The sequence below is a fragment of the Microbacterium cucumeris genome (assembly GCF_058349845.2).
On sequence record NZ_JBYRIZ020000004.1, the window covers coordinates 191335 to 304407 of the forward strand.

The window sequence follows — 113073 nt, forward strand, 5'->3', positions numbered from 1 at the left end:
TCAACCCTGCCCCGTCACGCATCAACGCTCCTTCGTCGCATTGATCCGTGACGCGGCAGCCTTCATCGCCTTCTTGTGCTCGCGCACCTTGGTGAGCGACTCCGGAGAGACGATGTCGGCGACGCTGCGGAACGAGCCCTCCTCGCCATAGGGAGCGGATGCCTCGCGCCAGCCTTCGCCGGTGAAGCTGTACTGCTTGCCCAGCAGCGCCAGGAAGATCTTCGCCTTCTGCTCGCCGAAGCCCGGCAGCGCCTTCAGACGCTTGAGCACCTCGGCTCCCGTGGGCTCCCCCTCGGTCCAGAGCGCAGCGGCGTCCCCGCCCCAGTCGTTCACCAATGTCTCGCACAGCGTCTGCACCCGCGCGGCCATCGATCCGGGGAACCGGTGCACGGACGGCGTCTGCTTGAACGCCTCGAGGAAGGCATCCGGATCCATGTGCGCGATGGTCGCGGCATCCGCGGCTCCCGTGCGCTGCTGGATCTTGAGCGGACCGGCGAACGCGGTCTCCATCGGGACCTGCTGGTCCAGCAGCATCCCGACGAGAAGAGCGAGCGGGTTCTCGGTCAGCAGGGTGTCGGCGGCGGTGTCTCCGGTGATGTGAAGGGCCATGGTTCCATGGTGACATGCCTTGAACGAACGGCTGAGCCCTCGCAGCACCGCGCATCGGCGAGTCAGGCGGTCGCCGACTCCTCGGATGCCGGGGCGGCGGGGGCGATCCCGTAGAGCGTCTCCAACGCGGCCGCGAACTCGTCGGCACGGCCGTCGGCGGCGAACTCGTGCGCGCGCACGGTCGGGGTGTGCAGCAGCACGCCGGCGAGGTGCCGCAGCGACTGCTCGACGCGGCCGTCCTCGTCTCCGCGCGCCCTGGCGCGGTCGATCTCGGCTTCGAGCAGGGAGAAGATGTGCGAGCGCATGGCGACCACTGCCGGCGTCGCGCTCTGCTGGCGGCCGACGACATGGAACGTGTCCGCCGCTTCGCGCACGACGCTGCGTGCGGCATCCGTGGCCTGCAGCTCCTCGAGCGGTGCGTGCAGACGGATCGTCTCCAGATCCAGCAGCGCGACGCCCTCGAGCTCCGCGACGGCGGGGTCCACGTTGCGCGGCATCCCGAGGTCGATGACGAGCTGGGAGTGCGGACCGACCGGGCATCCGACGGCCACCGGGCCGGTCGGCGCCTGCAGCTGCGCCGGTCCGAGCACGGGCTCCGTGGCGGTCGTGCAGGTGATGAGCAGCGTCGACCGCGACGCGACGCGGGCGTAATCGGCGTCGGAGACCGCGGCGATGTCGTGCTTCTTCGCGAACAGCTCGGCGCGGCCCGACGGCGAGTGCACCGAGATGTTCGTCGCGCCGCGCTCGCGCAGGGTCGCGAGGGTCACGGCGGCATACGCGCCCGTGCCGACCAGCAGCACGCGCTCGGCCGACCAGTCGGCGATGCGGCTGTCCGCCAGTTCGAGCGCCAGGCGCACGAGCGAGCGGCCGGCGCGGCCCAGGGCGGTGACGTTCTTGACCTTGCGCTGCGCCTGGCTCGCGCGCTGGAACAGGCGCTCGAGCTCGGGCGAGGTCGTGCCCTCCTTGCGCGCGGACGTCAGCGCGCGGCGCACCTGACCGGCGATCTCGCCCTCTCCGGGGACGACGGACTCGAGCCCCGAGGCCACCGCGAACAGGTGCTCGGCGACGCGGCGCCCGGAGTGCACGGCGTACGAGCCCTCCAGGTCGGATGCCGGGATGCCGGCGGACTGCTCGATCGCCTCGAGCACCGCCTCGACGCCGACGGCTCCCGCTGCGGTCACCGGCTCGTCGATCTCGACGTACGCCTCGAATCGATTGCACGTGGACAGCACCACGGCCCCCTGCACGCACGGCGCGATGCGCAGAAGGTTCGGCGCGACGTCGTCAGGGGTGCGGCTCAGTCTTTCGAGCATGTCGAAGGAGGCGGTCTTGTGACTCGCCGTTACGCACAGCAGCACAGAGAGATTCTACGCCGTGTCGAAAGGAAGGGTTCCCAGGCGGACGCATAGGCCGTGGATGCGAGGATGGAGGCATGCCTGCACCCACCGCCTCGCTGCTGCGCGCTCTCGCCGGAGACCGCCCCGAGACCACCCCTGTCTGGTTCATGCGTCAGGCGGGGCGCTCCCTGCCCGAGTACCGCGAGCTGCGCGTCGGCACCCGGATGCTGGACGCGTGCCTCACCCCCGACCTGGCGGCGGAGATCACCCTTCAGCCCGTGCGGCGCCACGGCGTGGACGCCGCGGTGTTCTTCAGCGACATCGTCATCCCGCTGCGGCTCGCGGGCGTCGACGTCGTGATCGAGTCCGGCCGGGGCCCGGTGTTCGCGGAACCGGTGCGCACGGCCGCCGACGTCGAGCGCATCACGGCCATCGATCCGCAGGACCTCGACACGACCGCGATCGCCGAGGCCGTCCGCATCACCACCGCCGAGCTCGGCGAGACCCCCCTCATCGGGTTCGCCGGGGCCCCGTTCACGCTCGCCGCGTACCTGGTCGAGGGCGGCCCGTCCAAGGAGCATCTGCGCGCCAGGGCCATGATGCACACCGACCCGGACGCCTGGAACCGCCTGGCGGGCTGGCTGTCCCGCATCTCCCGCCGTTTCCTCGAGGCGCAGCGCGATGCGGGGGCCGCGACGGTGCAGCTGTTCGACTCGTGGGCCGGCTCGCTCAGCCCCGCCGACTACCGGACCTTCGTCGCGCCGCACTCGCGGGCGGCGGTCGAGGGCATCGGCATCCCCGTCATCCACTTCGGAGTCGGCACCGGACCGTTCCTGGCCGACATGCGCCTGGGCGGCGTCGCGGACGCCGTCGGCGTCGACTGGCGTCAGACGCTCGACGAGGCCGCCGGCATCCTCGGGCCCGACGTCACCGTGCAGGGCAACATCGACCCGGCGCTGCTGTCGGCGCCGTGGCCGGTTCTCGAGGCACACGTGCACGACGTCCTCGAGCGCGGCCGTGCGGCGCGCGCGCACATCCTCAACCTGGGTCACGGCGTGCCCCCCGAGACGGACCCGGATCAGCTGACGCGCATCGTCGAGCTGGTGCACGGCTCATGAGCGAGCATCCCGAACCGGAGCTCGCGGAGCGGGCGGCCGAACGGCACGTCGTGGTCGTCGGGGGCGGTGTCGCGGGCCTCGTCGCCGCTCGCGAGTGCGCGAAGGTCGGGATGCGAGTGACGCTGCTGGAGGCGTCCGACGCTCTCGGCGGTGCCGTGCGGCGTGCCGAGCTCGACGGCGTCGTCCTGGATGCCGGGGCGGAGAGCTACGCGACGCGGGGCGGGCACGTCCGAAAGCTCGTGGCCGAACTCGGTCTCACGGAACGTGTGCAGTCGCCCGCGACCGGAGGGGCGTGGCTGGCGGGAGTTCCCGGCCAGGAGCCCGCCCCGTTGCCGATCGGCGGGATCCTGGGGATCCCGGCCAACCCGTTCGCCGACGATGTGCGCCGCGTCATCGGCTGGCGCGGGGCGTGGCGGGCGTACGTGGATCGCCTGCGACCGCCGCTGACGATCGGCCATCAGCGCAGCCTCGGTCGTCTCGTCGCCTCGCGCATGGGTGCGCGCGTGCTCGAGCGCCTCGTCGCGCCGGTGGTGTCCGGTGTCTATTCCGCGCATCCGGATGATGTCGACGTCGACGTCGCAGCTCCGGGACTCAACGCCGCGCTCACCAGGGTCGGCTCGCTCAGCGGTGCCGTGGACGCGCTGCGCGGTCAGCAGCAGTCGGCGCGCAAGGACAAGGCGCCGGGGTCGGCGGTGGAGGGACTCATCGGCGGTATGGGCACGCTCGTCGACGCCCTGCGCGCGGATCTGGAGAAGCTCGGCGGCGTCGTGCGGACGGGATCGCCTGTCGAGGCGCTTGAGAGCGCGGGCGCCGGGTGGACGGTCGTCGTGCGCCCGGTCGAAGGCGACGAGGATCCGGATGCCGCTGATCCCGGGACTCTCTCCGCGGACTCGGCGGAGCGGCTCGACGCGGATGCCGTGATCGTCGCGACCACCGAGGACGCGGCTCGCGATCTGCTCGCCGGTCATGTCTCCGATCTCGGCGACCGGCAGGCGGCTCCTCAGATCGAGATCGTGTCGCTCCTGCTCGACGCGCCGGAGCTGGATGAAGCTCCGCGCGGAACCGGGGTCCTGACGGTCCCGGGCAGCCACGTCGCCAAAGCGCTCACGCATGCGACCGCGAAATGGGCGTGGCTGCGCGAGGCGGCCGGCGCGCGGCACGTCGTGCGGGTGTCGTTCGGCTCTCAGGGCGAGTCGGCGGCGACCGCCTCCCTGGACGACGAGGCCGCGGCGTCGCTGGCGCTGACGGAGGCGTCGGCCCTGCTCGGTGTCGATCTGTCTCGCGATCAGCTGGTCGGCGCCCACCGTGCGCGTTTCACCCAGTCGCAGCCGGCGTCGCTCCTCGGGGCGGCCGAGCGGCGGGCGGCGTCGCGTGCCGCTGTCGAGGCGGTTCCGGGGCTGGCCGCGGTCGGCGCGTGGCTGTCCGGCACGGGTCTCGCCCAGGTCGTCCCGGATGCCGCGGCCGAGGCCGACCGCATCCGCCGACATCTGCTCTGGGACTGAGGCTAGGCAGGATCCGAAGCCGATCGAAGGGCATCTGTCAACCCCTCGAGCCAGTAGATGCCGAAATCGGCATATGGGGTTACGCTGGTACTCCTGGCCCGCGGTTCGAACGCGTGCGGCCCGACCGGAACAACGTGAGGAGACCCCATGAAGGGGAAGATCGGACTCGTCGTCGGACTCGGCGTGGGTTACGTCCTCGGCACACGTGCCGGACGCGAACGCTACGAGCAGATCAAGACGCAGTGGCTCAAGGTCTGGAACCTCGATCCCGTGCAGGAGCAGGTGACGAAGGTCAAGGCCTTCGTCGGCGAGAAGGCCGCCGCTGTTCCCGGCGCCGTCTGGACCGGTGTCGTGAAGGTCGCCAAGTCCGCGACGGGCCCCGGAACGCCGGGGGAGAAGCTCGACGCCACGATCGCGGCCGGCAAGGACGCGGTCGAGGAGGTCTCGGATGTCGCCGAAGACGTGGTGGAGGCCGCCAAGAAGAAGGCGGAGGCCGCGACGTCCAAGACGTCGGCCTCGTCAGCCTCGAAGCCCGCAGCCAAGAAGTCCTCGCAGAACGGGAAGTGACATGGTCCGCGGATACCGTGACCGCGCGGACGACAGTCTTCTGACCCTGCTCGGGGACCTGCCCGAACTGGTCAGCAATCTCGTCAAAGCCGAGATCGACGCGGCCAAGGTCTGGATCTCGCGCACCGCGAAGGATGCCGGGATCGGCAGCGTCTGGTTCCTCGTCGCGCTCTTCTTCCTGTTCTGGCTGGTGCCGATGATCCTCGTGTTCGCGGTCGCCGGGCTCTCGTCGTGGTGGCCGGTGTGGCTGTCCGCGCTGGCCGTCATCGGCATCCTGATCCTCGCCGTGCTGGTGTTCGCCCTGCTCGGCATCCTGAAGTTCCGCAAGGTCATGTCCCGCGAGAATCCGGGGCAGGCCGTGGCGAAGGACATCCGAATCGTGAAGGACGCCGGCGATGACGAACTCTGAGCAGCAGCTTCCCCGAACCGTCGTGCCCGGCGGGATCGTCGACCCGGTGCAGTCCGCGCGCGCCGAGCTCAAGGCCGCCCTGGCCGCGATCGAGGTCAAGGGCAACGTGCCGCGCCGTCTCGAGAAGGCGTCGCAGCGGGCCGCCGTGAAGGCTCGAGCCTTCGCCGATCGCAACCCCGTCGGAGCGATCGCCGCCGCCGTCGGCCTCGCCGCGGTCGCGGGTTCGCTCGTCTGGGCCATCGCGCGCGCCCTGTCCCGCTGATCCGGGCGGGCCTTCGGCCCTCGCCCCTGTCGCGCATTAGCGATGCCCGGGGGAAAGGGGCAGACTGGAATCATGTCCGATGCGCTCGAAGAATCCCCGTCCGGCTTCACCCTCTGGGCGGTGTGGCGCCGCAACCCGGACGCCCCGGTCCTCGAGAGCGACGCCACGGAGCTCGAGACGATCGCCGAGCACATCGAGGATTCCGGCGTCACGATCCGGGGCTTCTACGACGTCTCCGGGCTCAAGGCCGACGCCGACCTCATGGTCTGGCTGCACGGCGACACTGCCGAAGAACTGCAGAGGGCGCTGCGTCGCCTCCGCCGCACCGAGCTGCTGCGCTCGCTGCTGCCGGTGTGGAACGTCATGGGCGTTCACCGCGACGCCGAGTTCAACCGCCGGCACGTCCCCGGGTTCCTCCGCGGCGTCGAGCCGAAGGACTGGCTGTGCCTGTATCCGTTCGTGCGCACGCCGGAGTGGTATCTCGCGCCCGAGGAGGAGCGGCGGGCGATGCTCGCCGACCACGGCCGCAAGGGCGCCGCGTTCACCGGTGTGATCGCCAACACCGTCGCCGCGTTCGCGCTCGGCGACTACGAGTGGCTGCTCCCCCTGGAGGCCGACGACGTCACCGAGCTCGTCGACCTCATGCGCGATCTGCGCTACACCGACGCCCGTCGCTACGTGAAGGAGGAGGTCCCCTTCTACACGGGACGGCGCCTCCGGTACGACGAGATCGCGGACGTGCTGCAGTAGGCCGGCCATGAGGACTCCGATCCGCCTCGGCACCCGTCGAAGCGCCCTCGCCCGGGCGCAGTCCGGGCACGTCGCCGCCGCCCTCGAGCAGGTCTCCGGACGCCCGGTCGAGCTGGTCCCCATCGTCTCGGAGGGCGACACGAATCGCGCCTCGCTGTCGGAGATCGGCGGGATGGGCATCTTCGCCACGCGCCTGCGCGAGGCTCTGCTGGCCGGCGAGTGCGACTTCCTCGTGCACTCGCTGAAGGACCTGCCGACCGCGATCCCCGACGGCCTCGTGATCGCAGCGACGCCGCCGCGCGAGGATGCGCGCGATGTGGCGATCACCCGCGGCGGGACGCCGTTGAACGAGCTCCGTCCGGGCTCCTCGGTCGGCACGGGCTCTCCGCGCCGCATCGCCCAGGTCCGTCGCCGCGCTCCGGGAGCCGAGGTCGTGGACATCCGCGGCAACGTCGACTCCCGCCTCGCACGCGTGGAATCCGGCGAACTGGACGCCGTGATCCTCGCCGCCGCCGGGCTCTCCCGCCTCGGCAGCGAGACGCAGCTGCGTCGTGAGGAACTCGGCCTCGCCGAGTGGCCCACCGCCCCCGGTCAGGGGGCGCTGGCCGTCGAGACCCGCGTCGACGCGCCGGCCGAGCTGCGAGAGGCCCTCGCGCGGCTGGACGACCGGGACACCCGGATCGCCGTCACGGTCGAGCGCGGCATCCTGGAGGGTCTGGATGCCGGATGCCAGGCGCCGATGGCCGCGCACGCCGTGGCGGCCGGAGATTCCGTGCGCGTGCGCACGGTCGTCTACGCGCCGGACGGCGGACGCCGGATCGGCCTCGACGTCACGGAAGACCTGAACGGGGGGTATATTCATCTGAACGGCAGTGGCAACGGTGCGGATGCTGCCGATGGTGCGGACCCGATGCACACAGCACGTGAGATCGGGCTGTCTGTCGCCCGTCGGCTGCTCGAACAAGGGGCGGCCGACCTCGTCTCCCGAGAGCATTCCTGATGACCGAACCCGAATCGAAGCATGACAAGCCGCTGGCCGGCTGGCGCGTCCTCGTCCCGCGAGGAGGCCCGTGGGGCGACGGCGTCGCCGCCAGCCTCCGCGCTCAGGGCGCCGTTCCCGTCGTCGCTCCCCTGATCAACTTCGGACCGACCAACGACCAGGAGGCCCTCGACCGGGCGCTCGAGCAGCTCGCGGCCGGAGAGTTCGACTGGCTGACCATCACGAGCGCCACGACCGTGGACGTGCTGTTCGCGCACCGCGCCGTCGTCCCGAAGAAGACCCGGATCGCGGCCGTCGGCGAGACCACCGCCGCTGCTCTCCAGGCCGTCGGTTACGAGGTCGCCCTCGTGCCGGAGAAGGACAACTCCGCCGAGGGGATGGCCGCTCAGCTCATCGCTCTGGAGCCCGAGCCCCGCCGCATCCTCACCCTGCGCAGCGAGATCGCCAAGCCCGTGCTGACCAAGTCGCTCATCAAGGCGGGGCACGACGTCGACAGCGTGGTGGCGTATCGCACGGTCGGCGTCCCGGTCACCGACCGCATCCGCCGTGACGTCGACAGCGGCCGCATCAACGCCATCCTCATCACGAGCGGCTCGGTCGCTCAGCAGGTGCGCGAGCAGTTCCCCGAGATCCCCGATGAGACGCTCATCGCGGCGATCGGTCCCCGCACCGCGAAGGACGCCCGCAAGGCCGGCCTGCCGATCCAGGTCGTCGCGGACAAGCAGACGGTGGACGCGCTCATCGAGGCCGTATCCCACTTCACCCTCCCGCACGCGGCGGACGAGTTCGCACCGTGAGCTTCCCCGACATCCGTCCGCGCCGGCTGCGTCAGTCGGCCGCCGTCCGATCCGTCGTCCGCGAGACCGACGTGCTGCCGCGCCAGCTGGTGCTGCCCATGTTCGTCCGCGAGGGGATCTCGGAGGCCGTTCCGATCCTGTCCATGCCGGGCGTCGTGCAGCATTCGCTGGACTCGTTGCGCCGCGCGGCGGTGGATGCCGCGGAAGCGGGGGTCGGCGGTGTCATGCTGTTCGGTGTCCCGGCCGTGCGCGACGCGATCGGATCGGGAGCGGACGATCCGGACGGCATCCTGAACGTGGCGACCGCGGCGCTGGCAGCCGAGGTCGGGGACGCGCTCGTCGTGCAGACCGACCTGTGCCTGGACGAGTTCACCGACCACGGGCACTGCGGCGTGCTGGCGGAGGACGGATCCGTCGACAACGACGCGACGCTCGACCGCTACACGGCGATGGCGCTCGCCCAGGCCAGGGCCGGTTCGCAGCTGCTCGGGCTGAGCGGCATGATGGACGGTCAGGTCACGGCCATCCGCCGCGCGCTGGACGCCGAGGGCCACACCGACACCCTACTGCTCGGCTACGCCGCCAAGTACGCCAGCGCCTTCTACGGTCCGTTCCGGGAGGCCGTCGACTCGCAGCTGACCGGCGATCGCCGCACCTACCAGCTCGATCCGGGCAACCGGCGCGAGGGGCTGCGTGAAGCGCTCATCGACGAGGCCGAGGGCGCGGACATCGTGATGGTGAAGCCCGCGATGTCGTTCCTGGACGTGCTCCGCGAGGTGCGCGATGCCGTTCATATTCCGGTGTGGGCATATCAGATCTCGGGTGAGTACGCGATGATCGAGGCGGCGGCCGCGAACGGCTGGATCGACCGTCGTGCCGCCGTTCTCGAATCCCTCCTGTCGATCCGCCGTGCCGGTGCGGATGCCGTCCTCACCTATTGGGCGACCGAGGCGGCGCGCTGGCTGTCGCGCTGAGCGCCGTGCGCATCGCGGATTCGACCCCGCATTCCGGACAGAGGAGAAGGACCGCTCATGACCGACCGCAATGACGACCTGTTCGACGCCGCACGCGCGGTGACGCCGGGCGGCGTGAACTCCCCGGTGCGGGCGTACGGCTCGGTGGGTGGCACTCCGCGCTTCCTCGCCTCCGCGGCGGGCGCGACGGTGACGGATGCCGCGGGCGACACGTACGTCGACCTCGTCGCGTCGTGGGGACCGGCGCTGCTCGGTCACGCGCATCCGGAGGTCGTGCAGGCGGTCCAGGACGCCGCGGGGCGCGGCCTGTCGTTCGGGGCGCCGACCGAGGGGGAGGTCGAGCTCGCCGAGCTCATCGTCGACCGCGTGCGCGTCGGCGAGCATGCCCCCGTCGAGCGCGTGCGGCTGGTCTCCACCGGCACGGAGGCGACCATGACCGCCATCCGGCTGGCGCGCGGCGCCACGGGACGCGACCTCCTGGTGAAGTTCGCGGGGCACTACCACGGCCACTCCGACGGACTCCTCGCGGCTGCGGGGTCGGGGGTCGCCACGCTCGCGCTTCCGGGATCCGCGGGGGTGCCGGCGGCGATCGCCGCCCAGACGCTCGTCGTGCCCTACAACGACCGCGCGGCGATCGAGGAGGTGTTCGCCGAGCACAGTGATCGCATCGCCGCGATCATCGTCGAGGCGGCCGCGGCGAACATGGGCGTCGTCGCTCCGGAGCCCGGCTTCAACGCCTTCCTCGCCGACACCGCCCACGCGCACGGCGCCCTGCTGATCCTCGACGAGGTGCTCACCGGCTTCCGCGTGCACCCGGCCGGGTTCTGGGGACTGCAGGCGTCGACCGGTGAGGCGTATCTGCCCGACATCATCACGTTCGGCAAGGTGGTCGGCGGGGGCATGCCGCTGGCGGCGCTGGGCGGCCGCGCGGAGATCATGGATCTGCTCGCCCCCGTGGGGCCGGTCTACCAGGCAGGGACCCTGTCGGGCAATCCGCTGTCGGTGGCCGCCGGCATCCGGACCCTGCAGCTCGCGACGCCCGAGGTCTACGCGCAGGTGGATGCCGCGTCCTCCCGCCTTGCCGAGGCACTCGATGCGGCGCTCGCTTCGGCGGGTGTCGAGCACGCCGTGCCGCGCGCCGGGAACCTCTTCGGGCTCGTCTTCGCCGCACACCCTCCGCGCGACTACGCGGAGGCGCAGGCGCAGCAGGTCTTCCGCTTCGCGCCGTTCTTCCACAGCATGCGGGAGCAGGGCGTCGCGCTGCCGCCCAGCGTGTTCGAGGCGTGGTTCCTCACCGCCGCGCACGACGACGCGGCGCTCGCACGCATCGAACACGCGCTCCCGGCCGCCGCGCGAGCCGCGGCCGCCGCGACCGCGGCGTCCTGACCTGGGCCGTCCCCGGAGGCCTCACCAGGATCGTTGTCGTCCTGTGAGCAAGTCGCAGACATCTCGCAGGAGGACGCTGGCAGACTGTGAAGCATGGTGACGTTGCTGCTGGATCAGACGCAGCTCGAAGTCGTGCTCTCACCCGTCGAGCGCGCCGCGACCTTCCACCGTGAGAACATCCGGGTGGCGCGCGACACCATCACGAAGGTCCAGCTGACCGACGACGCCTGGACCTGGCTGCGCGGCGTGCCCGGCCCGGGAACCCACATCCCCGGCATCCTCGCCGCGGGCACCTGGAAGGGCGCCGGCACCACGGACTTCGTTCTGATCCGCCGACGCCGTCCGAGTGTCGTCATCGACCTCGAGGGCGACGAGCAGTACCAGCGGCTCATCTTCACGACGCGGCACGGGCTCGCGCTCACGCAGGCGCTCCGCCTGGACGTGACGGAGGAGCTCGCCGACGTCACCGACATCGTCGCGACCGCACCCACTCCGGTCGTGAAGGGCAAGAGCCGGCCGGTGATCCGACCTCGACCGGTCTGACCGTCAGTGCTGAGGACGCTCCTCGTGGGCGTCCTCAGAGTCCGCGTCCATCACGTCGCGGAAGAACTCCTCTGCCGCGTCGGTCTCGCCGCCGGGCACGGAGGTGATGACATCGGATGCCGTGCCCTCCGTGTCCCCGCCATGACCGTCCTCGGGACCGTCGACGCTCTCCGCGGGCTCGTCGGTGAGGACATCGTACGAGGTCTGCTCGGTGCGCTCCGCCTCGCTCGTCTCGCCGGCCTCGACTGGCCCCTCGGCGTCGTGCTCGCTCCGCGCCTCCTTCGAGTGCTCGTCGGATGCTGCGGGGTCACCGTGGTCGGTGCCGGCGTCCGACGTCGCAGAATCGGGATCCGTCGTCGCGTCGTGGTCCTCGTCGGCGGCCTCGGCGTCGTCGTGCCCGTCGAGGTGCTCGCTGTCGGCGCCTTCGCGTCCTTCGTCGGGCTCGCTCTCGGTGCGAGCGTCCTCGGAGTGGTCGATGTCGGTGTCGTGCGCGGGCACGGGATGCTCGGACGATCCGTGCGCCTCGGCATCCTGCGCGGCCTCGGGCCGCGCGTCGTCGGGCGCGGCCTGCTCGGACTCGGCCACGTGCTGCTCGTGCGCGGACTCGGTGTACTCGGGCTCGGCGGCGTCGAACTCGTCCGGGCGGCCGATCGCACCGTCGACGGACTCCGACGGCGAGGGAAGTGCGTCGTTCGGGGCGGCCTCTTCGGGGGCCGCGTGCTCGGGCTGCGCTTCGGCATCGCCGTCCGCCGGCTCCTCGGAACCGTCGACGGGGCGACCGGAGATCAGGGCCGCCCAGGCGTCGGAGACCACCGGGACGGGAGCGGTGTCATCGGGGGCCGCCAGTCCGGCCGCGGCAACGGCGAGCCCCGCGGCTCCGGGCAGCGGGCGGTCATCCGCCGCCGACACCGGCGCGAACGCGTCGAGTGGAGCGGACTCATCCGCTGCGACCTCGTCCTCGTCGCCGTCGGCGGTCGCCGCGGGGGGCTCCGCTGCGACCGCCTCGTCGACCTCGGCGGTCTCATCAGCCGCCTCAGCGACGGCGGCGGTCTCGTTCGCCGCGTCGGGCTCGTCCGGAGCGCTCTGTGCGGAGAGATCCTCGACCGTGGCAGGAGTCTCGGTGGCGCCGGCGAGGGGGAGGGCCGTCGTGACGTCGGCGGGCTCGGGCTTGCGCAGCTGCACCGGCCGGTCGTTGACGAGGTCGAGGAAGACGTCCTCGAGCGTCGGGCCGCGCTGCTGCAGGGTGGTCAGCGCGACACCGGCGCGCGCGGCGACGGCGCCGATGGTCTTCGCGTCGCTGCCGCGCACCGTCAGGCCGGAACGGAGGACCTCGAAATCGAAGCCGGCCGAGGTCAGGGCGCCTGTCAGGCTGCCGCGGTCCACGGCATCCACGACGACCGGGCCCGCGGACGGGTCGGCAAGGGACGCGAGCGACCCGGCGAACTTGCGCTGTCCGCGCGAGATGACGAGGATCTCGTCCGCGACCTGCTCGACCTCGCTCAACACGTGGGACGAGACCAGAACGGTGCGCCCCTCGTCGGCGAGACCGCGGATGAGCATGCGCATCCAGCGGATCCCCTCGGGATCGAGGCCGTTGGCCGGCTCGTCGAGCACGAGGGCGCCGGGGTCGCCGAGCAGCGCGGTCGCCGCGCTCAGGCGCTGGCGCATGCCGAGAGAGAGGGTGCCGATGCGGGAATCGGCCTCTCCGTCCAGTCCCACGAAGGAGACGACCTCCGCGACCCGCGACAGCGAGACGCCGTTCGCCTTCGCGGCGAGGACGAGGTGACGCTCGACGGTGCGACGCGGGCGGAAACCGGGGTCCTCGTGCATGGCGCCGATGACGCGGGCGGGATGCTTCAGCTCGGCGAACTGCGCTCCGCCGATGGTCGCGGTCCCCGAGGCCGGACGGATCTGTCCCAGCAGCATGCGCAGCGTGGTCGTCTTGCCCGCGCCGTTGGGTCCGAGGAATCCCGTCACGACACCCGGCTCGACCCGTCCGGAGAAGTCGGAAACGGCGGTCACGTCGCCGAAGCGCTTCGTCACGCGGTCGAACTCGAGCACCTGTCCGTCGGGCATCGGGACCTCTCTTTGTTGGGCAGTCCTCTCTATCTTGTCGGAAATCGCGGAAAATCGTGCATTATCTGGGCCGAAGGCGTCAGCGGGTAACGTGGCCTGCGTGACCGATCAGCCCGCAGCATCCCGAGTCCTCGTCCGCACCGAGGGGGCGCTCGGGCGGATCACCCTGAATCGTCCGGAGGCGATCAACGCCCTCGATCTCGGCATGATCCGTGACATCACACGGGCGCTCGAAGCCTGGAAGACGGACACCGACGTGCAGATCGTCCTGCTGGACGGCGAGGGCCGCGGACTCTGCGCCGGCGGGGACGTGCGTGCCCTGTACGACCAGATCCGCGCGGGTCGTCCCGAGGAGACGGCGGAGTTCTTCCGCGCCGAGTACGCGATGAACGCGCTGATCGCCGAGTACCCGAAACCGCTGGTGGCCTTCGCCGACGGCATCACGATGGGCGGCGGGATCGGTCTCGCCGGACACGCGGCGATCCGCATCGTCACGGAGCGGTCCCGGCTGGCGATGCCCGAGACCCGGATCGGCTTCACGCCCGACGTCGGCGGCACCTACCTGCTGGGGCGCGCACCGGGCAGGCTGGGCGAGTACCTCGCGCTCACTGGGCGCACCCTCGACGGGGCGGATGCCGTGTACGCCGGCCTCGCGGATCACTACGTGCCCTCCGAGAACCTCGATGCGCTGCGCGAGGCGCTGGCGTACCGGGCGGATCCGACCGGTCCCGCCGAGCTCGTCCTGCTTTTCGACGAGACCCCCGAGCCGTCCGCGCTCCGCGAGGAGCGCGCGTGGATCGACGAGGTGTTCTCCGCCGACTCGGTCGGCGAGATCCTGCGCCGGCTCGCCGAGCGGTCCGAGCCCGCGGCATCCGAGACCGCCGACCTGCTCGCCGAGCTCGCGCCCACCGGGCTCGCCGTGACGCTCGAGGCCGTGCGCGAGGCGCGCGAGGGCGACCTGCGCGCCGCGCTGACCGGGGAATACCGCCGCGTGCTGTGGTTCGTGCACCACCATCCCGATCTCGTCGAGGGCATCCGCGCGCAGCTGGTCGACAAGGACCGCAGCCCTCGCTGGCAGCCGGCGACGATCGCGGAGCTGGCTCCGGATGCCGCGGCCGGCGCGCGCTCGTTCGTCCCGCCGCGGGCCCTCTTCGACTGAGGCCGCCCTTATCTGCATCCGGTGCAGATATCGCCCCCGATCAGCCGATCGTTCGCCCTGAGCGGATATTCGGGATCGGGCATAGGCAATGTCCGCGGGGCGTGGCACTCTATCTGATGGCCGAATCCGGCCGTTGCTCAGAAGGAATCCTCCATGCTCGGAAAACTCCTGTTCCGCTATCTCTCGAAATACTGGCCGCTGCTGGTCGGCGTCCTCGTCTTCCAGTTCGTCAGCGCGCTCGCCACGCTGTATCTCCCGCGCCTGAACGCGGACATCATCGACAAGGGTGTCGCGCAGGCCGACACCGGTTACATCTGGAGCACCGGGGCGTTCATGCTCGCGGTGTCGCTGGGCCAGATCCTGGCCTCCATCATCGCGACGTTCTTCGCGGCGCGCGCGGCCATGAGCCTCGGCCGCGACATCCGTGCGGACGTCTTCTCCCGGGTGAGCAGCTTCTCCGAGCGCGAGGTCTCGCAGTTCGGTGCCGGCTCCCTCATCACCCGCAACACGAACGACGTGCAGCAGGTGCAGATGCTGGCGATGATGGGGGCGACGATGTTCGTCACGGCGCCCCTGCTCGCGATCGGCGGCATCATCATGGCCGTGCAGCAGGACGTCGGGCTGAGCTGGCTGATCGCCGTCTCGGTTCCGGTGCTGCTGATCCTGGCCGCACTGATCATCGGCCGCATGGTCCCGCTGTTCCGGCGCAACCAGGCCAAGCTCGACAACGTCAACCGCATCATGCGCGAGCAGCTCACCGGCGTCCGCGTCGTGCGCGCGTTCGTCCGCGAGGGCATCGAGGAGGAGCGGTTCCGCGAGGCCAACACGGACATCATGATCCTCGGTCGCAAGATCGGATCGCTCTTCGTGCTGCTGTTCCCGCTGTTCATGCTGATCCTCAACGTCACGGTCGTCGCCGTGATCTGGTTCGGCGGCATCGAGATCAACAACGGAACCGTCGAGGTCGGCACGCTGTTCGCCTTCATGCAGTACATCGGTCAGATCATGGGCGGTGTCATCATGGCCAGCTTCATGGCGATCATGATCCCGCGCGCCGCCGTCTCGGCCGAGCGCGTCGGAGAGGTGCTGGACGTCGAGTCCACCATGGTGCGTCCCGAGAACGGCGTGACCGAGTTCCCGACCCCGGGCACGGTGTCCTTCCACGACGTCGAGTTCACCTACCCCGGCGCCGAAGCGCCAGTGCTCACCGGCATCGACTTCCGCGCCGAGCCGGGCGAGACCGTCGCGATCGTCGGGTCGACCGGATCGGGCAAGACCACGCTGGTGTCGCTCATCCCGCGACTCTTCGACGTCACGGGAGGCGTCGTCCGCGTGGGCGGGACCGACGTGCGCGACGCGGACGTCGAGAAGCTCTGGGACAGCATCGGGCTCGTCCCGCAGCGTCCGTTCCTGTTCACGGGAACCGTGGCCTCCAACCTGCGCTACGGCCGCGAGGAGGCCACCGACGAGGAGCTCTGGAAGGCTCTCGAGATCGCTCAGGGACGCGACTTCGTCGAGGAGATGCCCGACGGGCTGAACTCGCGCATCGCGCAGGGCGGCACCAACGTGTCCGGCGGACAGCGCCAGCGTCTCGCGATCGCGCGGGCCATCGTGCACCAGCCCAAGGTCCTGGTGTTCGACGACTCGTTCTCGGCGCTGGACCTGACGACGGATGCACGACTCAGACAAGCACTGTGGAGAGAACTGCCGGAGGTGACCAAGATCGTCGTCGCACAGCGCGTGTCCACGATCACGGACGCGGATCGCATCGTCGTCCTCGACGGCGGCACCATGGTCGGCGTCGGAACGCACGAGGAGCTCCTCGCGTCGAACGACACCTACCGCGAGATCGTCGAGTCGCAGCTGGGGGTGGACGCATGAGCACGCCCGAACAGCTGACCGCCGACGAGCAGTACGAGGCCGAGCTCGCCGAACAGGCGCGCCAGAACTCCGGCGACTGGGACGCCGTCGCACCCGGGAAGGCCGACAACTTCGGCAAGAGCTTCGGCCGCATGATCGGCCTGCTCAAGCCGTCCGCCCTGTGGTTCGTCTTCGTGTCGATCCTCGGCGCGATCGGCGTCGTCCTCACCGTCGCGGCCCCGAAGGTGCTCGGCGAGGCGACCAACATCATCTACGAGGGCTTCATCTCGAAGACCCTCGGCGATGCGGGCGTCCCGGCCGGCACGTCGCAGGAGCAGATCGTCGAGATGCTCCGCGCGCAGGGTCAGGACGACTTCGCCAACATGGTGGCCGCGTTCAGCGACTTCGAGGTCGGTGCGGGCATCGACTTCGAGCGCCTGCGCTGGATCATCATCGCGGTGCTGGCGATCTACGTCGGCGCGGCGCTGCTGACCTGGATCCAGGGCTACGTCATCAACGTCATCATGGTGCGCACGATGTGGCGCCTGCGAGAGGACGTCGAGGCGAAGATCAACCGCCTGCCGCTGTCGTACTTCGACAAGGTGCAGCGCGGTGAGCTGATCTCGCGGGTCACGAACGACATCGACAACATCACGCAGACGATGCAGCAGTCGCTCTCGGGCGCGCTGACGTCGATCCTCACGGTCATCGGCGTGCTGTGGATGATGTTCTCGATCTCGTGGCAGCTCGCGCTGGTGGCGCTGGTCGCCCTGCCGCTCATGGGTGTCATCTTCGGCGTCATCGGTCCGCACTCGCAGCGGGCGTTCGGGACGCAGTGGCGCAAGGTCGGCCGACTCAACGCCCGCGTCGAGGAGGCCTTCTCGGGTCACGCCCTGGTCAAGGTCTTCGGCCGTGAGCAGGATGCGCTGGACAAGTTCCAGGTCGAGAACGAGGAGCTCTACCGGGCGGCGTTCAAGGCACAGTTCCTGTCGGGCATCATCATGCCGGCCATGACCTTCGTCGGAAGCCTCACCTACGTCGGCATCGCGGTGCTCGGCGGGCTCATGGTGGCCAGCGGACAGCTGCGGCTCGGCGACGTGCAGGCGTTCATCCAGTACTCGCAGCAGTTCACGCAGCCGCTGAGCGAGCTGGGCGGCATGGCGGCGGTCGTGCAGTCCGGCACGGCGTCGGCGGAGCGGGTGTTCGACTTCCTGGACGCCGACGAGCAGGACCCGGACGGCGACGACGCGGCGAAGATCGCGGACGGCAAGGGCGTCATCGAGTTCGAGAACGTCTCGTTCTCGTACACGCCGGAGCGACCGCTGATCACCGACCTGTCCTTCCGGGTGGAGCCGGGGCAGACCGTCGCGATCGTCGGACCGACCGGTGCGGGAAAGACGACCCTCGTCAACCTCATCATGCGCTTCTACGAGCTGAACTCGGGACGCATCCTGCTGGACGGACAGGACATCGCGCACCTCACCCGTTCCGATCTGCGTTCGCGCACCGGCATGGTGCTGCAGGATCCGTGGCTGTTCGCCGGGTCGATCCTGGAGAACATCCGGTACGGCCGGGCGACGGCGACGGACGAGGAAGTGCTGGCGGCGGCGAAGGCCACCTACGTGGACCGCTTCGTGCACGCGCTGCCGGACGGTTACGAGACGGTCCTCGACGAGGACGCCTCGAACGTGTCGGCCGGTGAGCGCCAGCTGATCACCATCGCCAGGGCGTTCGTGTCGCAGCCGTCGATCCTCATCCTGGACGAGGCGACGAGCGCGGTCGACACCCGTACCGAGCTGCTGCTGCAGCACGCGATGGCGGCCCTCCGCCAGGGCCGGACCTCGTTCGTGATCGCGCACCGCCTGTCGACGATCCGCGATGCCGACCTCATCCTCGTGATGGAGCACGGCGACATCGTCGAGAAGGGCACGCACGACGAGCTCATCGCGGCGCAGGGCGCGTACTGGCGGCTGTACCAGTCGCAGTTCGAGCAGGCCGCGACCGACATCGACGCCGAGGAGGCGATGACCGCGTCCACTCCCGTGGTCGTCACCGGCGAGGCGGAGGATGCCGCGGAGGGCGAGCCCGTCGAATCCGAGTCCGAACAGGCCTGACCGCAGTCCGAAGAGGCCGCCACCCGGAGGGGTGGCGGCCTCTTCGCGTAAGGCGATCAGTCGGTGATGCCGAACAGCTCGAACGGGTGCGTGAGCCGCCACCACGCGCTCGGCGGCTCGATCTCCTCGGCGAGGACGACCGGCACCTCGACCGAGTCCAGCGGTCCCGTGACCGTCAGGGTGCCGACTGCGTCATCCGCCTCGGTGGCATCGCCGAGGTCGAACACGACCTCGGCGGTCGGCGCGGCCGAGTTCCACAGCACGACGGCCGCGTCGGCATCCGTCACGACGTCCGCACTCGCTCCCCACGGGGTGCTCACCTCGCCGACGACGGTCTCGGCGGCGACAGCGGGGCCCTGCGCCTGCAGCGCCGCCTCCACCTGCGCGTACAGCGCCCGGCTCGCCTCCAGACGCTCGTCGTCGCCGTCCTGACCGAGCACCGAGGCGTACAGGCGCACCGTGGTGTCGCCGACTGTGACGTCCTTGCCGCTGAGCAGGTTGTAGTCCCCGTCCAGCGATCCGGTCTTCACGCCGACGAATCCCGGCTCTCCGAGAAGCCCGTTCGAGTTCGTCACGAGACCCGCGCCGGGGAGCTCCACCGAGGCCGTTCCGACGATCTCCGCGAACACCGGATTCGCCATGGCGATCGACGCGAGCTTCGTCAGTGATGCGGGGGAGGCGACGTTCCCCTCGTTGCGGCCGGACGGCGTCACGATCGTGATGTCGCTGAGCCCCCGCGCGGCGAGCCACTGCTCGGCGGCGTCGGCGAAGGCGCTGTCCGATCCCCAGATCTCGTCCGAGAGCCGGTCGATGTAGTTGTTCGCCGACCCGAGCAGAACGCCCTGCAGCATCTGGTACTCCGTGAGCGTCCCGTCGACCGGAACGTCCAGCGCGGACTGGTCGTCGCGGCGGTACGACCAGTAGTCGAGCGTGTCTCCGTAGTCGAACGCGTACTCCGGCCCCTGCTCGCCCGGCTTCAGCGGTCGCTCCTCCAGCACCAGCATGACCGAGACGACCTTCGTCACGCTCGCGATCGGTGCCCGATCTCCGGTGGACGACGCCGTCCCGATGCCGTCCACGCTGATCGCGGCACTGCCGTCGGCGGGCCAGGTCACCGCGGCGGCCTCGGCCGCGACCGGTTCCACCGCGACGGCCTCGACCGTCGGCGGGAGCTCATGAAGCGGCCACAGCAGCGCCGTGGCGGAATAGGCGACGGCGAGCGCGACCAGGGTCCCCAGCGGAACCAGAATGCCCGGGCGCAGGATGCCGCGCCGCGGGGCGCCCACCAGGAGGTCGGGCCCGTCGTCGCGGTCGGTCGACGTGTCGATCGCAGCGGCCCCGCTCGCCGCGGCCACCGCGAGCGGATCGACCCAGAGCAGCGCGGTCGCGGGAGAGTTCTCGTCCGCCCAGGCGGCGGGACGCTCCATCGCGGTGTCCGCGGCCAGGAGAGCGGCGACCTCCGCGGTGTCGTCGTCGCGGGCGTCCGCGTCGGTCTCGGCCGCGCCGCCTGCTTCCGCGTCGGAGACGATCACGGTCGCGGGTGTCTCGCCGGTCTCGGGATCGGACACGATGGCGGTCGCGGGTGCCTCGCTGGTCGCGGCGTCGGAATCCTGCGTCACGTCGATCGGAACCTCGATGCCGGTGCCGGGCCCTGCATCCGACGCGATCGCGGTCTCCGCATCCGTCGTGACGTCACTGCCGGCCTCGGACAGGACCCGGACATCGCCAGCCGGCGCCGCGACGGTCGCGGCATCCGCCGTCGAATCGGTCGCGGCGTCGTCATCGGTCAGGACCGCGGTCTCGGGATCCGGAACAGCGTCGGACCCGACGTCCGCGGCATCGCCCGCAGCCTGCTCGGACGCGGCCTCGGGTTCCGCGGATGCGCCGCTCGAACCGGTCGCCGCCCCGTCCACGATCATGCGCCGACGACGCTCCCGGCGCGTCAGGGCGCCGCCGCCGTCGGTCTGCTCGTCGAGGGTCACCCGCATACGCTACCGAATCCGCATGTGACTCCCCCGTATTGGCATCGGAGTAAGATCGTGCTCACAACCCACGGGAGTCCGGCGAGCCGGGCTGAGAGGAAGCGATCCGCGCTTCGACCGTCGAACCTGATCCGGATCATGCCGGCGCAGGGAGGAGAACAGATGAGTACGTCCACGCCCGCACCCGCTTCGAACGAAGCATCCGTCGCAGCATCCGCCGGTGCGCATCCCTGGCGCTGGCGCGTCGTCGACATCGTCGTCGCCGCCGTCCTGGGGGTCGCGCTCGGCCTGGTGTTCTGGGGCTGGAACACGATCGGCTACGCCTGGTTCGGCGCCGCCGACGCGCTCACCCCCGGTCTCGGCGGGATCGCCGTGGGCATCTGGCTGCTCGGCGGCGTCGTCGGCGGGCTCGTCATCCGCAAGCCCGGAGCGGCCCTCGTCGTCGAGCTCGTCGCGGCCATCGTCTCGATGATGATCGGCAACGTGTGGGGCGTCTCGACCGTGCTCTCCGGCCTGGTGCAGGGCCTGGGTGCCGAGCTCGTCTTCGCGCTGTTCCTCTACCGTCGCTTCGGCATCGTCGTCGCCATGCTCGCCGGGGCGGGCGCGGGGGCCGCGGCCTGGATCTTCGAGCTCTTCTACGGCAGCTCGCCGAACATCCTGAAGTCGCTCGAGTTCAACACCATCTACCTCACCACCGTCGTGATCTCGGGCGCGATCCTGGCCGGCATCGTCGGTTGGCTGCTCGTGCGCGCTCTGGCCGTGACCGGTGCACTGAACCGCTTCGCGGCCGGGCGAGAGCTCGTCCGCGAAGTCTGAGGGCGGGATGAGTGCCGCCCGGCCGGCTCGGGTGCAGGCCACGGGCTGGGGATGGCGATACGCCGGCCGCAGGCTTCCGGCCGTGAGCGACGTCTCCTTCACGATCGAGCCGGGGGAGCGCGTGCTGCTGCTCGGCGCGTCCGGGGCGGGCAAGTCGACGCTGCTGGCCGGGATCGCCGGCGTCCTCGGCGACGCGGATGAGGGTGTGCGCACCGGGACCCTGCTGATCGACGGCGCCGCGCCGGAGTCCTCGCGCGGTCGAACCGGTCTGGTCCTGCAGGATCCGGATGCCGGGATCGTGCTGTCCACCGTGGCCGACGACGTCGCCTTCGGCTGCGAGAACCTCGGCGTTCCGGCATCCGAGATCCCCGGGCGCGTGTCGGAGGCGCTCGCCGCCGCCGGTCTCGATGTGCCGCTCGGCCGTCCGACCAAGGCGCTCTCGGGCGGACAGAAGCAGCGCCTGGTCCTCGCCGGTGCTCTCGCCATGCGCCCCGGCCTCCTGCTGCTGGACGAGCCGACCGCCAATCTGGACCCCGTCGGCGTGCAGGAGGTGCGAGCGAGCGTCGAGCGGGCCGTGGACGAGACCGGCGCCACCCTCGTCGTCGTCGAGCATCGCACGCCGGTCTGGGTCGACCTCATGACACGCGTGATCGTCCTCGCCGCCGACGGCGGGCTGCTGGCCGACGGCGCCCCCGCCCGCGTCTTCGCCGAGCACGGCCCGGCGCTCGCCGACGCGGGCGTGTGGGTGCCGGATGCCGGGATCGAGCTGCCCGCCCTGCCGGACGCCACCGGCGACGCCGTGCTGTCGGCGTCCGAGCTCACGATCGCGCGGGACGCGCGCAGCCCCGTCCAGAGCGGGCTGGACGTGCGCGTTCCTCGGGGAGCCGCGACCGTCGTCACGGGGGCGAACGGTGCGGGCAAGTCCACTCTCGCCCTCACCCTCGCCGGACTCATCCCCGAGCGGGACGGCGAAGTGCTCGCCGCGGAGGATCTGGCAGGACGTCGCGGGCGGCGACCCTTCCGGTGGTCCTCCCGCGAGCTCCTCACCCGCATCGGCACCGTCTTCCAGGAGCCTGAGCATCAGTTCCTCACGCAGACCCTGCGGGACGAGCTGGCGGTGGGCCCGAAGGCGCTGGGCTGGGATCGCGCGCGGACGGACGCCGTCGTCGACGCACTGCTCGAACGACTGGACCTCGCGCCCCTCGCCCTGGCGAACCCGTTCACGCTGTCCGGCGGCCAGAAGCGCCGGCTGTCCGTCGCGACGGTGCTCGCGGCATCCCCGGCGGTCATCGTCCTGGATGAGCCGACCTTCGGGCAGGACCGGAAGGGATGGATATCCCTCGTGTCCCTGCTGCAGGAGGAGATCGCCCGCGGGCGCTCGATCATCGCCGTCACGCACGACGAGGGTGTGACACAGCATCTCGGCGGGCACCGCATCGAGCTGGAGAGGCGGGTGGCCGCATGACCGGCACACTGCACGCGCTCCGCGCAGAGACCCGGGAGTCCCTCTGGCTGGACGGAGTGAACCCGGTGACGAAGCTCCTCCTCGCCCTCGTGCTGTCGGTGCCGCTGTTCGCCTCGATCGACGTGACCAGCGCGCTCGTGGCGATCGCCCTGCAGCTGCTGTGCCTGCCGCTGACCGGTCTGAGCCTCGGCACCGTCCTCCGGCGCCTGCTGCCCATCGCGATCTTCGCTCCGATCGCCGGGGTCAGTATGCTGCTGTACGCCGAACCCGCAGGCCGCGTCTACTGGACCTTCGGATTCGCGACCATCAGCGACGACTCGATCGCGCTGGCGGTCGCCGTGAGCCTGCGCGTGCTGGCGCTCGGCCTTCCGACCATCCTGCTCTTCGGTCGCACGGACCCGACCGAGCTCGCCGACGCGCTCTCGCAGGTCGCCCGGCTGCCCAGCCGGTTCGTGCTCGGCATCCTGGCGGGGACCCGCATGCTGGGACTGTTCCTCGACGACTGGCGCACGATGGCACTCGCCCGGAGGGCGCGCGGCGTCGGCGACGCCGGGGCCCTGCGGCGGTTCTTCTCGATGGCGTTCGTGCTGCTCGTGTTCGCGGTGCGCCGCGGGACCAAGCTCGCCATGGCGATGGAGGCGCGCGGCTTCGGCTCCGGCATCCCGCGCACGTGGGCGCGCCCCTCGCGCCTGCACGGTCGGGATGCCGTGGCGCTCGTGGGTGGGCTGGCGATCATGGCACTGGCGATCGCCGCCGCGATCGCCGTCGGCAGCTTCCGCTTCGTGTGGAGCTGACTCAGCTCGCGTTCCACAGGTCGCGGTAGTAGGCGAGCCGTTCGCGGTCCGGCTCGACGCCGTAGGCGGCGATGAGGGCGTCCTCCCACCCGGGACCCACGTTCCATTCGGTGCTCATCGAGGCGACGGCGATGTCCGCCCACCGGTCACCGACACCGAGCGCGGCGAGGTCGACGTGCGCGAGCGGTCGCCCGTCGTCACCGACCAGCGTGTTCGGCATGCACGCGTCACCGTGACAGACGACGAGCCGGTCGATCTCCGGTGCGTCGTGCAGCGCTTCGGGGATGCGGATGCCGCGGCGAGCGGCGTTCTCGAATCGGCTCTCGACGCTCCACTCCCATGGGCACTCGGCGACGGGCAGGGCGTCGTGCAGCCGCCGCAGCCCGAGGCCGACGGCGCGCACCGCGGCTTCCGGTTCGGCGATCCAGCGCGGGTCCACGGCGCTGCGGCCGGATATCGCGGCTGTGACGAGCCATTCGTGCTCGGCATCCTGGTCCTGCTCCAGCACTTCGGGAACCAGGATCCAGCGCCGCGTCCACCGCATCCGCTCGGCCTCGTCGCGCATGTTCGCCTCAGCGTCCCGAGGACCCCACTTGATGTAGCGGTCGTCGTCCGTGCGGAAGGTGAGCCCGCCGATCCCGTTCTCCCACACGGGCGTCAGCGCGGCGCCGCGCGCGAGCGCGCGCACGCGGCCGGGGACGGCGATGGAGGCGGCGGGGATCGTCACAGCAGCTCGCGCAGCGCCTCATCGAGCACGACGGCGTGATTGTGCTCGGTGTCGTGCGCGGCGTAGACGAGAGTCACGACCGGATGCCGCTTCACGACGTCCGCGAGCTCGCGCAGCGCCGGCGCGCTCTCGTCGGCGAGCTGGGCGCGGTAGCGGTCCGCGTACTCGGCCCACTCGGCATCCGGTGCGGCGTGCCACGCCTTGCGCAACTCCGGGCTCGGGGCGGTGTCCTTGTCCCACAGATCGATCGCGGCGCGCTCCTTCGAGACGCCGCGCGGCCAGAGCCGATCGACGAGCACGCGGAACCCGTCGGAGGGTTCGGCGGTGTCGTAGGCTCGCTTGCGACGCAGTTCCATGACTCCAGCCAACACCGCCGCGTTCGCCGGCGCCAGCCTGGAACTCGGAACCGCGTAAGCTGGAACTGAGTTGCACGATCGTTCGAAGGAGAACAGCATGCAGATCCAGGGATCGGGTGCCCTCGTCACCGGAGGCGCCTCCGGTCTGGGCCTGGCCACCGCCCGCGCTCTCGCGGCATCGGGGGCGCACGTCACCCTGCTGGACCTCCCCGGCTCGGCCGGCGCCGCCCTGGCTGCGGAACTGGGGGGCGCCTTCGCGCCGGGGGACGTCACGAGCCCCGAGGATGCTGCGGCCGCCGTCGCGCTGGCGGACACCGAGGCCCCGCTGCGCATCCTCGTCAACTGCGCCGGCATCGCTCCGCCGGCCAAGGTGCTGGATCGCGACGGCGAACCGAACGCGCTGGCGGACTTCGAGCGGATCATCCGCATCAACCTCGTCGGCACGTACAACGTGCTCTCGCAGGCGTCGGCGGTGATGGCGAGGCAGGAGCCGACGGCGTCCGGCGACCGCGGCGTCATCGTGAACACGGCGAGCGTGGCGGCCTTCGACGGCCAGATCGGCCAGCCCGCCTACGCCGCCTCCAAGGGCGGTGTGCACGCCATGACACTGCCGGTCGCCCGCGAGCTCGCCCGTCACGGCATCCGGGTGTGCACGATCGCCCCCGGGATCATGGAGACGCCGATGGTGGCGGGGCTGCCCGAAGCGGCCCAGGCGTCGCTCGGCGAGCAGGTGCCCTACCCCGCTCGCCTGGGCCGGCCGGACGAGTACGCCGGCCTCGTGACGCACATCGTCGAGAACGGGTACCTGAACGGCGAGACCATCCGCCTGGACGGCGCCATCCGCATGGCCCCGAAGTGAACGCGAGGAGAGACATGACTCTGGCAGGAAAGACCATCCTGATGTCGGGCGGCAGCCGCGGCATCGGCCTCGCGATCGCGCTGCGCGCTGCGGCGGACGGGGCGAACATCGCGATGCTCGCGAAGACCGACACCCCGCATCCGAAGCTCGAGGGCACGATCCACACCGCCGCCGAGCAGATCCGCGCGGCGGGAGGTCAGGCCCTGCCGATCGTCGGCGACGTGCGGGAGGACGACGACATCACCGAGGCCGTGCTCAAGACCGTCGGAGAGTTCGGCGGCGTCGACATCGTCATCAACAACGCCAGCGTGATCGACCTGTCCCGTTCGCTCGATCTCTCCGCGAAGAAGTACGACCTCATGCAGGACGTCAACGTCCGCGGCACGTTCATGCTGTCGCGCGCCGCGATCCCGCAGCTGCGGGAGGCCGAGAACCCCCACATCCTGTCGCTGTCGCCACCCCTGAACCCGACCCCGAAGTGGCTCGGCGCGCACGCCGGTTACTCGCTCGCGAAGTTCGGCATGACCATGGTGACGCTCGGGCTCGCGGCGGAGTTCGCCGGGGACGGCATCGCCGCGAACACCCTCTGGCCGCGCACGACCATCGCGACCGCGGCCGTGCAGAACCTGCTGGGCGGCGACAAGGTCATGGCTGCGAGCCGTACCGCCGACATCTATGCGGATGCCGCGTACTCCGTGCTGACGACGCCCGCGCGCGAGCGCACCGGTCAGAGCCTCATCGTCGAGGACGTGCTGGAAGCCGACGGGGTGACGGACTTCTCCCGCTACGCGGCGGTGCCCGGCACTCCCGACAGCGCGCTCTTCCCCGACATCTTCCTCGACTGAGCGGGTCACCCTCGCCGGCGCCCTCCCCCTCGGGTTCTGCTACACCTTTCGACTATTGCGCCTGTTGTTTCCTGTCGCAGACGCGGAAAGGTGTAGCAGAACCGGGGGTGGCGGTGGCGGCGGTGGTGGTGGTCGGGTCAGAACAGCAGGTAGACGGCGCCGACGATCGTCAGGACGATCACGAGGCGATCGAACAGCTGCTGCGGCATCCGCTTGGCGAGCCGGAGGCCCACCAGCGCGCCGACGACGACCAGGGGTGCGAGCAGCAGATCCATCACGAGCACCTCGGGTGTGAAGAGTCCGATTCCGGCGAGGAACGGCACCTTCACCAGGTTCACGATCGCGAAGAACCACGCCGAGGTGCCCAGGAACACCTGCACCGTCGTGCGGGTCGCCAGGAAGTACATGGACATCACCGGTCCGCCCGCGTTCGCGACCATCGTGGTGAAGCCGGCCAGCGTCCCGTACGACGCGCCGACCAGCATCCCACCGGCGGGCCGGGAATCCCGATGGCGGCGCCAGAGCGTGACCGCGATCATGAGCAGCAGGATGATGCCGATCGCCCGTCGCACGATGGCGTCGTCCGCGTAGGCGAGGAACAGGAAACCGACCACGAGGCCGGCCACCACCGCCGGCGCGAGCCGCAGCAGGGTCGGCCAGTGCGCGTGCCTGCGGTACGCGATCAGGGCGAACACATCGCCGACGATGAACAGCAGCAGCATCGCGGCGGTCGAGGTGCGCGCCGGGAGGACGGCGGCGAACAGCACGACCGACACCGTGGCGCTGCCGGGGATCGCCGTCTTCCCCAGTCCCGCGATCAGCGCCGCGAGCGCAAGCAGAGCCCAGGCCAGCGGAGCGAGATCGATCATCGGGCGCGGTCGATCTCGGCGACGATCGCCTCGAATCCGCGCTCGGCGGCGAGGGCGCGCGGCGAGACGCCGTGCCCGTCGGGGATCGCCGTGTCCGCCCCGGCCGCGAGCAGCGTGCGGACGACCTCGACGTAGGTGGCGGACCCGTCGCCGAGGACGATCGCCTCGTGCAGGGCGGTCCAGCCCAGATCGTTGACGTGGTCCACGTCGATGCCTGCCGCCAGCAGGATGCGGATCGTCGACAGCAGGCCGCGTTCGCACGCCGGGATCAGGGCCGTGCCGCCGAAGCGGTTGGTGCTGGAGAGGTCGGCGCCGTTGGCGAGCGTCAGGGCGAGGATCTCGTCGTGGCCGCGGGCCCCGGCGTACAGATACGCGGAATCCTGGATGTCGTCCTTCGCGTTGACGTCTGCGCCGGCGTCGATGAGCGCGCGCGCCGCCTCGACATGGTTCCGCTTGGTCGCCAGCACGAGCGCCGTCATGCCGCCTTCACCGCGCGCCTCGACGGCTGCGCCGGCTTCGAGCGCGGCGCGCACGGCGGGGGCGTCGCCGCGCGCCGCAGCGACCAGCAGGGCCGTGTCCTCGGTCCGTGTCATAGCCGGCGCTCAGGCGCGGACGGCCGCGAGGGCCGCGGTGAAGCGCTCGGCGCGCTCGGTGATGTCGGCCCAGTCCGAGCTCTTGATCGACGAGGCGTTCGCCAGGTCCCCGCCGGCGCCGACCGCGACCGCTCCCGCCGCGAACCAGTCCGACAGGTTGTCCGGGTTCACGCCGCCTGTGGGCATGAGCGGGGCGTCCGGGAACGGGCCGCGCAGTGCGCCGAGGTACGACGGGCCGCCGAGGGAGGCGGGGAAGACCTTCACCACGTCGACGCCCAGGGCGAGTGCACCCATGACCTCGGTGGGGGTCATGGCGCCGGTCATGACGACGCGGCCGGTGTCGAGCATGGCACGAGTGAGGTCCGGCAGGGTGCCGGGGCTCACGAGGAACTCGGCGCCCGCGTCCGCGGCCGCCGCAGCCTGATCGATCGTCGTGACCGTCCCGGCGCCGATGTACGCGGCGTCGCCGTGCCGCGCGATGAGCTCACGGATCACGGCCGGCGCGTCCGGCGTGGAGTACGTGACCTCGATCCCCGTGACGCCGCCGCGGATGATCGCCTCGGACGCCTCGAGGGCGAGCTCCGGCGAGGGGGCGCGGAGCACGGCGAGGACGCCGGTGGCGCGGGCGCGGGCGAGGCGGTCGGTCATGGTTCTCCTTCATCGGGGGGATGTGGATCCATTGTCTCACCCGGAAGGCCTGTCATTACAGGTCAGCCTTGGCCGGGCGTCCAGGAGTCGACGCGGTCCTTGGACTCCTTCAGCCCCCACCCGGTGCGTTCGCGTAGCAGCTTGATCGCCTCGATCGTGCGACCGGCGGCGAGGAGAGCGTCGACCTCCGAGACGACGTCCGCCGGCAGGTCGGAACCCGCGGACGTCGCGATCGGGATGGCTGTCGTGGCGGGTGCGGTCCAGCGCTCGACGCGATCCTTGGCCTCCTGCAGGCTCATCCCCGGGGTAGCGTCGCGCAGCACCTTGATGGCGCGGATGGTCTGCCCCTCGGCGATCAGGCGATCGATCTCGGCGGTCGTCGCGGCATCCGGGCCGGTCGAAGGGCCGCTCGGAGGAGCCGCCGTCGTCGGCGGGGTCGGGACCTTCGGGCGCATCGACTTCCCGAGAACGGCGAAGAGCACGATCACGACGACGACGCCGAGGAGAATCCAGATCCATTCCACGCCGTCAGTCTACGGAGGCTCGACCCGCGGTCTCCCAGGCGTCACGCCGTACCCTGGATGACATGACCGACATCTCCCGTGCCCCGCGCCGCCCCGGCGCCCCGCGTCCGACGGCTGCGGCATCCGGCACGCCGCAGGTGCGGCCCGCGACCGAGGGGTGGACGCAGAAGAAGGATGCCGAGGGACGACCGCTCCTGCAGTTCGCGAGCCCCAAGCGCGGCAAGCCTCCCGTGCACCTCGCCGACCTCACGCCGGCCGAGCGCGTCGAGAAGGTCACCGAACTCGGCCTCCCCGGCTTCCGCGCCAAGCAGCTGGCCATGCACTACTTCCGCCACTACACCTCCGACCCGGCCGAGATGACCGATCTCCCCGCCGGCATCCGCGACGAGCTGGTCGGAGGGCTCCTGCCTCCGCTCATGACCGAGGTCCGTCGTCTCGAGACCGATCGTGGGGACACCATCAAGTTCCTGTGGCGCCTGCACGACGGCGCTCTGGTCGAGTCGGTGCTCATGCGCTATCCGGGCCGGATCACGCTGTGCGTGTCGAGCCAGGCCGGATGCGGCATGAACTGCCCGTTCTGCGCGACCGGGCAGGCAGGGCTCACCCGCAACATGTCGGCGGCCGAGATCATCGAGCAGGTCGTGCGCGCGAACCGCGCCATCGCGAACGGCGAGCTGGGCGGCAAGAAGCGCGACGACCACTCCCTCGAGCGCGTGAGCAACATCGTCTTCATGGGCATGGGCGAGCCGATGGCCAACTACAACCGGGTCATGCACGCCGTGCGCACCATGGTCGCGCCGCAGCCCGAAGGACTCGGCATGAGCGCCCGCGGGATCACCGTCTCGACGGTCGGGCTCGTGCCCGCGATCCGCAAGCTCGCCGCGGAGGACATCCCGGTGACCTTCGCGCTGTCGCTGCACGCTCCGGACGACGAGCTGCGCGACGAGCTCATCCCGGTGAACTCGCGCTGGAAGGTCGACGAGGCCCTGGATGCCGCGCGCGAGTACTTCGACAAGACAGGACGCCGCGTGTCGATCGAGTACGCGCTCATCAAGGACATGAACGACCATGCGTGGCGCGCCGACCTGCTCGCGGACAAGCTCAACGCCCGCGGACGCGGGTGGGTGCACGTCAATCCCATCCCGCTGAACCCGACGCCGGGATCCATCTGGACCTCGTCCGAGCCCGACGTGCAGAACGAGTTCGTGCGCCGGCTCAACGACGCGGGCATCCCGACGACCCTCCGCGACACCCGTGGCAAGGAGATCGACGGCGCCTGCGGGCAGCTCGTCGCCACGACCGAGGATGTTGCCGCGGCCGAGGTCAATGCGGCGCAGCCGCGTTGAGGTCGGCCGGGGCAAGGTTGAGCGAGCGCAGCGAGTCGAAACCCGAAGTTCTCGAGGTCAATGCGGCGCAGCCGCGTTGAGGTCGGCCGGGGCAAGGTTGAGCGAGCGCAGCGAGTCGAAACCCCAAGTTCCCGAGGTCGATGCGGCGCCCCCGTACGTCACCCGACCCCGTGGGGGCTCAGGCCGCAGAATCCGTCGCTCCGCGGTCCTGTCTCATCGTTCAGGTCGCGGAATCTGCCGCTGAACCCGCGCTGGACCGACAGTTTTCGCGACCGGAAGGCGGGTGTCCACGACCGGAACGACGGTTTCCGCGACCGGAACGCGCCCGTCCAGGATCTCGCCGACCGTGTGCGCGCGCAGCGCGGGATGCCGCGACACCTGCACGGCGATCGACCGCACCAGGCTGACGATCGCGGGTTCGCGCGTCATCCGCGATCCCTCCAGTGTGGCGTCGAGTTCGATCGTCCAGCGACTGCCGGTGAGGGCCTCCTCGATGGCGCGCAGAGCCGGCCGCACGGTCGGGTCGCTCAGGCGGGCATCGTCGGCGCCGAACCAATCCAATAGTCCTTCGATGGTCCAATCTTGGGAAATCGGCCCAGCAATTGGCGAATTAGCGACGATCGGGAGACTCATTGGACCAGAATCCATGGATATGAGCATCGGGAACAGTGCCAATCAGCGGCTGGTGGATCATCGGACGGCCACGGTCGATTCCGCAGCGCTCGCCGCGCGCCTGGGGCGGTGGTCGCAGGGCGACGGCACGCTGTCCGCACGGCTGGCGCACGGCATCCGCGCCCTCGTCGACACCGGCGAACTGCGACCGGGGGACCGGCTGCCGGCCGAGCGCACGCTCGCTGCCGTGATCTCTGTGTCGCGCGGCACGGTCGTCGCCGCCTACGCCGAGCTCGCGGAGCGCGGCGCCGTGGAGAGGAGGCAGGGCAGCGGGACGCGCATCTCGGGGTCACCCGTCTCCCGACCGGGGCGAGCGGGGCGGGGCGAGGCGCTGTTCTCGTCGCTGCCGAATGCGATCGACCTGCTGCGCACGGTGCCGCAGATCCCCGAGACCGGAGTCGAGATCATCCGGACCCACCGGCCGCGCCTCGAGTTCGCACTGCTGCCGGAGACGGATCCGGCGGGCCTGGCGATGCTGCGCGAGCAGATCGCGGACATGTTCACCGTCGAGGGGACGCCGACCTCACCGGAGCAGATCCTCGTGACGCACGGCGCCCAGCAGGCGATCAGCCTGGTGGTCAACGCGCTCGTGGGTCCGGGTGACGTGGTCCTCGCCGAGGAGGTCACCTGGCCCGGAGTGACCGACTCGGTGGCCCTGCGCGGCGGCGTCGTGCAGGGCATCCCGATGGGCGACGACGGTCTGGACGTCGAGGCCCTCGAAGTGGCGATCGCCCGGCTGAGACCCGCTCTGGTCGCGCTGAATCCACACCACCACAACCCGACCGGAACGCGGATGCCGCCCGCCGAACGCCGGCGCGTCGCCGACCTCGCCGCCCGGTACGGCGTGCCGGTCGTCGAGGACCGGGTGGTCGCCGGCATCTCGTTCGACGGCGTCGTGCCGCCCTCGCTCGCGGCGGAACGACCGGATGCCCCGGTGATCGTCGTCGAGTCGGTGTCGAAGTGGGCATGGGCGGGGCTGCGCGTGGGATGGCTTCGTGCGGATCCGGTGCTGGTCCGCCGACTGCGCGGCGCCCGTCAGCTCGCAGACCAGTCAACGAGCGTGCCGGCGCAGCTGCTGGCCGGCGATCTCCTCGCGCACGCCTCGGACCTGAAGCGCGAGGTGTCCCGCGCGCACCAGGAGCGTCTGCGCCTACTGCTGAGACTGATGGCCGAGCATCTGCCCGAGTGGACGTTCCGGGCTCCGCGCGGCGGCCTGTCGCTGTGGGCCGCCATCCCGTCCGGATCGGCCGACGCGTTCGCCCGCGTCGCCGCCATGCACGGCGTCTCGGTCGCGGGGAGCGCCGAGTTCGCGGCGTCAACGTCTCCTGACGATCACATCCGGATCCCGTTCACCGCGCCGGACGAGGTCCTCTCCGAGGGGATCCGCCGCCTCGGAGACGCGTGGCGGGACTACCGGGAGACTCTGTGAGCGGGCACGGCCCCGGCCACGGCGCGGAGCGCCGCGACCGGGGACCCCTCACTCCTTGACCGCGCCCGCCGTGAGCCCCTGCACGATCCAGCGGCTCGCGAGGGCGAACATCACCATGGTGGGCAGGATCGTCACGACGGCGGCCGCCGACAGCGATCCCCAGTCGACATTGAACGTCGAGATGAACCCGTTGAGGGTCGCGGGGATCGTGCGGTTCTCGGTCGAGTGGATGAGCACGACCGACAGGAACAGCTCGTTCCAGCAGTTCACGAAGTTGAAGATGAACGCGGCGATGATGCCCGGTGTCAGCACCGGGACGAGCACCCGGAACAGCGCGCCGAGCCGCGAGCATCCGTCGATCATGGCCGCTTCCTCGAGCGCGACCGGGACGTTCTCGAAGAAGCCCCGGAGCATGACCGTGGAGAACGGGATGCAGATGGCGATGTACACGAGGATCAGGCCGAACCTGGTGTCCACGAGCCCGAGGTTCGACATCATCGAGTACAGCGGGCCGAGGGCGATGAACGCCGGGATCATCTGCGTCAGCAGGAACGCGACGAGCACGGCGCCCTTGCTGCGGAACTCGAACCGGGAGAGCACGAACGCGCTGAGCAGCGCGATCAGGGTCGCGACGAGACCCGCGCTGAGCGAGACGACGGCCGAGTTCATCAGGAACACGCCGAAGTCGTTGAACTCGAACAGGTTGAGGTAGTTCTGCACCGACGGGTCGCTCGGCCAGTATTCGATCGGGAACACGTTGACGGTCTGGGGCGACTTGAACGACGTCAGCGCGATCCAGTACAGCGGGAACAGCGTGATGACCAGCCAGAGTCCGAGTCCGACGAAGCGGAGCGCACCCCCGACGGTGGGGCGCCGGCGGGGCTGGCGGATCTTGGTGCGACCCGTGACGACGGCGGCCGTGGCTTCCGGAGCGACGATGGTGGTCATCTCTTCACCTTCCGCATGGCCAGGAGGTAGAACGCGCAGAAGACCAGCAGGAACGCGACCACGATCAGTCCGATCGCGCTGGCGAGCCCGTAGTTGCCCTTCTGGGTGTAGTTGATCATCCAGGTCGTGATGATGTGCGTCTGGTTCGCGGGTCCGCCCTGGGTCATCGCCCAGATGATGTCGGGGAAGTTGAAGATCCAGATGATCCGCAGCAGCACGGTCAGCAGCAGCGTCATCGAGATGTACGGGACGATGATCGAGAACAGCTGACGCAGCTTGCCGGCGCCGTCGAGGCTCGCCGCCTCCAGCATCTCGTCGGGGACCGACTGGAGCGCGGCGAGGATCATGATGGCGAAGAAGGTCACGCCGTACCAGACGTTCGCGATGATGACGGCGGTCATGGCGAGTTTCGGGTCGGCGAGCCACGGCAGCGGCGCGTCGATGAGACCGACCTTCATCAGCAGGTCGTTGATGACCCCGAACTCGGCGTTGAACATCCAGCGGAACAGCAGCCCGATGAGGAAGCCGGACACAGCCCAGGGGAAGAACACCAGCGCCTGGTACAGCCCGCGGAAGCGGAACCGCTTGCGGAGGGCGAGCGCGATGAGGAAGCCGATGACGAACTGCGGCACGAGCGAGCACACCACCCAGAGGACCGAGTTCCAGGCGATCTGAGGGAACACCGGATCGCTGAGGATCGTCACGAAGTTGTCGAACCCGACGAACGGCGTCGACGTGAGGTCCCAGAGGTTCCAGTCGTGGAACGCCATACCGGCGCCCTGAAGCATCGGGTAGTAGGTGAACCAGCAGACGAACAGGATGGCCGGGGAGAGGAATGCGAGGATCGTCCAGGCCTGACGGCGCCCGAAGGTGCGTCGGCCGGGCCGGGCCGGGGGAGCCCCGCCGGCGGAGCCGGCGGAGCGTCCCGTGCGGGTGAGCTGCGTCATGCGATCAGTCCTCGGTGGCGTACTTGTCGACCCAGTAGGCATCCCAGGACTCGAGCAGCTCCGACGTGCTCATGTTGCCGAGCAGCACGTTCTGCACATCCTGATCCGACTTCTGGATCCACTCCGTCCACCAGCTGACGCCGCGCGGCTGCTGCACGTTGATGTACGTCTCGGGATCCTCGGTCATCGTGACGTAGCTCGTCCACGGGCCGGAGGCGTAGAACTCGTCGTCGGATGCTGCGGCGATGATCGGCACCAGGCTGTTCGCCTGGGCGAACTCGGTGGCCGGCTCCGCCGACGACAGGAACTCGACGAGCTTCACCGCGGCATCCTTGTGCTCGCTCGCCTCGGCGACGCCCCATCCCGCCACCGCGAGCGGTTGGGCGGCTTTGCCGGACGGCCCGACGAGCAGCGGCGCGGTGTCCCACTGATCCTCGGTCAGATTCGACGCCTGGACCGTCGCGATGACCTCCGGGTCCTGCAGCAGGAACGCCGTCGACCCGTTCGTGAAGCCGGCGACCATCTCGGGATAGCCCCACGAGACCGCCGACGGCGGCGAGGCCTGCTCGAACAGTGCGAAGTAGTCGTCGACCGCCTCCTGCGCCTCCGGGGCGGAGAAGATCGTCGAGCCGTCCTCGAGGAGGAACGCGTTCGACGTGTCCAGGTCGTCGATGACGTAGGCCTCGATCGCGGCGACGACGTTCGTGTTGCCGTTCTGCCCGCCGCGGAACGCGTACCCGTACACGTTGTTTGCGGGGTCCTGGATGGCGGACGCCTGCTCCAGGAGGTCCTTCCAGCTGTGCGGAGGTCCGTCGAACCCGGCCTCCTCGACCAGGTCGGTGCGATAGAACAGCGACAGGCCGTAGAACCCGTACGGGATGAACAGGCTCTCGCCGTCCCCCTCGGCGACCGTCCGCGCGTTCTCGGTGAGTGCGTCCCAGCCTTCCCAGTCGGCGAGGTCGTCCGTCATGTCGTAGAGCCAGCCGTTGTTCGAGAAGGGGCCGACCGTGATGTCGCGGACCTCGAGGACGTCCACGCCCTTGCCGGACTGGAGCATCTGCTGGATCGTCTGGTCGGCCTGCTCGGTCGGAGGGGAGACGAGCTCGACGGTGATGTCCGGGTTGGCCGCCTCGAAGTCGTCGAGCAGACCGCGGATGACCTCGGTGCGGGCCGGGTTGGTCAGGCTCTCCACCATCTGGAGCGTGACGGTGCCGTCGGCGCTCTCTGAGCCGCCGCCGGCGGAGCAGGCGGTGAGCCCCAGCAGGGCGACGGTGCCCATGCCGACGGCTGTCGTCAGTCGGGTGCGCTTCATGACATACCTCTTTCTCGTGTGTTTCGGGGATTCAGGAAGCCGCGGCGGTGATGCCGGCGCGGCGCAGGATCTCAGGGACGCAGCGTTCGACGAAGGCGTCGAAATCGCTCGTCTCGGTGTAGAGGTGCACGGAGAGGCGGAAGTAGCCGCGTCCCTCGAAGCTCGTGAAGGCCGTCTCGACTCCCGCGGCATCGAACAGCGTCATGCGCAGGGCGTCCGCCTCCTCGCGGGTGCTCCCCAGCCCGTCCGGAAGCCGGATGAGCCGCATCGAGTCGACCGGCATCGGCAGGTGCACCCTGGCGTCCTCCGCGACATAGGGCTGGAGGGCCGCTGCGATCCGATCGGCGCCCTCGTCCGCCAGGGCGGACATGGTGCGCCGTGTCTGCGCCCAGCCGTGCTCGCGCTCGATGAAGTCGATGGCCGCCGAGGTGCTGAGGTACGTCGTCGCGTCGATGGTCCCCTGCGTGTCGAAGCGGTCGGGATAGGCCTCGCCCCCGCCCCACGAATCGATCAGGGGCCACAGGTCCTGCCGATCGTCGGCGCGGGTGACGAGGAGGGCGGAGCCGCGCGGTGCGCACGGCCACTTGTGCATGTTGCCGAACCACCAGTCGCCTCCGCCCGCCTTCGCGGCGTCGGCGACGAGTCCGGGCGCGTGCGCCCCGTCGACGAGCACACGCGCTCCGCGCTCGTGCGCGAGCTCGGCGATGCGCCGGGTCGGCAGGAGCCGGGCCGTGGGCGAGGTGATCTGGTCCACCACGATCAGGCGCGTGCGGACGCCCAGGGCGGCGCGGAACAGCTCCAGGATCTCCTCCTCCTCGGCGAGGAGGGGGATGCGCACCGTGCGCACGCGGGCACCGAACCGGCGCGCGAGTCGCGCGGCGCCCATCGTGATCGCGCCGTAGCCGTGGTCGGTCACGAGGATCTCGTCGTCGGCGTCGAGGGTCAGGCTGTTGAACACCACCGTCGCCGCGGCGGAGGCGTTCGGGACGAAGACGGCGTCCTCGGCTTCGGCCCCCACGAACGGCGCGACGGCCGACCGGGCCTGGGCCACGCGTTCCGCGATGCGCGGGAACCAGCCCACCGGGCTGCGATCCGCCTGGGCGCGCAGTTCGTCCTGGTGCCGCACGACCTCGGTCGGCACGGCGCCGAAGGAGCCGTGATTGAGGTGGACGATGTCGGGGTCCAGCGGCCAGGCGTCGCGAGCGCGCGCCCCGGAGGCGAGCTGCACCGGAGCAGCGGAAGACGTCATCTCGAGCATGCGGCCTCGTTCAGATCGGGGAACTTGTTGCACAACTGTGCCAGAGATCGCAAAAATTGGCACGTCTTGGGGGTAGATTTGACAAAGTCGTAATACAACTTGGTGAGATCGTCCGCCGGGCGGCAGACTCGGCTCACCATTGCGCGACAAGGAGACCGCACCCATGGGGGCACTGGACACGGCGTTGCACGGCTTGCGTGCACTCATCGCGGACGGCGAGCTCCGGCCCGGTGATCGGCTGCCCAGCGAGGGGGAGCTCTGCGAGCAGCTCGGCGTCTCCCGCGGTTCGCTCCGCGAGGCGATCCGCATGCTCGCCGCGCTGGGGGTGCTCGACACCCGGCACGGTTCGGGCAGCTACGTGAGCGATCTGCACGCCGCCGACCTCATCAAGGGACTGGGACTCACGGTGGGGCTGCTCCCGCTCGACTCCATCATCGAGCTCTACGAGATGCGGCGGGCCCTCGAGGCGCACGCCGCCAGCCTCGCGGCCGCGCGCATCGACGATGCGACCCTCGACCGCCTCGACGCCCTGCTCGCCGACCTCGAGGGCGTGACGGACGACGAGCAACTGTCCGAGCTCGACAACCAGTTCCACTCCGCCATCACGGCCGTCGCGGGCAACGACGCGCTCGCCAGCCTCGCCGACGTCCTGCGCGCGCGATCGCGTGCGTACCGGATCTTCGAGACGGAGGACGCCGCGCAGATCAAGATCCTCTCGGATACCGGGCACCGGGCGATCCTCAACGCTCTGGTCGCGCGCGATCCCGTCGCGGCGTCGGCGGCCGCGGCGGGGCACGTCGCGCAGACCGAGTTCTGGCTGCGCAAGCACCAGCGCCCCGCATCCGAAACACTGTGACCTCCGCCTCGGCATCCTGACCCCGGCAGGGTCGAGAGGCCCTAGCGTGGAGTCATGGTCAACTATCGTTATCTCGGCAACAGCGGTCTCAAGGTCTCGGAGATCACCTACGGCAACTGGGTCACGCACGCCTCGCAGGTCGGTGACGACGCGGCCGTGAAGACGGTCCACGCGGCACTGGATGCCGGCATCACCACGTTCGACACGGCGGACACGTACGCCAACACCGCCGCCGAGGTCGTGCTCGGCAAGGCCCTCGCCGGTCAGCGCCGCGAGGGGCTGGAGATCTTCACGAAGGTCTACTTCCCGACCGGTCCCAAGGGCCCCAACGACACCGGGCTCAGCCGCAAGCACATCCTCGAGTCGATCAACGGCTCCCTGAAGCGCCTCGGAACCGACTACGTCGACCTCTACCAGGCGCACCGGTTCGACTACGAGACGCCGCTGGAGGAGACGTTCCAGGCGTTCGCGGACATCGTCCGTCAGGGCAAGGCGCTGTACATCGGCGTCTCGGAGTGGACGGCGGAGCAGCTGCGCGACGGGCACGCGCTCGCCAAGCAGCTGGGCATCCAGCTCATCTCGAACCAGCCGCAGTACTCCATGCTGTGGCGCGTCATCGAGGGCAAGGTCGTCCCGGCATCCGAAGAGCTGGGGATCTCGCAGATCGTCTGGTCCCCGATGGCGCAGGGCGTGCTCAGCGGCAAGTACCTTCCCGGCCAGCCCGTGCCCGAGGGGTCGCGCGCCACGGACGAGAAGAGCGGCGCCGGGTTCATCCAGCGGTTCATGAACGACGAGACCCTCACAGCTGTGCAGCGGCTCAAGCCGATCGCGGAGGAGGCGGGACTCACGATGCCGCAGCTCGCGATCGCGTGGGTGCTGCAGAACCCCAACATCGCGGCGGCTCTCGTCGGCGCATCGCGTCCGGAGCAGCTCGCGGACACCGTAAAGGCGTCGGGAGTTACGCTCGATGCCGACACGCTCGCCGCGATCGACACGGCTCTCGGAGACGCCGTCTACGCCGACCCCGAGGACACCTACGGCGTCTCGCCGAAGTCGCGCCTGGTCTGAGGCGTCCGCCCGGCTCGCCCGCCGGCAGACCTCTCCTTCCCGACGAGACCCCGCCGTGTTCACGCGAATCCGGCGGGGTCTCGTCAATGCCGAGAGGTCTCAGCCGTCGCCGCGAGGGATCGGGCGCCGGCGCGACGGATCAGGCAAGGGTGATGTCGACCTGCAGCTCGGTCGTCAGGCGTTCGAGGTCCGCGCGCAGGGCCTCCAGATCGGCAGATGCCGGGACCTCCGCGACGACGCTCGCCTCGAACAGGCGGCCGCCGGCCATCGCGGCATCCCGCGTCTCGGTCGTCATCGTCTCGATGCTCAGCTCGTGCGCGCGCAGAACCGCGGAGACCTCCCGGACGATACCCGGCCGGTCGTTGCCGAGGATCTGCAACGCGACCGGACGAGCCGTTGCCTCGGGCTCGGCATCCGAGCCCGCGTGCACCGTGACGGTCAGCAGTCCGTCGAGCGCCTGGAGGGCCGACGTCAACTGCGCGCGACGGTCGTCCGGGACAGAGACCTGCACGACGCCCGCGAAGGCGCCGGCGAGCTCCGCCAGCTGACTGTTCTCCCAGTTGCCGCCGTGCGCATCGACGACATCGGCGACAGCGGCGACGAGTCCTGGCCGATCCGTGCCGACGACGGTGAGGATGAGCGTGGTCATGCCTGAAGCGTAGCCCTCACTCGCCCCAGATGCCCGTCTCGAGGAACCGATCCATGCGCGCGCGGTGCGGTGCGAGGTCCCAGCCCTGCGCCGCGACCCAGTCGTCGTCGTAGTAGGTCCCGGCGTAGCGCGCGCCGCCGTCGCAGATCAGTGTGACCACGCTTCCTGTCTCGCCGGCCGCGCGCATGCGCGCGATCAGCTGGAACGCGCCGACCAGGTTCGTACCGGTCGAGCCGCCGGCCCAGTGCATGGTCCGCTCCTGCAGCAGCCGGATCGCGGCGACGGAGGCGGCATCGGGGATCTGCAGCATCTCGTCGATCACGCCGGCGACGAAGGACGGCTCGACACGTGGCCGGCCGATCCCCTCGATGCGGCTCGGGCGGCCGGTCTTGTAGTCGGAGGCGCCGGTGCTCCAGCCGCCGTAGAACGCCGACCCCTCGGGATCCACCACGGCGACCCGGGTCTCGTGCCGGCGGTACCGCACGTAGCGTCCGAACGTCGCGCTCGTTCCGCCCGTACCGGCGCCGACGACGATCCACGACGGGATCGGATGCCGCTCCCGCTCCATCTGGCTGAACACGCTCTCGGCGATGTTGTTGTTGCCGCGCCAGTCCGTGGCTCGTTCGGCATACGTGAACTGGTCGAGGTAGTGGCCCCCGCACTCCGCGGCGAGGCGCTCGGCCTCGGGGTACATGTCGGGGGCGCGGTCGACGTAGTGGCAGCGTCCGCCGTAGAACTCGATCAGTTCGATCTTCTCCGGGCTCGTCGACCGGGGGACGACGGTGACGAAGTCGAGCCCGAGCATCCGTGCGAAATAGGCCTCCGACACGGCGGTCGAGCCGCTGGAGGCCTCGACGAGGGTCGTCCCCTCGTGGATGCGGCCGCCGACGAGTCCGTACAGGATGAGGGACCGGGCGAGCCGGTGCTTGAGCGACCCGGTCGGGTGCACCGATTCGTCCTTCAGGTACAGGTCGATGCCCCACTCGGCCGGGAGCGGGAAGACGTGCAGGTGCGTGTCGGCGCTGCGGTTCGCGTCGGCGTCCAGCAGAGCGATGGCGGTGCTGGTCCAGGTGGTCATGGGTTCGAGCGTAGCCGGGTCAGATCGCGACCGTTCCCGCGCGGGACGCCCCGCCCGCGCCGTCGATGTGCAGCAGCGACGCCTCGGACTGCTCCTGGCGCAGCTGGAACTCGAACCTCGATCGGTCGCCGCGGTGATGCGCGATGAAGTACTCGATCGGCCGGTCGTCGGCATCCCTGCTGATGCTGCGGAGCCGCAGCAGGGCGGACCCGGCGCTCACGCCGAGATGCAGGGCCTGCTCGTGGGTCGCGACGGTCGCCTCGGCCGAGCGCACGCCGTGGGTGGCGTGGATGCCGTGCTCGTCGAGCAGCCGGTACAGCGAGGCCTCGCTGAGATCAACGCCGAGGGTCACGGCGCCGACGGCTTCCGGCATCCAGGTCGTCGACAGCGACCAGGGCTCGCCGTCCACGTGGCGCAGTCGCTCGAGGACCACGACGGGCGACCCCGCCGGCACGTCGAGGGCCGCAGCGACCTCGTCATCGGCCTCCTCGCGCTCGTGGCGGAGGACGTCGCTGTGCACGTGACCGCCGCGTCGGGCGACGTCGTCGAACAGCCCGACCAGGGTGTGCACGAGGCTTTCGCTAGTCCGGGGGCGGGACACGAACGTGCCCTTGCCCTTGACGCGCTCGACCAGGCCCTCGTGCTCGAGCTGCGCGAGCGCCTGGCGCACCACCGTGCGCGAGATGCCGTAGCGCTCGCACAGCCGGTGCTCTCCGGGAAGGGGATCGCCGGGCTGGAGTCCGTCACGGGCGATCCCGTCGATGATCAGCTGACGCAGCTGGTCGTACATCGGGGCGGCGGAGTGCCGGTCGATCTCATCTGCGACGGGCATGTCAGTACGCCACCCCCGCCTGCAGGATCACGTTGGCGTACGGGGTGAACTCACCCGAGCGGACGAAGGCCCGTGCGTCGTGGGTGCGCTTCTTGAACTCGACGTGCGGAACGAGCTCGATCTCGATGCCGGGCAACCGCTCGCGCAGCGCCGCCAGCACCTGTGGGCTGACCTCCGCGACCTCGGCGGAGACCGTCGCGCCCTCGACGACCATCTCCGCCAGCACCGTGTCCAGCACGTCGAGGAAGGCGGGTGCGCCCGGACGGTAGGCGAGATCGATCCGCTCCGAGCCGGGCGGGATCGGCAGACCGGCGTCGGTGACGACGAGCAGATCGGTGTGCCCGGTCTCGCTGATGACCCTCGACAGCGCGGGATTGATGGTGGTGGCGGTCTTGCGCATCGGTGATCCGTTCAGCTGCGGGACGCGAGGAGCGCGTCCACGTCCGTGCGGCGGGGGAGACTGGGCGAGGCGCCCTGCTTGGTGACGGTGAGGGCGCCTGCCGCCGTGGCCAGGCGCACGGCCTCGGTGAGGGGCGCTCCGTTCGCGAGCGCGGCACCCAGGTAGCCCGCGTAGGCGTCGCCGGCCGCGGTGGTGTCGACCGCGTCGACGGGCAGCGGCGGGACGACGAATGTCCCCTCCGCCGTGATGACGCAGGAGCCCTGCGCCGCGAGCGTGATGACGGCGGCGCCGACTCCCCGCTCGAGGAACCAGCGTCCGGCCCTCTCGGCGGACGCGGCATCCGTGACCTCGATGCCGCTGATCAGCGACGCCTCGGTCTCGTTCGGGGTGACGATGTCGATGTCGGCCCAGACCTCGGCGGGCAGATCGGCGGCGGGCGCCGGATCGAGGATCACGGTGAACCCGAGCTCCCGGCCGCGCGCGGCGATGTGCGCGGTCAGCGCGGACGGCGTCTCGAGCTGGGTGAGCAGGACGGAGGTCGTGGGAGCGAGCGCCTCCAGTGCGGCGTCGATCTGCTCGGCGCTGAGATGCGCGTTCGCGAGCGGGACCATGACGATGTCGTTCTGGGCGGAGGCGTCCACGCGGATGTGCGCGATTCCGGTGGGGCCGGGAACCGTGCGCAGATGCGTCAGGTCGACGCCGGCGTCGGCGAGGCTGTCGACGACCAGGTCGTGGAACAGGTCGTCGCCGACGCAGCCGACGAAGCTCGTCCTGGCCCCGGCCAGGCCGGCCGCGACGGCCTGGTTCGCACCCTTGCCCCCGAGGAAGAGCGTGAACTCGTCGCCCAGGATCGTCTCGCCGCGGGCGGGGAGCCGCTCGGAGAAAGTGGTCACGTCGGCGGTCACGCTGCCGACGATGACGACGCCGCTTCTCTCATCGCGGGATGCGGGGGTCATTGCGCTCCTGATCGTGTTTGACTTCGCCGTCTGCTGTCATAACATTAGCCGAGATCCAACCTGTAACGACAGGTTCTGCGTCCCAGGAGATCCGATGATTCCTTCCGCCCCGGCCGCCCCGCGTCTGTACGTCGACAGCGCCGACGTCGAGCGCGTCTCGCGGCTGCTCGCCGCCGGTGTCGTGCATGGGGTGACGACGAATCCGACGATCCTCGAACGCGGAGGTCGCCGGGCGGCTGAGATCCCCGAACTGTACGCGCGCTGGGTCGAGGAGGGCGCCCGCGAGATCTTCTTCCAGACCTGGGGCGGCGATGCCGCGTCGTTCCTGCGCAATGCCGAGGGCATCCGCGCGCTGGGGGACCGGGTCGCCGTCAAGGTTCCGGCCACGGCCGACGGATTCGCCGCGGCATCCGCGCTCGTGCGCGACGGTGCGACGGTGCTCGTCACGGCCGTGTACTCGGTGGCGCAGGCGCTCGCGTGCGCGAGCATCGGTGCGCGGTACATCGCGCCCTATCTGGGACGGCTGAGGGATGCCGGGGTGGACGGCGATGCGCTCATCCCCGAGATGCAGGCGGTGTGCGCGGGGAGCGGGACGGATGTCCTCGCCGCCAGTCTCCGCTCGGCATCGGACATCGTGTCGCTGCGGCTGGCCGGGGTCCCGTACTTCACCGCCGCACCGGATGTCATCGACGAGATGCTCTTCCACGAGACGAGCGACGCCTCGGCGGCGGAGTTCGGCGCCGCGATGGGGCGCCTGGGGGCGTAAGCCGCCAGAAGGCGCGGACACCCCGACCCGCGTCCCGTTCCGTGCGGCTCAGGCGGTCGCCGCCTGGCGCAGCCACCGCTCGACGCCAGCGATGTGCGCCGTGGCGAGCGATGTCGCGAGATTCGGATCGTGCTGGGCGACGGCATCCGCGATCGCCCGGTGCTCCGCGAGGGTGCGCTCGACGGCCCCCTGCTCGGTGAGCCCCCGCCACACGCGGGCACGGACCGTCTGGCTGCTGAGGCTCTCGATGAGGCTCGCGAGGTAGGCGTTGCCCGCCATCCGGACGATGTCGCGATGGAAGCGGATGTCGTGGGCGACGAGGTCGTCGATCGACACGTCGGTGCCGACGCCGTCGAGCTCGTCGCGCAAGGCCTGCACCTGCTCGTCGCTGCCGAGCGTCGCGGCGAGCCCGGTCGCCTGCGACTCCAGCATCCGGCGCACGGCGAAGATCTCCAGCATCGAGTCGTCGTCGTGCATGTCCACGACGAACGAGATGGCCTCGAGCAGCAGATGCGGTTCCAGGCTCGTGACGTACGTGCCGTCCCCGCGGCGCACATCGAGCACCCGGATGACCTCGAGCGCCTTGACGGCCTCGCGCATCGAATTGCGCGACAGGCCGAGTCGTTCGGCGAGCTCCTTCTCCGGCGGAAGGCGGTCGCCGGGGGCGAGTTCGCCGGACACGATCATCGCCTTGATCTTCTCGATCGCCTCGTCAGTGACTGCCATGTCGTCATCGTAGCCAATGATCCGATGTCTGCGGCAGGATGGATCCATGCGCATCCTCGACTCCCATCTGCACCTGTGGGATCCGTCCCGACTCGAATACTCCTGGCTGGAGGGTCCGCTGCGCACGCGCTTCGCCGTGGACGAGATCCTCGCCGCACGGGGCGGGGATGCCGCGGAGCACGCCGCCGTCTTCGTGCAGGCCGACTGCGCCGAGGAGCAGTACCTCGACGAGGTCGCCTGGGTGGGCTCCATCGCGGAGCGGGTCGGAGTGCGCGGCATCGTCGCGGGTGCCCGGCTGGACCGCGGGGAGGAGACGCGGCGCTATCTCGACGTGCTGGCGACGCGCCCCCTCGTCGTCGGCGTTCGGCACCTGCTTCAGGGGGCGCCGGTGGGCTTCGCGGGGACCGAGGCGTTCCGTGCGGGTGCCGCCGAGCTCGTCCGGCACGGGCTCACGTTCGACGCGTGCGTTCGCGGTGCGGCTCAGCTGCGCGACGTCATCGGGCTGGCCGCGGCAGAGCCGGGCCTGCGGATCGTGCTGGACCATCTCGGCAAGCCTGAGGTGGGGACGGCAACCGCTCCGCTGGCGCCGAGCGCGGAGTGGGCCGATGCGATCACGGAGCTGGCTGCGCACCCGCAGGTGTCGTGCAAGCTGTCCGGGCTCCCGGCAGAAGCCGGCGGGTCATGGAGCGCGGTGCAGGTCGAACCGTTCCTGGACGTCGTGGCCTCGGCATTCGGCGGCGAGCGGATCATGATCGGCAGCGACTGGCCGGTGTCGGCCGTGACGGCAGCCGGTTGGTCGGGTGGGGACGCTCCGGCGCTGGATGCCGCCGCCATCCCCGCCTGGACCGACACCGTCGCACGCTGGGCGACGGCTCGCGATCTCGACGCCGACGCGATCCTGTGGCGCAACGCCGCGCGATTCTACGGTCTGGGCTGACCCGAGCGGCGACGCCGTACCGCGGTCACTCGACCCGCAGGCGCAGCTGCGCCATGCCCCCGTCGACCTCGATGCAGGTGCCGGTGGTGGATCCCGCATCCGGGCCGACCAGATAGGCTACCGCGGCCGCGACCTCCTCGGGGGAGACGAGCCGCCCGTGCGGCTGACGGGCCTCCAGGGCGGCGCGCTCCGCCGCCGGGTCGTCGGCCTGATCGAGCAGGCGCCCGACCCAGGGGGTGTCGGCGGTGCCGGGGTTGACTGCGTTGACGCGGATGCCCTCGCGCAGGTGGTCCGCCGCCATCGCGCGGGTCAGTGCGGACACGGCACCCTTGGACGCCGTGTACAGAGCGCGCTGCGGTAGTCCGGTCGTCGAGGCGATGGATGCCGTGTTGCACACGGCCGCCGACGGCGACCGGCGCAGCCATGGCAGGGCGGCCGCGGTCACGCGCGCGATGCCGGTGACGTTGATCGACAGCACGCGCGCCCATTCGGCATCGTCGTTCGCCGCGATGTCCCCGACGGCCCCGATGCCGGCGTTGTTGACGACGATGTCGATGCGTCCGAAGCGCTCGGCGACGGCCGCGACCGCGGCGTCGACGGACGCGCGGTCCGACACGTCGGCCGTGAAGGCGGAATGCGGGGTGCCCGTGGTGTTCAGATCCAGCACGGCCACCTGAGCGCCGCCGGCCTGCAGTCGGTCGGCGATCGCGGCGCCGATGCCGGAGGCGCCGCCGGTGACGATCGCGACGAGACCGTCCAGCCGGCTCATGCGCTCGCCTCCCACGCGACGAACTCCTGGCGCTGCCGCCCGAGGCCGTCGATCTCGATCTCGACCACGTCACCGGCCTTCAGGTAGGGGAACTTCCCGCCGAAGGCCACGCCCTGCGGGGTGCCGGTGAGGATGAGGTCGCCCGGCTCCAGCGTGACGTACTGCGACAGGTGGTGCACGATGGTGCGCACGTCGAAGATCATGTCGTCCGTGTTCGAGTCCTGGCGCGCCTCGCCGTTCACCCAGCTGCGCAGTCGAAGATCGTCGACGTCGACCTCGTCCGGTGTCACGAGCCAGGGCCCGGTCGGGTTGAAACCGAACGCGATCTTGCCCTTCGACCACTGCCCGCCCGACACCTCCATCTGGAAGGCGCGCTCGGACACGTCGTTCGCGACGACGTACCCGGCGATGTGCGCCTCGGCCTCGTCGGGGGAGTCCAGGTACGCCGCGCGCTCGCCGATCACGATGCCGAGCTCGACCTCCCAGTCGGTCTTCTCACTTCCGCGCGGGATCGTCACGGCGTCGTTCGGACCGACCACGGTGTTAGGCGTCTTCAGGAACATGATCGGCACCGTCGGCGGCTCGGCGCCGGACTCGCGCGCGTGCGCCGCGTAGTTCTGCCCGATGCAGATGACCGCGCTCGGGCGGGCGATCGGAGCGCCGATGCGCATGTCGGCGGTGCCCGAGAGTTCCGTCAGCTCACCGGCATCCCGCGCCGAGGTGACCCGCGCGCGAACGTCGCTGGAGAGGAATTCGCCGTTCACATCGGATGTCACGGGACGGAGGTCGAGGTAACGGTCGCCCTCCACGAGGACGGGGATTTCGGATCCTGGGGCGCCGAGCCGCGCGAACTTCATGATTCTCCTGCTTCGTCGGGGAGCCGCCGTCGAGCGGCGGGTGTCGTTGACAGTATAGACATCGGATGTTTACACTCCAAGTGATCCGCGCAGATCGATCCGCTGCGCGAGGAGAGGAACCCGTGAGCCGCATCGTCGCCCTCGAGACCGCCGACGTCCGTTTCCCGACGTCGCTGAGCCTGGACGGCTCGGACGCCATGAACCCCGACCCGGACTACTCCGCGGCGTACGTCATCGTGCGGACGGATGCCGGGGACGCCGGACATGCGTTCGTGTTCACGATCGGCCGGGGCAACGATGTGCAGGTCGCCGCGATCGAGGCACTCTCCGGACACCTGGTCGGCCGGGAGATCGAGCCGCTGCTGGCGGACATGGGGAGCACGTTCCGCGAGATCATCGGCGATTCGCAGCTGCGCTGGCTCGGGCCCGAGAAGGGCGTCATGCACATGGCGATCGGCGCGGTCGTCAACGCGCTGTGGGACATCAAGGCCAAGCGCGCAGGCCTGCCGCTGTGGCAGCTGCTGGCGCGCATGACGCCCGAGGAGATCGTCGACCTCGTCGACTTCCGGTACCTGACCAACGCGCTCACGCGCGAGGACGCCCTCGCCATCCTGCGGGCGGCCGAACCCGGTCGGGCCGAGCGCGAGCAGGAGCTCCTCGCCACCGGCTACCCCGGATACACCACGAGCCCCGGCTGGCTGGGGTACTCGGACGAGAAGCTCGAGCGGCTCGCGCGGGAGGCGCTCGCCGACGGCTTCACGCAGATCAAGCTCAAGGTCGGCGCCGACCTGGACGACGACATCCGCCGCTTCCGCAAGGCCCGTGAGGTCGTCGGAGAGGACTTCCCCATCGCGATCGATGCGAACCAGCGCTGGGAGGTGTCGGAGGCGATCGCCTGGGTGAACGCGCTCGCCGAGTTCCGGCCCGCGTGGATCGAGGAGCCCACGAGCCCCGACGACATCCTCGGCCACGCCGAGATCGCGCGGGGAGTCGCCCCGATCCGGGTCGCGACCGGCGAGCACGCGCAGAACCGGATGATCTTCAAGCAGCTGCTGCAGGCCGAGGCGATCAGCGTCATGCAGATCGACGCCGTGCGCGTCGCCGGCGTCAACGAGAACATCGCGAATCTCCTGCTCGCCGCGAAGTTCGGCGTTCCGGTCTGTCCTCATGCCGGTGGTGTCGGCCTGTGCGAGGCCGTGCAGCACCTGTCGATGTTCGACTTCGTCGCCGTCAGCGGCACCCGCGAGGGACGCATGATCGAGTTCGTGGACCACCTGCACGAGCACTTCGTCATCCCGACCGACATCCGCGGCGGCTCCTACATGGCGCCCACGGCGCCGGGCACCGGAATGGAGATGAAGGCCGAGAGCATCGCCGCCTACACGTGGACGGGTGCGCATGTCGGTGCGTGAGCTTCCGGTGCTCGGCTACGGCGCTGCGAACGTCGGCAACCTGTTCCGTGCGCTCACCGACGACGAGGCCCGGGCCGTGCTGGAGGCGGCGTGGGACGCCGGCATCCGGTACTACGACACGGCGCCGCACTACGGGCTGGGGCTGTCCGAGCGCCGGCTCGGTGCGTTCCTGCAGACCAAGCCGAGGGACGAGTTCGTGCTGTCGACGAAGGTCGGCCGGCTGCTGCGCCCCAATCCCGAGCACGTCGGCGGGCTGGACACGGCGCACGACTTCCACGTCCGCGACGATCTGCGGCGGGTGTGGGACTTCTCGGATGCCGGGATCCGCGCGAGTCTCGACGAATCCCGCGAGCGGCTGGGGATCGACCGGATCGACATCGTCTTCCTGCACGACCCGGAACGGCATGACCTCGACCTGGCGATCGACAGCGCCTTCCCGGCGCTCGAACGATTGCGAGCCGCCCACGAGATCGGCGAGATCGGCATCGGGTCGATGGTCGCCGACGCCTTGACGCGCGCCGTCCGTGAGGCGGACCTCGACACGATCATGGTGGCGGGGCGCTACACGCTGCTCGAGCAGCCCGCGGCGAAGGACGTGCTGCCGGCCTGCGACGAGACGGGGACCGGAGTGGTCGCGGCATCCGTGTTCAACTCCGGCCTGCTCGCGCAGAGCGAGCCGCGTCGCGACGGGCGCTACGAGTACGGCGCGCTGCCCGACGAGCTGTGGGAGCGTCTGGTGCGGATCGCCGACATCTGCCGGGCGCACGACGTGCCGCTGCCCGCCGCGGCCGTCCAGTTCCCGCTGCGCGCGCCCGCCGTGCGCAGCGTCGTCGTCGGAGGCAGCCGCCCCGCGCAGCTGCGGCAGAACGCCGAGTACGCGGCCCTGCCGATCCCCGCGGAACTCTGGGCGGAACTCGCGGACGAGGGACTCATCCCAGGAGGTGCGGATGCTTGAAGGAATCCACCCGTTGCTCACCGGTGAAATGCTGCTGCACCTCGACCGGATGGGGCACTCCGATTCGGTGGTCGTCGCGGACGCGCACTTCCCGGCATGGGCGTTGGGCGAGCGGGTCGTCGACCTTCCGGGGACGACGACACCCGAGGTCGTCGCGGCGATCCGCACGGTGCTGCCGCTGGACGACGCGCCGGGCCTGGACCTCATGGAATCGGCGGATGCCGAGGTGCTCGACGTCCAGCGGGAGCTGATGGCGTCCGCGGGGACGACCCGGGAGACCACCCGCTTCGTCGAGCGCTTCGCCTACTACGACATCGCGAAGGGCGCGTATCTCCTGGTCCGCACCGGCGAGACGCGCAAATACGGCAACGCGCTGCTGCGCAAGGGCGTCGTCGGGCACGTCTCGGCCTGACGACCGCCATCGCGCGACGATGATCTGATCGGCGCCTCTTCGGCGGACTCGGCGGTTTGCTTAATCGATACTTGTCAGTCGATTATCGATTACTATAAGGTGGGCCGCATCCACCTGCCGCGCACTGTTGGGCGGCGCCCCCGAGTCTGGAGACCGCGATGAAGCGAGCTGCGACGACATTGATCCTGACGGCCCTGGTGGCGACGGCGCTGCCGGCGCTCCACCCCGATCCGGCAACGGCCGTCGACGAGCCACCGGGAGACGTGATCTACGTCGCCACGGACGGCGACGACGCGGCGGCCGGCTCCATCGATGCGCCGCTCGCTACGCTGGAAGCCGCGCGCGACCTCATCCGCGAGCGCAAAGCGGCCGGCACGCTGTCTGCGGACGGGGCGACCGTCTACCTGCGCGAAGGAAGCTACCAGCGCTCCGCATCCTTCGCACTCGGTGCCGAGGACTCCGGAACAGCGGATGCCCCCATCGTCTACCGCTCGTACCCCGGAGAGGTGGCGACCCTGACGGGCGGACAGACGCTCTCTTACGAGGACTTCCGCCTGACGGAGGACCAGTCGGTCCTGGATCGCGTGATCGAGGAGTCCGCCAGGGACGACATCCGCGAGATCGACCTGGCGGCGCTCGGCATCGAGGACTACGGCCAGCTGAGCCGCCACGGCTATTGGAAGGCCAATGACGTCAGCAGCACCCCGCCCATGGAGCTCTACATCGACGGGCAGGGCATGACGCTCGCCCGCTGGCCCAACGCCGGTGCCGCCAAGGACACCGTTCAGATGGGCGAGATCATCGACCCGGGGCCCACGCGTGCCGATGCCGATCTTCAGGAGCGCGGTGGCACGTTCACCTACACGTACGATCGTCCGCAGCACTGGACCCAGGCCGAGGACGTCTGGCTCGACGGCATCTTCGGCTACAGCTGGGAGTGGTCGTACAACAAGATCGAGGCGATCGACACCGACGCCAAGACCATCACCCTGCGCTACGGGGAGATGTCCGGGATCATGAAGAGCTGGTTCCCGGACTTCCACTTCGCTCAGAACCTCCTCGAAGAGCTCGACGCCCCGGGGGAGTACTACATCGACAGGGCCGCGGGCAAGCTGTACCTCGTGCCGAACGCCGCGTTCCTGGCCGGACGAGGCGCACCGGTGGTGACCACACTCGACGAGCCGATGATCCGCACAGACGGTGCCTCGCACATCACCTTCGACGATCTCGTGCTCGAGTACGGGCGCGCCACGGCAGCGGTCATCCTCGGCGGCTCGAACGTGACGATCCAGCACAGCGACATCCGCAACTTCACCGACGGCGGCGTGCTCATCAACTCACCCGGCCGGTACACCTACGACGGCATCCCTGTGAACCGCGGCGGCACGGACCATGCCGTGATCGCGAGCGAGCTCAGCCACATCGGCGGGGTCGGCGTCGTGCTGCAGGGCGGGGACAAGACGACGCTGACGCCGGGGAACAACAGCGTGCAGAACTCGGAGATCCATGACTTCGCGTACTACCACAAGGCCTACAACCCCGGCGTGATGTTCGACGGGGTCGGCAACGTGGCGCGTGGCAACGAGATCCACGACGCCCCGCACCCCGGGATCATCGTGCACGGCAACGATCACCTGTTCGAGCAGAACGAGGTCTACGACGTCTGCAAGACGTTCCACGATCTCGGTGCGATCTACATGAACTCCGGGATGACGCCGCAGCAACGGGGGCATGTCTTCCGGCAGAACTACTTCCATGACATCGGTGCAGGCATGGCCGGTGTCGAGGGGATCTACGCCGACAACTTCACGTGGGATCTCACGATCGAGAAGAACATCTTCGTGAACATGGGCAACAGCGCCATCAAGAGCGGGTCAGCCGATTACATCGAGGCCACGAACAACATCTTCGTCGACGCGAACGTGCCGTACGACAACTACGAACTGTGGATGGGCGACCACGAGGGCAACGTCGTCGATCGCTCGTACATGCCGGAATGGGAGAAGGTGTTCGCCGAGAACGACGACTTCGTCGGCACGCCGTATCTCGAGAAGTATCCCGAGCTCGCTCACTTCTTCGAGGACAACCACTACTTCCCCGACCACAGCACGTTCGCGAAGAACGTCGTGTGGAACCCCACGGTTCCCCGCCAGTCGCAGGTCAACGCGCAGGGCGCACGGGATGTCAAGGAGCTGCTGAACTACGACAGCAACTGGGTGAGCGAGGGCGACCCCGGGTTCGTCGACGCGGCGAACGGCGACTATCGCCTGACCGCAGACGCCGCGGTGTTCGCTCAGATCCCCGGATTCGAGGACATCGGCTTCGATGAGATCGGCACGAAGGGGCACATCGGCCAGACGCAGTCGCCCGAGTCCGTGCCGCTCGAGGCTGTCGCGTTCGACGCGGATGCCGTCGCGCTCGATGTCGGCAAGGAAGTACTCGTGCGCGCGACGCCTCTGCCGTGGAACGCGGATGATGCCCGTCTCGTGTACTCGTCCGCTGATGAGTCCATCGCGACGGTCGACAACGGGAAGCTGACCGGCATGGCGCCCGGTTCGACGACCGTGACGGTCACCGCAGCATCCGATGCCGGGATCTCCGACACGATCGAGGTGGTCGTCGGTGAAGGCGACGGCGTGCTGCACTTCACCGACTTCGAAGACGGCTCGAACGGCTGGCCGACGGATCCGAATCGCAGCATCGTCGCCGCCGAGGGCGGCGACCACGTGTACCGGATCGTGAATGGCGCGAACTCGCAGCTGCCCCGCGACTTCACGAGTTTCGTGCTGGACTTCGACGTCACGACGCCGACGAGCGTTCCCGCGAACGCGGTCATGATCGTCTACAACCGCAACAGCGCAGGGGGCGGCTACATCCGCTATCGCAATGCGGCGGCGGGACCGACCTGGACGATCTTCGACAACGCGTGGCAGACCGTCGGCGAGGTCGTCCTCGATCCGACGAAGGCGCTGCCCGCGGCGGCGACCAGTCATGTCCGCATCGCCGTGCAGGACGGCGTGATCCGCATCGTGGTGAACGGCGAGGTCGTGCTCGAGGGCACTGATCCCGCGCCGGGCGCCGCCGGCAAGGTCGGGTTCTACACCGAGGGCTTTTCGCACCTGGACTTCGATGACGTCGGCTTCTCGATATCGGCGGTTCCGGTGGACGGCATCTCCCTCGATGCCGGCGAACTCGCCCTGCAGACCGGTGAACGTCGGCCGGTGATCGCAACGGTGTCGCCGCAGGACGCCAGCGACGTGCGCGTCACCTGGTCCAGCAGCGATCCGGCCGTGGCTTCGGTCACCGATGGCATCGTCGCCGCCATTGCGGCCGGTGAGGCGACGATCACGGCGACGTCGGTCGCCGACCCGTCGATCTCGGCGACCGCGGTGGTGACGGTCGCGGATGCCGAGCATCCCACGATCGCGCTCGGTGACCAGCTCTCCGATGCCGCGAACTGGACGCAGTCGGACAAGCTCGACTTCGATCAGGGGACGATCCGAGTCAACGCCGAGGGCGTGCACGGCTATGAGACCGAGCGCTTCGGAGACGGCCTGCTGGAGTTCGATGCGACCTTCGGCGCATTCGACGGCGGCTGGTACGGCTTCCAGGTCCGGTCCGATCAGACCGGCGTCCCGGCGTGGCAGAACTCCAACACCGGCTACCTGGTGGTCATCAAGGAGGACACGATGGAGTTCCAGAGCTGGAGCCCGGGGCAGACGATGCTCGACGTCATCCCGAACACCACGATCGAGCCGGGGAGCACGCATCGCATCGCGTTCGGCGCCATCGCCGAGGACGCCGGCACCCGCATCGTCCTCCAGGTGGACGGGAAGACGGTGTGGAATCGACTGGATGCGAGAGAGAACCTGCGCATCGGTGCCGACGGCTTCTTCAACGTCTACCACTACGCCAAGCAGAACAGCATCACGTTGACGAGGGTCGCGCCGCCGGCGACCGTGGAATCGGTGGCCTGGGCCGCGGACGCGGCGCCAAAGACGAAGTACCTCATCGGGGAGGAGCTCGACGTGACCGGGATGATCCTGGACGTCACCTGGAGCGATGGCTCGACGACCCGGATGGACGTGACTGCGGAGATGGTGACCGGCTTCGACAGCAGCAGGGTGCGTCCGCACCAGAAGCTGACCGTGGCATACGGGGACAGCACCGTGGAGTTGACGGTGTCCATCAAGAAGAAGCGCAAGTGAACCCATGGCCAAGGCCCACGGTCTCTGTCGAGGCCGTGGGCCTTGGTCATTAGCGATAGTCGATAATGGCCGTAGAATGGGACCATGGCTGACGCATTGGCTCCCCAGGGACTGCAGCGAGGGCTGCTGTCCGACCAGATCTATCTGATGATCAAGGCGATGATCAAGGATTCGACGCTGGAGCCCGGCGAGCAATTGGTGGAGTCGCAGCTGGCGCGTCAGCTCGAGGTCAGCCAGGCGCCGGTGCGCGATGCCCTGAAGCGCCTCGCGCACGAGGGACTGGTGTCGCATGTGCGTCACCAGGGGAACTTCGTCGCGACCTACACCGACGCCGAGGCGGCCCAGGCGAAGATCGCGCGCGTCGAACTCGAGGGCCTGGCGGGGCGACTGGCCAGCGGCAACCTGGACCCCGGTCGCCGCACGGAGCTCATCGACGTCATCGAGCAGATGCACGAGGCCGCTGACCGCTCCGACCTGCCGGCGTTCCGCGAACTCGACTTCGTCTTCCACCGCGCCGTGATCGAAGCCAGCGGCAACGTGTACCTGCCCAAGATGTGGGATCTGCTCGAACCGAGCCTGAGGGTCATGCATGTGCTGGGAGACCCGACCTTCACCGGGGACTGGCACGAGGTCGCGGACTGGCACCGCGGCCTTCTGGACGTCCTGGAGGCCGGCGATCCCGACGCCGCGGCGGAGCTGTTCCGACGCCATGCGGCGGGAACGCTGCTGGAGGATCAGGACGCGACGGACGCGTAGACGCGGTCGGCGGTGCCGTGCCAGACCGCCGCGGCCTCGCGGCGGGTGAGGCCGTCCAGCATGCGCGCGGTCGACTCGACGACGGCGTGGTGAGGCAGCCGGCGGGCGGACATCGGCCAGTCGCTGCCGAACATCAGCCGCTCGGGGCCGAACGCCGCGAGGGCGACGTCGGCGATCTCCCGGAGCTCGGTGTCCGTCCGGGACCCGACCACCCCCGACAGCTTCGCATGCACACGGGGGCGGGATGCCGTCTGCGCCAGAGCGGCTCGCCACTCTCCGGTCGCCTCCGCGGCACCGAGGCCGAGGTGGCACAGCACGATGGGAAGGTCCGGATGCCGATCGGCGAACGCGGCGACGCCGGGCAGTTGCGCGGGCCGGATGAGGAACTCGAGCACCCGCCCGGTTCGGCGAAGTCCCTCGCCCAGCGCGTCGAGTCCTGTGACATCCGAAAGATCCGGCGCGTACTGCGGGATCGCGGCGCGGATGCCCGCGACCGCGGGACCCAGTGCCGGAGCCGCGACGCCCGCCCAGCTCCCGGCGGACGGGGAATGCTGGAGCACGACCCGCGACACCGTGCGGCTCCCTGCGGCCTCGGCGACGAGCCACACCGCTTCCGTCAGCGTGTCGGCCGCCTGGACGGCGATCGCCGACTCGACCTCCGCCGCAGCCTCCAGGTCGGCGGCCAGGACCCGGGGCGAGAGACCCATGTCGTCGCGGAACCAGGAGAGCGGATGCCGCGTGCGATCCCACAGGTGCACGTGGGCGTCGACGACGCGCACGTCAGCCCGCGGCGATGCGGTCGAGGCGATCCCAGAGCGACTCCGGGATCGCGCTCGTCGCGGCCGCGGCGAACGCAGCGACCTCGTCGGGCGTCCGAGCGCCGACGACGACGCCCTCGACGTCGTGGCGGAACGCGAACTGCACGGCCGCATCCGTCAGGCTGACGCCGGCCGCTCGGCAGGCGTCCTCGAGACGCAGGGCTGTCGCGACCATCTCCGAAGGAGCGGGGTGATAGTCGAAGTACGGCGCGCCGCGCGGATCGGCGAGCACGCCCGAGTTGTAGACGCCGGCCGCGAGGATCCCGACCCCGTGCGCCGCGGCGGTCGGGAGCAGGTCGTCGAGTGCGGTCCGGTCGAGCAGCGTCAGTCGGCCGGCCTCCATGATCACGTCGACCGGCGCCTCGGCGGCGAACCGGGTCAGCGGTGCGGTGCGCACCATCCCGACGCCCAGCGCGCGGACGACCCCCTGCTCGCGCAGTTCGACCATCGCACGCACGGCACCGGAGAGCGCGGCATCCACGTCCTCCGGATCGTGCAGGTGCAGCAGGTCGATCCGGTCGGTGCGCAGCCGTCTCAGACTCCCCTCGACGCTGCGCCAGACGGCGTCGTAGCCGACGTCGCTGATCAGGCCGGCGCCGCTCGCACCGGCGGGCACCTCGGCTCCCTCGTCGTCGACGATCATGCGGCCGACCTTGGTCGCGATCGTCACGGTGTCGCGGTCCACGTCCGCAAGCGCGACGCCCAGCCGGCGCTCGCTCTCGCCGGCTCCGTAGTTGGGCGCGGTGTCGAAGAACCGGATGCCATGGGCGAGCGCGGCCGCCACGGTGGCGACGGCGTCCTCATCGGCGACGGGACTGTAGAGGTTCCCGATCGGGGCGCAGCCGAGGCCGAGATCGTCGCGGAATCCCGCCGCGGGGGTCAGCGGACGGAGCTCTGCGCGGAACGCCATGCCTCGTACTCCTCACGGCTGTCCGGGGTCAGCGGGTAATAGTCGCTCAGGCGGGCGCCCTCGTCGAGGCGCTGACGGCTGAAGCCCTCCCATTCTTCATGGTCGCGTGCCGAGTCGACGACGCTGGACGCCATCGCCTGCGGCACGATGACGGGGCCGTCGTCGTCGGCGACGACGAGGTCGCCGGGCATGCACAGCGAGCCGCCCACGGCGACCGGGACGTCGTAGCCCCACGGGGTCAGCTCGGACTGCGACGCGTAGTGGGGTGTCGTCCCGGTGGACCACACCGGGATGCCGAGCTCGCGGATCTTGCCCGAATCGCGGATGCGTCCGTCCACCACGATGCCCGCTCCGCCCTTGCGGGCGAAGTAGCGCGCGAGGATGTCTCCGATGCAGCCCGAGAACCGGCTCCCGTAGGCCTGGATGACGAGCACGTCGCCCGGCTGGACCGCTTCGAGGACGTGCCACAGGGCCGTGTGGCGTTCGGCGTACTCCTGACCGTGTCCGGAGGCCAGGTCCTCCCGCTGCGGCATGAACTGCAGCGTGAGCGCCGAGCCCACCACCCGCTGGCCGGGGGAGAGCGGAACCGGTCCGTCGACATAGCTGCGACGGATGCCGAGACCGTGCAGCTTCGCACATGCCGTGGCCGAGGACACCTGGTCGAAGGAGGACATCAGCTCGGCGGACGGCCGCTCGTACGCCGGTCCCCGGACGGGAAGCGCGAAGTCGGGCCGGATCAGAGGGGTGTCGCTCATGGTGTTCCTTCGTCGGTGCGATGGTGCGGTGCGGAGTGCGTCCGCGTGAGGGTGAGTGTCAGTTCGGCGGCGTGCGCGGGCGCGAGGTCGACCGTCAGCGTGCCGTCCGGGCAGTCGACGACGATCGAGGTCGAATCGGTGCGGGTGCCGGCGTATGCGCCGCTGGATCCCGGGTAGCCGTCGTCGCCCTCGCCCGTCATGACGGCGGACGTGATGCTCTCTCGCGAGAACCGGCCGGGCAGGATGCGAACGCGCCGAGCCCGTGTCGTGGACGTGTTGACGAGGCGGATGCCGAGGAGGCCGGGTTCCCGCCGGTCCACGAGGGCCGCGACATCGGGCGGGAGTCCTGGGCGATCGCGGTCCGCATCGGCGTAGTCGACGGCGGAGAACGGCAGGCCGCCGTTGTAGAGCACCTGCGGGGTCCCCGTGATCAACTGCGAGAGCACCTCGGTGACCACCGGGTTCACCCGCTGCCAGAAGTGCAGGTGGGCGCCGTCCGGGTCGTCGCCGTCCGCGCGCATGAGCGCCGCGCGCCGGGCGACCTGACCGAGCGCCATCGCGAGCGCCCGCTCGGGGTAGTCCGGAAGATCCCCGCTGAGGAAGCGGACCCAGCCGGCCTCGTGACCGGCCTCCTCCTTGTCGCGGAACGCCGGCACCGGATCAGCGGTCTCCGGAAGCGCGGCGATCGCGCGATCCAGGCGCGCCCGGTCGGCATCCGACCCGGTCCACCACCACAGCCAGGTCGGCAGATCCAGCTGGAGAGGACCGTGGTCGAACCAGCCGTGGATGCCGTACCGGTACGGCACGAGCAGTGCCTCGTCCGAGGCGGCCTCGCCCAGGCGGAACATCCACTCGCCGCGCAGGCTGTACTCCGAGTCGGCCACGCTGCCTCGGATGCCGCGGTCGAGCACGGTGTCGAGCATCGTGCGCACCAGGTCGAGCGGAGCGTCGTCTCCGCTGACCAGGGCGGCGTTCAACGCGCCGATCATCGCGCCCATCGCGACGGAATGGAGCCCGTGCGGCCAGGCCCAGCCGTAGTGGCCGCCCCACCAGCGACCGTCCTGCAGGCCGCCGACCGTGCCGTCCGGGGCGACGTTGTCCGGCAGCAGACCGCCGTTCGCCCTCGCTCGCTCGACCCACCCCTCGACATAACGGATCACCCAGGCGGCGGCCTCGGCATCCTGGTCGTACAGCCACGCGTTGACGACCAGCGAGGTGGAGGCGAGGTTCACCGCGACGTCGCCGGCCGCCCGCCGCTGCATCTCCTCGGCCATGCGGCGTGCGTTCTGGGGATCCGCGAGATCCTCCCATTCCGCGATCCCGTCGACGCCGTGCACGGGCAGCCCGTAGGGGCGCATCTCGGCCAGGGCCGCCGAGTACGGACGCGGCCCTCCGTCCTCGAGGCCCGGGCGGGCACCGAGTGCGCCGTTGTGGGGTGCGCGGATGATGTTGTGCTCGGGGTCGTAGTTGCCGTGCTGCGGGTCGAGGTACAGCCGGGCGAATCTGCGCGCGCGTTCGGCGAAGCGCTCGTCGCCGGGATCGGCAGCGCAGATGCCGAGGAACAGCAGCGCCGATTCGCCCTGGTGGAACCAGTCGTAGCCGTTCTCGTACTCGTCCGTGAGCATGCCGGCCGCGGTGAGCTGCGAGGTGACGCCCTCCCAGTGCCGCTTGGCATCCGCCAGCACGGCATCGGGCCCGCCCAGCAGATAGAACGCCGGCCAGTTGAAGAACGGCTCGTACAGGTCGTCGACGCCGTCGCGGTCGTCGAACGCCGCGATGCCCCGCAGGCTCCCGTCCGGGTTCGTGTAGCGCTCGACGAACAGTTGCCTGGCGTCCTCGATCTCGTCGAACAGGCGTCGCTGCAGCACGGCCCACGCCGGGATCGCGCGCAACGGCGTCGTGTGCGAGGTGGTCGTCATCCTCAGCCCTTCGTCGCACCGGTGACGAGGCCGCCGATGATGTGGCGCTGCATGACGACGAAGAAGATCATCGCCGGCAGAACGGCGAGCAGCAGCGTCGGGAACACCACGGTGTAGTCGGTGGCGAACTGCCCGACCGCGGCGTAGACGCCGGTGGTCACGGTGTAGATCCCCGAACTGGGTCCGAGGATGATCTGCGGGCTCACGAAGTCGTTCCACACGCCGATCGAGTTCAGCACCACGACCGTGGCGACGATCGGCCGCATGACGGGGAAGATGCACGACCAGAAGGCCCGGATGCGTCCGGCGCCGTCGAGGGCCGCGGCCTCGTCGATGTCGCGCGGGACCGTGCGCAGATAGGCCGCGAACAGGAAGATCGTGACCGGCAGCGTCGCCGCCGTCTCGAACAGGATGAATCCGGGGATGGTGTTGATGAGTCCGAGCAGACGCAGCACGAAGACGACGGGGATCAGCGTGACCTGGCCGGGGATGAACAGCCCGGACACGAACAGGAGCAGCAGCCCCATGTGCCACTTAGACCGGCCCCGCGCGATGACGTACGCGACGGGAGCCGCCAGCGCGATGCAGCAGACGTTGACGAGCGCGACGAAGAACAGCGTCACGCCGTACGCCGCGATGACGTTGAACTTCGAGCTGGTGATCGCGGCCCAGAGGTAGTCGAACGTGAACGTGGCCGGGTCGAGGCCGAGCGGGTTCGCGATGATCTCGGCCTGCGGCTTGAAGGCGTTGATGACCATCGTGTACAGCGGGACGAGCATGAGCAGCGCGACGGCGCCGAGGATGATCCAGCGGACGACCCGGGCGGAGACGGGAGCGGAGGTGCGGGCGCTCATCAGTCGGTGACCTTTCGCTCGGCGCGGCGGCGGATGAGGGTGACGCTCAGTCCCAGCACGGCGGTGACGATGAGCAGGATGACGGACTGCGCGGCGCCGAAGCCGAGGTTCGAGTTGGCGAACGAGTCCTTGAGGATCTGGTAGACGATGGTCTGCGTCGAGCCCGCAGGTCCGCCGTCGGTCAGCGACAGCACGATGTCGTACACCTTGAGCAGTCCGACCAGGGTGAGGACGATGTTGACTGTGAAGACCGGGGCGATGAGCGGGAGCGTGATGTTGCGGAACTGCTGCCAGCGGGTCGCTCCGTCGACGGTGGCCGCCTCGTAGTACTCCACCGGCACCGACTTGATGCCGGCGAGGAAGAGGATCATGTTGAACCCGAAGTGCGACCAGACGATCGTGAAGATGACGCATGCCCGGGCGAAGTCCGGCTCGACGAGGAACGGCATCGCGGGAAGACCCAGCGTGGTCAGCATCCCGTTCACGGCGCCCTCGGGCGCCAGCATCGCCGACCACAGGAAGCCGATGATCAGCGCGCTGATGACGTAGGGGTAGAAGAAGATCGTGCGCAGCAGGGTGTTGGAGCGGCCGGGGCCGGAGATCAAGGCGGCGATCGCGAGGCCGACCGCGTTGCAGAGTACGGTGCCGATCACGGCGATGATCGCGGTGAAGATCGCCGCGTCCACCGAGCGCGGGTTGCGGAACGCCTTCAGATAGTTGTCCCACTCGACGAACGTGAAGTTCAGGCTGTAGCCGTTCCAGTTCGTGAAGCTGAGCACGAACGCCAGGATCATGGGGATCACGAACATCAGCAGGAACACGATGACCGCCGGTGCGGCCATGAGGAAGCCGGGGAAGGCGTGGCGTGCGCGGGCCGCTGCGGACTTCGCGCGCCGCGGCGGCGGAGGAGGCGCAGCCGCCGGGGCGACGGTGTCCGGTGGGGCGATCATGGTCTGGCTCATCTTCGAGATCCTCTGTCCTGCGGGCCCCGGGTGCGGCGTGCGCCGCACCCGGGCTCCGTCCTCAGTTCGCGTTCGCGAGGAACCACGCGTCCATGGCGTCCAGCACGTCCTGCGGCGGGGTGCCGCCGATCAGCGCCTGCGTCTGCGTGTTGAGCTCGTTGGAGTACTCCGACGGCACGGTGCGCTCGCCGTATCCGTTGCCGGTCGGCGTGTACGCGTCGGCGGGAGTGTCGGCGACGATCGCGAGCAGCTCCTCGCCCAGCGGGGTCATCTCGTACTCGTACCCGTCGCGGAAGTTGCCGTCGACGGCGAGCTGGCTGCTGACGGCGTCCTGGTCGGTGACGAGGAACTCGATGAGCTGGGCCGCAGCGTCCTGGTGCTCGCTCGACTTCATGATCGAGTAGGGGCTCGCGATGTTCGCCCCCATCGACGGCTGGGTGCCGTCGTCGAACGCCGGGGCGCGGAAGACGCCGATGTCGGCGGACTCGGCGGCGCCGGCCTGCGTCCCGGCGAACCAGCTGCCCATCGAGTACACCGCGGTCTCGCCGGACAGGAACGCCTGCTCGGCATCCGGGTACTTGATGCCCAGGGCGTCCTTGGGGATGTAGCCCTCGGCCACCCAGTCGGCGTACGTGTCGACGGCATCCGCATAGGTCTCGCTGAAGGTCAGCTCTCCCGAGCTCATCTCCTGGAACCAGTCCGGGTACTCGGGGATGATCGACGGCAGGCCGATGGCCTGCAGCGTGTGGCTGGTCATCCAGTCCCCGCCGGTCTGCACCGGGGTCCATCCGGCGTCCTGCAGCTTGCCGAGCGCCTCGGTGAGCTCGTCGACGGTCTTCGGGAGCTCGGTGATGCCCGCCTCGGCGAAGGCGGTCTTGTTGTAGAAGAACAGGCTCTGCAGCTGCACGCCGATCCCGGCCATGTAGTACTTGCCGTCGATCGAATACTGATCGGCGAGCGGCGCGGACGTCGCCCAGTCGTACTCTGACAGGTCGACCAGCTCAGCTGCCAGCTCGGTGGTCGGGGCCATGGACTGGACGATGTCCGGCGCGTCGCCGGCCGCCAGCAGACGCGGCACTGCGGCGTGCACGCCTTCGGCTCCGGGGTTCTGGATGACGACGTCGATGTTCTCGTGCGCCTCTTCGAACGGCGCGACGAGCTCGTTCCAGTACTCCTCGGTGAGGTTCGGCGTGACGTTGACGAGCATGCTCAGCTCGATCTTCTCGTCGCCGTCGCCGGACGGGGTGGACGTGGCGCAGCCGGCCAGGCTGAGCGCGGCGACCGAGGCCAGGCTCAGCGCCGTGAGGTGACGGCCCTTGATCATCGTTGATCCTTTCGTGGTGCACGGGAGGGGGGATACCGGGAACATTACACTAATCGATAATCGTTTGTGAAGTGTTCGCCGGCAGCCCGTCCCACCGCCCACGGCGGGATCGGCTCAGTGCATCGCGATGGTCCGGACGGCGTGCAGTCCGTCCCGGATGAAGCGGTTGGCGTGCGCGGCCAGATCGTCCGAATCCTGCCAGAGGTTCCGCCAGATGCCGAGCGTGTTGCTCAGCTCGGCGCTCACGACTGCGGATGAGAACGATTCGAACACCACGGGACCGTCATAGTCGATCCGCTCCAGCGCACGGAAGAAGCTCGCGAAGTCCACGCTTCCGGTGCCGAGGTAGCCGCGGTGGCTCTCGCCGATGTGCACGTAGCCCAGGCGCCGGTCGGCATCGAGCACCGGCTGGAACAGGTCCGACTCCTCGATGTTCATGTGATACGTGTCCAGATGCAGGGAGACGTCGTCAGAGCCGATGCCGTCCAGGAAGCGAAGTCCGCCGCGTGAGGTGTTGAAGACATTGGACTCGTAGCGGTTGACGACCTCCAGGGAGAGCCGGATGCCGCGATCGGCGGCCCTGGTCGCGAGACGTCCGATCGCCTCCTGGCTGTGCGCGATCCCGCGCTCGCTCGCGGGCTCGCCGTACTTCCGCATGGCGGAGTAGATCACGCCGCACAGCACCTCGCCGCCCATCGCCGCGACGTGGTCGAGGCAGCGCTCGAGCAGCTCTTCACCGGCGCGGACGACGCCGGTGTCCTCGCTGGACAGGTCGGTGGCGGCCGTGAGTCCGAGGGATGCCGTGACGGCCAGCCCGTTGTCGTCCAGCATCCGACGCGCGAGAGCGGAGTCGAAGCCGTCGACATCCATCAGGGGGATCTCGATGAGGTCGAATCCGGCTGTCCTGACCCCCTCGATCGAACGTCGCAGCCCCGCCTCGTCGAAGGTGCCGGTGAACACCAGTGCATGCGCGCCGATGAGCATGATCCCTCTTCTCCGCGCACGTCCCTCGTGCGCCTCGTGATGAAGATGTTATTACAGGTCTTCCCTCACGGACGATCGTTAGATACATTTAGGTACAACTTGCGGTGAAATCGATCGCAAGAGAGAATTGATCGGATGTTTCGACCCGAAGAAACATCGCTACGAAACCTCCAAGGGAGCAGGTGACAGCATGAGCGATCCCATCCTCAGGGTGGAAGGCATCAGCAAGGGGTTCCCCGGCGTGCAGGCGCTCAAGGACGTGCACCTCGAAGTGCGCAGCGGCGAGGTCCTGGTCCTCGTCGGCGAGAACGGCGCGGGCAAGTCAACGCTCATGAAGATCCTCTCGGGCATCTACACGCGCGACGAGGGGACGATCACGTTCGAGGGCCGCGAGGTCGAGCTGACCAGTCCCCTGCAGGCGCAGCAGCTCGGCATCACGATCATCCATCAGGAGATGAACCTCATGCCCGACCTCACGGTCGCGCAGAACATCTACATCGGCAGGGAGCCGGTGTCCGGCGGGTTCCTGTCCGAGCGCAAGCTCAACCGGCAGACCGCCGAGCTGCTCGAGCGCCTCGAGATCGATCTGGATCCGCGTCAGCAGGTGGGCGAGCTCACCGTGGCCAAGCAGCAGATGGTCGAGATCGCCAAGGCGCTGTCGTTCAACGCCAAGGTGCTCATCATGGATGAGCCGACCTCCGCGCTGACAGACAGCGAGGTCGAGACGCTGTTCGCCTTGATCGAGCAGCTCCGGGCGCGCGGCACGGGCATCGTCTACATCTCGCATCGCATGGACGAGCTCAAGCGCCTCGCCGACCGCGTGACCGTGCTCCGCGACGGCACATACATCGGATCACTGGAGAAGTCCGAGATCAGCATCCCGACGATCATCGAGATGATGGTGGGGCGGGCGATCGATGAGGGCACGCGTCCGACGGCCCGCGAGCACCAGAACGATCCCGTCGTGCTGGACGTGCAGAACCTGTCGACGAAGTCGCTGCTCAAGGACGTGAGCTTCCAGCTTCACAGGGGCGAGATCCTCGGCTTCGCCGGACTCATGGGGGCCGGGCGCACCGAGACCGCCCGAGCCGTGATCGGCGCCGACCACCGCGACGGCGGGACCATCGCGATCGGCGGCAGGCAGGTGCGCATCCGCCATCCCGAGGATGCCGTGAAGCACGGCGTCGGCTACCTCTCCGAGGACCGCAAGCTCCTTGGGCTCATGCTCGAGCAGGACGTGACCTTCAACACCGTGCTCGCGTCCCTCAGCACCTACGCCGGCGCCATCGGCTGGATGCGCGACGGCAAGGCGAAGAACCAGACCAAGCAGTACGTCCAGCAGCTGCGCGTGAAGACGCCGTCGGTGAACCAGATCGTCAAGCTGCTGTCCGGCGGGAATCAGCAGAAGGTCGTGATCGCCCGCTGGCTGATGCGCGACTGCGACGTCCTCATCTTCGACGAGCCGACCCGAGGCATCGACGTCGGCGCGAAAGAGGAGATCTACCGCCTGATGCAGCAGCTCGCGGCATCCGGCAAGTCCATCATCGTCATCTCATCGGAGCTCCCGGAGATCCTCCGCGTCGCGAACCGCATCGCCGTGTTCGCGAACGGCAGGATCACCGGAACGCTGCGCAATGAGGAAGCCACTCAGGAGAAGATCATGCACCTCGCAGCCCACGGGGAGGAAGAGTGATGAGCACGCCAGAACAGTCCGGGTCGACGACGACCGTCATCCAGCAGGCCGTGAACGAGAACACCGACAAGCGCGACGTCTCGGGGTTCCTCAAGCGCCAGCTCCAGCAGTCGCTGGCGTTCGGCACGCTCGTCGTGCTGGTGATCTTCTTCGCCATCGCGAGCCCGAACTTCTTCACGTTCAGCAACATCGCCACCGTGCTGCTGTCGACCGCCGTCATCGGGATCCTCGCGCTCGGGACGACCTTCGTCATCATCACCGGCGGCATCGACCTGTCGATCGGGACCGGCATGGCGCTGTGCGCCGTGATGACGGGCGTCTTCATCACGAACTGGGGGCTGCCGGTCTGGGTCGGCGTGCTCGGCGGCATCGCCACCGGCGTGCTGATGGGGTTGATCAACGGCGTGAACGTGACCTTCCTGCATCTGCCGCCGTTCATCGCGACCCTGGCGATGATGATGATCGCCGGCGGACTCGCCCTGGTGATCTCGGGCGTCGCGCCCATCTACTTCTCGACCTCGGCCCCGGACTTCAAGCGCATCGCGCTGGGGACGATCATCCCCGGCATCCCGAACGCGGTGCTCATCACGGCCGTCCTCGCGATCATCGCCGGTCTCGTGCTGTCCAAGACCCTGCTCGGCCGCTACACGTTCGCGATCGGCTCGAACGAGGAGGCCACCCGGCTGTCGGGCGTCAACACGCGTCGCTGGACGATCCTCGTCTACATGTTCGCCGGGGCGTTCACCGGCGTCGCCGGCATCGTCATCGCCTCGCGCCTCGATTCCGCACAGCCGCAGATCGGCACGGGGTACGAGCTGCAGGCGATCGCGGCCGTCATCATCGGCGGCACCTCGCTGCTGGGCGGTCGCGGATCCATCATCGGCACCGTGATCGGCGCGCTCATCATGAGCGTGCTCGTCAACGGCCTGCGCATCCTGTCGATCCAGACGGAATGGCAGAACGTGGTGGTCGGCGTCGTCGTCCTGCTGGCGGTGTTCTTCGACTCGCTCCGCAACCGGCAGCGCACCTGAGTCCCTCACCCACAACAAACAAAGGAGTTTCCATGCGATTCGGTAAGAAGACCGCGTTCGCGGCGCTCGTCGCCGCCTCCGCCCTCGTCGTCGCGGGCTGCGCCGGTGGCGGCGACGTCATCGAGGAGGGCGGCGGGGCCGACACCGGCAGCGGTGACGGCGAACTGTACGTCGCGCTCGTCTCGAAGGGCTTCCAGCACCAGTTCTGGCAGGCCGTCAAGAAGGGCGCGGAGGAGAAGGCCGAGGAGCTCGGCGTCGAGGTGACGTTCGAGGGGCCCGCGGCCGAGACCGAGATCGCCCAGCAGCTCGAGATGCTGACGGCCGCGATCGACAAGAACCCGGATGCCATCGGCTACGCCGCGCTCGACCCCGAGGCGTGCATCGCGCCGCTGGATCAGGCGGCGGCCAAGGAGATCCCGGTCGTGTACTTCGACGCCCCGTGCGACAGCGAGGTGGGCCTGAGCCTGGCCGCGACCGACAGCAAGGTCGCGGGCGCTCTGGCGGCCGAGCACATGGCCGAGCTCATCGGCGGCGAGGGAGAGGTCGCGATCGTCGGCCACTCCCAGATCAACTCCACGGGTGTGGAGCGCCGCGACGGGTTCGTGGAGAAGATCGAGGCGGATTACCCCGACATCGAGATCGTCGACATCCAGTACGGTGACGGCGACCACCTGAAGTCGGCCGACATCGCGAAGGCCATGATCGCCGCTCACCCGGACCTCAAGGGCATCTACGGCACCAACGAGGGATCCGCGATCGGCGTCGTCAACGCCGTGAACGAGCTGAACCTCGAAAAGGGCAAGCTCACGATCATCGGATTCGACTCCGGCGCCGCCCAGATCCAGGCGATCAAGGACGGCACGATGGCGGGCGCCATCACCCAGGACCCGATCGGCATCGGGGCGCGCACGGTCGAGTCGGCGGTCGCCGCGGCCAAGGGCGAGGAGATCGACGAGTTCTACGACACCGGCTCGTACTGGTACGACGCCGAGAACATCGACGACCCGGAGATCGCCGCAGTCCTCTACGAGTGATCCGAGCCGGAAGGGGCCTCGCACTGCGCGGGGCCCCTTCCGCATGCCCGGGGCGGCGAACGGGACGGCTCAGGCGAGATCGAGCAGCCGTGCCGGGTTCGTCACGAGCATCCGGTCCACGGCCTCGTCGCCGACGACGACCCGCAGACGCGGCAGGTAGCGCTCGCCGAGATAGGCGAGCCCCGGCATCCCGCCGTAGGCGATGTAGCGCGTGCGACGGGCGACGTCTCCCCCGAGCAGGATCCGCTCCCCTCCGCCGGCATCGACGACGGCAGCGGTCAGCGACAGCAGCTCGGCATCCGAGCGCGTGCGGGGGCGCGCGAAGCCGTCGTAGCCCAGGTAGGCGCCGCGCTCTGCGAGCGAGGCGTGCAGCCCGGCATCCGGGTCGCGATCGGCATGCGCGAGCACGATCCGATCCGCCGACACCCCCTGCGAGCCCAGCACGTCGAGCACCTCGTGCGCTGCGGTGCAGAACTCCAGATGCACCATGATCGCCGCGCCGGTCGTCGCATGCGCGGCAGCCAGGGCGTCCAGGGTGATCCGCTCGAAGGGGCTGATCCGCCAGTAGTCGATCCCGCCCTTGAGGATCCCGGCGCGCACGGGCTCGCCGTCCGGGCCGAGAGCGCGCGGGCCGGTCGGCTCGGCGTCCGAATGCGGCTGGCCGTCGACGATCTCGGCGGTGAACGAGGTCGCCAGCTCCGACACCGTCGCATCGCGCGTCGGATGCCCCGCCGCATAGTGCGCCTCGCGGTGGCGCCCCGCCGTCGCGACGATGCCGAGCCCGGTCGCCGAGCTGATCCGCGCCAGCGCGGACGGATCGCGACCGAGACCGAACGGCGTGGCGTCGATCATCGTGCGGAAGCCGCTGCGCCGCAGCATCCGCGCCTCCGCGCCTGAGGCCGACTCGTCGTCGAGCTCGTCCCCGGGAAGCAGCGGCGAGACCTGGAACAGGTGCTCGTGATAGTCCACCGTCCCCAGGACGGCCGGATCGACGTCGCCGAGGACGGTGCGGATCATCGTCGTGCGACCTCCGCGGCCCCCGCGAGACGCTCGACGATCTCGGGCGTCAGCGTGAGCTCGAACACGTCGGCCACGACCTGCGACCAGCCGTGGATGAAGTAGCGCCAGCCGTCCACGACGTGCAGGCCGCGCTCCTCGGCGATCGCCTGCGCCTGGTGCAGGAACTCCAGCGAGCCGCGGTAGTTGAACTCCCAGACGTACGCGCCCTCGGGGAACACGACATCGTCCGGCAGGGGAGATCCCGGGCGGTCCTTGCCCAGTCCCGTCGCGTTCACGATCAGGGATCCGGGTGCGGCGGCGGCGACGAGTGCCGCCGCATCCTGCGGGGTGTCGGTGCGCACGGTGCGGATGAGCTCCTCGGGCGTGCCGTGCTGGCGGTGCACCTCGCGCAGATGCTCGAGCTTGTCGTCGTCGCGGGCGGTGACGGTGACCTGCGAGGGGGCGTCCGCCCGCTCGGCCAGCGCCCAGCTCAGCGCCGTGCCCGAGCCGCCGGCGCCCAGGATGACGACCTCGGCGCCGGTGCGGGTGAAGTGGTCGGCGGGAAGGAAGTCGTTCAGGGCGAGGTCGACCGTGATCGGGTCCTTGGCGCGGCCGGACAGTCGTGTCCCGCGCTTGGCGATGCTCGAGATCTCCGAGCACGAGACGGCGAACGGGTCGAGCTCGTCGAAGAGATCGGATGCCGCGGCGTACACGTTCATCTTGTGGGTGGTCACGAGCGCTCCGCGGTGATGGGGGTCGTCGCGGATCTGCTCCACGAGGGCGCGGTACTGCGCCGGGCTCGCGTCGAGCGGCAGGTCGTGTCCGACGAGCGTGCGCGTGGGCAGCCCCAGGATGTCGGCCCACAGCGGGAACACCGTCATGATCGAGGAGGATGCGGTGCTCACCCCGACGAAGCCCATGTGGTCGGAGTCGGTCATGGCGTCCCCTTTCGGACGAGGAAGCGCGGGGTCTCGCCGCGCAGCGCGGCCAGGACGTCGTCGAGGGACATCGATCCCATGTTGTCGACGGCCTGCGTGGTCTGGGCGCCCAGGTGCGGCGTGATGGTCACGACCGGCGCCAGGTCCGCGGCCAGCAGCGGGCTCGAGGAGGCGGCGGTGTCTCCGGCGAGCGTGTCGGCGGCGTAGCCCGACAGGCGACCGTCGCGCAGGGCCGCGGCCACGGCGCCCTCGTCGACGAGTTCGGGACGTGCGGTGTTCACCAGCACGGAACCGTGCCGCATTCCCGCCAGGCGGGCGGCGTCGACCAGTTGCTGTCCCCCGGGCGCGTGCAGCGTCACGACGTCGGCCGTCGTGAACAGGTCGTCGAGCGGCATGGGCTCGGCCCCGGCGTCAGCGATGACCTCGGAGGGCAGGAAGGGGTCTGCGGCGAGGATGCGGCAGCCGAAGCCGCCGAGCCGGCGTGCGACGCCCTGACCGATTCGCCCGAACCCCACGATGCCGGCGACGGCGGCTCCGAGCTCGCGGCCGCGGCGCACGGCCCAGTCGCCGCCGCGCACCCGGCGATCGCCGTCGGCGACGAAGCGGAGTGCGCTGAGCATCAGGCCTACGGCGTGGTCGGCCACGGCATCCGCGTTCGCTCCCGGGGTGTTCGTGACGATCACGCCGGCCTCGGCGGCGGCGTCCAGGTCGACCGCCTCGGTGCCGACGCCGTAGCGGGCGACGATCCTCAGCTTCGGGGCGGCGGCGAGATGAGCGGCCGTGACCGGTCCCGTTCCGGCGATCCACGCGTCCGCGCCGTGCAGCAGAGCCCGGAGCTCGTCGAGGTCATGGTGCGCCGGGCCGCGCATGACGCGGTGCCCGGCGGTGTGCGCCCGGCGCTCGAGGTCGAGGTCGCCGTCGGAGAACGAGCGGCTGGTGACGAGGATGGTGCCCATCATCGGCCTCCGCCGGGTGCCGCGGCGAACCAGCCCGCGAGCGCCGTGTAGGCGTCGGCGAACCGCGAGTGCCGCTGGAGGTAGGCGGTGTGCCGGTCGGTGTGCGGAACGAACTCGGCCGTGACCTCGCTGAGGGCCCGTGCCGCCGAGAAGTCGGCGAGGCCGAGTCCCACGGCTCCCGTGACGGCGGCGCCGAGGCTGTTCGCCTCCTCGACGATCGTGCGACGCCGGACGGGCACGCCCCAGACGTCGGCGAGGATCTGCAGCCAGGCGTCGCTCTGCGCCCCGCCACCCACGGCGTCGATGCGGTCGATGGCGGCGCCGGCCTGCCGGAACGCCTGGATGCCGGTGAGGAGGTTGAACGCCACGCCCTCGAGGACGGCCCGCACCAGATGCGCCCTGGTGTGGTGCCTGCCGATGCCGACGAAGGCGCCACGGGCGGCGGGATCCCAGTGCGGCGTGCGCTCGCCGAGCAGGTACGGCAGGAAGTAGAGGTCCTCGGTGTCGAGGTCGCCTCCGGCGTCGACGGCGAGCCGTGCCGTGTCGGGGTGCGCGGGATCGGGGGAGAGGGCCTCGGCGATCCACTGCAGAGACGCGCCGCCGGCCTGCATCGTCGCGGTCGGCACGAACCCGCCGGGGACGACGTTGTCGAAGGTGAAGGTGCGAAGGCCCGGATCGTGCAGGGGCTCCGCACTCGCGAACGAGATCCACGACGACGTGCCCAGGCACACGTAGGCGCCGTCCTCCGGGGCGACGATGCCCGACCCGACGGCCGCCATGGGCCCGTCGCCGCCGCCCATCACCACGCGCACCGCGGCGGGAAGGCCCAGGGCGGATGCCGCGGCATCCGTCAGCGTGCCGGCGATCGCCGTGGAGTCGAGGATCTCGGGGAACAGGTCGCGGTCGAGGCGAGCCGCCCGCAGCACCTCGTCGGACCAGTCTGCGGCGGCCTGGTCGTAGGCGTTCGTGCCGCTCGCGTCGGAGCGGTCCGTGGCCAGCCGTCCGGTCAGACGCAACACGACGTAGTCCTTCGCGACGCAGAAGCGGCGCACCCGCGCCCAGACGTCGGGTTCCTCGTCGCGCACCCACATGACCTTCTCGACCGAGTAGGTGGGATTGAGTCGGTGGCCGAGCACCCGGTAGGCGTGTTCGGCGCCCAGCGCCCGCTCGAGCTCGCGCTGCTGCGCTCCGGAGCGGGTGTCCGCCCAGATGATGGCCGGGCGTACGGGCTCGCCTTGGGCATCGAGGAGGACGGCGCCCATCATCTGGCCGCTCACGACGAGACCGGTCACGTCGAGGGGGCGCGTTCCGGTGCGCTCGATCAGCTCCCGTGTGGCGGTCACCACGGCATCCCACCAGTCCTGCGGGTCCTGCTCCGCGACCCCGCCCGCGGCGAACCGCGCGGGGTAGCCGACCGTCACCGACGAGACGAGACGTCCGTCGTCGTGGTGCAGCGAGGCCTTGTTCCCGGTCGTGCCGAGATCGTGCGCGATGATCACGGGGCGAGCCTAGGCCGAATACGGGCGGAGTTCGGCGCCGTTCTCGGAGCGGTAGGCGCGGGCGCCCATGCCGTGCTCGAGGACCCAGCCGTAGTCGTGCCCGGCGCCGCCGGGATACACGGCGAGGAACGCGTAGGGCTGGTCTCCCGTGTTCACCGAGCGGTGCGCCCATCCGGGCGGGATGTAGCCGATCGTCCCGGGGAGCATGTCGAGCCATTCGGTGCGCTCGCCGTCGAACATGAGGAGGCCCCCCGTCCCGGTCAGCGCGAGGTAGATCTCGCCCTGGTGGTTCGGATGCTGGTGCCCCTTGGTCATCCACAGCTCACCGGAGGTGTCTCCCGGCATGATCGTCGTGATCGACTGCGGCAGCTCCCGGTCGACCTCGGGCACGGGGGAACTGGTCACGGTGTAGACGACCGGGTTCTCGCCGGCGGATGCCGCGGCCCACGCGTCGCGATCGCGGAACAGCCCTTCGAGGTCGGACATGCGCCGAGTGAGGGTCGGCCCCTCGGGCGAGAGCGTGAGGTTCTCGGCGTCGAAGGCGATCGCCAGCGGCGAGATCGGCGGGGTGTGGAACTGGGGCATCGGTGCTCCTCGGGCGATCCGGAGGCTCGTCGTGAACGAGGACAAGCCTGTAATGACAAGCAGTGTACCTGTTATTACAGGTTCGGACAACACATCCCCTTGTCCGCGAGGAGCCGGGAGAGGAGACTGGCCGCGCCGGGGAGGACGTGCGCAGAGACGAACAGAGAGAAGGTGGGCGATGGCACACGGAGACATCACTCATATCGACATCCCGGTGAGCGACGTGGCGCGCGCCACCGAGTTCTACTCCGAGCTGTTCGGCTGGAGTCTGGCGGAGATGCCCGGCTTCGAGGGGTACCCCATGTGGCGGGCGCCGAACGGCATCTCGGGAGGCGGGCTGGCCCAGCGGGAGGACGGCTTCACACAGCCGCGCTCGTACGTCGAGGTCGACTCGATCGACGACGTGATCGCGGCGGCTGTGAAGGCCGGCGGATCGGTCGAGATCGCGAAGCAGCCGATCACCGAGACGAGCGCGGTCGCGGTCATCGTCGATCCGGACGGCAATCGCATCGGGCTGTTCGAAGGAGTCGTCAGCGGCTGATTCTGTATACGTTGCCACGGATTGAATGGCGCGATTGACGCCATGGCGCCATTCTGTGTATACAGTAGAGGCATGCGGGCGAGCGAACGCGCCTATGCGGCGCTTCTGGAGGACATCCAGTCCGGTGCGCTCGCTCCCGGGGCGGTGCTCGCCGAGGTGGAGCAGTCCGAGCGTCTGGGGGTGAGCCGGACTCCCCTGCGCGAGGCGCTGCAGCTGCTGGCCGCCGACGGGCTCGTCGTCCAGCAGTCTCCGCGCGTGACGGTCGTGTCGGACCTGGATGCCGACGACATCCGCTCCCTGTTCGAGATCCGGCGCGCGCTCGAGGAGGCCGCCGCCCGGCTCGCGGCCCACCGCGGCGAGGTCGAGGTGTTCGCCGCACTGGCGGCCGAGTTCGCCACGATCGATCTCGCGGCGGCCCGCGGGACGGACGACTACTACGCCCTGATCTCCCGCCTGGACGGCGCGATCGATCGGGCCGTCGCCAACGACTACATGTCCTCCGCGCTGCGGACCGTGCGCACGCATCTCGGGCGCGTGCGCCGCATGGCGCGCGACAAGCCCGAGCGCCTGGCCGCGTCCGTCGCCGAGCATCGCCTGATCGCCGAGGCGCTGGCCGACCGCGACGGTGAGCTGGCTGCGCACGCGACGCATGTGCATCTGCGCAACGCCCTCTCCAGCATCCTCGATTCCCTCTCGACCCACAGCGAAGGACAGCCATGACCGTCACCCACCACGTCCGCGTCTACCGCTCCGAGGAGGAGCTCCCGCGCGAGCAGCAGCTCGCCTGGCGGATCGCCGAGGTCGCCGCCGACCCCGTCGACGTCGAGCCCGAGGTCGTCGACATGATCATCAACCGCATCATCGACAACGCGGCGGTCGCTGCGGCATCCCTCACCCGTGCACCGATCGTCGCCGCGCGCGATCAGGCGTTCAGCCACCCTGTCTCCACGGGCGGCGAGGGAGCGACCGTGTTCGGAGCCGCGCTCGAGCGGCGCACCAGCCCGGAATGGGCGGCCTGGGCGAACGGCGTCGCCGTGCGCGAGCTCGACTATCACGACACGTTCCTGGCCGCCGAGTACTCCCACCCCGGAGACAACATCCCGCCGATCCTCGCCGTCGCCCAGCACGCGGGCTGCGACGGACAGGCGCTCGTGCGGGGAATCGCCACGGGCTACGAGATCCAGGTCGACCTGGTCCGCGCGATCTCGTTGCACAAGCACAAGATCGACCACGTCGCGCACCTCGGACCCTCGGCCGCGGCCGGGATCGGCACGCTGCTGGGCCTCGACGTCGAGACCATCCATCAGGCGGTCGGCCAGGCGCTGCACACCACCACCGCCACGCGGCAGAGCCGCAAGGGCGAGATCTCCACGTGGAAGGCGCACGCCCCCGCCTTCGCCGGGAAGATGGCGGTCGAGGCCGTGGACCGCGCGATGCGCGGCCAGACCTCGCCCGCGCCGATCTACGAGGGCGAGGACGGCGTCATCGCCTGGATGCTGGACGGCAAGGACGCGTCCTACGAGGTGCCGCTCCCGGCGACCGGCGAGGCCAAGCGCGCCATCCTCGACACGTACACGAAGGAGCACTCCGCCGAGTATCAGGCGCAGGCGTGGATCGACCTGGCCCGCAAGCTCCACCGCGAGCACCCCGAGCTCATCGATCCGGCGAACGTGGCGAGCATCGTGCTGCACACGAGCCACCACACGCATCACGTGATCGGCTCGGGGGCGAACGACCCGCAGAAGTACGACCCGCAGGCCTCGCGCGAGACGCTGGACCACTCGATCCCGTACATCTTCGCGGTCGCGCTGCAGGACGGCACGTGGCACCACGTCGACTCCTACCTGCCCGAGCGCGCCGCGCGGGCGGACACGGTCGCGCTCTGGCACCGGATCACCACCGCCGAGGACGCCGAGTGGACGCGTCGCTACCACTCGATCGACCCCGCCGAGAAGGCGTTCGGCGGGCGGGTCGAGATCACGCTGACGGACGGGACCACGCTGGTCGACGAGATCGCGGTGGCCGACGCCCATCCGCTCGGTGCTCGGCCGTTCGCGCGCGAGCACTACATCGCCAAGTTCCGGCTGCTCGCCGAGCCCGTGCTCGATGAGGCCGAGATCGAGCGCTTCCTCGCGCTCGTGCAGCGCCTGCCCGAGCTGACGGCGGCCGAGGTCGGCGAGCTGTCGATCATCGCGCGCCCCGGCATCCTGTCCGCCGAGCCGACCACGCGGGGTCTGTTCTGATGCTGTACTCCACCACCACCCCGGCCGAGAAGCGGCGACTGCTCCGCGAGCGCCTCGCGAGCGGTGAGCTGCTGCGCTTCCCCGGCGCGTTCAACCCGCTCAGCGCCCGGCTCATCGAGCGGAAGGGCTTCGACGGCGTTTACATCTCGGGCGCCGTCCTGTCGGCGGACCTCGGGCTGCCCGACATCGGACTGACCACGCTCACGGAGGTCGCCTCGCGCGCGCAGCAGATCGCGCGCATGACCGACCTTCCCGCGATCGTGGACGCCGACACCGGCTTCGGCGAGCCGATGAACGTGGCGCGCACGATCCAGACGCTCGAGGATGCCGGACTCGCCGGCACGCACATCGAGGACCAGGTGAACCCGAAGCGCTGCGGGCACCTCGACGGCAAGAGCGTCGTCGACGAGAGCACGGCGATCAAGCGCATCCGGGCGGCGGCAGACGCACGCCGCGACGAGAACTTCCTCATCATGGCGCGCACCGACATCCGCGCCGTGGAGGGTCTGGATGCCGCGATCGACCGCGCCAAGGCGCTGGTGGACGCCGGCGCCGACGCGGTGTTCCCCGAGGCGATGCGCGACCTCGGCGAGTTCGAGGCGATGGCGAAGGCCCTGGGCGTGCCGATCCTCGCCAACATGACCGAGTTCGGCAAGTCCGAGCTGTTCTCGACCGATCAGCTCCGGGACGCCGGAGTGAACATCGTCATCTGGCCGGTCTCGCTGCTGCGCATCGCGATGGGCGCCGCGGACCGCGCACTCGATACGCTGAACGAGGAAGGGCATCTCACCTCGAAGCTGGGGGAGATGCAGCACCGCGCAGATCTCTACGATCTGATCGACTACGAGTCGTACAACCACTTCGACTCCGGCGTCTTCAACTTCACCATCGCTCCGCCCGCTCGGTGAGCGAGCGGAGCGAGTCGAAACACAATTTCCGCGCAAAGGAGCAGGACATGGCAGACACCGAGATCCGCAAGGGCCTGGCCGGAGTGGTCGTCGACACGACGGCGATCAGCAAGGTCAACCCCGAGACGAACAGTCTGCTGTACCGCGGATACCCGGTTCAGGAGCTCGCCGCGACCCAGCCCTTCGAGGCGGTCGCCTACCTGCTCTGGCACGGCGAGCTTCCGGATGCCGGTCAGCTGGCGGCCTTCCGCTCCGCGGAGCGGAAGCACCGCGCGCTGGAGGACAACGTCAGGGCCGCGATCGATCTGATCCCGCTCGAGGCGCATCCCATGGACGAGGTCCGCACGGCGGTGAGCGTGATCGGGGCCTCGGACCCGGACGCGGGCGGGTCGGTGCTGAACGCGGGCGGGAGCCCGGAGCAGAACCTCGAGCGCAGCATCCGCCTCTTCGCCGCGCTCCCCGCGATCGTGGCCTACGGCCAGCGCCGCCGACGCGGACAGGACATCGTCGCGCCGCGCGACGACCTCGACTACTCGGCGAACTTCCTCTGGATGACCTTCGGCGAGGTGCCGGATCCTGTGGTGGTCGACGCGTTCAACCGCTCGATGATCCTGTACGCGGAGCACTCCTTCAACGCGTCCACGTTCACCGCCCGGGTCATCACGTCGACGCTGAGCGACCTGTACTCGGCCGTCGTCGGCGCGATCGGCGCTCTCAAGGGCCCGCTGCACGGCGGAGCCAACGAAGCGGTGCTGCACATCTTCGACGAGATCGGCGATGCCTCCAACGTCGCGTCCTGGCTGGATCGCGCGCTCGCGGAGAAGCGCAAGATCATGGGGTTCGGCCACCGGGTCTACAAGAGCGGCGACTCGCGGGTGCCGACCATGAAGACGGCCCTCGACACGCTCGTCGAGCACTACGGCCGCGCGGATGTCGCGGAGCTGTACGAGACGCTCGAACAGGAGTTCGTGTCCCGCAAGGGGATCTATCCCAACCTGGACTACCCCTCGGGGCCGGCCTACAACCTCATCGGCTTCGACACTCTGACGTTCACGCCGCTGTTCGTCGCGGCTCGCGTCACGGGATGGACCGCGCACGTGATCGAGCAGGCGAGCGCCAACGCGCTCATCCGTCCGCTGTCGGCCTACGACGGCGTGGACGAGAGGCACATCCAGATCTGAACACCGCATGAGACAGGGGATGCGGCCGATCCGGCCGCATCCCCTGTCCGCGTCAGCTCGTCGTCGGCGGCGCCATCACGCCCCGTCTGCGACCGTGAAGGCGAACGTCCCGGTCTTCGAGACGTTGCCTGAACGATCGTGCGCGTTGTACTTCACCAGGTACTCGCCCGAAGGGAGTTCCACGGTCGCCGTGTGCGATCCGCTCTCGGCACCGTTCATCGCCGACTGCGTGCTCTCGACGAGCTTGCCGTCCTGGTAGACGTTCGCGACGATGCGCTCGAGTCCACCGATGTCGGATGCGTCGACCTGAATGCTCACCGCGTCGAACGGGCCCGCCGTCGACGGCGACACCAGTGCCGCCTCTGGGCGAAGGTCGTCAGCGGGAAGACTCTGGAACAGACGCGGTGCGAAGTCGATCAGGTTCTTCTGCCAGACGTCCCATCCGTGCGGTCCCACCGTCACGCCGTCGAACTCGTACTCGATGCCGAGCTCGTCCAGCACCGGGAGCGAGTTCATCACGGACCCGTATGTGAAGTCGGTGATGTCTCCCGTGTAGAGCCGGAACAGTTCGGTGCCCGCGTTGATGGCGTCAGCATCCACGCCCGCCGCGCCGCCGAAGCCGGCGGCGAACGTGCCGATCCAGGCGAACTCGCCCGGATGCGCCTTCAGCACCGAGACCGTGCGCGCTCCTCCGGCCGACAGGCCGGCCAGTGCGCGCTTGGCAGGGTTGACGCTGATGTTGTAGTGGTTCTCCGCGGTCGGTACGACGTTGTCGAGCAGCTCGGTCGGGTAGTCGTTGACGTTGCCGTTGGGCATCACCACGACCATCGGTTGGATCGATCCGTCGCGCGAGAGGTTGTCGAGGATCTGGCGTGCTCGGCCGACCTCCACCCAGTCCGTCCAGCTCTGGCCTCCACCGTGGTTGAGCACGAACAGCGGGTAGGGTTCAGCGCGTTCGGGGTCGTAGCCCGGCGGAGTCCAGACATAGGCGCTGCGCTCCTGACCGGCCACACTGCTCTGGTACGTCATGACCTCCAGATCGCCGCCTTCGCCTTCTGGCACGTCGGTGAGCAGACGTGAAGCCTCCCCTTCGACGAGGAAGGTGCTCCACGCGGGTTCGGACGTGACGGAGGCCGGGTTGGAGGTGTCCTTGACCGCCTGACGATCGACGATGAGCCGGTAGTGGTAGAACCACGGGTCCAGCGGACCGATCGTCGTCTGCCAGCGGTCGCCCACCTTGCTCATCTCCGTGCGCAGCCAACTGCCCCCGGGCGCGATGTTCGCCCACACCGAGACGTATTCGGCCTCCGCGAACTCCGTCGTCGTCTCGAAGGTGACGAAGCCGTCCTCGCTGATCCATGGTGTCGGCGTTGTGCCGGATGCCGGCTTCTCGAAGCGCTCGGTGAGCGCGGTGTGTCCCTCACTCATCGCGGGGTCGGAAGCCTCACCGGTGAACAACCGCGGGGCGAAGTCGATGAGGTTCTCCTGCCAGGCGTTCCAGTTGTGCCCGGCATCCGGGTTCACGCCGTCGAACTGGTAGTGCAGACCGAGCTCGTCGAACTTCTGGAAGGAATCGTAGACGTCATTGTGCGCGATGTCCGTCGGATTGCCGACGTAGACGCGGAAGAGGTCCGTCCTGTTGTTCATCTTCGACACCGGGATGCTCGCCAGATCGTCGAATCGACCGGCGCCGAACGTGCCGATCTGGGCGAACTCGCCGGGGTGCTCGCTGAAGACCTCGAACGTCTGGCCGCCGCCCATCGACAGGCCGGCGAGTGCCCGCTTCTTCTTCGAGGGCGAGGCGTTGTAGTTGTCCTCGACGGCGGGGACGATGTTCTCCAGAAGCTCGGCGGAGAAGTCGGAGACGTTCCCGTTGCCCATCACCACGATCATGTCCTCGAGCTGACCCGACAACCACAGGTTGTCGAGGATCTGCTCGGCACGACCGACCTCCACCCAGTCGCGGTAGCTCTGGCCACCGCCATGCTGCAGGTAGAAGACCGGGAACTTCTTGCCCTTGGGCTTGTATGTCGGTGGAAGCCAGACGAGCGCCTCACGCTCCTCGCCGGCGACCGCGCTGTCGTAGGTCATCGTCTCGATGGTGCCTGCCTCCTCCGGCGCGTCGGCGAGCAGGGCCGCCGATTCACCTGGAATGAAGAACGTGCTCCATTCCGGCTCGGACGCGACTCTCGTGGGGTTGCTCGCGTCCTTGAGCACTTTGCTGTCGTCTCCCGTCACCTGGTAGTAGTACAGGCCAGGCTCGAACGGGCCGTAGGTCGCGGTCCAGTTGGCGCCACTGCGCTGCAGGCCGATCTGCGCCCAGTTGTGCGAGGGGCCGAAGTTGCCCTCGACGACCACCTGCGATACCGGCCCGACGGCCTCCTCGACGGCGGCGTTCGGCACGCTGATGCGCAGATAGCCGTCGGCCTGCACGCCGACCCACGGCTCCGCGGCGGCCGCAGGAGCCGTCGCCGTCAACCCGGCGAAGGCGACGAGTGCAGCCGTGAGCAACCCGATCGCGCGCCGTCCTCTCCAGGACCGACCCGAAGGCCGGTGCTTTGACATGTTCTCCATCGATTCCTCATCTCGTGTGATTCGGCCGACTCGGAGAGACGCTCGTTCATGCAGCGACGCCGGAGCCGGATGGCGAGCACGAACTCTACGCGATCTTGATTTACAACGTCGTAAAGTGCGCGCGGGGCCACTATCCCAGAGCTTCCATTGGGACGTCAAGAAGAATTTATAACGTTGTAGGTGCCGAAGGAGTTCGACCTGTCGAGTTGCGGCGGCCGATCGGAGGCGGAGTGCTCAGGCGTTCGGCGTTGCTTCCGCGGCGCGCCCGGGGAACCCGGTCGACTCGCGGCGGACGATGCGGAAGCCCGGCTTGACCGTTCGCGGCGGACGGCGATCGCCCTTCTCCTCGATGCGTTCGATGAGGAGATCGACTGCGGTGAGTGCGATCTGGGCGCTGCCCGCGTCCACGCTCGACATCGACGGCATGGCGAATCGGGCCTCGTCGATGTTGTCGAATCCGATGACCGCCACATCCTCCGGGACCCGGAGGCCTGCCTCACCGAGTGCACGAAGGGCGCCAAGCCCCAGGGCGTCGTTGAGGGCGAAGACCGCATCGAAGGCGATCCCTTCGCCGACCAGCTCGCGGACCGCCAAGGCGCCGGCGGTGCGGTTCCAGTGCTCCGTCGTGCGGATCAGTCGCGGATCGACCTCGATGCCCGCGCCCTCGAAGGCCTGTCGATAGCCCGCCAGGCGCAATGTCGCGGAACTCGTTCCCGCCAGGGGAGCCGCCTCGGCACCGACGATGGCGACCCGACGCCGGCCGATGTCGAGCAGATGCTCTACCGCGGCTCTCGCCGAGGAGACGTTGTGCATCGTCACGTGGTCGGTCGGACCGTCGAAGATGCGCTCGCCGAGCAGGACGAGCGGGAAGCCGGTGTTCAAGGAATCGGCGTCGGACTGCCCGAGCGCGAAGGGGCTGAACAGGAGTCCGTCGGTCAGACGCAGCCGTCCACCCGTGATGACCTGCAGCTCGCGCTCGCGATTGCCGCTGGTCTGCTCGACGACGACGCCGAGTCCGCGTGCGTCGGCGGCGCGGATGACGGCGTCTGCCAGCTTGGCGAAGTAGTTCTCGCTGATCGCAGGGACGGCGAGTCCGATGACACCGGTGCGCCCGGAGCGGAGCCCGCGCGCCGACAGATTCGGCCGATAGCCCAGCTCCGTGATCGCCGCCTGGACGCGCTCACGAGTGGACGTGCGCACGTGCGGATAGTCATTGATGACGTTGGAGACCGTCTTGATGGAGACGCCGGCGACCCTGGCGACGTCGTGCATCGTCGGATCCATCGTTCCACCAATCGCTGTGTCACGGCTCAGCCGCGTTGTCTTCACTCTAGCCGCGCCGTCCCGGTCGTCAGCGATCATGTGTGTCGGCCGCGCGTCCGCTGCTTCCGCCCGGTCGGGCGCCACGCGGTTGGGGCGGATGAACCTCCGCCCCAACCGCATGCGCGGGACTACTGGCCCAGTTCGTTCTGCACGGTTTCCTGTGCCTGATCGAGGGCTTCCTCCGCAGGCGTGCCGTTCTCGTAGATCTCGTTGAGAGTGACCGTCCGGAACTGGTTGTCCACAGTCGGCAGGTTCTCGTTGGAGAACGACTCGAAGTGGCCGATGCCGTCCTTCACCGAGTTCAGCACGTCGAAGAGGTTCGTCTGGAAGTACTGGTTGAACTTGTTGTCCGGGTTGTGCGTGACCGCCTCGTCCTCCCAGACCGACATGTTGACCGGATCGAAGCCGAGGACCTCCCACACCGCCACGTTGGCTTCGAGGGACAACTTCGTGTAGGCGAGGAAATCGCTGGCGAGTTCCTTGTTCTCGCTGGCAGCCATCACGGCGGTGCCGGTGCCGCCGCCGCCGATCGTGAGGACCTCGGAGCCCTCGATCTGCGGAGCCGGAGCGATGGCGATCTTGCCTGCCAGGTCAGGCATGTAGTCGACGTAGCGCGACGTGTACCACGCCGGATAGACGATGGCGGCGTAGTCACCGCTGTTGATGGCGCCGAAGGCCTCCTCGCTGTCCGGGCTGCCGCCGGGAATCGTCGAGAGCGCACCCGATTCCTTCATGTCCTGGAACATCTGCATCGTCTCGACGACCTCGGGGCTGTTCACCGCGGGCGCGCCGAGCCCATCGTCCTCGAAGAGCTGTCCGCCGTTCTGGGCGATCGCCAGAGGCTCGGTGAAGAAGACGCCCGTGCTTGCGACGCTGAAGGCCTTGTCCGTCGCCTGGTTGTACGCGGTTCCGGCCGCAGCGAAGTCATCCCAGGTCTTGATCGTCGTGTAGTCGACACCGGCGGCCTCGAGCAATTCGGTGTTGTAGAACGCGACGAAGGCGCCGACGTGCGTCGGGTAGCCGTAGATCTTGCCGTCTCGGCTGTAAAGGTCGAGCCGGGCCTGCACGATGTCGTCGGCGTAGGGAGCGGCGGCCTCGGTCAGGTCGGCGAGCGGCGGGTTGCTGCCCTTGACGAAGTTCGCGAACTTGCCGACCTCGATGTCCGCGAGGTCGGGCAGTCCCTGGCCCGAGTTTACGGCGAGCAGAAGCTTGTCGTGCATGTCCTGGTAGGGGTAGACGGTGATGTTGAGGTCGACGGCCTTGTCGGGATTCTCCTCATTCCACTTCTCGGCCATCTCTTCGTAGACCTGGCCGTGGAGTTCGGCGAACACCCACATGTCCAGTGCGGTCGCGCCGTCGGCGCCTTCGCCGCCGCCGTCCGGCTGGCCGCCGCTCGTGCAGCCGGCCAGAGCTCCGACTGCCAGCCCTGCCGCGATCGTTGCGGTCAGCATCCTTCGGATTCGCATGATGTTGCTCCTGACTGTGTGTTGGGTACTGCGGTTGGGGATTGGAGGAACGCGTGAGATCAGCCCTTCACCGCGCCGGCGGTCATGCCGGCCACGAAGAATCGCTGGAACGCGAGGAAGAGGATCAGGATCGGGATCAGGGAGAAGAACGAGCCGATGATCAGCAGCTCGTAGTTGTTGCCGTGAGGAGTCAGCAGGGTGTTGAGGCCGATCGGAAGCAGGAACTTCTCGGGCGAGCGCAGCACCAGAAGCGGCCAGAGGAAGTTGTTCCAGATGGTCATGCCGTTCAGGATCGCCATGGCGGCGAAGGCGGGTTTGGCGATGGGGACCACGAGGCGGAAGAAGATGCCGAACTCCGAGACGCCGTCCACACGGCCGGCTTCGAGGATCTCGCGGGGTACGCCCAGGAAGTACTGGCGGAAGAAGAAGATCGTCACGGCCTGCGCCAGGAAGGGCAGGACGACGATCCAGTACTGGTCTGCGGCGCCGAGGTCGTTGACCTGCACGTAGAGCGGCAGCATGAGCATCTCGAACGGGATGGTCATCAGGATGATCACGAGGATGAAGCCCAGGCTCTTGCCGCGGAATTCGTACATCGCGAATCCGTAGGCGACGAACGAGCTCACCAGCAGCGTGCCGGCCACCTGGACGGCGGTCAGCAGCAGGCTGTTCCAGAACCACTGGAAGTACATGCCGGAATCCGTGAAGAGCATCGCGTAGTTGTCGAAGCTCAGCTCCGAGAGGTCGATCGAGAACGAGATGCCGTTGCGGATGACGTCGTTGCCGTCCTGGAAGGTCCCGACGAAGATCGCGATCACGGGCACGAGCGAGATCAGTGCGATCACGATGAGGAAGGCGCTCTGGATGAGCGTGGCCGTCCTGCGGCTCATGCGCGGCCTCGATGCGCCTGCACTCGAGGTGCGGTCGGATGTCATCGCTGTGTCCTGGCTCATCGCACCGACTCCTTCTTGAACGTTCCCGTGGCCGTGAGCTGGGTGAGGTTGATCGCGAGAACCAGCACCAGGAGCACGACGCCGACGGCGGAGGCGAAGCCGAGGTCGTTCTCCTGAATGCCCTTCCGGTAGAGGTAGCCGACGATCGTGAGCCCCTGATTGTTCGGCGAGTTGTTGCCGGCGTAGAGCATGAAGCTCTCCAGGAACATCGCCAGCCCCCCGTACACGCTGATGGTCGTGACGTACACGATCGTGGGCTTGAGACCGGGAAGCGTCACGTTGAAGAACTGCTGCAGCTTGTTCGCGCCGTCGATGGATGCCGCTTCGTAGTACTCGCTCGGAATCGCCTGCATTCCGGCGAGGAAGTACATCGTGTTGACGCCGGCCCAACGCCACAGCGCGAGAAGCAGGAGCGCCGCCAGTCCGGTGAGGTCTTCACGGAGCCAGCGCACCGGGCCGAACCCGAAGAACTCGACGATCTGGTTCATCAGCCCCGAGTCGGTCTCGGAGAACATCAGCCGGAACACGATGCCCGCGACCACCACGGAGGTCAGAGCGGGCACGAACAGCGACGACTTGAAGAAGTTCTTGATCCGGCTGCTTCCCAGCCTGGAGTTGATGATGGCCGCGAGCGCCATCGGGATCGGGACGAGGATCACGAGCGTCAGCACCATGTAGCGGACGCTGTTGAACATGGCCTTCCAGAACACCTGATCGTTCCAGAGTCGTTCGTAGTTCGCTGTGCCGATGAACGTCGCCTGGCCGTACAGCACCTCCTGGAAGCTCATGATCACGGAACGTCCGACCGGGACGAGCCAGAAGACGAGCAGCGTCACCAGGAACGGCAGGATGAACAGGTACGGTGCGAGCCGCTGGTTGTAGAGCAGCTTCTTCAAGCGGTGTGTCTTCGTCATGCCAGTTTCTTCCTCGAACTGAGTGCCTCTCGGGCCGGACCTCTCCGTCTCGGTTGAGAAGGCTATACTCCGGAGAAGAAATTTACAACGTTGTATCTTCGCGGTCGACCAGCGAGTCTGGAGCAGGCGTTCGCGCGGGGATGCGAACGGTGAGATCCAGTGACGGAAGGCGCACCCATGACGGGCGAGATCTGGCGCGACCCTCGGGTCGGCGTCGAGGCGAGAGTGGATGCGCTCGTCGCGGAACTGACTCGAGAGGAGAAGGTCGCTCAACTCGGCGGGTACTGGGCGGACCAGCGCACCGGCGGCGAGATCATCGCGCCGATGCAGGACGTGTTCTCGGAGGGGAGGGCGCCGTTCGAGCGAGTCGTCCGCCACGGGATCGGTCAGCTCACTCGCGTCTTCGGGACCGCGCCGGTCTCCGCGCGTGACGGAATGACGCGCATTCGGGACGCTCAGCAGCACCTGCTCGATGCCATGCGTGTCGCCATCCCGGCCATCGTCCACGAGGAATGCCTCACCGGTTTCACCACCCTCGGCGCAACGGTCTACCCGACCGCGCTCGCATGGGGTGCGACATTCGACCCGGAACTGGTGGGCGAGATGGCGCGGGCGATCGGCCGCGACATGTCGGCGGTCGGTGTGCACCAGGGCCTGTCCCCGGTGCTGGACGTGGTGACGGATTACCGCTGGGGCCGAGTGGAGGAGACGATGGGCGAAGATCCGTACGTGGTCGCCACGCTGGCATCCGCCTATGTCGAGGGGCTGCAGAACTCCGGCGTGATCGCGACGCTCAAGCACTTCGCCGGGCACGCGTCCTCTCGCGGCGGCCGCAATCACGCGCCGGTCGCCATGGGAGAGCGGGAACTGCGCGATCTCGTGCTCCCTCCCTTCGAGATGGCGGTTCGCCTGGCGGGTGCGCGCAGCGTGATGAACTCCTACACCGAGACTGATCGAGTTCCCGCTGCGGCGGATCGGTGGCTGCTGACCGATCTGCTCCGCGGAGAGTGGGGATTCGATGGCACTGTCGTCTCCGACTACTGGGCTGTCGCCTTCCTGAAGTCCAAGCACGGCTTGGCGGGGACGATGCCCGAGGCCGGACGTCTGGCTCTGCACGCCGGCCTGGACGTCGAACTCCCTGACATCTCGGCATTCCTCGTCCTCGATGACGAAGACCCCGATCCCGAGCGCACCGCCGCCGACATCGACACGGCGTTGCGGCGGGTCCTCAGGCAGAAGATCCAGCTCGGGTTGCTCGACCAGGACTGGAAACCGGCTGAACCCGTCGAACACGACCTGGACAGCCCGGCCAACCGGGACATAGCACGGCGCATGGCGGAGAAGTCCATCGTCCTGCTCGACAATCCCGCGGCCCTGCTTCCCCTCGCGCCGGCAACGTCCCGCATCGCGGTGATCGGGCCCTGCGCCGCCGATCCGAGCGCGCTGATGGGCGCCTACTCGTTCCCCGTGCACGTGCTGCCTCGGCACCCGGGACTCGGGCCGGGGGTGCCGGCGATGTCGCTCCCGGATGCCCTGCGCGCGTCCTTTCCCGGAGCGGGCGTCGCCGTGCAGAGCGGTTGTCCGCTGCAGGATCCCGGCACGGCGGAGGACCTGGCACGCGCCGTCGATGCGGCGACGCACGCCGACGTCGCGATCGTCGTCGTCGGCGATCATGCCGGCATGTTCGGCAAGGGCACGTCCGGCGAGGGCTCGGACGCGGCGTCGCTCGATCTTCCGGGAGATCAGGGAGATCTGGTCGACGCGATTCTCGCGACGGGAACGCCCGTCGTCCTCGTCGTCCTCTCCGGCCGCCCCTACGCGCTCGGACGTTTCGTCGGGCGCGGGGCGGCGGTGCTGCAGGCGTTCATGCCGGGTGTCGAGGGCGCCGGAGCCCTTGCCCGGATCCTGGCTGGGGAAGTCAATCCGAGCGGACATCTGCCGGTGCAGGTGCCGCGCAGTTCCGCGGCTCTTCCGCACACGTACCTCGCGCCTCCGCTCGGGCAGGACGGCGATCGGATCAGCAACCTGTCGATCGCTCCGGCCTTCCCCTTCGGCCACGGCCTGTCGTACACGACCTTCGAGATCGTCGAGCTCGCCGTCGACCACGCCGAGATCGCCACGGACGGCACGGTCACGGCGACGGTGACGATCGCGAACACGGGCGAGCGCGAGGGCGAGACCGTCGTGCAGCTCTATTCGGCCGATCCGGTCGCCCAGGTCACTCGGCCCGTGCAGCAGCTCGTCGGTTATGCGCGTATCGCGATCGAAGCCGGTCAGTGCACGCAGGTGGCGTTCACCCTGCACGCGGATCGCTTCTCGTTCACCGGGCTGTCGCGTCGGCGGATCGTCGAAGCGGGGGAGGTCGTCTTGTCCGCCGGGTTCTCCGTCGGGGACCTCGCGCGATCGAGGACCGTGATGATGACGGGCGAGACGCGCGAGGTCGTCGATCCCGTCCTGCGCACCGAAGCGCATGAGACACGCAGCGCCCGCACGATCTCCGCACAGAATGAGGAATAGAGAATGACCACCGCACGTCTGACCATCGATCCGCATTTCGTCACCGGGCGCATCCAGCGCAGGCTGTTCGGCGGTTTCGTCGAGCACCTCGGCCGTCACATCTACGATGGCGTCTACGAGCCCGGCCATCCGACGGCGGATGCCGAAGGATTCCGCCAGGACGTCATCGATCTCGTCCGCGAGCTGGGAGTGTCGACGATCCGTTACCCCGGCGGCAACTTCGTCTCCGGATTCCGCTGGGAGGACTCGGTCGGTCCGCGCGAGCAGCGCCCGCACCGACTGGACCTCGCCTGGCACTCCACCGAGACCAACGAGGTCGGTCTTCACGAGTTCGCATCCTGGCTGGAGAAGGTCGGAAGCGACCTGATGATGGCTGTCAACCTCGGTACCCGTGGCACCCTTGAGGCGCTCGATCTGCTGGAGTACTCCAACATCCGTGGGGGCACAGCGCTGAGCGAGCTCCGCCGCAGGAACGGGCGCGATGAGCCGTTCGGCGTCGAGATGTGGTGTCTCGGCAATGAGATGGACGGACCATGGCAGCTCGGGCACCGCTCCGCCGACGACTACGGCAAGATCGCGTCGCAGACGGCCAAGGGCATGCGGCAGATCGACCCCGGGGTCAAGCTCGTCGTGTGCGGCTCGTCGAGCGCCCACATGCCGACGTTCGGCGAATGGGAGCGCGTCGTGCTCAGCCACACGTACGACGACGTCGACTACATCTCCTGCCACGCGTACTACGAGGAGAAGGATGGGGACATCGACTCGTTCCTGGCATCCGCTGTCGACATGGACCACTTCATCGAAACGGTGATCGCCACCGCCGACCACGTCGGCGCCGTGCGCGGCAGCACCAAGAAGATCGACATCTCGTTCGACGAGTGGAACGTCTGGTACATCGATCGCTACCACGGAGTGGACAAGATCGAGGGGATCGACAACTGGCCCGTCGCGCCCCGCCTGCTCGAAGACGTGTACTCGGTCGTGGACGCGGTCGTGTTCGGAAGCCTCATGATCTCGCTGCTCAAGCACGCGGACAGGGTCACGAGCGCATCGCTGGCGCAGCTGGTCAACGTGATCGCGCCCATCATGACCGAACCCGGCGGACCCGCCTGGCGTCAGACGACCTTCTACCCGTTCTCGATCACCTCCCGTCTCGCGCAGGGCGAGGCGCTGGAGCTCAAGCTCGATGCTCCGACCTACACGACGCAGGCGTACGGAGAGGTCCCTCTCGTCGACGCTGTCGCCACCCACGATGCCGAGGCCGGACGTTCGGCGGTGTTCCTGGTGAACCGCAGCCGGACGGAGCCGATCACAGTGACGGTCGACGTCGTCGGCCTCGGCGACGTCTCGGTGCTCGAGGCGCACACCCTGAGCGACGAGGACGTGCATGCCAAGAACACCCTCGAGCGGCCGGAACGGGTCACCGTGCACGTCAACGACAGCGTCAGGATCGACGGCGGCGAGCTGACCATCACACTGCCGCCCGTCTCGTGGTCAGCGATCGCCCTGGCGCGCTGAGATCTGTTCCCCCCGACGCTGAGTCGGGGCGGATGAACCGAAGGGCCCTGCTCAGCGCGAGCAGGGCCCTTCGGCGTCGACCAGGTATGGATCAGGCGCGTGCGGCGTTCAGCTCGAGCACCGACCAGGACAGCGGCGGCAGGGTCGCGCGCACGGCGCCGTCCACGACCTCGGCGCCGGCGAGCGGCACCATGCCCACGCGGTCCGGCGCGGTCTCGAGGTTCGCCGTGTGGCGATCGCCGCCCTCCGGGATCGTCAGCGTCTCGGCGCTCGCGATCCGCAGGTCGCCGAAACCGCGCAGGTCCAGCGTCAGGTCGTTGGATGTCTCCAGCGAACGGTTCGCGACGAACACCACGACACGGCCGGTCTCCTCGTCCCATGTCGCTGCGGCGTCCACGGCATCCACGTCGCCGTAGCGCTTCGTGCTGATCTGCGAGGCGTTCACAGCGAGACGCAGGATTCGTCCCTTGGCGAGCCGGGCCATCCGCTCGAAGGGCCAGAAGCTGGTCTGCCGCCACGCGGAACCGCCCTCCTCGGAGCGGATCGGCGCGATGACGTTCACGAGCTGGGCCTGGTTGGCGATCCGCACCCGGTCGCCGTGGCGGAGCAGGCTGTTGAGGAAGGTGCCGACGACGACGGCATCCGTCACCGAGTAGGTGTCCTCGATGAGACGCGGATGCGTGCGCCAGGACTTGGAGACCTGGTGCGGCTGGTCCTCGGTGTCCAGCCCCGACTGGTACCAGACGTTCCACTCGTCGAAGGAGATGTCGACCTGCTTGGTGTGCTTGCCCGCCGCCTTCACGGCGTCGATCGTGGCGACGACGCCCTCGATGAAGGCATCCATCTCCACCGCCTCCGCGAGGAACGACTCGGCGTCGCCGTCGTGCTCCTGGTAGTACGCGTGCATCGAGATGTAGTCGACCTCGTCATACGCGTGCGTGAGCACGGTGTGCTCCCACGTGCCGAACGTCGGCATCTGACGGTTGGAGGAACCGACCGCCACGAGTTCGATGGAGTCGTCGACGAGCTTCATCGCCTTGGCCGTCTCCTGGGCGAGCCGCCCGTACTCCGCGGGCGTCTTGTGCCCGATCTGCCACGGGCCGTCGAGCTCGTTGCCCAGGCACCACAGCTTGATGTCGAACGGGTCTGCCGCGCCGTTGCTGCGTCGCAGATCGGACCAGTAGGTCCCGCCGGGGTGGTTCGCGTACTCGACGAGCGCGCGCGCCTCCTCGACTCCACGGGTGCCGAGGTTGATCGCCTCCATGACCTCCACGTCCGCCTCGCGCGCCCAGTCGACGAACTCGTGCAGCCCGAAGGCGTTCGTCTCGATGGTGTGCCAGGCGCCGTCGATGCGGACCGGGCGGTCCTCGACGGGACCGACGCCGTCCTCCCACCGGTACCCCGACACGAAGTTGCCGCCGGGGTACCGGATCACGGTCGGGCCCATCTCCCGCACCAGGGCGAGCACGTCTCGGCGGAAGCCGCGCTCATCGGCCTGCGGGTGCCCCGGTTCGTAGATGCCGGTGTACACGCAGCGCCCCATGTGCTCGACGAACGACCCGAAGAGCCTCCGGGGGACGTCGGCGATGGTGAAGTCGCGGTCGATGGTGATGCGGGCCTGAGACATTGCTCTCCTTGTGATGGTGGCCGGATGCGGGGACTACTGACCGCCGAAGCCGCTGGTGGCGACGCCCTTGACGATCTGCTTCTGGAAGATGATGAACACGATGATGAGCGGCAGTGCGGCCAGCACCGCCTGGGCCATGACCTGCGCGTACTGCACGCCGTACGCGCTGATGACGGTCTGGAGTCCGACCGGCAGCGTCATCAGCGTGGTGTCGTTGATGACGAGGAACGGCCAGAGGAAGTTGTTCCACGCGCCGATGAACACGAAGATCGCGACGGACGCCAGGATCGGCCGCGACAGCGGCAGCACGATGGACCAGAAGATCCGGAGCCGGCTCGCACCGTCCACGCGGGCCGCATCCTCGAGCTCGATCGGGATGGCGTCGAAGAACCGCTTCAGGATGAACACCATCGCCGGCGCCACGACCTGCGGCAGGATCAGGCCCCAGTACGTGTCGATCATGTTGAACGTGAGCATCTGGTAGAACAGCGGGATGATCAGCACCTGCGGCGGCACGACGATCGACGCGATGATCACGGCGAACAGCCACTTGCGCCCCGTGAAGTCCAGACGCGAGAACGCGTAGGCCGCCAGCGCCGAGATCGCGAGGGTGATCGCGGTCACGGCCGCCGAGGTCCACAGGCTGTTGAACGCCCAGATGTAGACGTTGCCCTGGGAGAGGATCGCGGCGAAGGCCTCGACCGTCGGCCCCGAGGCTCCGATCCACGACGGGTCGCCGGATGCGGCATCCGTCTCGGTCTTGAACGCGGTGGCGACCGCCCACAGGAAGGGCAGCAGCCAGCCGATCGCCATGAGCAGCAGGACGACGAACGCGGTGACCCGCAGCGGGCCGAAGGGCTTCTGTCCCGGTAGTCGAGTGCGGCGCGCCCTGCCGGGCTTCGCGACGGTGATCGTCTCGGTCGGAGAGAGGGTTGCGGTGGACATCACTGCTCCTTCCGACGGCGCATGACCAGGGCCTGCGCGACGCCGATGATGACGATGATGGCGAAGAACACATAGGAGATGGCGGCCGAGTAGCCGAACCGGTAGCTGACGAATCCGGCTTCGTAGATGTACTGCACGATCGATCGCGTAGTGTCACTCGCCACCCCGCCGAGCATCTGATAGGCCTGATCGAACAGCTTCAGGGATGCCAGGATCTGCAGGATGAGGATGAGCACGGTGGCGGGACCCAGCTGCGGCAGGGTGATCGACCAGAACTGGCGCCACGCTCCGGCGCCGTCCAGAGAGGCCGCCTCATACTGCTGCGGCGGGATGTTCTGCATCGCGGCCAGGTAGAGCAGGAAGTTGAACCCGACCGTCCACCAGACCGTCGCGATGACGATCGACAGCATGTTCGTGTCCGGGTTCTGCAGCCACGCGATCGGCTCGAGGCCGAAGAACTTGAGGATGTTGTTGGCTGCGCCGATCTGCGGGTTGAAGATCCACACCCAGATCTGGGAGATGACCGTCGAGGCGAGCAGATACGGCATGAAGAACGACAGACGCCACAGCCACTGGCCGGGCAGGCCGCGATCCACGAGCGCCGCCATGATCAGCGCGATCAGGACGAGCGGCACGGTGGACAGCAGCGTGAACCACACGGTGTTCCACAGCGACTGCCACATCACGGGGTCTGCGAGTGCCTCGGCGTAGTTCGCGAACCCGACGAGCGTTCCTCCCGCGCCGGTCAGCGACTGGTCGGTGAAGCTCAGGTAGATGCCGTGGATGATCGGCCAGGCGAGGAACAGCAGGAAGGCGACGAGGAACGGCGCGAGGAACGCCCAGCTGATGAGCTGCTCGCGCTTGGGCGCACCGGAGCGGCGGCTGCGGTGATCGGCGGCCTTGCCCGTGACGATGACGCGCGTGGACGAGGAGGCGGTGGTGGTCATGGCTTCCACGTCCCTTCAGGATCGGCCGGGTTCGGCTGCTTGAGCCACGTGTTGACCCGTGCCTCGAAGCGGTCGATCGCGACAGCCGGGTCATCGCCGGACAGGAGCACGCCCTGCACGGCGGCGCCGAACTCGCTCTGGAAGTTGGATCCGGACCCCGTGAACCAGGCCTGCGGGTCGTAGACCACGTGGTCGGCCGCTTCGGCGTAGTGGGCCTGCGGGACGAGATCGTCGTACTCGGGCGACTGCGTCACCGGGAGGAACGCGGGGATGTGGCCGGCTTCCGCCCAGCCGAAGGAGCCCTTGAGCATGTCGGCGACGAACCGGTAGGTCAGGTCGCGTCGGACGGGGTCCGCGTTCATCTGATGCGGGAGCACGAATGAGTGCGAGTCGGCGTACACGGCCGGCGTCCCGTACAGCGTCGGGATCATCGTGGCGTCGAAGGGGATGCCGGCGTTCTGCATGGTGCGCAGCTCCCAGACGCCGGTCATCAGCATGCCGCTCTGACCGGTCGCGAACTCGGCCACCGCGGTGCCGTAGTCGGCTTGAGCAGCGGCGATCTCGCCGTCGAGGAGAGACTGCATGAAGGTGAGGACCTCGACCGCGGCATCCTTGTCGATCACGGCCTTGCCGCCGACCGGGAGCTCGATCTCGAGACCGTGCTGCGCGTACAGGCCGTAGAACAGGCGCCACATCTGGGCCCCGTCGCCGAGGTAGCCGTAAGACAGCGCGTGGCCCTCCGCGGCGCCGGCGACCTCGCGGAGCTGGTCCAGGTACTCCTCGGGGGACGAGGTCGGCGTGAGCGTGCCGTCGGTCTCCAGGACCCCGGCCGCGTCGCAGATGTCGGTGTTGAACATCAGGATGAAGGGATGCGCGTCCAGCGCGATGCTGAACAGGTCGTCGCCGACGAAGCCCTTCTCCCAGATCGGTCGCGGGAAGGTGGAGCGGTCCACGCCGAGTTCGGCGAGCCGGTCGACGTCCCAGGTGTCCAGCAGGCCGCCGGGCGCCCATCCGACCGTGCGAGTCGCGTGCATGATCGCGACGTCGGGGGCGCGGCCACCGGCGCCCGCCATGGCGAGCTTGGTGTAGTACGGCGTTCCCCAGGCGAGGACGGTGGGCCGGATGTAGTAGTCGCTCTGGGCATCGTTCACGCCCTGCAGGAGCGCGGACATCGTCACGCCGTCGCCTCCCGACAGCAGATGCCAGAACTGCAGCGTCTGGGCGTTCGAGCCTGAGGGGGCACCGGGGGCGCAGCCGGCGAGCAGCACTGTGCCGGCGGCCACCGATGCGGCAGCGAGGAACTGCCTTCGGGACATATCGAGCGGGGGTGTCATCGTCACTCCTTCGTGACAGCGGTCGGGGTTGCACGGATCGGGCGTCTCATCATTACATCGTGGTAATCCGGTGCGCAAGCCTTGGCGGCCTTGGGTGCTCGGGATGCCGGGGCCGCCGCCTGCTCAGGGGCGGTGGCCCGCGGGCGTGCGTGCCGTGCTCGCGCGCTCCAGGACCCGATGCGACAGCGTCAGCGAGCGCGGCGCGGCCGTACGGTCGTCCATCCGCGACTGCAGCAACCCGAGCGTCGCCTCGGCGAAGGCGGCGCGGTCGAAGGCGATGGTCGTGAGCGACGGCGACGTGAACTGCGAGAACTCGACGTCGTCGAACCCCGTGACGATCACGTCTCCGGGCACGTCGATGCCGTGGTCATGGAGGGTGTGCAGCGCCCCCGCGGCCATCGAGTCCGTGAACGCGACCACGGCGTCGAACGCCACGCGACGGTCGAGGATCTCCCTCATGCCCTCGGCGCCCGCGGCCATCGACCAGGGCAGCCGGTTGATCTCGAGGGCGGGGTCGCGGGCGATGCCCGCCTCGCGCAGCGCATCGTGGACGCCATCCAGGCGGAGCCTGCTGGTCGCGGTCGCGACCGACGCGTCGTCGTCGCCGCCGATCACGGCGATGCGGCGTGCGCCGCGCTCCAGGACGTGGCGAGCGGCGTCCGCCGCGGCCTGCTGGCTGTCGATGCGCACGTGGTCGGCGCGGTGCTGCTCGACTTCGCCGATCACGACGATCGGAGGCAGGCGATCGGCGTGGCGCACGACGCTGTCCTCCAGGCGGATCGGGTTGAGGATGAGGCCGTCGACGAGATGCGCCCGGGCGCGAGAGAGCAGTTCCTTCTCGCGGTCGGGCTCGGACGCGGTCTCCTCGATCTGCACGGCGAGCCCGCGTTCGTGGGCGGCCTCGACGATGCGGTGCACGAGCTCCGCGGAATAGGCGGTGGCGAGATCGGGCAGCGCCAGCGCGATGATGCCACTGCGTCCCTGGCGCAGCCCCCGGGCGTTGAGATTCGGGACGAAGTCGAGCTCGGCCATGGCCGCTTCGACCCGCGCCCTGGTCTCCTCGCGGACCGCGACGGTCCCGGTCACGACGTTCGAGACCGTCTTCGGCGAGACGCCGGCGAGCGCGGCGACGTCCTTCATCCTCGCGCGGGCCGGCGTCCCAGTCATCCGAACAGGATAGTGCGGTGGGCGCTCGACGCCCCGTCCGCACGCGCGTGCTCCCGCTCGTCGAGCGTCGAGCGGCGCGCCCCTCCGTACCGTTCGTTGAGCGGCACGCCTCCTTCCGCTCGTTGAGCGACGAGCGGAAGCGAGGAGTCGAAACGCGTCCGATACTGAGCGGCGGTGGCCGCGCTTCGACTCGTAGGGCCTGCAGTGAGCGAGTGCTGCGAGTCGAGACGTCGCTCAACGAGCGGGGAGGCGCTCCAGCGGGTTCGCCCCCAGTTTGTCGATCAGACCGCCGTCGAGCAGACGCGAGGCGTGACTGTGCGGCTTGCGGTCTGCCTGCTCGCTCACGCCGGCCCCGAACTCCTCGGCGAGAGTGAGTCGCGGGTACACGGAGAGGACTTCGCGGCGGAACGCGAGCGGGATCTCCGTGTCCCGACGCCCCGAGATGTCGAGGCCGGTCGCGATCTCGAGCAGGTGACCCTCGAGGTCGAGCCCTGGGTCGACCTCCGGCCAGTTGTGCCTCACGATGACCTCGTTGATCCGTCGCCGGCGCTCGATCGGCCATCCCGCCCCGGCGGCCATCGCCTCGCCGACGTGGCCGCCGGCCTCCTCGTAGCCGAGCAGGTGATTGTCGAACGCCGGCGCGAGTCCGATGTCGTGCAGGAGTGCCGCGGCGTAGAGCAGCTCGTGGTCGACGCCCGTTCGACCCTCGATGACCGCGAACGCCTCGGCCCACAGCCAGGAGCGCTGCACGTGGTTACGCAGTGCGGGTGAGTGGTACTCGTCCATGAGCTCGCGGGCGCCCCGCGCGGCGGCGGTGTCGGGGACGGCGAAGTCGTCGATGCGCATGCAACGAGGGTAGTGAATGCGCTCGGGCCTGAGCGTGCGAAGAGCGTCAGGGTCCGCCGGAATGCCGCCAACGGTCCCGGTTCGGAGCTCGCCGCTACCGGCAGGTCGCTCTCAGCTCGTCGGAACCCACACCCGCATCGTCGACGGGCCGCGCTGGGCCCAGTCGTGATAGGCCACCAGGGGCACCTCGGACACCGAGTCGGTCGAGCGATTCCGCACCGGGAGCACCACAGACCCGTCGCGTTCGACGGGCTCGCCCGCCAGGACGGCATCGCCCACATCCGCGCCGAGATCCACCGACTCCAGAGCGAGCACCTCGGGGCCCCGTTCCACGACGACGCATCCCCGCACGGCATCCACCCGAGGATCGGGGGCGGTCACGCGCGGAGCCACGGGGAGAGCCAGCTCGATGACATCGCCCGCCCGGAAAGCACGACGCACGGAGGGCGTGCCCGGAGCCACGTCCTCGCCCGCGCCGCCGACGACCAGGCGCGCGCCGTCAGCCCAGGCGGGGATCCGCAGCGTGAGCGTGAACTCGGCATCCTGCGCGATCGTGATCCGCACCCGGCCGTCGGCGGGATAGTCCGTCTGCACGTCGAACGCCACGACCCGTCCGTCCGGGAGCACCGTTCGCACGCGGCCCGTCGCGTACTGATGCAGCTGCACACCGTCGTCATCCGCGGTCGCGACGTAGGCGTCCAGGCTCGCGAAGGTGCGCGCGACGTTCGGAGGGCAGCACGAGACCTCGAACCACGGCGCCCGCAGCGAAGACGACGCCCGCGACGAGGTCGCAGACGGGTCGGCCGGGATGCCGGGAACCCGCTGATGCAGGGTGTTGGCGTAGTAGAACGCCTTGCCATCCGGTGCCGGCGACGTCGCCACGACGTTGAACAGGGTCCGCTCGATGAGATCGGCGTACGCGGCCTCGCCGGTCGCGAGCAGCAGCCGCCACGAGAACATGATCGATCCGATCCCGGCACAGGTCTCCGAGTAGGCGCGATCGGCAGGGAGCTCCCAGTCGTCGCCGAAGGCCTCGTCCTGATGGTGCGAGCCCTGACCGCCGGTGATGTATGTCCGGCGCTCCACCGTGCGGTCCCACTGGCGACGCAGCGACGACAGCAGCGCGTCGTCATCCGTCTCCACGGCGACATCGCTCGCCCCCGCCGACAGGTAGTTCGCGCGCACCGCATGCCCGCGAAGGGCGTCGGCATCTCTCACGGACGTATCGTCCTGGTAGTACTTCCGGCCCCACTCGATGTCGCGCAGCGAGCCTCGTCCGTGTCGCTCGACGAACAGGGCGGCCTGCTCGACGAAGCGCCGCTCACCCAGCGCGCGGCCGAGTTCGGCGAGGCCGACCTCGACCTCGGCGTGCCCGCAGATCCCCTCGCGACCGCCGATGCCGAACTCGCGGCACACCAGCTCCGCGGCACGCCGGGCGATCTCGATCAGGCCGTCGTCGGCATCCGGTCGGGTCCGCACGCGCGCGACCGCCGCCTGGAAGAGGTGCCCGAGGCAGTACAGCTCGTGCCCCCACTCCAGATCCGACCAGCGTTCGCGTTGACCCGGGCGGCCGAAGTTCGTGTTGAGGTACCCGTCGGGTTCCTGTGCTGCCGCGACGCGGGCGACGATCGCACGGAAGCGCTGTTCGAGCGGAGAGGATGCGTCGGCATCCCTCCGCCCGATCTCCCACGCGACGGCCTCGAGGTACTTGTAGATCTCGGAATCCGCGAACTCCCGACCCCGCCGGCCGGCCGGCAGCTTGCCGGAGGCCGCGAGATCGAAATTGCCCAGCCAGCCCTCGGACTCGAGTCGCGACTCGATGTGCTCGAGCGTGGCCTCGCCGTTGACCCGCTGACGTCGGGCCCAGAACCCGTCCGTGATCGTCACCTCACCGAGGCCGAGAGGACGCAGCCGCCCGCGGGTGGGGACCACGGGAGCGGCCGGAGCAGTGGTGTCGTACATCGTCATCCTTTGACTGTCATCCCTTGAAGGCGCCGGACATGAAGCCGCGGACGTAGTGGCGTTGGAGGATAAGGAAGAGCACGATGCAGGGCAGAGCCAGCACGACGACGCCGGCCTCGGTCGCGCCGTAGTCGACGACGCCCTGCACCTGCCCGCGGAGGTTCGCGACCGCCAGCGGCAGCGTCATCCGGTTGGAGTCGTTGATGAGGATCAGCGGTGCCATGAAGTCGTTCCACGCGGTGAGGAACGCGAACAGGCCGACCGTCACGAGTCCGGGCTTGACCGCCGGGAGGAGCACGCGCCAGAGGGCGCCCCAGCTGGAGCAGCCGTCCACCATGGCCGCCTCGTCCATCTCGCGCGGGATCGATTCGAACGAGATCCGCATCATGAACATCGAGAACGGCAGCTGGAACATCGTGATCACCAGTGCCACCCCGACGAGCGAGTTCTGCAGCCCCACGGCGTTGAGGATCACGTAGAGCGGGATCAGCAGAGTCGCGTAGGGGACCATCAGGATCGCGAGCGTCAGCAGGAACAGTGCGTTCTTGCCGGGGAAGGAGAATCGCGCGAACGCGTAGCCGCCCAGCAGCGAGATGAACAGCGTGAGCACCACGGTCAGCACGGACACGAACAGCGAGTTGCCCAGGTACACCCAGATGCCGGCCTGATATTCGCCGAGCGCTGCGTAGTTGCCGAAGCCCCAGCCGTCGGTCTGGCTCGTCCCCGCCAGCGGGCTCACGCTCGAGACTCCCGTCCAGATCAGGGGGTACAGGAAGATCACGGCCAGGGCGGTCGTGAACACCCAGTACGGGATGCCGTAGACCACGCGCTGCGCCGTCGAACGGTATCGCGGGCGGGTCGGCTGGTGCTCGGGCGCGACGATGGTGCGCGTGAGGGTCTGATTCTCGGTCACGGTTCAGCTCTCCTCTGGGCGGCGGAAGGCGCGCAGTTGGAAGACGTTGATCACGATGAGGGCGATCAGCACGATCACCGACAGGGCTCCGGCGATCCCGAGGCTGTTCTGACCCTGGAAGGCGACGTTGTAGATGAGCTGCACGACGGTCATGGTGCTGTTGTCCGGGCCGCCCTTGGTGAGGATGTAGAACTGCTCGAACGCGAGCAGCGACCCGGTCACGCACATCACGATCGTGAGTGCGAACGTCGGGCGCAGCAGCGGCACCGTGATGTGGCGGAAGGTCTGCCAGCGCCCGGCACCGTCGATGCGCGCCGCTTCGTAGACGTCGTCGGGGATGCCCTGGAGCCCGACGAGCATGAGCAGCATGTAGAAGCCCGCGTACCGCCAGACGATCAGGAAGACCGTGGACCACAAGGCGCCCTCAGGCGTCCCGAGGAACGTGATGCCCCAGGACCTCATGAGGTCCGCGAAGGGCCCGGCGATGGGCGAGTACAGCACGTAGAACAGCAGAGAGGCGGATGCCAGGCCGAGCGCGCTCGGGATGAGGAACGCCGTGCGCAGGAAGCCCTTCCAGCGGGTCGACTCCTGCACGAGCAGAGCAAGACCGAGTCCGAGCCCGATGAGCAGCACGGTCGTGATGAGCGTGTAGAGCAGCGTGAAGCGGACGGAGTCCCAGAACAGCCGGTGGTTCACGGCATCCACGTAGTTGTCGGGGAGGTTGATCCCCTGGTTGCCTCCCAGCAGCGGCCAATCCGATGCCGACATCTGCAGGACGAGGGCGAGCGGGACGACGAACAGTCCCAGCACGAACAGCGCCGTCGGGGCCGCGTACAGCCAGCCCTGCACGGCGCCGCCCGAAGCCGTGCGCCTGCGGCGGGTGAGCCGCGGTGATGCGGTCGAGGTCATGTGTTCTCTCCGTCGGGACGCGGGAGTGGACGGTGGGGGCGACGGTCGCCGCCCCCACCGATCGCTCACTGGGACAGGATGGCGGTGATCTCGTCGTTGTCGGCCTCGACGGTGTCGGTGCCTTCGAGGACGGCGTTGCGGATCAGCGTCAGCCAGGGGCTGCCCGGCGCGTTGAACGCCTGCTGGAAGTTGATCGCCACCGGGGTGTCTCCCTGCGCGGCCACCTCGTTGATCGTGACGAGTCGGGGGTCGGCCGCCGCGTACTCGTTGTCGGCGAGGTCGCTGCGGGAGACGGCGTTCCCGTCCTGCGCCAGCACCTCGACCTGAGCCTCTTCGGACATCATCCAGTTGAGGAAGTTCCACGCCTGGGCGGACTGCTTCGAGTCCTTCGAGATGCCGATGCCGTCGCCGCCGACGAACGTGGACGCGCCGCCGTCGACCCCGGGGAGCCCCGCCACGCCGGCGTCGAATTCGAGCGTGGGCAGCAGCGTCGCCGGGAACGGCATCACGCCGACCTTGCCCTCGCTGAAGGCGGCCGTCCAGGTCGGACCCGTCTCATCCGTCGAGCTCGGCAGGATCGCTCCCGACTCCTGCAGGCCGGACCACGTCTCGTAGACCTCCTGCGCGGCATCCCCGTCGAGCAGCGACTCGGTGCCGTCCTCGTTCAGCACCTCCTCGCCGGATGCCCAGATCGACGGGAACCACGTGAAGACCAGGCATCCGCCGCAGTTCAGGCCCGTGGCCGTGCCGTACGTGTCCGGCTTGTTCAGCGCCTGGACGGCCTGAGCCGCTGCGGCGAACTCCTCGAGAGTGGCCGGCGCCTTCTCGGGGTCGAGGCCCGCTTCGGCGAAGAGCTCCTTGTTCCAGAACAGCATGGACAGGTCGAGCACGAACGGGAGCACGTACTCCTTGTCCTCGTACGTCCCGGCGGACAGGTGCCCCTGGTTGATGGAGTCCTTGAAGTCCAGGCCGTCGATCTGCTCGCTGATGTCCGTGAACAGGCCCTGCTGCGCCCAGTTCGGCACGTACACGATGTCGGCGGCGAACAGGTCGGGCAGGCCGCCAGAGCCGGCGGCCGCACCGACCTTGGCGACGTAGTCGTCGTTGGGGACGACGGTGAGCTCGACCTGATTCTCATGCGTCGCGTTGTAGGCGTCGACGAGCAGGTTCGCCTGGTGCTCCAGCGGTGCGCGGGTCCAGAGGGTCAGCGTCGATCCGTCGTCCACGCCCTCGGCGGGGATGGACTCGGCGGGTTCTGCAGGGTCGTCGCCGCTCGCGCAGGCGGCGAGGGATGTGACGAGTGCCGCGACGGCGGTGACGGCGATCGCCGCCCGTCCGATCGTGCGGCGTCTGGTGGTGTGCATGGGATGTGGCCTCCTCGGCTCTTCCTCGAGCGGATGCTGCGTTCTTCTTCGAGCGGATGCCGTCGGTGTGCGGCGGCGGGGATTGCCGGGGTTGGATCGAAAATCTCGAAACCCCTTTCGGAAAGGTATACCGTGTGGTTCACGGCTCGGTCAAGAGTGAGTCCGATAACCTTTCAGCAACGAGGAGGATGCGATGGCAGCAGCAGGCGAAGCCGGAACCAGGGCGGCCACCCTCAGCGATGTCGCGCGTCGCGCCGGCGTCTCGATCGCCACGGCTTCCAAAGCCCTCAACGACCGCGGCGACGTCGCCGCCGCGACCCGCGCCCGCGTGCGCGCCGCAGCCGACGAGCTGGCGTTCACGCCGAACGCCATGGCGAAGGGCCTGCTGGCCGGGCGGACCGGGACGGTCGGCCTGCTCACCAGCGACCTCGAGGGCCGCTTCATGCTGCCGATCCTCATGGGCGCCGAGGACGCGTTCGGCGCGGGCCGGATCAACGTGTTCCTGTGCGATGCCCGCGGTGACGCCATCCGCGAGCAGCACCACCTGCGGGAGCTGCTCAGCCGCCGGGTCGACGGCATCATCGTCGTCGGCAGGCAGACCGATCCGCGGCCGTCGCTGGGGCAGGACATCCCGGTGCCGGTGGTCTATGCCTACGCCCCTTCCGACGATCCGCGCGATCTGTCCCTCACGCCCGACAACGTCGCCGGAGGACGGATGGCGATCGAGCATCTGCTCGCCTGCGGCCGTCGTCGCATCGCGCACGTCTCCGGCGATCCCTCCTATGCGGCTGCGCAGGACAGGCTGACGGGTGCGAGGGGTGCGCTCGCCGAGGCCGGTCTCGACCTCGTGGGCGCGCCGATGTTCTCGGAGTGGAGCGAGCACTGGGGGCGGGATGCTGCGGCCCTGCTGCTGCAGCGTCATCCGGAGATCGATGCGATCTTCTGCGGCTCCGATCAGATCGCGCGCGGCGTGCTCGACTCCGCCCGGGACCTCGGCCGGTCCGTGCCCGACGACCTCGCGGTCATCGGCTACGACAACTGGGAGGTGCTGGCGGCGAACTCCCGGCCCGAGCTCACGAGCATCGACGCCAACCTGCAGCAGCTCGGCCGCCAGGCCGCGCTGCGCGTGTTCGACGCGATCGACGGCGTCGACATCGGTTCGGGGACGCGGACCCTGCCCGTGCGGCTCGTGATCCGCGGATCCACGATCGCCCGGCGGTGAGCTCCCTCGCGTTTCGACTCGCTCCGTTGAGCGACGGGGCCCGCCCTCCCCGTTCGTTGAGCGACGAGCGCCGCCCTCCCTCCGTTCGTTGAGCGACGAGCGGAGCGAGGAGTCGAAACGGGCTCACTGCTGAGCGACGGTAGCCGTGTTTCGACTCGCTCCGCTCGCTCAACGATCGGGGAAGGAGCGATGAGACATCCTCCTCCCTCCGTTCGTTGAGCGACGAGCGGAGCGAGGAGTCGAAACGGGCTCATTGCTGGGCGGCGGTCACTGCGTTTCGACTCGCTCCGCTCGCTCAACGAGCGGGGAAGGGACGCTCAGCGGGCGGGAGGGGCGACGGGGCCCGCCCTCCCTCCGTTCGTTGAGCGACGAGCGGAGCGAGGAGTCGAAACGGGCTCACTGCTGAGCGACGGTAGCCGTGTTTCGACTCGCTCCGCTCGCTCAACGAGCGGGAGGCACGTGGTCGCGCCACGAGTGCTGCGGGTCGAAGCCCAGCACCCGCCGGGCCTTGTCGATCGAGAGCAGGGTCTCGTTCGGGCCGACGTCCCGAGTCAGGGGCACGCCGGGGAACACCTCCGCGATCAACTCGGCGTTCGGGCGCGACATGACCGTGTCGGCCGCCGCGATGATGAACCGGTCGAAGCCGGGCGCGGCGACCTCGAGCGCGCGTCGCACGGCCTGCGCTCCGTCGCGGGCGTCGATGTAGCCCCACAGGTTCCACTTGCGCAGCAGGGCATCCCGGTCGAATGACGGGAAGGCCGCGTAGTCCTCCGGCACCATCACGTTCGAGAACCGCAGAGCGGTGATCGACACGTCGGGATGCCAGCGCACGAGCTCGGTCGCCAGCTGCTCCTCGAGCGTCTTCACGAGCGAGTAGACCGACTCCGGGCGAGCGGGGTAGTCCTCGTCGACCGGGATGTACGGCGGCGGCACGTCGAACGGCAGCCCCAGCACGGTCTCGCTGGACGCGTACACGATGCGCCGGATGCCGAGCCGCACCGCCGCCCAGAACACGTTGAAGGTCGCCGGCATGTTGTTGTGGAAGGTCGCGACATCGCTGCGGATGCCCGGCGCCGGGATCGCACCGAGGTGCACGACCGCGTCGATCCCGTCATGGCGGTCGCCGACCGCCGTCAACGCGTCGACGACCTGGCCGTAGTCGGTGAGGTCGACCTGGACGAAGTCCGGTCCGCGCTCGCCGGCGACGTCCATACCGATGACCTCGTACCCGTCGGCACGCAGTTCCCGTGCGACGACGCGGCCGAGCTTGCCCGATGATCCCGTGAGAGCGATGCGCATGGATCCAGGGTGGCACGTGCGGGGCGCCGGTGGGCGTCGGCTCTAGACTCATCGCGATGAGCGACACGCACGGCACTCCGGGGCGCACGATCGGCGTGCGCGAGGTGGCGGCGCTCGCCGGGGTCTCCCGGCAGACCGTCTCGCGCGTGCTCAATGACCACCCCGAGGTCGCCTCGGCCACGCGCGAGCGCGTTCTCGCGGCGATGGACGAACTCGGCTATCGCATGAACAACGCGGCTCGCGCACTGGGCACGCGGCGCACCCGGACGATCGGCATCCTCGCCTCGGACGCTCTGCAGTACGGGCCGTCCCGCAGCATCGCCGCGATCGAGTCCAGCGCGCGGGAGGCCGGCTACTGGGTCAGTGCCGCGTTCGCGGATGCCGCGGACGATGCGGCGGTGGCCTCTGCCGTCGACCATCTCATCGCCCAGGGCGTCGAGGGCATCGTGGTGGTCGCCCCGCACGCGCGGACGCTGCTCGCCCTGGATGTCTCCCGGATCGGCATCCCCGTCGTCACGCTGCACTCCGCCGGACGCGGTGCCCGTGGCCTCTCGGTCGACCACGCCGCCGGCGCCCGTCTCGCGGTCGCGGCGCTGGCGGATGCCGGGCACACTCGCATCGCGCATCTGGCCGGTCCCGTGGACTGGCTCGAGGCGGAGTCGCGCGTCGAGGGGTTCCAGGCCGAGCTCGCCGAGCGGAGGCTCGCGCCGGGACCGGTCTTCGCCGGCGACTGGACCGCGCGCTCCGGGCACGACGCGGCCGCCGCCATCCGCGATTCCGGCGCTACCGCCGTGTTCGCGGCCAACGATCAGATGGCGCTCGGCCTGCTGACCGGCCTGCGCGAATCCGGGCTCGACGTCCCCCGCGACATGAGCGTCGTGGGGTTCGACGACATCCCGGACTCCGCGTACTACTGGCCACCGCTGACCACCGTGCGTCAGGACTTCGGGGAGCTGGCCCGCCGGGCCGTGGCCGCGTTGATCTCCTCGCCGGACGCCGCCGCATCGGATCTCGCACCGGTCGCTCCGGTGCTCGTGCCCCGCGCTTCGATCGCTCCGCCGCCCCGCTGAACCGGATCATCCGTGCGACACCGTTCACAACTCCCCGGCGGCGGGCAGGCGGGGCGGTCGTCTTGACGCCGCGACCCCCGCGTGTCACACTTCTGTGACCGGTCACAGCGACCACCGAAACCCGAGGTATCCGTGAGCAGCGAAGCCCCCGTCTTCCCCCCTGAGATCGAAGCAGCCATCCGGACCGTACGCGAGGACGTCGCGCGGCTGCACGGCGAACTCGTCCGCTACGACCTGATCGTCTGGACCGGGGGCAACGTCTCCGGCCGCGTCCCCGGCGCCGATCTGTTCGTCATCAAGCCCTCCGGCGTCAGCTACGACGACCTCACGGCCGACAACATGATCCTGTGCGACCTGGACGGCAACGTCGTCCCCGGTACCGCCGGCAGCGAGCGCAGCCCGTCCAGCGATACCGCCGCGCACGCCTACGTCTACCGCCACATGCCCGAGGTCGGCGGCGTCGTGCACACGCACTCGACCTTCGCCGTCGCGTGGTCCGCGCGCGGCGAGGAGATCCCCTGCGTCATCACCGCCATGGCCGACGAGTTCGGCGGCCCGATCCCGGTCGGACCGTTCGCGATCATCGGCGACGACTCGATCGGGCGCGGCATCGTGCAGACGCTCACCGGGCACCGCTCCCGCGCCGTCCTCATGCAGAACCACGGACCGTTCACGATCGGCGTGAACGCGAAGGACGCCGTCAAGGCCGCCGTCATGGTCGAGGACGTCGCACGAACCGTGCACTACGCTCGGGAGGCCGGACCGCTCATCCCGATCCCTCAGGAGGCCATCGACAGCCTCTTCAACCGCTACCAGAACGTGTACGGCCAGAACACGGACGCACGCCGATGAGCGCCGTCGACGACATCCGCTCTGGCCGCACGAGCCTCGGCATCGAACTCGGCTCGACCCGCATCAAGGCCTGCCTGATCGGTCAGGACGCCACCGAGGTGCTCGCGACCGGCTCCTTCTCGTGGGAGAACCGGCTCGAGGACGGCCTGTGGACCTACGCGATCGACGAGGTTTGGCAGGGTCTCCAGGCGGCGTTCGCCGGTCTGGTCTCCGACGCGCAGGACCGTCACGGCGTCGCGCCGACGAGCTTCGGCGCCATCGGCATCTCCGCCATGATGCACGGCTACCTCGCGTTCGACGCCGGAGGTAGCCTGCTCGTCCCGTTCCGCACCTGGCGCAACACGAACACCTCCGTCGCGGCCGCCGAACTCACCGACCTGCTGGGCGTCAACATCCCGCTGCGCTGGTCGATCGCGCACCTGCACCAGGCGGTCGTGGATGCCGAGCCGCACGTCCCGCAGATCGACTTCGTCACCACGCTCGCGGGCTACGTCCACTGGCGCCTGACCGGACAGCGCGTCCTCGGCGTCGGCGACGCGTCCGGCATGTTCCCGATCGACTCCGCCGCGCGCGACTACGACGCCGGCATGCTGTCGGCCTACGACGGTCTCGCCGGCGACCGCCTGCCTGCGCTGGTGAAGGAGCTCCTGCCTGCCGTGCTCCCCGCCGGCGCGGACGCCGGAGCGCTCACCGCAGAAGGCGCCGCCCTGCTCGACCCGACCGGAAACCTCGAGCCCGGCATCCCGCTGTGCCCGCCCGAGGGCGACGCCGGCACCGGCATGGTCGCGACGAACTCCGTCGCCCCACGCACCGGCAATGTCTCCGCGGGCACGAGCATCTTCGCCATGGTCGTGCTCGAACGACCTCTGACCGAGGTGCATCACGAGCTCGACCTCGTGACCACGCCGGCCGGAGACGCGGTCGCGATGGTGCACTGCAACAACGGCGCGAGCGAGCTCGCCGCGTGGGCAGGGCTCTTCACGCGGTTCTCCGCGGCAGCCGGCCGGCCGCTGGACGACGACGCCGTGTTCGAGGCGCTGTTCCGCGAGGCGCTGGACGGCGAGGCGGATGCCGGCGGCCTGCTCGCCTACAACCACCTCGCCGGCGAGCCGATCGCCGGCCTCACGGACGGGCGCCCGCTGTTCGTCCGCACGCCGGACAGCGCCTTCACGCTCGCGAACTTCATGCGCTCACAGCTGTACGGCGTGTTCGGCACGCTGGCACTGGGCATGCAGGTGCTCGCGGCGGAAGGGGTCGGGCTCGACCGCATGTTCGCGCACGGCGGCATGTTCCGCACCGCCGGCGTCGCGCAGCGCTTCCTCGCCGGTGCTCTCGACGCTCCGGTCGCCGTCGGCGAGCTGGCGAGCGAGGGCGGGGCCTGGGGGATCGCGGTGCTCGCGTCCTATCTCGCCCACGCGGATGCCACGGACCTGGGCATGTACCTCGACGAGCACGTGTTCGCCTCGGCATCCCTCTCCACCGCTGATCCCGATCCGGCCGACGTCGCCGGATTCTCCGCCTACCTCGACCGCTACCGCGCGGGCCTGGCCATCGAGGCCGCCGCCACCGAGAACCTCCCCTCCGCTCGCTGAGCGACCGATCCCCGCCGCTCGTCGAGCGACCGACCCCCCTCCGTTCGTCGAGCGACCGACCCCCCTCCGCTCGTTGAGCGACCGAAGGGAGTCGAAACGCCTCGCCGAACGGCCAAGAAAGGACCTGACATGCCCCAGCTGACCACCTCCCTCGACGGTTACGAGGTCTGGTTCCTCACCGGAAGCCAGCACCTGTACGGCCCGGAGACCCTGGCGCAGGTCGCCGACCAGTCGCAGGAGATCGCCCGGATCCTGGATGCCGCGGGCGACGTGCCGGTGAGGATCGTGTGGAAGCCGGTGCTCACCGACTCGGCCGCGATCAAGCAGGCCGCGCTAGAGGCGAACGCCGACGAGAAGGTCATCGGCCTGGTCGCCTGGATGCACACCTTCAGCCCCGCGAAGATGTGGATCGCCGGACTCGATGCGCTGCAGAAGCCGCTCGCGCACCTGCACACGCAGGCCAACGTCGAGCTGCCGTGGGGCGACATCGACTTCGACTTCATGAACCTCAACCAGGCCGCGCACGGCGACCGCGAGTTCGGGTACATCCAGACGCGCCTCGGCGTGCCGCGCAAGACGATCGTCGGCCACGCCTCCGACCCCCGCGTGCAGCGCGAGCTCGGCACGTGGCAGCGCGCCGCGGCGGGTCTCGCTGCCGCCCGCTCGCTCAAGCTCGCCCGCTTCGGCGACAACATGCGTTTCGTCGCTGTCACCGAGGGCGACAAGACCGAGGCCGAACTGCGCTTCGGCGTGCAGGTCAACACCTGGGGCGTGAACGAGCTCGCCGAGGCGGTCGCCGCGGCATCCGATGAGGCGATCGACGCGCTGGTCGCCGAGTACGAAGAGCTCTACGAGGTCGTCCCCGAACTGCGCCGGGGCGGCGAGCGCCACCAGTCGCTGCGCGACGGCGCGGCGATCGAGATCGGGCTGCGCTCCTTCCTGGAGGAGGGCGGCTTCGGCGCCTTCACGACGAGCTTCGAGGACCTCGGCGAGCTCAAGCAGCTGCCCGGCCTCGCCGTCCAGCGCCTGATGGCCGAGGGCTACGGCTTCGGCGCCGAGGGCGACTGGAAGACGGCCGTCCTCGTGCGCATCGCGAACGTCATGGGCGCCGGGCTCCCCGGTGGTGCGAGCCTCATGGAGGACTACACCTACGACATGACCCCTGGCGACGAGCTGATCCTCGGTGCCCACATGCTCGAGGTGTCGCCGTCGCTGACGACCGCCAAGCCGACGCTGGAGATCCATCCGCTGGGCATCGGCGGCAAGGACGACCCCGTCCGCCTCGTCTTCACCGCTGATGCCGGACCGGCCGTCGTGGTCGCGATGAGCGACATGCGCGACCGGTTCCGCCTGACGGCCAACGTCGTCGAGAACGTCGAGCCGCGCGCCGCGCTGCCCAAGCTCCCCGTCGGGCGCGCGGTCTGGAAGCCGGCACCGGACTTCACCACGAGCGCCGCCGCCTGGCTGACCGCCGGGGCCGCGCACCACACGGTCATGTCGACCGCGGTGGGGCTCGACGCCTTCCGCGACTTCGCCGAGATGGCCGAGGTCGAGCTGCTGGTCATCGACGAGGACACCACGCTGGTGGAGTTCCAGAAGCAGGTGCGCTGGAACCAGGCGTACTACCGGCTCGCGCAGGGGCTGTGATGACCGCGGCTCCGCGCTCCGGGCAGCAGCTCGCGATCTCCTCCGGCGGCTACGAGGCGGTCATCGCCTCGGTCGGCGCTTCCCTGCGGGTGCTGCGGTCCGAAGGGCGCGACCTCGTCGTGCCCTTCGACGCCGACGAGGTGCGACCCGGCTACCGCGGCACGACGCTCGCACCCTGGCCGAACCGCATCGTCGACGGCCGCTACTCCTTCGCCGGGCGGGAGCACCAGCTCGCGCTGACCGAGCCGGCCCGCGGACAGGCGCTGCACGGCCTGCTGGCGTGGGCGGATTTCGCCGCCCGCGATGTCGAGCCCGATCGCGTCGTGCTGGCCGCCGTGATCCAGCCGCAGGACGGCTATCCGTTCCGGGTCGAGGTCGAGACGGAGTACCGGCTCGACGCCGACGGTCTGCACCAGACGGTCACCGCCCGCAACATCGGGCCTGATGCCGCGCCGTGGGGCACCGGCCCGCACCCGTACCTCGTGGCGGGCGCCGGGCGCGTGGACGACTGGACCCTGACGCTGCCGGCATCCGAGGTGCTCACGGTGACCGCGGACCGGCTCAGCCCGCTGGCGGTCGAACCCGTCGAACAGCACGCGGAATGGGACTTCCGCACTGCCCGCAGGATCGGCGACGTGTTCATCGATCATGCCTTCACGGGGCTGTCGCGCGCGGACGGCTTTGCCGAGGTCCGCCTGACGGCCGCGGACGGCACGGGCGTCGCGATGCGCTGGGACGCGGGCTGCCCCTGGGTGCAGGTCCACACCGCCGACACCGGCATCGAGGCGACGCATCGGATCGGTCTGGCGGTCGAGCCGATGACCTGCCCGCCGGACGCCTTCAACTCCGGAACGGACCTGGTCGCGCTGGAGCCGGGTGCCTCGCACGCGGCATCCTGGAGGATCGCGGCGCTGTGACCGTATCGCGACCGCCGATGGGGTGGAACAGCTGGGACTGCTACGGCACGACCGTGACCGAGTCCGAGGTGCTCGCCAACGCCGAGTTCATGGCCGAGCACCTGCTCCGCCACGGCTGGGACACCATCGTGGTCGACATCGACTGGGCCGACCCCACGGCGCGTTCGCACGGCTACAACGCCGGCGCCCCGCTGCACCTCGACGAGTACGGCCGCCTGATCCCCGACCCCGGGCGGTTCCCGAGCTCGGCGGGCGGCGCGGGATTCGGTCCGCTCGCCGCGCGCATCCACGAGCTCGGCCTGCGTTTCGGCATCCACACGATGCGCGGGATCCCGCGGCGCGCCGTCGCTCAGGACCTGCCGATCCTCGGGAGCGCGGCGCGCGCGTCCGAGGTCGCCGACGCGGCGAACGTGTGCGAGTGGAACCCGGACATGCTGGGCCTCGACCACGGGCACCCGGCCGCACAGGCCTACTACGACTCGACCCTGGCGCTGTACGCCGGGTGGGGCGTCGACTTCATCAAGGCCGATGACATGCTCTGGCCGTATCAGGCCGCGGATGTCGAGGCCTACGCGTCGGCGATCCGCACCTCCGGCCGGGACATCGTCCTGAGCCTGTCGCCGGGGCGCGATCTGTCGCTGGAGCGTCTCGAGCATCTGCGCGAGCATGCCGACATGTGGCGCATCTGCGATGACCTGTGGGATCAGTGGCCGGACGTCGAGGCGAACTTCGCCCGCTTCGCGCGCTGGGCGCCGTTCGCGGGGGAGCGAGGCTGGCCGGACGGCGACATGCTCCCGCTCGGGCGCATCGGCATCCGCGCCGAGCGCGGGGAGCCCCGCGACGACCGGCTCACCCCGGACGAGCGCGTGTCGCTGCTGACGCTGTGGATCATCGCGCGCTCGCCGTTGATGATCGGCGGCGACCTCCCCTCATCGGACCCGGCGACGATCGCGCTGTTCCAGAACGATGACGCGCTCGCCGTGCTGGCCTCATCGTCGCGCAACCGAGAGGTCTTCCGGGAGGGAGCGCTCGTGCTCTGGGCTGCCGACGGCCCCGACGGCGTGCGGTACGCGGCGGCGTTCAACGTCGGCGGCGAACCGCTGGAGGCCATCCTGGATGCCGGGAACATCGGCTTCCCGGCATCCGGTGTCGCGACGGAACTGTGGACCGGGCGCGAGATCCCTCTGGAGCCGATCGCAGCGCAGAGCGATGCCGCCCGGGGTGTGGCGCCGGGAAGCGCCGCGCTGCGCGTCGCGCTGCCGTCGCACGGCGCCGCGCTCCTCAGGATCTGACCCACTCCCTGTCTCCGCGAGACTTGGCCTGCGGAGTGAGACGTGCTCCCCTGCGCCAAGTCTCACTCCGTCAGCCAAGTCTCGCGGGATGCGGGATGCGGGAGCGGGAGTGGGGTGGGGCGAGCGGGGGGAGGGCGTAGGGTTCAGGAGTGAGCAGTGGCACGGACCGGCGGGTGACGATCGCGGACATCGCGGCACGCGCCGGGGTGTCGATCGGCGCGGTCTCGTTCGCGCTCAACGGGCGCAAGGGCGTGTCCGCAGACACGCGGGCGCGCATCCTCGCGGTCGCCGACGAGCTCGGGTGGGCGCCGGCGAGCGCCGCCCGTTCGCTCGCGGGAGCCAAGACCGCGACATTCGGACTCGTGCTCGCGCGCGACCCCCGCAACCTCGGCGTGGAGTCCTTCTACATGCAGTTCCTCGCGGGGATCGAGAGCGAACTGTCGCTGCGCAACCACGGCCTGCTCCTGCAGGTCGTCCCGGACATCCAGAGCGAGCTCGAGACGCTGCGCGGATGGCACAAGGCGCGCCGGGTCGACGGAGTGATCGTCACCGACGTGCGCGTCGACGATCCGCGCATCGCCTACCTCGCGAAGACCCCGGGCCTGCCCGCTGTCGTGGTCGGCGACCCGAGCGTCGCCGAAGGGATGACGACGGTCGGCACGGACGACGCGACCGCGGCCAGGGCGGCCGTGCGTCACCTCGTCGACCTCGGTCATCGCCGCATCGCGCGAGTGGCCGGTCTGGCCGAGCTCGCGCACACCCGGCTTCGCGATGACGCGTTCCTCGACGAGATGCGGCTGCAGGATGCCGAGCCCACCGTCGTTCACACCGACTTCACCCCTGCGGAAGGCGTCGAAGCCACCGGAGCGGTGCTGACCGCGGCGGAGCCTCCCACGGCGATCGTCTACGACAACGACATCATGGCCGTCGCCGCGCTCGGGGTCGCCGCGCAGCTCGGCATCCGCGTGCCGGACGACCTGTCCATCGTCGCCTGGGACGACTCCGTGCTGTGCCAGCACTCCTATCCGCGGCTGACCTCGCTGAGCCACGACGTGGTGAACTTCGGTGCGCACGTGGCGAGGCGGCTGTTCGACGTGGTCGGCGGCGCGCCCCCTGAAGCCGACCTGGATTCGACGCCGGTCCTCCAGCCGCGCGAGTCCACCGGACCCGCGCCGCGCTAGCCGTCAGCGCACCGCCGTCAGGTGCAGCACCAGGGCCTGCGCGGGCCACAGCGTCGGCAGCTGCAGTCCCACCCGCTCGAGCACGGACCCCGGCAGCGTGATCTCGCCGCCGCGCATCCAGGACGGCAGGATCCAGCCCGCTCTCGTCCGGCCGATCTCGTCCCGCACGCGGACGCGGTAGCGGCGGTCGGGATCGAGGCCGGGGAAGCGCAAACGCTCGGCGCGGGCGTCCGCGACGCTCGCGATCGTCGCGACGACGAAGACGGCGGCGGCGGCATCCGGCGTCACATGGCCCGTGACGCGCCAGGCCGGATCGCGCAGATCCGGGTGCACGACCCTGCCGCCGTGCACGATCGGACGCAGTTCCCGGTACAGGGCCGTGAAGCGCGCGAGCGCCGCGGTCTCGTCCGCGTCGCAGCCGAGGATGTCCCATTCCAGTCCGGCGCAGCCGAGCAGGCTCGTCGCGATCCGGTACGACAGGTCCGTCACGCGGCCCGAACTGTGCGACGCGGTCGGGCCGACGTGCGCGCCCACCAGTTCCGGCGGCAGCAGCAGTCCGGTCCAGCGCTGGATGTCCTGACGCTCGACGGGGTCGTTCGAATCGCTCGCCCACACGCGGTCGGTCACCTGCAGGATGCCGAGATCCGTGCGGGCCCCGCCGCTGGAGCAGGATTCGATCTCCAGCCCGGGATGGCGCTCCTTGAGCGCGGCGATGAGCCGCAGCACGGCCGTCGTCTGCGCGTGCGTCCCGGGGATGCCGTCGTGCACGCTCTCGACGAGATCGCGATTGTGATCCCACTTGATGTAGTCGATCCCGAGCTCCGCGACGAGCCCGCTCATCTGCTCGAGGATGTGCGTCCAGGCATCCGCGTTCGCGAGGTCGAGGACGTACTGCGAGCGCCAGCTCAGCGAAGGGTCGTGATCGAGGTGGCGCGGATCGTGCAGCAGCCATTCCGGATGGGCGCGGGCCAGATCGGAGTCGAGACTGATCATCTCGGGTTCGAACCACAGCCCGAACTGCATGCCGAGCGCGTGCACGCGATCGGCGAGGACGCCCAGCCCGTCCGGCCAGGCGCGCGCGTCGACGATCCAGTCGCCGAGACTCGTGGTGTCGTCGTTCCGCCCGGCGAACCATCCGTCGTCGAGCACGAAGCGCTCGACGCCGATCTCCGCCGCGCGCTCGGCCAGGGCGATGAGTCGAGCGGGATCCTGATCGAAGTACACCGCCTCCCAGGTGTTCAACGTGAACCGCCGGTCCGTACGCGGATGCTGCGGACGGGAGCGCAGCCAGTCGTGCACACGCGCCGACATCGCGTCGAGGCCGTCTTCCGCGTAGGAGAAGACGACGGTCGGCGCGGCATACGTCTCGCCCGGCGCCAGGACGAGCTCACCGGGGCGCAGCAGCGCACCCCCGCCGATCAGCGTGAGGCTGTCCGTGACGCGGTCGGTGCGATGCGTCGTGTCGCTGGGCCAGGCGATGTGGGATGCCCAGACGCGTCCGGAACGCCAGCGCGGCTCTCCCTCGGACGCGATGAGCATCGTCGCTGCGTCATGGCCCGGCCGCCCCCGTCGCGACTGACGTGCCACGGAACCGGCGGGGAACTCGGTCGTGACCGGGCGCTTCTCCCGACTCCAGCGGCCGTCGAACGTGGTGAGGTGCGAAGCGGTCGTGGGAACGGGCAGCGTCGCCTCGAGCCATTCGACCTCGACCGGTGCGGCATCGGCTCCGCCGTCGTGGCGCAGGACGGCGTCGACGAGCACGAGCCCGCCGGGCACCAGTGCGATGCGCTGCGTGAGCGCGAGCCCGCTCGACGCATCCCGCGCCTCGAACTCCAGGGCGGATGACGTCGCCTCGATGGTGTCGAGCGTCCAGCGCGCGGTGTGCAGTCGTCCTTCGCGCCGCAGCTGCATGCCAGGGCGTCCGCTCCAGCCGTCCGCCTCGGCGGGCATGACGGTCAGCTGCTCCGCGGCGTCCAGGGTGCCCGGCGCGCTCTGGCGGTCGAGGCCCTCAGCGGCCCGGGCGAGGTCGGCCTGGTCCAGCGCGCCGAGCTCGTCGCCCCAGTGCAGCACGCGGGGGAGTCCGGTGCCGCGAGCGTCC

The 113073-nt window shown here is 69.5% G+C and carries 101 protein-coding genes and 1 riboswitch (1 of these 102 only partly in view); of the genes, 48 read left to right on the forward strand and 53 right to left on the reverse strand.

What is annotated here, in order from left to right; genetic code table 11:
• Window positions 1-21: 21 nt before the first annotated feature.
• Both AC3RXZ_RS12565 and AC3RXZ_RS12570 read right to left on the reverse strand, forming a co-directional pair.
• Window positions 22-609: an HhH-GPD-type base excision DNA repair protein gene (locus AC3RXZ_RS12565; RefSeq protein ID WP_491494252.1), complete on the reverse strand. Its 588-nt coding sequence runs from the start codon at window positions 607-609 to the stop codon at window positions 22-24.
• A gap of 62 nt (window positions 610-671) precedes the next feature.
• Complete coding sequence (locus tag AC3RXZ_RS12570) at window positions 672-1967, reverse strand: glutamyl-tRNA reductase (protein ID WP_491494253.1); 1296 nt, start codon at window positions 1965-1967, stop codon at window positions 672-674.
• Window positions 1968-2041: 74 nt separating this feature from the next.
• Between AC3RXZ_RS12570 and hemE the strand changes: the two genes are divergently transcribed.
• The 11 genes from hemE to AC3RXZ_RS12625 all read left to right on the forward strand — a co-directional run bounded on the left by hemE (window position 2042) and on the right by AC3RXZ_RS12625 (window position 11254).
• Window positions 2042-3064, forward strand: coding sequence for a uroporphyrinogen decarboxylase (gene hemE, locus AC3RXZ_RS12575; protein WP_491494254.1), 1023 nt, complete (start codon window positions 2042-2044; stop codon window positions 3062-3064).
• A complete protein-coding gene (gene hemG / locus AC3RXZ_RS12580; RefSeq protein ID WP_491494255.1) occupies window positions 3061-4566 on the forward strand; it encodes a protoporphyrinogen oxidase in 1506 nt (501 codons plus the stop codon). The genes hemE and hemG overlap by 4 nt, the downstream gene beginning before the upstream one ends.
• Window positions 4567-4713: 147 nt before the next feature.
• A complete protein-coding gene (locus AC3RXZ_RS12585) occupies window positions 4714-5133 on the forward strand; it encodes a hypothetical protein (RefSeq protein WP_243229393.1) in 420 nt (139 codons plus the stop codon).
• A 1-nt stretch (window position 5134) separates the two neighbouring features.
• Window positions 5135-5542 carry a phage holin family protein gene (locus tag AC3RXZ_RS12590; protein WP_243229395.1) on the forward strand — a complete coding sequence of 136 codons (408 nt, stop codon included), beginning with the start codon at window positions 5135-5137 and terminating at the stop codon, window positions 5540-5542.
• Window positions 5529-5804, forward strand: coding sequence for a hypothetical protein (locus AC3RXZ_RS12595; RefSeq protein ID WP_491494256.1), 276 nt, complete (start codon window positions 5529-5531; stop codon window positions 5802-5804). Before AC3RXZ_RS12590 ends, AC3RXZ_RS12595 begins: the two co-directional genes overlap by 14 nt.
• 72 nt (window positions 5805-5876) lie before the next feature.
• A complete protein-coding gene (gene hemQ / locus AC3RXZ_RS12600; protein WP_491494257.1) occupies window positions 5877-6554 on the forward strand; it encodes a hydrogen peroxide-dependent heme synthase in 678 nt (225 codons plus the stop codon).
• Between the two features lie 7 nt (window positions 6555-6561).
• Window positions 6562-7554 carry a hydroxymethylbilane synthase gene (gene hemC, locus AC3RXZ_RS12605; RefSeq protein WP_491494258.1) on the forward strand — a complete coding sequence of 331 codons (993 nt, stop codon included), beginning with the start codon at window positions 6562-6564 and terminating at the stop codon, window positions 7552-7554.
• Window positions 7554-8351, forward strand: a complete 798-nt coding sequence (locus tag AC3RXZ_RS12610; RefSeq protein ID WP_243229402.1) for a uroporphyrinogen-III synthase — start codon at window positions 7554-7556, stop codon at window positions 8349-8351. Before hemC ends, AC3RXZ_RS12610 begins: the two co-directional genes overlap by 1 nt.
• Entirely contained in the window at window positions 8348-9325 is a 978-nt protein-coding gene (hemB, locus tag AC3RXZ_RS12615) for a porphobilinogen synthase (protein WP_491494259.1), read from the forward strand. The genes AC3RXZ_RS12610 and hemB overlap by 4 nt, the downstream gene beginning before the upstream one ends.
• A gap of 57 nt (window positions 9326-9382) precedes the next feature.
• Entirely contained in the window at window positions 9383-10711 is a 1329-nt protein-coding gene (gene hemL, locus AC3RXZ_RS12620) for a glutamate-1-semialdehyde 2,1-aminomutase (protein WP_491494260.1), read from the forward strand.
• A gap of 93 nt (window positions 10712-10804) precedes the next feature.
• Window positions 10805-11254 carry a hypothetical protein gene (locus AC3RXZ_RS12625; protein ID WP_243229407.1) on the forward strand — a complete coding sequence of 150 codons (450 nt, stop codon included), beginning with the start codon at window positions 10805-10807 and terminating at the stop codon, window positions 11252-11254.
• Between the two features lie 3 nt (window positions 11255-11257).
• Here AC3RXZ_RS12625 and AC3RXZ_RS12630 read toward each other — a convergent pair whose 3' ends face one another.
• Complete coding sequence (locus AC3RXZ_RS12630) at window positions 11258-13330, reverse strand: ABC transporter ATP-binding protein (protein ID WP_491494261.1); 2073 nt, start codon at window positions 13328-13330, stop codon at window positions 11258-11260.
• A 100-nt stretch (window positions 13331-13430) separates the two neighbouring features.
• On the opposite strand from AC3RXZ_RS12630, the gene AC3RXZ_RS12635 reads away from it, so the two are divergent.
• The 3 genes from AC3RXZ_RS12635 to AC3RXZ_RS12645 all read left to right on the forward strand — a co-directional run bounded on the left by AC3RXZ_RS12635 (window position 13431) and on the right by AC3RXZ_RS12645 (window position 18463).
• On the forward strand, window positions 13431-14489 hold the full coding sequence (locus AC3RXZ_RS12635) for an enoyl-CoA hydratase/isomerase family protein (protein ID WP_491494262.1): 1059 nt from the start codon (window positions 13431-13433) through the stop codon (window positions 14487-14489).
• Window positions 14490-14642: 153 nt separating this feature from the next.
• On the forward strand, window positions 14643-16370 hold the full coding sequence (locus AC3RXZ_RS12640) for an ABC transporter ATP-binding protein (protein ID WP_243229412.1): 1728 nt from the start codon (window positions 14643-14645) through the stop codon (window positions 16368-16370).
• Window positions 16367-18463, forward strand: coding sequence for an ABC transporter ATP-binding protein (locus AC3RXZ_RS12645; RefSeq protein WP_243229414.1), 2097 nt, complete (start codon window positions 16367-16369; stop codon window positions 18461-18463). Before AC3RXZ_RS12640 ends, AC3RXZ_RS12645 begins: the two co-directional genes overlap by 4 nt.
• A gap of 56 nt (window positions 18464-18519) precedes the next feature.
• Here the strand turns inward: AC3RXZ_RS12645 and AC3RXZ_RS12650 are convergent, their stop codons facing one another.
• On the reverse strand, window positions 18520-20445 hold the full coding sequence (locus AC3RXZ_RS12650) for a D-alanyl-D-alanine carboxypeptidase family protein (protein ID WP_491494263.1): 1926 nt from the start codon (window positions 20443-20445) through the stop codon (window positions 18520-18522).
• Between the two features lie 60 nt (window positions 20446-20505).
• A riboswitch (TPP riboswitch) is annotated at window positions 20506-20615 on the forward strand.
• Here AC3RXZ_RS12650 and AC3RXZ_RS12655 point away from each other — a divergent pair.
• From AC3RXZ_RS12655 to AC3RXZ_RS12665, 3 genes are all read left to right on the forward strand, one after another.
• Window positions 20608-21261, forward strand: a complete 654-nt coding sequence (locus AC3RXZ_RS12655; protein ID WP_491494264.1) for an ECF transporter S component — start codon at window positions 20608-20610, stop codon at window positions 21259-21261. Its footprint overlaps the riboswitch before it by 8 nt.
• 7 nt (window positions 21262-21268) lie before the next feature.
• Window positions 21269-22726, forward strand: coding sequence for an ABC transporter ATP-binding protein (locus AC3RXZ_RS12660; protein ID WP_243229420.1), 1458 nt, complete (start codon window positions 21269-21271; stop codon window positions 22724-22726).
• Window positions 22723-23520 (forward strand): energy-coupling factor transporter transmembrane component T family protein, encoded by a 798-nt coding sequence (locus tag AC3RXZ_RS12665; RefSeq protein ID WP_243229421.1) that lies wholly within the window; start codon window positions 22723-22725, stop codon window positions 23518-23520. Before AC3RXZ_RS12660 ends, AC3RXZ_RS12665 begins: the two co-directional genes overlap by 4 nt.
• A gap of 1 nt (window position 23521) precedes the next feature.
• On the opposite strand, the gene AC3RXZ_RS12670 is transcribed toward AC3RXZ_RS12665, so the two are convergent.
• Window positions 23522-24247: an aminoglycoside 3'-phosphotransferase gene (locus AC3RXZ_RS12670; protein WP_243229423.1), complete on the reverse strand. Its 726-nt coding sequence runs from the start codon at window positions 24245-24247 to the stop codon at window positions 23522-23524.
• A complete protein-coding gene (locus tag AC3RXZ_RS12675; RefSeq protein ID WP_491494265.1) occupies window positions 24244-24603 on the reverse strand; it encodes a DUF488 domain-containing protein in 360 nt (119 codons plus the stop codon). Before AC3RXZ_RS12675 ends, AC3RXZ_RS12670 begins: the two co-directional genes overlap by 4 nt.
• 97 nt (window positions 24604-24700) lie before the next feature.
• On the opposite strand from AC3RXZ_RS12675, the gene AC3RXZ_RS12680 reads away from it, so the two are divergent.
• On the forward strand, window positions 24701-25462 hold the full coding sequence (locus tag AC3RXZ_RS12680; protein WP_491494266.1) for an SDR family NAD(P)-dependent oxidoreductase: 762 nt from the start codon (window positions 24701-24703) through the stop codon (window positions 25460-25462).
• Between the two features lie 14 nt (window positions 25463-25476).
• The gene (locus AC3RXZ_RS12685) at window positions 25477-26307 is read left to right on the forward strand and encodes an SDR family oxidoreductase (RefSeq protein ID WP_491494267.1); all 831 of its coding nucleotides are present in this window, start codon (window positions 25477-25479) and stop codon (window positions 26305-26307) included.
• A gap of 137 nt (window positions 26308-26444) precedes the next feature.
• Here AC3RXZ_RS12685 and AC3RXZ_RS12690 read toward each other — a convergent pair whose 3' ends face one another.
• The 4 genes from AC3RXZ_RS12690 to AC3RXZ_RS12705 all read right to left on the reverse strand — a co-directional run bounded on the left by AC3RXZ_RS12690 (window position 26445) and on the right by AC3RXZ_RS12705 (window position 28941).
• Window positions 26445-27176: a sulfite exporter TauE/SafE family protein gene (locus tag AC3RXZ_RS12690; protein ID WP_243229430.1), complete on the reverse strand. Its 732-nt coding sequence runs from the start codon at window positions 27174-27176 to the stop codon at window positions 26445-26447.
• Window positions 27173-27769 (reverse strand): ankyrin repeat domain-containing protein, encoded by a 597-nt coding sequence (locus AC3RXZ_RS12695; protein ID WP_243229432.1) that lies wholly within the window; start codon window positions 27767-27769, stop codon window positions 27173-27175. The genes AC3RXZ_RS12690 and AC3RXZ_RS12695 overlap by 4 nt, the downstream gene beginning before the upstream one ends.
• A gap of 9 nt (window positions 27770-27778) precedes the next feature.
• Complete coding sequence (locus tag AC3RXZ_RS12700; protein WP_491494268.1) at window positions 27779-28417, reverse strand: bifunctional 4-hydroxy-2-oxoglutarate aldolase/2-dehydro-3-deoxy-phosphogluconate aldolase; 639 nt, start codon at window positions 28415-28417, stop codon at window positions 27779-27781.
• A 62-nt stretch (window positions 28418-28479) separates the two neighbouring features.
• The gene (locus tag AC3RXZ_RS12705; RefSeq protein WP_491494269.1) at window positions 28480-28941 is read right to left on the reverse strand and encodes a hypothetical protein; all 462 of its coding nucleotides are present in this window, start codon (window positions 28939-28941) and stop codon (window positions 28480-28482) included.
• A 62-nt stretch (window positions 28942-29003) separates the two neighbouring features.
• Between AC3RXZ_RS12705 and rlmN the strand changes: the two genes are divergently transcribed.
• The gene (rlmN, locus tag AC3RXZ_RS12710; protein ID WP_491494270.1) at window positions 29004-30287 is read left to right on the forward strand and encodes a dual-specificity RNA methyltransferase RlmN; all 1284 of its coding nucleotides are present in this window, start codon (window positions 29004-29006) and stop codon (window positions 30285-30287) included.
• A gap of 213 nt (window positions 30288-30500) precedes the next feature.
• On the opposite strand, the gene AC3RXZ_RS12715 is transcribed toward rlmN, so the two are convergent.
• Entirely contained in the window at window positions 30501-30920 is a 420-nt protein-coding gene (locus AC3RXZ_RS12715) for a hypothetical protein (protein ID WP_243229438.1), read from the reverse strand.
• A gap of 19 nt (window positions 30921-30939) precedes the next feature.
• On the opposite strand from AC3RXZ_RS12715, the gene AC3RXZ_RS12720 reads away from it, so the two are divergent.
• On the forward strand, window positions 30940-32388 hold the full coding sequence (locus AC3RXZ_RS12720) for an aminotransferase-like domain-containing protein (protein ID WP_243229440.1): 1449 nt from the start codon (window positions 30940-30942) through the stop codon (window positions 32386-32388).
• Window positions 32389-32436: 48 nt separating this feature from the next.
• On the opposite strand, the gene AC3RXZ_RS12725 is transcribed toward AC3RXZ_RS12720, so the two are convergent.
• The 4 genes from AC3RXZ_RS12725 to AC3RXZ_RS12740 are packed head-to-tail and all read right to left on the reverse strand — an operon-like array spanning window position 32437 to window position 36853.
• Window positions 32437-33336 carry a carbohydrate ABC transporter permease gene (locus AC3RXZ_RS12725; RefSeq protein ID WP_243229442.1) on the reverse strand — a complete coding sequence of 300 codons (900 nt, stop codon included), beginning with the start codon at window positions 33334-33336 and terminating at the stop codon, window positions 32437-32439.
• Window positions 33333-34283 carry a carbohydrate ABC transporter permease gene (locus AC3RXZ_RS12730; RefSeq protein ID WP_243229443.1) on the reverse strand — a complete coding sequence of 317 codons (951 nt, stop codon included), beginning with the start codon at window positions 34281-34283 and terminating at the stop codon, window positions 33333-33335. Before AC3RXZ_RS12730 ends, AC3RXZ_RS12725 begins: the two co-directional genes overlap by 4 nt.
• A gap of 4 nt (window positions 34284-34287) precedes the next feature.
• A complete protein-coding gene (locus AC3RXZ_RS12735; protein ID WP_243229444.1) occupies window positions 34288-35595 on the reverse strand; it encodes an ABC transporter substrate-binding protein in 1308 nt (435 codons plus the stop codon).
• 31 nt (window positions 35596-35626) lie between these two features.
• Window positions 35627-36853 carry an aminotransferase class V-fold PLP-dependent enzyme gene (locus AC3RXZ_RS12740; RefSeq protein WP_243229447.1) on the reverse strand — a complete coding sequence of 409 codons (1227 nt, stop codon included), beginning with the start codon at window positions 36851-36853 and terminating at the stop codon, window positions 35627-35629.
• A gap of 163 nt (window positions 36854-37016) precedes the next feature.
• Between AC3RXZ_RS12740 and AC3RXZ_RS12745 the strand changes: the two genes are divergently transcribed.
• Entirely contained in the window at window positions 37017-37709 is a 693-nt protein-coding gene (locus tag AC3RXZ_RS12745; RefSeq protein WP_491494271.1) for a FadR/GntR family transcriptional regulator, read from the forward strand.
• Between the two features lie 54 nt (window positions 37710-37763).
• Complete coding sequence (locus tag AC3RXZ_RS12750) at window positions 37764-38777, forward strand: aldo/keto reductase family protein (protein ID WP_491494272.1); 1014 nt, start codon at window positions 37764-37766, stop codon at window positions 38775-38777.
• 139 nt (window positions 38778-38916) lie between these two features.
• On the opposite strand, the gene AC3RXZ_RS12755 is transcribed toward AC3RXZ_RS12750, so the two are convergent.
• Genes AC3RXZ_RS12755 through AC3RXZ_RS12775 form a run of 5 tightly spaced genes read right to left on the reverse strand, consistent with a single transcriptional unit; the run spans window position 38917 to window position 42692 of the window.
• Window positions 38917-39426, reverse strand: coding sequence for a glycine cleavage system transcriptional repressor (locus tag AC3RXZ_RS12755; RefSeq protein WP_243229453.1), 510 nt, complete (start codon window positions 39424-39426; stop codon window positions 38917-38919).
• A gap of 16 nt (window positions 39427-39442) precedes the next feature.
• Window positions 39443-40504, reverse strand: coding sequence for an L-cysteine desulfhydrase Cds1 (gene cds1, locus AC3RXZ_RS12760; protein ID WP_491494273.1), 1062 nt, complete (start codon window positions 40502-40504; stop codon window positions 39443-39445).
• 19 nt (window positions 40505-40523) lie between these two features.
• Window positions 40524-41336 (reverse strand): GntR family transcriptional regulator, encoded by an 813-nt coding sequence (locus AC3RXZ_RS12765; protein ID WP_243229456.1) that lies wholly within the window; start codon window positions 41334-41336, stop codon window positions 40524-40526.
• Window position 41337: 1 nt separating this feature from the next.
• On the reverse strand, window positions 41338-41736 hold the full coding sequence (gene rbsD / locus AC3RXZ_RS12770; RefSeq protein ID WP_243229457.1) for a D-ribose pyranase: 399 nt from the start codon (window positions 41734-41736) through the stop codon (window positions 41338-41340).
• An 11-nt stretch (window positions 41737-41747) separates the two neighbouring features.
• Window positions 41748-42692, reverse strand: coding sequence for a ribokinase (locus AC3RXZ_RS12775; RefSeq protein ID WP_491494274.1), 945 nt, complete (start codon window positions 42690-42692; stop codon window positions 41748-41750).
• Window positions 42693-42786: 94 nt separating this feature from the next.
• Between AC3RXZ_RS12775 and AC3RXZ_RS12780 the strand changes: the two genes are divergently transcribed.
• Window positions 42787-43458 carry a transaldolase family protein gene (locus tag AC3RXZ_RS12780; protein ID WP_491494275.1) on the forward strand — a complete coding sequence of 224 codons (672 nt, stop codon included), beginning with the start codon at window positions 42787-42789 and terminating at the stop codon, window positions 43456-43458.
• A gap of 48 nt (window positions 43459-43506) precedes the next feature.
• Here AC3RXZ_RS12780 and AC3RXZ_RS12785 read toward each other — a convergent pair whose 3' ends face one another.
• Window positions 43507-44184, reverse strand: coding sequence for a FadR/GntR family transcriptional regulator (locus tag AC3RXZ_RS12785; RefSeq protein WP_243229462.1), 678 nt, complete (start codon window positions 44182-44184; stop codon window positions 43507-43509).
• 46 nt (window positions 44185-44230) lie between these two features.
• On the opposite strand from AC3RXZ_RS12785, the gene AC3RXZ_RS12790 reads away from it, so the two are divergent.
• Window positions 44231-45121, forward strand: coding sequence for an amidohydrolase family protein (locus AC3RXZ_RS12790; protein ID WP_491494276.1), 891 nt, complete (start codon window positions 44231-44233; stop codon window positions 45119-45121).
• A 25-nt stretch (window positions 45122-45146) separates the two neighbouring features.
• Here AC3RXZ_RS12790 and AC3RXZ_RS12795 read toward each other — a convergent pair whose 3' ends face one another.
• Window positions 45147-45890, reverse strand: a complete 744-nt coding sequence (locus AC3RXZ_RS12795; protein ID WP_243229465.1) for an SDR family NAD(P)-dependent oxidoreductase — start codon at window positions 45888-45890, stop codon at window positions 45147-45149.
• Complete coding sequence (locus tag AC3RXZ_RS12800) at window positions 45887-46747, reverse strand: fumarylacetoacetate hydrolase family protein (RefSeq protein WP_243229466.1); 861 nt, start codon at window positions 46745-46747, stop codon at window positions 45887-45889. Before AC3RXZ_RS12800 ends, AC3RXZ_RS12795 begins: the two co-directional genes overlap by 4 nt.
• Window positions 46748-46869: 122 nt before the next feature.
• On the opposite strand from AC3RXZ_RS12800, the gene AC3RXZ_RS12805 reads away from it, so the two are divergent.
• The 5 genes from AC3RXZ_RS12805 (at window position 46870) to AC3RXZ_RS12825 (ending at window position 54490) form a co-directional block, all read left to right on the forward strand.
• Window positions 46870-48159 carry an L-fuconate dehydratase gene (locus tag AC3RXZ_RS12805; RefSeq protein ID WP_243229467.1) on the forward strand — a complete coding sequence of 430 codons (1290 nt, stop codon included), beginning with the start codon at window positions 46870-46872 and terminating at the stop codon, window positions 48157-48159.
• Window positions 48146-49114 (forward strand): aldo/keto reductase, encoded by a 969-nt coding sequence (locus AC3RXZ_RS12810; protein ID WP_243229468.1) that lies wholly within the window; start codon window positions 48146-48148, stop codon window positions 49112-49114. The genes AC3RXZ_RS12805 and AC3RXZ_RS12810 overlap by 14 nt, the downstream gene beginning before the upstream one ends.
• Window positions 49107-49526 carry an RbsD/FucU family protein gene (locus tag AC3RXZ_RS12815; RefSeq protein ID WP_243229469.1) on the forward strand — a complete coding sequence of 140 codons (420 nt, stop codon included), beginning with the start codon at window positions 49107-49109 and terminating at the stop codon, window positions 49524-49526. The genes AC3RXZ_RS12810 and AC3RXZ_RS12815 overlap by 8 nt, the downstream gene beginning before the upstream one ends.
• 158 nt (window positions 49527-49684) lie before the next feature.
• Window positions 49685-53734 (forward strand): Ig-like domain-containing protein, encoded by a 4050-nt coding sequence (locus tag AC3RXZ_RS12820; protein ID WP_243229470.1) that lies wholly within the window; start codon window positions 49685-49687, stop codon window positions 53732-53734.
• 84 nt (window positions 53735-53818) lie between these two features.
• Window positions 53819-54490, forward strand: coding sequence for a GntR family transcriptional regulator (locus AC3RXZ_RS12825; protein WP_243229471.1), 672 nt, complete (start codon window positions 53819-53821; stop codon window positions 54488-54490).
• Here AC3RXZ_RS12825 and AC3RXZ_RS12830 read toward each other — a convergent pair.
• The 8 genes from AC3RXZ_RS12830 to AC3RXZ_RS12865 all read right to left on the reverse strand — a co-directional run bounded on the left by AC3RXZ_RS12830 (window position 54469) and on the right by AC3RXZ_RS12865 (window position 63016).
• The gene (locus AC3RXZ_RS12830; protein ID WP_243229472.1) at window positions 54469-55269 is read right to left on the reverse strand and encodes an amidohydrolase family protein; all 801 of its coding nucleotides are present in this window, start codon (window positions 55267-55269) and stop codon (window positions 54469-54471) included. The genes AC3RXZ_RS12825 and AC3RXZ_RS12830 overlap by 22 nt on opposite strands.
• 1 nt (window position 55270) lies before the next feature.
• The gene (locus AC3RXZ_RS12835) at window positions 55271-56218 is read right to left on the reverse strand and encodes an aldo/keto reductase (protein WP_243229473.1); all 948 of its coding nucleotides are present in this window, start codon (window positions 56216-56218) and stop codon (window positions 55271-55273) included.
• Window positions 56188-56973 (reverse strand): RraA family protein, encoded by a 786-nt coding sequence (locus AC3RXZ_RS12840; RefSeq protein ID WP_243229474.1) that lies wholly within the window; start codon window positions 56971-56973, stop codon window positions 56188-56190. Before AC3RXZ_RS12840 ends, AC3RXZ_RS12835 begins: the two co-directional genes overlap by 31 nt.
• Entirely contained in the window at window positions 56970-58892 is a 1923-nt protein-coding gene (locus tag AC3RXZ_RS12845; protein ID WP_491494277.1) for a DUF8034 domain-containing protein, read from the reverse strand. The genes AC3RXZ_RS12840 and AC3RXZ_RS12845 overlap by 4 nt, the downstream gene beginning before the upstream one ends.
• 2 nt (window positions 58893-58894) lie before the next feature.
• Entirely contained in the window at window positions 58895-59746 is an 852-nt protein-coding gene (locus AC3RXZ_RS12850) for a carbohydrate ABC transporter permease (protein ID WP_243229476.1), read from the reverse strand.
• Window positions 59746-60708, reverse strand: coding sequence for a carbohydrate ABC transporter permease (locus tag AC3RXZ_RS12855; protein ID WP_243229477.1), 963 nt, complete (start codon window positions 60706-60708; stop codon window positions 59746-59748). Before AC3RXZ_RS12855 ends, AC3RXZ_RS12850 begins: the two co-directional genes overlap by 1 nt.
• Window positions 60709-60769: 61 nt before the next feature.
• Window positions 60770-62032 carry an ABC transporter substrate-binding protein gene (locus tag AC3RXZ_RS12860; RefSeq protein ID WP_243229478.1) on the reverse strand — a complete coding sequence of 421 codons (1263 nt, stop codon included), beginning with the start codon at window positions 62030-62032 and terminating at the stop codon, window positions 60770-60772.
• Between the two features lie 114 nt (window positions 62033-62146).
• On the reverse strand, window positions 62147-63016 hold the full coding sequence (locus AC3RXZ_RS12865) for a sugar phosphate isomerase/epimerase family protein (protein ID WP_243229479.1): 870 nt from the start codon (window positions 63014-63016) through the stop codon (window positions 62147-62149).
• A 190-nt stretch (window positions 63017-63206) separates the two neighbouring features.
• On the opposite strand from AC3RXZ_RS12865, the gene AC3RXZ_RS12870 reads away from it, so the two are divergent.
• Genes AC3RXZ_RS12870 through AC3RXZ_RS12880 form a run of 3 tightly spaced genes read left to right on the forward strand, consistent with a single transcriptional unit; the run spans window position 63207 to window position 66774 of the window.
• Entirely contained in the window at window positions 63207-64709 is a 1503-nt protein-coding gene (locus AC3RXZ_RS12870; RefSeq protein ID WP_243229480.1) for a sugar ABC transporter ATP-binding protein, read from the forward strand.
• Window positions 64709-65740 carry an ABC transporter permease gene (locus AC3RXZ_RS12875; protein WP_243229481.1) on the forward strand — a complete coding sequence of 344 codons (1032 nt, stop codon included), beginning with the start codon at window positions 64709-64711 and terminating at the stop codon, window positions 65738-65740. Before AC3RXZ_RS12870 ends, AC3RXZ_RS12875 begins: the two co-directional genes overlap by 1 nt.
• Before the next feature lie 32 nt (window positions 65741-65772).
• Window positions 65773-66774, forward strand: a complete 1002-nt coding sequence (locus AC3RXZ_RS12880) for an ABC transporter substrate-binding protein (RefSeq protein WP_243229482.1) — start codon at window positions 65773-65775, stop codon at window positions 66772-66774.
• A 69-nt stretch (window positions 66775-66843) separates the two neighbouring features.
• On the opposite strand, the gene AC3RXZ_RS12885 is transcribed toward AC3RXZ_RS12880, so the two are convergent.
• Genes AC3RXZ_RS12885 through AC3RXZ_RS12905 form a run of 5 tightly spaced genes read right to left on the reverse strand, consistent with a single transcriptional unit; the run spans window position 66844 to window position 71751 of the window.
• A complete protein-coding gene (locus AC3RXZ_RS12885) occupies window positions 66844-67791 on the reverse strand; it encodes a phosphotriesterase family protein (RefSeq protein ID WP_243229483.1) in 948 nt (315 codons plus the stop codon).
• Window positions 67788-68711 carry a shikimate dehydrogenase family protein gene (locus tag AC3RXZ_RS12890; protein WP_243229484.1) on the reverse strand — a complete coding sequence of 308 codons (924 nt, stop codon included), beginning with the start codon at window positions 68709-68711 and terminating at the stop codon, window positions 67788-67790. Before AC3RXZ_RS12890 ends, AC3RXZ_RS12885 begins: the two co-directional genes overlap by 4 nt.
• Window positions 68708-69670 (reverse strand): NAD(P)-dependent oxidoreductase, encoded by a 963-nt coding sequence (locus AC3RXZ_RS12895; protein ID WP_243229485.1) that lies wholly within the window; start codon window positions 69668-69670, stop codon window positions 68708-68710. Before AC3RXZ_RS12895 ends, AC3RXZ_RS12890 begins: the two co-directional genes overlap by 4 nt.
• Entirely contained in the window at window positions 69667-71166 is a 1500-nt protein-coding gene (xylB, locus tag AC3RXZ_RS12900) for a xylulokinase (protein WP_243229486.1), read from the reverse strand. Before xylB ends, AC3RXZ_RS12895 begins: the two co-directional genes overlap by 4 nt.
• A 9-nt stretch (window positions 71167-71175) precedes the next feature.
• On the reverse strand, window positions 71176-71751 hold the full coding sequence (locus tag AC3RXZ_RS12905) for a glucose-6-phosphate isomerase family protein (RefSeq protein WP_243229487.1): 576 nt from the start codon (window positions 71749-71751) through the stop codon (window positions 71176-71178).
• Window positions 71752-71929: 178 nt separating this feature from the next.
• Here AC3RXZ_RS12905 and AC3RXZ_RS12910 point away from each other — a divergent pair, with 178 nt between their 5' ends.
• From AC3RXZ_RS12910 to AC3RXZ_RS12930, 5 genes are all read left to right on the forward strand, one after another.
• A complete protein-coding gene (locus AC3RXZ_RS12910) occupies window positions 71930-72292 on the forward strand; it encodes a VOC family protein (RefSeq protein ID WP_243229488.1) in 363 nt (120 codons plus the stop codon).
• A gap of 72 nt (window positions 72293-72364) precedes the next feature.
• Window positions 72365-73012, forward strand: a complete 648-nt coding sequence (locus AC3RXZ_RS12915) for a GntR family transcriptional regulator (protein ID WP_243229489.1) — start codon at window positions 72365-72367, stop codon at window positions 73010-73012.
• Complete coding sequence (locus AC3RXZ_RS12920; protein WP_243229490.1) at window positions 73009-74535, forward strand: MmgE/PrpD family protein; 1527 nt, start codon at window positions 73009-73011, stop codon at window positions 74533-74535. Before AC3RXZ_RS12915 ends, AC3RXZ_RS12920 begins: the two co-directional genes overlap by 4 nt.
• Complete coding sequence (gene prpB / locus AC3RXZ_RS12925; RefSeq protein WP_491494278.1) at window positions 74535-75443, forward strand: methylisocitrate lyase; 909 nt, start codon at window positions 74535-74537, stop codon at window positions 75441-75443. The genes AC3RXZ_RS12920 and prpB overlap by 1 nt, the downstream gene beginning before the upstream one ends.
• 47 nt (window positions 75444-75490) lie before the next feature.
• Entirely contained in the window at window positions 75491-76624 is a 1134-nt protein-coding gene (locus tag AC3RXZ_RS12930; protein WP_491494279.1) for a bifunctional 2-methylcitrate synthase/citrate synthase, read from the forward strand.
• Window positions 76625-76699: 75 nt separating this feature from the next.
• Here the strand turns inward: AC3RXZ_RS12930 and AC3RXZ_RS12935 are convergent, their stop codons facing one another.
• From AC3RXZ_RS12935 to AC3RXZ_RS12955, 5 genes are all read right to left on the reverse strand, one after another.
• Complete coding sequence (locus AC3RXZ_RS12935) at window positions 76700-79198, reverse strand: alpha/beta hydrolase (protein WP_491494280.1); 2499 nt, start codon at window positions 79196-79198, stop codon at window positions 76700-76702.
• Window positions 79199-79432: 234 nt separating this feature from the next.
• On the reverse strand, window positions 79433-80482 hold the full coding sequence (locus AC3RXZ_RS12940; protein WP_374208981.1) for a LacI family DNA-binding transcriptional regulator: 1050 nt from the start codon (window positions 80480-80482) through the stop codon (window positions 79433-79435).
• A 167-nt stretch (window positions 80483-80649) separates the two neighbouring features.
• Window positions 80650-81987 carry an ABC transporter substrate-binding protein gene (locus AC3RXZ_RS12945; RefSeq protein ID WP_243229495.1) on the reverse strand — a complete coding sequence of 446 codons (1338 nt, stop codon included), beginning with the start codon at window positions 81985-81987 and terminating at the stop codon, window positions 80650-80652.
• Between the two features lie 59 nt (window positions 81988-82046).
• Window positions 82047-82877, reverse strand: a complete 831-nt coding sequence (locus tag AC3RXZ_RS12950) for a carbohydrate ABC transporter permease (RefSeq protein WP_243229496.1) — start codon at window positions 82875-82877, stop codon at window positions 82047-82049.
• 59 nt (window positions 82878-82936) lie between these two features.
• On the reverse strand, window positions 82937-83854 hold the full coding sequence (locus tag AC3RXZ_RS12955) for a carbohydrate ABC transporter permease (protein ID WP_243229497.1): 918 nt from the start codon (window positions 83852-83854) through the stop codon (window positions 82937-82939).
• A gap of 177 nt (window positions 83855-84031) precedes the next feature.
• Between AC3RXZ_RS12955 and AC3RXZ_RS12960 the strand changes: the two genes are divergently transcribed.
• Together AC3RXZ_RS12960 and arfA (AC3RXZ_RS12965) are read left to right on the forward strand one after the other, a co-directional pair.
• Complete coding sequence (locus tag AC3RXZ_RS12960) at window positions 84032-86371, forward strand: glycoside hydrolase family 3 N-terminal domain-containing protein (RefSeq protein ID WP_243229498.1); 2340 nt, start codon at window positions 84032-84034, stop codon at window positions 86369-86371.
• A gap of 3 nt (window positions 86372-86374) precedes the next feature.
• Entirely contained in the window at window positions 86375-87889 is a 1515-nt protein-coding gene (gene arfA / locus AC3RXZ_RS12965; RefSeq protein WP_243229499.1) for an arabinosylfuranosidase ArfA, read from the forward strand.
• Window positions 87890-87980: 91 nt separating this feature from the next.
• Here the strand turns inward: arfA (AC3RXZ_RS12965) and arfA (AC3RXZ_RS12970) are convergent, their stop codons facing one another.
• From arfA (AC3RXZ_RS12970) to AC3RXZ_RS13015, 10 genes are all read right to left on the reverse strand, one after another.
• Window positions 87981-89516, reverse strand: a complete 1536-nt coding sequence (arfA, locus tag AC3RXZ_RS12970; RefSeq protein ID WP_243229500.1) for an arabinosylfuranosidase ArfA — start codon at window positions 89514-89516, stop codon at window positions 87981-87983.
• Window positions 89517-89549: 33 nt separating this feature from the next.
• Entirely contained in the window at window positions 89550-90461 is a 912-nt protein-coding gene (locus AC3RXZ_RS12975) for a carbohydrate ABC transporter permease (RefSeq protein ID WP_243229501.1), read from the reverse strand.
• Window positions 90461-91408: a carbohydrate ABC transporter permease gene (locus AC3RXZ_RS12980; protein ID WP_243229502.1), complete on the reverse strand. Its 948-nt coding sequence runs from the start codon at window positions 91406-91408 to the stop codon at window positions 90461-90463. The genes AC3RXZ_RS12975 and AC3RXZ_RS12980 overlap by 1 nt, the downstream gene beginning before the upstream one ends.
• Window positions 91405-92742 carry a substrate-binding domain-containing protein gene (locus AC3RXZ_RS12985; RefSeq protein WP_243229503.1) on the reverse strand — a complete coding sequence of 446 codons (1338 nt, stop codon included), beginning with the start codon at window positions 92740-92742 and terminating at the stop codon, window positions 91405-91407. Before AC3RXZ_RS12985 ends, AC3RXZ_RS12980 begins: the two co-directional genes overlap by 4 nt.
• Window positions 92743-92865: 123 nt before the next feature.
• On the reverse strand, window positions 92866-93909 hold the full coding sequence (locus AC3RXZ_RS12990; RefSeq protein ID WP_243229504.1) for a LacI family DNA-binding transcriptional regulator: 1044 nt from the start codon (window positions 93907-93909) through the stop codon (window positions 92866-92868).
• A gap of 234 nt (window positions 93910-94143) precedes the next feature.
• Complete coding sequence (locus AC3RXZ_RS12995; protein WP_491494281.1) at window positions 94144-94755, reverse strand: HD domain-containing protein; 612 nt, start codon at window positions 94753-94755, stop codon at window positions 94144-94146.
• A gap of 111 nt (window positions 94756-94866) precedes the next feature.
• Complete coding sequence (locus tag AC3RXZ_RS13000; RefSeq protein ID WP_491494282.1) at window positions 94867-96723, reverse strand: glycoside hydrolase family 127 protein; 1857 nt, start codon at window positions 96721-96723, stop codon at window positions 94867-94869.
• A 10-nt stretch (window positions 96724-96733) separates the two neighbouring features.
• Window positions 96734-97630, reverse strand: coding sequence for a carbohydrate ABC transporter permease (locus AC3RXZ_RS13005; protein ID WP_243229507.1), 897 nt, complete (start codon window positions 97628-97630; stop codon window positions 96734-96736).
• A gap of 3 nt (window positions 97631-97633) precedes the next feature.
• Window positions 97634-98539 carry a carbohydrate ABC transporter permease gene (locus AC3RXZ_RS13010; protein ID WP_491494283.1) on the reverse strand — a complete coding sequence of 302 codons (906 nt, stop codon included), beginning with the start codon at window positions 98537-98539 and terminating at the stop codon, window positions 97634-97636.
• A 65-nt stretch (window positions 98540-98604) separates the two neighbouring features.
• Window positions 98605-99903 (reverse strand): ABC transporter substrate-binding protein, encoded by a 1299-nt coding sequence (locus AC3RXZ_RS13015; RefSeq protein ID WP_243229509.1) that lies wholly within the window; start codon window positions 99901-99903, stop codon window positions 98605-98607.
• Between the two features lie 193 nt (window positions 99904-100096).
• On the opposite strand from AC3RXZ_RS13015, the gene AC3RXZ_RS13020 reads away from it, so the two are divergent.
• Window positions 100097-101125 carry a LacI family DNA-binding transcriptional regulator gene (locus tag AC3RXZ_RS13020; protein WP_491494284.1) on the forward strand — a complete coding sequence of 343 codons (1029 nt, stop codon included), beginning with the start codon at window positions 100097-100099 and terminating at the stop codon, window positions 101123-101125.
• Window positions 101126-101566: 441 nt separating this feature from the next.
• On the opposite strand, the gene AC3RXZ_RS13025 is transcribed toward AC3RXZ_RS13020, so the two are convergent.
• Window positions 101567-102424 (reverse strand): NAD-dependent epimerase/dehydratase family protein, encoded by an 858-nt coding sequence (locus tag AC3RXZ_RS13025; RefSeq protein WP_491494285.1) that lies wholly within the window; start codon window positions 102422-102424, stop codon window positions 101567-101569.
• A 56-nt stretch (window positions 102425-102480) separates the two neighbouring features.
• On the opposite strand from AC3RXZ_RS13025, the gene AC3RXZ_RS13030 reads away from it, so the two are divergent.
• The 7 genes from AC3RXZ_RS13030 (at window position 102481) to AC3RXZ_RS13060 (ending at window position 110975) form a co-directional block, all read left to right on the forward strand.
• Window positions 102481-103494 carry a LacI family DNA-binding transcriptional regulator gene (locus AC3RXZ_RS13030; protein ID WP_243229512.1) on the forward strand — a complete coding sequence of 338 codons (1014 nt, stop codon included), beginning with the start codon at window positions 102481-102483 and terminating at the stop codon, window positions 103492-103494.
• 132 nt (window positions 103495-103626) lie between these two features.
• Window positions 103627-104346: an L-ribulose-5-phosphate 4-epimerase gene (locus AC3RXZ_RS13035; protein ID WP_491494286.1), complete on the forward strand. Its 720-nt coding sequence runs from the start codon at window positions 103627-103629 to the stop codon at window positions 104344-104346.
• Window positions 104343-105938, forward strand: a complete 1596-nt coding sequence (locus AC3RXZ_RS13040; protein ID WP_491494287.1) for a xylulokinase — start codon at window positions 104343-104345, stop codon at window positions 105936-105938. Before AC3RXZ_RS13035 ends, AC3RXZ_RS13040 begins: the two co-directional genes overlap by 4 nt.
• A gap of 129 nt (window positions 105939-106067) precedes the next feature.
• Window positions 106068-107585, forward strand: coding sequence for an L-arabinose isomerase (gene araA / locus AC3RXZ_RS13045; protein ID WP_491494288.1), 1518 nt, complete (start codon window positions 106068-106070; stop codon window positions 107583-107585).
• Window positions 107585-108502, forward strand: coding sequence for an aldose 1-epimerase family protein (locus AC3RXZ_RS13050; protein ID WP_243229516.1), 918 nt, complete (start codon window positions 107585-107587; stop codon window positions 108500-108502). The genes araA and AC3RXZ_RS13050 overlap by 1 nt, the downstream gene beginning before the upstream one ends.
• 17 nt (window positions 108503-108519) lie before the next feature.
• Window positions 108520-109794: a glycoside hydrolase family 27 protein gene (locus tag AC3RXZ_RS13055; RefSeq protein WP_243229887.1), complete on the forward strand. Its 1275-nt coding sequence runs from the start codon at window positions 108520-108522 to the stop codon at window positions 109792-109794.
• A gap of 149 nt (window positions 109795-109943) precedes the next feature.
• Complete coding sequence (locus AC3RXZ_RS13060; RefSeq protein WP_243229517.1) at window positions 109944-110975, forward strand: LacI family DNA-binding transcriptional regulator; 1032 nt, start codon at window positions 109944-109946, stop codon at window positions 110973-110975.
• A 3-nt stretch (window positions 110976-110978) separates the two neighbouring features.
• Here the strand turns inward: AC3RXZ_RS13060 and AC3RXZ_RS13065 are convergent, their stop codons facing one another.
• On the reverse strand, window positions 110979-113073 hold the 3' portion of the coding sequence (locus tag AC3RXZ_RS13065; RefSeq protein WP_491494289.1) for an alpha-galactosidase. It continues 47 nt past the right edge of the window; only the last 2095 of its 2142 coding nucleotides appear in the window; its start codon lies beyond the right edge, outside the window — the gene reads right to left on this strand; it ends in the stop codon at window positions 110979-110981.

Bases quoted from the DNA above. Each gene is read 5' to 3' on its own strand.
- AC3RXZ_RS12755 (WP_243229453.1), bottom strand. From the start codon at position 39,426: ATGACCACGCTCATCCTCACCGTCGTCGGCACGGATCGGCCAGGACTC.
- AC3RXZ_RS12905 (WP_243229487.1), bottom strand. From the start codon at position 71,751: ATGCCCCAGTTCCACACCCCGCCGATCTCGCCGCTGGCGATCGCCTTC.
- AC3RXZ_RS12975 (WP_243229501.1), bottom strand. From the start codon at position 90,461: ATGTCCACCGCAACCCTCTCTCCGACCGAGACGATCACCGTCGCGAAG.
- AC3RXZ_RS12860 (WP_243229478.1), bottom strand. From the start codon at position 62,032: ATGATCAAGGGCCGTCACCTCACGGCGCTGAGCCTGGCCTCGGTCGCC.
- AC3RXZ_RS12835 (WP_243229473.1), bottom strand. From the start codon at position 56,218: ATGGCGTTCCGCGCAGAGCTCCGTCCGCTGACCCCCGCGGCGGGATTC.
- AC3RXZ_RS12665 (WP_243229421.1), top strand. From the start codon at position 22,723: ATGACCGGCACACTGCACGCGCTCCGCGCAGAGACCCGGGAGTCCCTC.
- AC3RXZ_RS12980 (WP_243229502.1), bottom strand. From the start codon at position 91,408: ATGACCACCACCGCCTCCTCGTCCACGCGCGTCATCGTCACGGGCAAG.
- AC3RXZ_RS12745 (WP_491494271.1), top strand. From the start codon at position 37,017: ATGGGGGCACTGGACACGGCGTTGCACGGCTTGCGTGCACTCATCGCG.
- AC3RXZ_RS12955 (WP_243229497.1), bottom strand. From the start codon at position 83,854: ATGACGAAGACACACCGCTTGAAGAAGCTGCTCTACAACCAGCGGCTC.
- AC3RXZ_RS13040 (WP_491494287.1), top strand. From the start codon at position 104,343: ATGAGCGCCGTCGACGACATCCGCTCTGGCCGCACGAGCCTCGGCATC.
- AC3RXZ_RS12940 (WP_374208981.1), bottom strand. From the start codon at position 80,482: ATGGATCCGACGATGCACGACGTCGCCAGGGTCGCCGGCGTCTCCATC.
- cds1 (WP_491494273.1), bottom strand. From the start codon at position 40,504: ATGACCACCTGGACCAGCACCGCCATCGCTCTGCTGGACGCCGACGCG.
- AC3RXZ_RS12985 (WP_243229503.1), bottom strand. From the start codon at position 92,742: ATGACACCCCCGCTCGATATGTCCCGAAGGCAGTTCCTCGCTGCCGCA.
- AC3RXZ_RS12815 (WP_243229469.1), top strand. From the start codon at position 49,107: ATGCTTGAAGGAATCCACCCGTTGCTCACCGGTGAAATGCTGCTGCAC.
- AC3RXZ_RS12995 (WP_491494281.1), bottom strand. From the start codon at position 94,755: ATGCGCATCGACGACTTCGCCGTCCCCGACACCGCCGCCGCGCGGGGC.
- AC3RXZ_RS12735 (WP_243229444.1), bottom strand. From the start codon at position 35,595: ATGAAGCGCACCCGACTGACGACAGCCGTCGGCATGGGCACCGTCGCC.
- AC3RXZ_RS12915 (WP_243229489.1), top strand. From the start codon at position 72,365: ATGCGGGCGAGCGAACGCGCCTATGCGGCGCTTCTGGAGGACATCCAG.
- AC3RXZ_RS12690 (WP_243229430.1), bottom strand. From the start codon at position 27,176: ATGATCGATCTCGCTCCGCTGGCCTGGGCTCTGCTTGCGCTCGCGGCG.
- hemC (WP_491494258.1), top strand. From the start codon at position 6,562: ATGAGGACTCCGATCCGCCTCGGCACCCGTCGAAGCGCCCTCGCCCGG.
- AC3RXZ_RS12895 (WP_243229485.1), bottom strand. From the start codon at position 69,670: ATGATGGGCACCATCCTCGTCACCAGCCGCTCGTTCTCCGACGGCGAC.
- AC3RXZ_RS12935 (WP_491494280.1), bottom strand. From the start codon at position 79,198: ATGGAGAACATGTCAAAGCACCGGCCTTCGGGTCGGTCCTGGAGAGGA.
- AC3RXZ_RS12785 (WP_243229462.1), bottom strand. From the start codon at position 44,184: ATGGCAGTCACTGACGAGGCGATCGAGAAGATCAAGGCGATGATCGTG.
- AC3RXZ_RS12800 (WP_243229466.1), bottom strand. From the start codon at position 46,747: ATGAAGTTCGCGCGGCTCGGCGCCCCAGGATCCGAAATCCCCGTCCTC.
- AC3RXZ_RS13010 (WP_491494283.1), bottom strand. From the start codon at position 98,539: ATGACCTCGACCGCATCACCGCGGCTCACCCGCCGCAGGCGCACGGCT.
- rbsD (WP_243229457.1), bottom strand. From the start codon at position 41,736: ATGCGCAAGACCGCCACCACCATCAATCCCGCGCTGTCGAGGGTCATC.
- AC3RXZ_RS13055 (WP_243229887.1), top strand. From the start codon at position 108,520: ATGGGGTGGAACAGCTGGGACTGCTACGGCACGACCGTGACCGAGTCC.
- araA (WP_491494288.1), top strand. From the start codon at position 106,068: ATGCCCCAGCTGACCACCTCCCTCGACGGTTACGAGGTCTGGTTCCTC.
- AC3RXZ_RS13000 (WP_491494282.1), bottom strand. From the start codon at position 96,723: ATGACGATGTACGACACCACTGCTCCGGCCGCTCCCGTGGTCCCCACC.
- AC3RXZ_RS12810 (WP_243229468.1), top strand. From the start codon at position 48,146: ATGTCGGTGCGTGAGCTTCCGGTGCTCGGCTACGGCGCTGCGAACGTC.
- AC3RXZ_RS12645 (WP_243229414.1), top strand. From the start codon at position 16,367: ATGAGCACGCCCGAACAGCTGACCGCCGACGAGCAGTACGAGGCCGAG.
- AC3RXZ_RS12685 (WP_491494267.1), top strand. From the start codon at position 25,477: ATGACTCTGGCAGGAAAGACCATCCTGATGTCGGGCGGCAGCCGCGGC.
- AC3RXZ_RS12960 (WP_243229498.1), top strand. From the start codon at position 84,032: ATGACGGGCGAGATCTGGCGCGACCCTCGGGTCGGCGTCGAGGCGAGA.
- AC3RXZ_RS12875 (WP_243229481.1), top strand. From the start codon at position 64,709: ATGAGCACGCCAGAACAGTCCGGGTCGACGACGACCGTCATCCAGCAG.
- AC3RXZ_RS13050 (WP_243229516.1), top strand. From the start codon at position 107,585: ATGACCGCGGCTCCGCGCTCCGGGCAGCAGCTCGCGATCTCCTCCGGC.
- hemL (WP_491494260.1), top strand. From the start codon at position 9,383: ATGACCGACCGCAATGACGACCTGTTCGACGCCGCACGCGCGGTGACG.
- AC3RXZ_RS12720 (WP_243229440.1), top strand. From the start codon at position 30,940: ATGAGCATCGGGAACAGTGCCAATCAGCGGCTGGTGGATCATCGGACG.
- AC3RXZ_RS12910 (WP_243229488.1), top strand. From the start codon at position 71,930: ATGGCACACGGAGACATCACTCATATCGACATCCCGGTGAGCGACGTG.
- rlmN (WP_491494270.1), top strand. From the start codon at position 29,004: ATGACCGACATCTCCCGTGCCCCGCGCCGCCCCGGCGCCCCGCGTCCG.
- hemQ (WP_491494257.1), top strand. From the start codon at position 5,877: ATGTCCGATGCGCTCGAAGAATCCCCGTCCGGCTTCACCCTCTGGGCG.
- AC3RXZ_RS12610 (WP_243229402.1), top strand. From the start codon at position 7,554: ATGACCGAACCCGAATCGAAGCATGACAAGCCGCTGGCCGGCTGGCGC.
- AC3RXZ_RS12920 (WP_243229490.1), top strand. From the start codon at position 73,009: ATGACCGTCACCCACCACGTCCGCGTCTACCGCTCCGAGGAGGAGCTC.
- AC3RXZ_RS12655 (WP_491494264.1), top strand. From the start codon at position 20,608: ATGAGTACGTCCACGCCCGCACCCGCTTCGAACGAAGCATCCGTCGCA.
- AC3RXZ_RS13025 (WP_491494285.1), bottom strand. From the start codon at position 102,424: ATGCGCATCGCTCTCACGGGATCATCGGGCAAGCTCGGCCGCGTCGTC.
- AC3RXZ_RS12640 (WP_243229412.1), top strand. From the start codon at position 14,643: ATGCTCGGAAAACTCCTGTTCCGCTATCTCTCGAAATACTGGCCGCTG.
- AC3RXZ_RS12845 (WP_491494277.1), bottom strand. From the start codon at position 58,892: ATGACGACCACCTCGCACACGACGCCGTTGCGCGCGATCCCGGCGTGG.
- hemG (WP_491494255.1), top strand. From the start codon at position 3,061: ATGAGCGAGCATCCCGAACCGGAGCTCGCGGAGCGGGCGGCCGAACGG.
- AC3RXZ_RS12865 (WP_243229479.1), bottom strand. From the start codon at position 63,016: ATGCTCATCGGCGCGCATGCACTGGTGTTCACCGGCACCTTCGACGAG.
- AC3RXZ_RS12700 (WP_491494268.1), bottom strand. From the start codon at position 28,417: ATGACCGACCGCCTCGCCCGCGCCCGCGCCACCGGCGTCCTCGCCGTG.
- AC3RXZ_RS12930 (WP_491494279.1), top strand. From the start codon at position 75,491: ATGGCAGACACCGAGATCCGCAAGGGCCTGGCCGGAGTGGTCGTCGAC.
- AC3RXZ_RS12790 (WP_491494276.1), top strand. From the start codon at position 44,231: ATGCGCATCCTCGACTCCCATCTGCACCTGTGGGATCCGTCCCGACTC.
- prpB (WP_491494278.1), top strand. From the start codon at position 74,535: ATGCTGTACTCCACCACCACCCCGGCCGAGAAGCGGCGACTGCTCCGC.
- AC3RXZ_RS12585 (WP_243229393.1), top strand. From the start codon at position 4,714: ATGAAGGGGAAGATCGGACTCGTCGTCGGACTCGGCGTGGGTTACGTC.
- AC3RXZ_RS12820 (WP_243229470.1), top strand. From the start codon at position 49,685: ATGAAGCGAGCTGCGACGACATTGATCCTGACGGCCCTGGTGGCGACG.
- AC3RXZ_RS12695 (WP_243229432.1), bottom strand. From the start codon at position 27,769: ATGACACGGACCGAGGACACGGCCCTGCTGGTCGCTGCGGCGCGCGGC.
- AC3RXZ_RS12730 (WP_243229443.1), bottom strand. From the start codon at position 34,283: ATGACGCAGCTCACCCGCACGGGACGCTCCGCCGGCTCCGCCGGCGGG.
- AC3RXZ_RS12765 (WP_243229456.1), bottom strand. From the start codon at position 41,336: ATGCCCGTCGCAGATGAGATCGACCGGCACTCCGCCGCCCCGATGTAC.
- arfA (WP_243229500.1), bottom strand. From the start codon at position 89,516: ATGTCTCAGGCCCGCATCACCATCGACCGCGACTTCACCATCGCCGAC.
- AC3RXZ_RS12885 (WP_243229483.1), bottom strand. From the start codon at position 67,791: ATGATCCGCACCGTCCTCGGCGACGTCGATCCGGCCGTCCTGGGGACG.
- AC3RXZ_RS12780 (WP_491494275.1), top strand. From the start codon at position 42,787: ATGATTCCTTCCGCCCCGGCCGCCCCGCGTCTGTACGTCGACAGCGCC.
- AC3RXZ_RS13015 (WP_243229509.1), bottom strand. From the start codon at position 99,903: ATGCACACCACCAGACGCCGCACGATCGGACGGGCGGCGATCGCCGTC.
- AC3RXZ_RS12880 (WP_243229482.1), top strand. From the start codon at position 65,773: ATGCGATTCGGTAAGAAGACCGCGTTCGCGGCGCTCGTCGCCGCCTCC.
- AC3RXZ_RS12825 (WP_243229471.1), top strand. From the start codon at position 53,819: ATGGCTGACGCATTGGCTCCCCAGGGACTGCAGCGAGGGCTGCTGTCC.
- hemE (WP_491494254.1), top strand. From the start codon at position 2,042: ATGCCTGCACCCACCGCCTCGCTGCTGCGCGCTCTCGCCGGAGACCGC.
- AC3RXZ_RS12675 (WP_491494265.1), bottom strand. From the start codon at position 24,603: ATGGAACTGCGTCGCAAGCGAGCCTACGACACCGCCGAACCCTCCGAC.
- AC3RXZ_RS12990 (WP_243229504.1), bottom strand. From the start codon at position 93,909: ATGACTGGGACGCCGGCCCGCGCGAGGATGAAGGACGTCGCCGCGCTC.
- AC3RXZ_RS12625 (WP_243229407.1), top strand. From the start codon at position 10,805: ATGGTGACGTTGCTGCTGGATCAGACGCAGCTCGAAGTCGTGCTCTCA.
- AC3RXZ_RS13030 (WP_243229512.1), top strand. From the start codon at position 102,481: ATGAGCGACACGCACGGCACTCCGGGGCGCACGATCGGCGTGCGCGAG.
- AC3RXZ_RS12750 (WP_491494272.1), top strand. From the start codon at position 37,764: ATGGTCAACTATCGTTATCTCGGCAACAGCGGTCTCAAGGTCTCGGAG.
- AC3RXZ_RS13020 (WP_491494284.1), top strand. From the start codon at position 100,097: ATGGCAGCAGCAGGCGAAGCCGGAACCAGGGCGGCCACCCTCAGCGAT.
- AC3RXZ_RS12680 (WP_491494266.1), top strand. From the start codon at position 24,701: ATGCAGATCCAGGGATCGGGTGCCCTCGTCACCGGAGGCGCCTCCGGT.
- AC3RXZ_RS12950 (WP_243229496.1), bottom strand. From the start codon at position 82,877: ATGAGCCGCAGGACGGCCACGCTCATCCAGAGCGCCTTCCTCATCGTG.
- AC3RXZ_RS12775 (WP_491494274.1), bottom strand. From the start codon at position 42,692: ATGACCCCCGCATCCCGCGATGAGAGAAGCGGCGTCGTCATCGTCGGC.
- AC3RXZ_RS12840 (WP_243229474.1), bottom strand. From the start codon at position 56,973: ATGAGCGACACCCCTCTGATCCGGCCCGACTTCGCGCTTCCCGTCCGG.
- AC3RXZ_RS12630 (WP_491494261.1), bottom strand. From the start codon at position 13,330: ATGCCCGACGGACAGGTGCTCGAGTTCGACCGCGTGACGAAGCGCTTC.
- AC3RXZ_RS12870 (WP_243229480.1), top strand. From the start codon at position 63,207: ATGAGCGATCCCATCCTCAGGGTGGAAGGCATCAGCAAGGGGTTCCCC.
- AC3RXZ_RS12795 (WP_243229465.1), bottom strand. From the start codon at position 45,890: ATGAGCCGGCTGGACGGTCTCGTCGCGATCGTCACCGGCGGCGCCTCC.
- arfA (WP_243229499.1), top strand. From the start codon at position 86,375: ATGACCACCGCACGTCTGACCATCGATCCGCATTTCGTCACCGGGCGC.
- AC3RXZ_RS12890 (WP_243229484.1), bottom strand. From the start codon at position 68,711: ATGACCGACTCCGACCACATGGGCTTCGTCGGGGTGAGCACCGCATCC.
- AC3RXZ_RS12725 (WP_243229442.1), bottom strand. From the start codon at position 33,336: ATGACCACCATCGTCGCTCCGGAAGCCACGGCCGCCGTCGTCACGGGT.
- AC3RXZ_RS12595 (WP_491494256.1), top strand. From the start codon at position 5,529: ATGACGAACTCTGAGCAGCAGCTTCCCCGAACCGTCGTGCCCGGCGGG.
- AC3RXZ_RS12565 (WP_491494252.1), bottom strand. From the start codon at position 609: ATGGCCCTTCACATCACCGGAGACACCGCCGCCGACACCCTGCTGACC.
- AC3RXZ_RS12855 (WP_243229477.1), bottom strand. From the start codon at position 60,708: ATGAGCCAGACCATGATCGCCCCACCGGACACCGTCGCCCCGGCGGCT.
- AC3RXZ_RS12590 (WP_243229395.1), top strand. From the start codon at position 5,135: ATGGTCCGCGGATACCGTGACCGCGCGGACGACAGTCTTCTGACCCTG.
- AC3RXZ_RS12660 (WP_243229420.1), top strand. From the start codon at position 21,269: ATGAGTGCCGCCCGGCCGGCTCGGGTGCAGGCCACGGGCTGGGGATGG.
- AC3RXZ_RS12715 (WP_243229438.1), bottom strand. From the start codon at position 30,920: ATGAGTCTCCCGATCGTCGCTAATTCGCCAATTGCTGGGCCGATTTCC.
- AC3RXZ_RS12945 (WP_243229495.1), bottom strand. From the start codon at position 81,987: ATGCGAATCCGAAGGATGCTGACCGCAACGATCGCGGCAGGGCTGGCA.
- AC3RXZ_RS12740 (WP_243229447.1), bottom strand. From the start codon at position 36,853: ATGCTCGAGATGACGTCTTCCGCTGCTCCGGTGCAGCTCGCCTCCGGG.
- AC3RXZ_RS12850 (WP_243229476.1), bottom strand. From the start codon at position 59,746: ATGAGCGCCCGCACCTCCGCTCCCGTCTCCGCCCGGGTCGTCCGCTGG.